This window comes from Phenylobacterium aquaticum (assembly GCF_022695515.1).
Classification (GTDB): domain Bacteria; phylum Pseudomonadota; class Alphaproteobacteria; order Caulobacterales; family Caulobacteraceae; genus Phenylobacterium; species Phenylobacterium aquaticum.
This window is the reverse complement of the sequence record NZ_JALDPT010000008.1, coordinates 1-110,499: the sequence shown is the minus strand read 5'-3', so window position 1 is coordinate 110,499 and position 110,499 is coordinate 1. Positions and strand designations below refer to the sequence as shown.

The 110,499-nt window shown below is 68.7% G+C and carries 108 protein-coding genes, 1 tRNA gene and 8 pseudogenes (1 of these 117 only partly in view); 65 read left to right on the top strand and 52 right to left on the bottom strand.

What is annotated here, in order from left to right:
• Together MQH10_RS08235 and trxB are read right to left on the bottom strand one after the other, a co-directional pair.
• Positions 1-150, bottom strand: the beginning of a protein-coding gene (locus MQH10_RS08235) for a UDP-N-acetylglucosamine 1-carboxyvinyltransferase (protein WP_242563583.1). The gene continues 1,149 nt to the left of window position 1, outside the view; the window shows 150 of its 1,299 coding nt (coding positions 1-150); the start codon lies at positions 148-150; the stop codon falls past the left edge of the window.
• Positions 151-235: 85 nt separating this feature from the next.
• Entirely contained in the window at positions 236-1,243 is a 1,008-nt protein-coding gene (trxB, locus tag MQH10_RS08230; protein WP_242563582.1) for a thioredoxin-disulfide reductase, read from the bottom strand.
• A gap of 139 nt (positions 1,244-1,382) precedes the next feature.
• On the opposite strand from trxB, the gene pseI reads away from it, so the two are divergent.
• Positions 1,383-2,438: a pseudaminic acid synthase gene (gene pseI / locus MQH10_RS08225; RefSeq protein WP_242563581.1), complete on the top strand. Its 1,056-nt coding sequence runs from the start codon at positions 1,383-1,385 to the stop codon at positions 2,436-2,438.
• Here pseI and MQH10_RS08220 read toward each other — a convergent pair.
• The 6 genes from MQH10_RS08220 to greA form a co-directional block, all read right to left on the bottom strand.
• Entirely contained in the window at positions 2,435-2,821 is a 387-nt protein-coding gene (locus tag MQH10_RS08220; RefSeq protein ID WP_242563580.1) for an iron chaperone, read from the bottom strand. The two genes, pseI and MQH10_RS08220, sit on opposite strands and share 4 nt — an antisense overlap.
• 86 nt (positions 2,822-2,907) lie before the next feature.
• The gene (locus tag MQH10_RS08215; protein ID WP_242563579.1) at positions 2,908-4,191 is read right to left on the bottom strand and encodes an NAD(P)-binding protein; all 1,284 of its coding nucleotides are present in this window, start codon (positions 4,189-4,191) and stop codon (positions 2,908-2,910) included.
• A 78-nt stretch (positions 4,192-4,269) separates the two neighbouring features.
• Positions 4,270-5,346: a UDP-2,4-diacetamido-2,4,6-trideoxy-beta-L-altropyranose hydrolase gene (gene pseG / locus MQH10_RS08210; protein ID WP_242563616.1), complete on the bottom strand. Its 1,077-nt coding sequence runs from the start codon at positions 5,344-5,346 to the stop codon at positions 4,270-4,272.
• A 45-nt stretch (positions 5,347-5,391) separates the two neighbouring features.
• A complete protein-coding gene (locus MQH10_RS08205; RefSeq protein ID WP_242563578.1) occupies positions 5,392-5,853 on the bottom strand; it encodes a GNAT family N-acetyltransferase in 462 nt (153 codons plus the stop codon).
• Positions 5,850-6,851, bottom strand: a complete 1,002-nt coding sequence (locus tag MQH10_RS08200; RefSeq protein ID WP_242563615.1) for a mitochondrial fission ELM1 family protein — start codon at positions 6,849-6,851, stop codon at positions 5,850-5,852. The genes MQH10_RS08205 and MQH10_RS08200 overlap by 4 nt, the downstream gene beginning before the upstream one ends.
• Before the next feature lie 87 nt (positions 6,852-6,938).
• Entirely contained in the window at positions 6,939-7,412 is a 474-nt protein-coding gene (gene greA, locus MQH10_RS08195) for a transcription elongation factor GreA (RefSeq protein WP_242563577.1), read from the bottom strand.
• Between the two features lie 193 nt (positions 7,413-7,605).
• Here greA and MQH10_RS08190 point away from each other — a divergent pair, with 193 nt between their 5' ends.
• Together MQH10_RS08190 and MQH10_RS08185 are read left to right on the top strand one after the other, a co-directional pair.
• A complete protein-coding gene (locus tag MQH10_RS08190; RefSeq protein WP_242563576.1) occupies positions 7,606-8,442 on the top strand; it encodes a DMT family transporter in 837 nt (278 codons plus the stop codon).
• 78 nt (positions 8,443-8,520) lie between these two features.
• Positions 8,521-9,147: a glycoside hydrolase family 19 protein gene (locus MQH10_RS08185; protein WP_242563575.1), complete on the top strand. Its 627-nt coding sequence runs from the start codon at positions 8,521-8,523 to the stop codon at positions 9,145-9,147.
• Here MQH10_RS08185 and MQH10_RS26760 read toward each other — a convergent pair.
• Together MQH10_RS26760 and MQH10_RS08170 are read right to left on the bottom strand one after the other, a co-directional pair.
• Positions 9,144-9,643: pseudogene (locus tag MQH10_RS26760) on the bottom strand (P-loop nucleotide/nucleoside kinase family protein). The gene MQH10_RS08185 and the pseudogene MQH10_RS26760 overlap by 4 nt on opposite strands.
• Positions 9,644-9,653: 10 nt before the next feature.
• On the bottom strand, positions 9,654-10,454 hold the full coding sequence (locus MQH10_RS08170) for an SDR family NAD(P)-dependent oxidoreductase (protein WP_242563572.1): 801 nt from the start codon (positions 10,452-10,454) through the stop codon (positions 9,654-9,656).
• A 102-nt stretch (positions 10,455-10,556) separates the two neighbouring features.
• Here MQH10_RS08170 and MQH10_RS08165 point away from each other — a divergent pair, with 102 nt between their 5' ends.
• Positions 10,557-11,099 (top strand): GNAT family N-acetyltransferase, encoded by a 543-nt coding sequence (locus MQH10_RS08165; protein ID WP_242563571.1) that lies wholly within the window; start codon positions 10,557-10,559, stop codon positions 11,097-11,099.
• On the opposite strand, the gene MQH10_RS08160 is transcribed toward MQH10_RS08165, so the two are convergent.
• On the bottom strand, positions 11,089-11,256 hold the full coding sequence (locus MQH10_RS08160) for a hypothetical protein (protein ID WP_242563570.1): 168 nt from the start codon (positions 11,254-11,256) through the stop codon (positions 11,089-11,091). The genes MQH10_RS08165 and MQH10_RS08160 overlap by 11 nt on opposite strands.
• A gap of 271 nt (positions 11,257-11,527) precedes the next feature.
• On the opposite strand from MQH10_RS08160, the gene MQH10_RS08155 reads away from it, so the two are divergent.
• Positions 11,528-12,808, top strand: coding sequence for an NRAMP family divalent metal transporter (locus MQH10_RS08155; RefSeq protein ID WP_242563569.1), 1,281 nt, complete (start codon positions 11,528-11,530; stop codon positions 12,806-12,808).
• A gap of 182 nt (positions 12,809-12,990) precedes the next feature.
• On the opposite strand, the gene MQH10_RS08150 is transcribed toward MQH10_RS08155, so the two are convergent.
• Positions 12,991-14,028: a ligand-gated ion channel gene (locus MQH10_RS08150; protein WP_242563568.1), complete on the bottom strand. Its 1,038-nt coding sequence runs from the start codon at positions 14,026-14,028 to the stop codon at positions 12,991-12,993.
• 536 nt (positions 14,029-14,564) lie between these two features.
• Here MQH10_RS08150 and MQH10_RS08145 point away from each other — a divergent pair.
• Positions 14,565-16,316 (top strand): carboxylesterase/lipase family protein, encoded by a 1,752-nt coding sequence (locus tag MQH10_RS08145; protein ID WP_242563567.1) that lies wholly within the window; start codon positions 14,565-14,567, stop codon positions 16,314-16,316.
• 181 nt (positions 16,317-16,497) lie between these two features.
• On the opposite strand, the gene MQH10_RS08140 is transcribed toward MQH10_RS08145, so the two are convergent.
• Together MQH10_RS08140 and MQH10_RS08135 are read right to left on the bottom strand one after the other, a co-directional pair.
• Positions 16,498-17,214, bottom strand: a complete 717-nt coding sequence (locus tag MQH10_RS08140; protein ID WP_242563566.1) for a hypothetical protein — start codon at positions 17,212-17,214, stop codon at positions 16,498-16,500.
• Between the two features lie 92 nt (positions 17,215-17,306).
• Positions 17,307-17,948 carry a nucleoside 2-deoxyribosyltransferase gene (locus MQH10_RS08135; protein WP_242563565.1) on the bottom strand — a complete coding sequence of 214 codons (642 nt, stop codon included), beginning with the start codon at positions 17,946-17,948 and terminating at the stop codon, positions 17,307-17,309.
• A gap of 594 nt (positions 17,949-18,542) precedes the next feature.
• On the opposite strand from MQH10_RS08135, the gene parS reads away from it, so the two are divergent.
• Positions 18,543-19,019 carry a type II RES/Xre toxin-antitoxin system antitoxin gene (parS, locus tag MQH10_RS08130; RefSeq protein WP_242563564.1) on the top strand — a complete coding sequence of 159 codons (477 nt, stop codon included), beginning with the start codon at positions 18,543-18,545 and terminating at the stop codon, positions 19,017-19,019.
• The gene (locus MQH10_RS08125) at positions 19,016-19,492 is read left to right on the top strand and encodes an RES family NAD+ phosphorylase (protein WP_242563563.1); all 477 of its coding nucleotides are present in this window, start codon (positions 19,016-19,018) and stop codon (positions 19,490-19,492) included. Before parS ends, MQH10_RS08125 begins: the two co-directional genes overlap by 4 nt.
• Here the strand turns inward: MQH10_RS08125 and MQH10_RS08120 are convergent.
• The 3 genes from MQH10_RS08120 to MQH10_RS08110 form a co-directional block, all read right to left on the bottom strand.
• Positions 19,489-20,091 carry a hypothetical protein gene (locus tag MQH10_RS08120; protein ID WP_242563562.1) on the bottom strand — a complete coding sequence of 201 codons (603 nt, stop codon included), beginning with the start codon at positions 20,089-20,091 and terminating at the stop codon, positions 19,489-19,491. The genes MQH10_RS08125 and MQH10_RS08120 overlap by 4 nt on opposite strands.
• 288 nt (positions 20,092-20,379) lie before the next feature.
• Complete coding sequence (gene carB / locus MQH10_RS08115; RefSeq protein ID WP_242563561.1) at positions 20,380-23,667, bottom strand: carbamoyl-phosphate synthase large subunit; 3,288 nt, start codon at positions 23,665-23,667, stop codon at positions 20,380-20,382.
• A gap of 200 nt (positions 23,668-23,867) precedes the next feature.
• Positions 23,868-24,074: a cold-shock protein gene (locus MQH10_RS08110; RefSeq protein ID WP_242563560.1), complete on the bottom strand. Its 207-nt coding sequence runs from the start codon at positions 24,072-24,074 to the stop codon at positions 23,868-23,870.
• Between the two features lie 246 nt (positions 24,075-24,320).
• Here MQH10_RS08110 and MQH10_RS08105 point away from each other — a divergent pair, with 246 nt between their 5' ends.
• The 5 genes from MQH10_RS08105 to MQH10_RS08085 all read left to right on the top strand — a co-directional run bounded on the left by MQH10_RS08105 (position 24,321) and on the right by MQH10_RS08085 (position 30,311).
• Entirely contained in the window at positions 24,321-24,734 is a 414-nt protein-coding gene (locus MQH10_RS08105; RefSeq protein ID WP_242563559.1) for a cupin domain-containing protein, read from the top strand.
• 169 nt (positions 24,735-24,903) lie between these two features.
• Entirely contained in the window at positions 24,904-27,837 is a 2,934-nt protein-coding gene (locus tag MQH10_RS08100; RefSeq protein WP_242563558.1) for a TonB-dependent receptor domain-containing protein, read from the top strand.
• Positions 27,838-27,960: 123 nt separating this feature from the next.
• Positions 27,961-28,515 carry a sigma-70 family RNA polymerase sigma factor gene (locus MQH10_RS08095; protein ID WP_242563557.1) on the top strand — a complete coding sequence of 185 codons (555 nt, stop codon included), beginning with the start codon at positions 27,961-27,963 and terminating at the stop codon, positions 28,513-28,515.
• The gene (locus MQH10_RS08090) at positions 28,512-29,231 is read left to right on the top strand and encodes an anti-sigma factor (RefSeq protein WP_242563556.1); all 720 of its coding nucleotides are present in this window, start codon (positions 28,512-28,514) and stop codon (positions 29,229-29,231) included. The genes MQH10_RS08095 and MQH10_RS08090 overlap by 4 nt, the downstream gene beginning before the upstream one ends.
• A 510-nt stretch (positions 29,232-29,741) precedes the next feature.
• Entirely contained in the window at positions 29,742-30,311 is a 570-nt protein-coding gene (locus MQH10_RS08085; RefSeq protein WP_242563555.1) for a fasciclin domain-containing protein, read from the top strand.
• Between the two features lie 223 nt (positions 30,312-30,534).
• On the opposite strand, the gene carA is transcribed toward MQH10_RS08085, so the two are convergent.
• Positions 30,535-31,707: a glutamine-hydrolyzing carbamoyl-phosphate synthase small subunit gene (gene carA, locus MQH10_RS08080; protein WP_242563554.1), complete on the bottom strand. Its 1,173-nt coding sequence runs from the start codon at positions 31,705-31,707 to the stop codon at positions 30,535-30,537.
• A gap of 165 nt (positions 31,708-31,872) precedes the next feature.
• Between carA and MQH10_RS08075 the strand changes: the two genes are divergently transcribed.
• Both MQH10_RS08075 and MQH10_RS08070 read left to right on the top strand, forming a co-directional pair.
• Entirely contained in the window at positions 31,873-32,313 is a 441-nt protein-coding gene (locus tag MQH10_RS08075) for a DUF1330 domain-containing protein (RefSeq protein ID WP_242563553.1), read from the top strand.
• Between the two features lie 83 nt (positions 32,314-32,396).
• Positions 32,397-32,627, top strand: a complete 231-nt coding sequence (locus tag MQH10_RS08070; RefSeq protein ID WP_242563552.1) for a DUF1272 domain-containing protein — start codon at positions 32,397-32,399, stop codon at positions 32,625-32,627.
• Here the strand turns inward: MQH10_RS08070 and MQH10_RS08065 are convergent.
• Positions 32,614-33,741 carry a response regulator gene (locus MQH10_RS08065; protein WP_242563551.1) on the bottom strand — a complete coding sequence of 376 codons (1,128 nt, stop codon included), beginning with the start codon at positions 33,739-33,741 and terminating at the stop codon, positions 32,614-32,616. The genes MQH10_RS08070 and MQH10_RS08065 overlap by 14 nt on opposite strands.
• Before the next feature lie 174 nt (positions 33,742-33,915).
• Between MQH10_RS08065 and MQH10_RS08060 the strand changes: the two genes are divergently transcribed.
• From MQH10_RS08060 to MQH10_RS08025, 8 genes and pseudogenes are all read left to right on the top strand, one after another.
• Positions 33,916-34,611, top strand: a complete 696-nt coding sequence (locus MQH10_RS08060; RefSeq protein ID WP_242563550.1) for an HAD family hydrolase — start codon at positions 33,916-33,918, stop codon at positions 34,609-34,611.
• A 194-nt stretch (positions 34,612-34,805) separates the two neighbouring features.
• Positions 34,806-35,183, top strand: a complete 378-nt coding sequence (locus MQH10_RS08055) for a hypothetical protein (protein ID WP_242563549.1) — start codon at positions 34,806-34,808, stop codon at positions 35,181-35,183.
• 13 nt (positions 35,184-35,196) lie between these two features.
• Positions 35,197-35,748, top strand: coding sequence for a hypothetical protein (locus MQH10_RS08050; RefSeq protein WP_242563548.1), 552 nt, complete (start codon positions 35,197-35,199; stop codon positions 35,746-35,748).
• Positions 35,749-35,755: 7 nt separating this feature from the next.
• Complete coding sequence (gene sigJ, locus MQH10_RS08045) at positions 35,756-36,622, top strand: RNA polymerase sigma factor SigJ (RefSeq protein WP_242563547.1); 867 nt, start codon at positions 35,756-35,758, stop codon at positions 36,620-36,622.
• 181 nt (positions 36,623-36,803) lie between these two features.
• On the top strand, positions 36,804-38,681 hold the full coding sequence (gene dnaG, locus MQH10_RS08040; protein ID WP_242563546.1) for a DNA primase: 1,878 nt from the start codon (positions 36,804-36,806) through the stop codon (positions 38,679-38,681).
• A 96-nt stretch (positions 38,682-38,777) separates the two neighbouring features.
• A pseudogene (gene rpoD, locus MQH10_RS08035) lies at positions 38,778-40,729 on the top strand (RNA polymerase sigma factor RpoD).
• A gap of 31 nt (positions 40,730-40,760) precedes the next feature.
• On the top strand, positions 40,761-41,012 hold the full coding sequence (locus MQH10_RS08030) for a hypothetical protein (protein WP_242563545.1): 252 nt from the start codon (positions 40,761-40,763) through the stop codon (positions 41,010-41,012).
• Entirely contained in the window at positions 41,009-41,287 is a 279-nt protein-coding gene (locus MQH10_RS08025; protein WP_242563544.1) for a type II toxin-antitoxin system RelE/ParE family toxin, read from the top strand. The genes MQH10_RS08030 and MQH10_RS08025 overlap by 4 nt, the downstream gene beginning before the upstream one ends.
• A 3-nt stretch (positions 41,288-41,290) precedes the next feature.
• Here the strand turns inward: MQH10_RS08025 and MQH10_RS08020 are convergent, their stop codons facing one another.
• From MQH10_RS08020 to MQH10_RS08010, 3 genes are all read right to left on the bottom strand, one after another.
• Positions 41,291-41,911 carry a TIGR02466 family protein gene (locus MQH10_RS08020; RefSeq protein WP_242563543.1) on the bottom strand — a complete coding sequence of 207 codons (621 nt, stop codon included), beginning with the start codon at positions 41,909-41,911 and terminating at the stop codon, positions 41,291-41,293.
• A 29-nt stretch (positions 41,912-41,940) separates the two neighbouring features.
• Entirely contained in the window at positions 41,941-42,198 is a 258-nt protein-coding gene (locus tag MQH10_RS08015; RefSeq protein ID WP_242563542.1) for a hypothetical protein, read from the bottom strand.
• 126 nt (positions 42,199-42,324) lie between these two features.
• Positions 42,325-42,546: a flagellar basal body rod C-terminal domain-containing protein gene (locus MQH10_RS08010; protein WP_242563541.1), complete on the bottom strand. Its 222-nt coding sequence runs from the start codon at positions 42,544-42,546 to the stop codon at positions 42,325-42,327.
• A gap of 126 nt (positions 42,547-42,672) precedes the next feature.
• Here MQH10_RS08010 and MQH10_RS08005 point away from each other — a divergent pair, with 126 nt between their 5' ends.
• Positions 42,673-43,026 (top strand): hypothetical protein, encoded by a 354-nt coding sequence (locus MQH10_RS08005; RefSeq protein ID WP_242563540.1) that lies wholly within the window; start codon positions 42,673-42,675, stop codon positions 43,024-43,026.
• Positions 43,027-43,194: 168 nt separating this feature from the next.
• Here MQH10_RS08005 and MQH10_RS08000 read toward each other — a convergent pair whose 3' ends face one another.
• On the bottom strand, positions 43,195-44,454 hold the full coding sequence (locus tag MQH10_RS08000) for a serine hydrolase domain-containing protein (RefSeq protein ID WP_242563539.1): 1,260 nt from the start codon (positions 44,452-44,454) through the stop codon (positions 43,195-43,197).
• 95 nt (positions 44,455-44,549) lie between these two features.
• Here MQH10_RS08000 and MQH10_RS07995 point away from each other — a divergent pair, with 95 nt between their 5' ends.
• Complete coding sequence (locus MQH10_RS07995; RefSeq protein WP_242563538.1) at positions 44,550-44,915, top strand: hypothetical protein; 366 nt, start codon at positions 44,550-44,552, stop codon at positions 44,913-44,915.
• Positions 44,916-44,953: 38 nt separating this feature from the next.
• Positions 44,954-45,811 (top strand): alpha/beta hydrolase, encoded by an 858-nt coding sequence (locus tag MQH10_RS07990; RefSeq protein WP_242563537.1) that lies wholly within the window; start codon positions 44,954-44,956, stop codon positions 45,809-45,811.
• Between the two features lie 16 nt (positions 45,812-45,827).
• Here the strand turns inward: MQH10_RS07990 and MQH10_RS26345 are convergent, their stop codons facing one another.
• Entirely contained in the window at positions 45,828-46,733 is a 906-nt protein-coding gene (locus MQH10_RS26345; RefSeq protein ID WP_272886796.1) for a M23 family metallopeptidase, read from the bottom strand.
• A 2-nt stretch (positions 46,734-46,735) separates the two neighbouring features.
• On the bottom strand, positions 46,736-47,419 hold the full coding sequence (locus tag MQH10_RS07975; protein ID WP_242563536.1) for a hypothetical protein: 684 nt from the start codon (positions 47,417-47,419) through the stop codon (positions 46,736-46,738).
• Between the two features lie 201 nt (positions 47,420-47,620).
• Between MQH10_RS07975 and panD the strand changes: the two are divergent.
• Both panD and MQH10_RS07965 read left to right on the top strand, forming a co-directional pair.
• Positions 47,621-47,976 (top strand): annotated as a pseudogene (gene panD / locus MQH10_RS07970) (aspartate 1-decarboxylase).
• Positions 47,976-48,416: a hypothetical protein gene (locus MQH10_RS07965; RefSeq protein ID WP_242563535.1), complete on the top strand. Its 441-nt coding sequence runs from the start codon at positions 47,976-47,978 to the stop codon at positions 48,414-48,416. The pseudogene panD and the gene MQH10_RS07965 overlap by 1 nt, the downstream one beginning before the upstream one ends.
• A 176-nt stretch (positions 48,417-48,592) precedes the next feature.
• On the opposite strand, the gene MQH10_RS07960 is transcribed toward MQH10_RS07965, so the two are convergent.
• Entirely contained in the window at positions 48,593-49,873 is a 1,281-nt protein-coding gene (locus MQH10_RS07960) for an aminotransferase class III-fold pyridoxal phosphate-dependent enzyme (RefSeq protein WP_242563534.1), read from the bottom strand.
• A gap of 83 nt (positions 49,874-49,956) precedes the next feature.
• On the opposite strand from MQH10_RS07960, the gene MQH10_RS07955 reads away from it, so the two are divergent.
• From MQH10_RS07955 to MQH10_RS07945, 3 genes are read left to right on the top strand one after another with little or no spacing between them, the layout of a single operon-like run.
• Positions 49,957-50,901 (top strand): carbohydrate kinase family protein, encoded by a 945-nt coding sequence (locus MQH10_RS07955; RefSeq protein ID WP_242563533.1) that lies wholly within the window; start codon positions 49,957-49,959, stop codon positions 50,899-50,901.
• Positions 50,901-51,368 carry a class II aldolase/adducin family protein gene (locus tag MQH10_RS07950; protein WP_242563532.1) on the top strand — a complete coding sequence of 156 codons (468 nt, stop codon included), beginning with the start codon at positions 50,901-50,903 and terminating at the stop codon, positions 51,366-51,368. The genes MQH10_RS07955 and MQH10_RS07950 overlap by 1 nt, the downstream gene beginning before the upstream one ends.
• A complete protein-coding gene (locus MQH10_RS07945; RefSeq protein WP_242563531.1) occupies positions 51,368-51,553 on the top strand; it encodes a class II aldolase/adducin head domain-containing protein in 186 nt (61 codons plus the stop codon). Before MQH10_RS07950 ends, MQH10_RS07945 begins: the two co-directional genes overlap by 1 nt.
• 171 nt (positions 51,554-51,724) lie before the next feature.
• Here the strand turns inward: MQH10_RS07945 and MQH10_RS07940 are convergent.
• Positions 51,725-52,299: pseudogene (locus tag MQH10_RS07940) on the bottom strand (SIMPL domain-containing protein).
• Positions 52,300-52,619: 320 nt separating this feature from the next.
• Here MQH10_RS07940 and MQH10_RS07935 point away from each other — a divergent pair.
• A tRNA-Ile gene (locus MQH10_RS07935) sits at positions 52,620-52,695 on the top strand.
• Positions 52,696-52,856: 161 nt separating this feature from the next.
• Entirely contained in the window at positions 52,857-53,051 is a 195-nt protein-coding gene (locus tag MQH10_RS07930; protein WP_242563530.1) for a hypothetical protein, read from the top strand.
• Between the two features lie 738 nt (positions 53,052-53,789).
• On the opposite strand, the gene MQH10_RS07925 is transcribed toward MQH10_RS07930, so the two are convergent.
• Positions 53,790-54,617: a dienelactone hydrolase family protein gene (locus MQH10_RS07925; RefSeq protein WP_242563529.1), complete on the bottom strand. Its 828-nt coding sequence runs from the start codon at positions 54,615-54,617 to the stop codon at positions 53,790-53,792.
• 217 nt (positions 54,618-54,834) lie between these two features.
• Here MQH10_RS07925 and MQH10_RS27035 point away from each other — a divergent pair.
• Both MQH10_RS27035 and MQH10_RS07910 read left to right on the top strand, forming a co-directional pair.
• Positions 54,835-55,862 (top strand): annotated as a pseudogene (locus tag MQH10_RS27035) (NAD(P)H-dependent flavin oxidoreductase).
• A 36-nt stretch (positions 55,863-55,898) separates the two neighbouring features.
• Complete coding sequence (locus tag MQH10_RS07910) at positions 55,899-56,693, top strand: enoyl-CoA hydratase/isomerase family protein (protein ID WP_242563527.1); 795 nt, start codon at positions 55,899-55,901, stop codon at positions 56,691-56,693.
• Positions 56,694-56,697: 4 nt separating this feature from the next.
• On the opposite strand, the gene MQH10_RS07905 is transcribed toward MQH10_RS07910, so the two are convergent.
• Positions 56,698-57,096 carry a hypothetical protein gene (locus MQH10_RS07905; protein ID WP_242563526.1) on the bottom strand — a complete coding sequence of 133 codons (399 nt, stop codon included), beginning with the start codon at positions 57,094-57,096 and terminating at the stop codon, positions 56,698-56,700.
• Positions 57,097-57,324: 228 nt separating this feature from the next.
• On the opposite strand from MQH10_RS07905, the gene MQH10_RS07900 reads away from it, so the two are divergent.
• Positions 57,325-58,560, top strand: a complete 1,236-nt coding sequence (locus MQH10_RS07900) for an acyl-CoA dehydrogenase family protein (protein WP_242563525.1) — start codon at positions 57,325-57,327, stop codon at positions 58,558-58,560.
• A 47-nt stretch (positions 58,561-58,607) separates the two neighbouring features.
• On the opposite strand, the gene MQH10_RS26755 is transcribed toward MQH10_RS07900, so the two are convergent.
• The 3 genes from MQH10_RS26755 to MQH10_RS26745 are packed head-to-tail and all read right to left on the bottom strand — an operon-like array spanning position 58,608 to position 59,814.
• Entirely contained in the window at positions 58,608-59,321 is a 714-nt protein-coding gene (locus MQH10_RS26755) for a M24 family metallopeptidase (RefSeq protein ID WP_336605059.1), read from the bottom strand.
• A gap of 59 nt (positions 59,322-59,380) precedes the next feature.
• Positions 59,381-59,689 carry an aminopeptidase P family N-terminal domain-containing protein gene (locus MQH10_RS26750; protein ID WP_336605058.1) on the bottom strand — a complete coding sequence of 103 codons (309 nt, stop codon included), beginning with the start codon at positions 59,687-59,689 and terminating at the stop codon, positions 59,381-59,383.
• Entirely contained in the window at positions 59,689-59,814 is a 126-nt protein-coding gene (locus MQH10_RS26745) for a hypothetical protein (protein ID WP_336605057.1), read from the bottom strand. Before MQH10_RS26745 ends, MQH10_RS26750 begins: the two co-directional genes overlap by 1 nt.
• A gap of 104 nt (positions 59,815-59,918) precedes the next feature.
• Here MQH10_RS26745 and MQH10_RS07890 point away from each other — a divergent pair, with 104 nt between their 5' ends.
• The 7 genes from MQH10_RS07890 (at position 59,919) to MQH10_RS07860 (ending at position 67,372) form a co-directional block, all read left to right on the top strand.
• A complete protein-coding gene (locus tag MQH10_RS07890; RefSeq protein WP_242563524.1) occupies positions 59,919-60,848 on the top strand; it encodes a response regulator in 930 nt (309 codons plus the stop codon).
• A 25-nt stretch (positions 60,849-60,873) separates the two neighbouring features.
• On the top strand, positions 60,874-61,374 hold the full coding sequence (locus MQH10_RS07885) for a GAF domain-containing protein (RefSeq protein ID WP_242563523.1): 501 nt from the start codon (positions 60,874-60,876) through the stop codon (positions 61,372-61,374).
• 42 nt (positions 61,375-61,416) lie between these two features.
• Entirely contained in the window at positions 61,417-62,349 is a 933-nt protein-coding gene (locus MQH10_RS07880; RefSeq protein ID WP_242563522.1) for a glycosyltransferase, read from the top strand.
• Between the two features lie 223 nt (positions 62,350-62,572).
• The gene (locus MQH10_RS07875; RefSeq protein WP_242563521.1) at positions 62,573-62,929 is read left to right on the top strand and encodes a hypothetical protein; all 357 of its coding nucleotides are present in this window, start codon (positions 62,573-62,575) and stop codon (positions 62,927-62,929) included.
• Between the two features lie 279 nt (positions 62,930-63,208).
• Positions 63,209-64,381: an acetyl-CoA C-acetyltransferase gene (locus MQH10_RS07870; protein ID WP_242563520.1), complete on the top strand. Its 1,173-nt coding sequence runs from the start codon at positions 63,209-63,211 to the stop codon at positions 64,379-64,381.
• A gap of 7 nt (positions 64,382-64,388) precedes the next feature.
• A complete protein-coding gene (locus tag MQH10_RS07865; RefSeq protein ID WP_242563519.1) occupies positions 64,389-65,084 on the top strand; it encodes an SDR family NAD(P)-dependent oxidoreductase in 696 nt (231 codons plus the stop codon).
• Positions 65,085-65,353: 269 nt separating this feature from the next.
• The gene (locus MQH10_RS07860; RefSeq protein WP_242563518.1) at positions 65,354-67,372 is read left to right on the top strand and encodes a TonB-dependent receptor plug domain-containing protein; all 2,019 of its coding nucleotides are present in this window, start codon (positions 65,354-65,356) and stop codon (positions 67,370-67,372) included.
• Here the strand turns inward: MQH10_RS07860 and MQH10_RS07855 are convergent.
• The 7 genes from MQH10_RS07855 to MQH10_RS07825 all read right to left on the bottom strand — a co-directional run bounded on the left by MQH10_RS07855 (position 67,369) and on the right by MQH10_RS07825 (position 75,670).
• Complete coding sequence (locus tag MQH10_RS07855; protein WP_242563517.1) at positions 67,369-67,977, bottom strand: LbetaH domain-containing protein; 609 nt, start codon at positions 67,975-67,977, stop codon at positions 67,369-67,371. The two genes, MQH10_RS07860 and MQH10_RS07855, sit on opposite strands and share 4 nt — an antisense overlap.
• Before the next feature lie 41 nt (positions 67,978-68,018).
• Positions 68,019-69,215: an acyl-CoA dehydrogenase family protein gene (locus tag MQH10_RS07850; protein WP_242563516.1), complete on the bottom strand. Its 1,197-nt coding sequence runs from the start codon at positions 69,213-69,215 to the stop codon at positions 68,019-68,021.
• 107 nt (positions 69,216-69,322) lie between these two features.
• The gene (locus MQH10_RS07845) at positions 69,323-70,627 is read right to left on the bottom strand and encodes a PQQ-dependent sugar dehydrogenase (RefSeq protein WP_242563515.1); all 1,305 of its coding nucleotides are present in this window, start codon (positions 70,625-70,627) and stop codon (positions 69,323-69,325) included.
• 63 nt (positions 70,628-70,690) lie between these two features.
• Entirely contained in the window at positions 70,691-71,506 is an 816-nt protein-coding gene (locus MQH10_RS07840) for a glycosyltransferase family 2 protein (protein WP_242563514.1), read from the bottom strand.
• A gap of 118 nt (positions 71,507-71,624) precedes the next feature.
• Positions 71,625-74,003 (bottom strand): TonB-dependent receptor, encoded by a 2,379-nt coding sequence (locus tag MQH10_RS07835; RefSeq protein ID WP_242563513.1) that lies wholly within the window; start codon positions 74,001-74,003, stop codon positions 71,625-71,627.
• Positions 74,004-74,052: 49 nt separating this feature from the next.
• Positions 74,053-75,018 carry a FecR family protein gene (locus MQH10_RS07830; protein WP_242563512.1) on the bottom strand — a complete coding sequence of 322 codons (966 nt, stop codon included), beginning with the start codon at positions 75,016-75,018 and terminating at the stop codon, positions 74,053-74,055.
• A 109-nt stretch (positions 75,019-75,127) separates the two neighbouring features.
• On the bottom strand, positions 75,128-75,670 hold the full coding sequence (locus MQH10_RS07825) for a sigma-70 family RNA polymerase sigma factor (protein WP_272886803.1): 543 nt from the start codon (positions 75,668-75,670) through the stop codon (positions 75,128-75,130).
• 153 nt (positions 75,671-75,823) lie between these two features.
• On the opposite strand from MQH10_RS07825, the gene MQH10_RS07820 reads away from it, so the two are divergent.
• The 10 genes from MQH10_RS07820 (at position 75,824) to MQH10_RS07775 (ending at position 89,081) form a co-directional block, all read left to right on the top strand.
• Positions 75,824-76,570, top strand: a complete 747-nt coding sequence (locus tag MQH10_RS07820) for a polysaccharide deacetylase family protein (RefSeq protein WP_242563510.1) — start codon at positions 75,824-75,826, stop codon at positions 76,568-76,570.
• A gap of 79 nt (positions 76,571-76,649) precedes the next feature.
• Positions 76,650-77,045, top strand: a complete 396-nt coding sequence (locus tag MQH10_RS07815; protein WP_242563509.1) for an MAPEG family protein — start codon at positions 76,650-76,652, stop codon at positions 77,043-77,045.
• Between the two features lie 156 nt (positions 77,046-77,201).
• A complete protein-coding gene (locus MQH10_RS07810; protein WP_242563508.1) occupies positions 77,202-77,669 on the top strand; it encodes a CopG family ribbon-helix-helix protein in 468 nt (155 codons plus the stop codon).
• A complete protein-coding gene (locus tag MQH10_RS07805) occupies positions 77,666-78,490 on the top strand; it encodes an urea amidolyase associated protein UAAP1 (RefSeq protein WP_242563507.1) in 825 nt (274 codons plus the stop codon). The genes MQH10_RS07810 and MQH10_RS07805 overlap by 4 nt, the downstream gene beginning before the upstream one ends.
• Before the next feature lie 8 nt (positions 78,491-78,498).
• A complete protein-coding gene (locus MQH10_RS07800; RefSeq protein WP_242563506.1) occupies positions 78,499-79,131 on the top strand; it encodes an urea amidolyase associated protein UAAP2 in 633 nt (210 codons plus the stop codon).
• A gap of 5 nt (positions 79,132-79,136) precedes the next feature.
• Positions 79,137-82,748: an urea carboxylase gene (uca, locus tag MQH10_RS07795; protein WP_242563505.1), complete on the top strand. Its 3,612-nt coding sequence runs from the start codon at positions 79,137-79,139 to the stop codon at positions 82,746-82,748.
• Between the two features lie 14 nt (positions 82,749-82,762).
• Positions 82,763-84,541: an allophanate hydrolase gene (gene atzF / locus MQH10_RS07790; protein ID WP_242563504.1), complete on the top strand. Its 1,779-nt coding sequence runs from the start codon at positions 82,763-82,765 to the stop codon at positions 84,539-84,541.
• A 229-nt stretch (positions 84,542-84,770) separates the two neighbouring features.
• On the top strand, positions 84,771-85,457 hold the full coding sequence (locus tag MQH10_RS07785; RefSeq protein ID WP_242563503.1) for an ABC transporter ATP-binding protein: 687 nt from the start codon (positions 84,771-84,773) through the stop codon (positions 85,455-85,457).
• Positions 85,447-88,002 (top strand): FtsX-like permease family protein, encoded by a 2,556-nt coding sequence (locus MQH10_RS07780; protein ID WP_242563502.1) that lies wholly within the window; start codon positions 85,447-85,449, stop codon positions 88,000-88,002. Before MQH10_RS07785 ends, MQH10_RS07780 begins: the two co-directional genes overlap by 11 nt.
• Positions 88,002-89,081 (top strand): lipocalin-like domain-containing protein, encoded by a 1,080-nt coding sequence (locus MQH10_RS07775; RefSeq protein WP_242563501.1) that lies wholly within the window; start codon positions 88,002-88,004, stop codon positions 89,079-89,081. The genes MQH10_RS07780 and MQH10_RS07775 overlap by 1 nt, the downstream gene beginning before the upstream one ends.
• On the opposite strand, the gene MQH10_RS07770 is transcribed toward MQH10_RS07775, so the two are convergent.
• From MQH10_RS07770 to MQH10_RS07760, 3 genes and pseudogenes are all read right to left on the bottom strand, one after another.
• Entirely contained in the window at positions 89,062-89,838 is a 777-nt protein-coding gene (locus MQH10_RS07770; protein ID WP_242563500.1) for an ABC transporter ATP-binding protein, read from the bottom strand. The genes MQH10_RS07775 and MQH10_RS07770 overlap by 20 nt on opposite strands.
• Positions 89,839-89,947: 109 nt before the next feature.
• Positions 89,948-90,400 (bottom strand): annotated as a pseudogene (locus tag MQH10_RS07765) (ABC transporter permease); the annotation flags it as partial.
• A gap of 448 nt (positions 90,401-90,848) precedes the next feature.
• Positions 90,849-91,949 (bottom strand): annotated as a pseudogene (locus MQH10_RS07760) (putative urea ABC transporter substrate-binding protein).
• A gap of 256 nt (positions 91,950-92,205) precedes the next feature.
• Here MQH10_RS07760 and MQH10_RS07755 point away from each other — a divergent pair.
• Positions 92,206-93,207, top strand: a complete 1,002-nt coding sequence (locus tag MQH10_RS07755) for an isopenicillin N synthase family dioxygenase (RefSeq protein ID WP_242563499.1) — start codon at positions 92,206-92,208, stop codon at positions 93,205-93,207.
• Here MQH10_RS07755 and MQH10_RS07750 read toward each other — a convergent pair.
• Together MQH10_RS07750 and phhA are read right to left on the bottom strand one after the other, a co-directional pair.
• Entirely contained in the window at positions 93,204-93,896 is a 693-nt protein-coding gene (locus MQH10_RS07750) for a hypothetical protein (protein WP_242563498.1), read from the bottom strand. The two genes, MQH10_RS07755 and MQH10_RS07750, sit on opposite strands and share 4 nt — an antisense overlap.
• Positions 93,893-94,762, bottom strand: a complete 870-nt coding sequence (gene phhA / locus MQH10_RS07745) for a phenylalanine 4-monooxygenase (protein WP_242563497.1) — start codon at positions 94,760-94,762, stop codon at positions 93,893-93,895. The genes MQH10_RS07750 and phhA overlap by 4 nt, the downstream gene beginning before the upstream one ends.
• Positions 94,763-94,855: 93 nt before the next feature.
• Here phhA and MQH10_RS07740 point away from each other — a divergent pair, with 93 nt between their 5' ends.
• Complete coding sequence (locus MQH10_RS07740; RefSeq protein ID WP_242563496.1) at positions 94,856-95,329, top strand: Lrp/AsnC family transcriptional regulator; 474 nt, start codon at positions 94,856-94,858, stop codon at positions 95,327-95,329.
• 232 nt (positions 95,330-95,561) lie between these two features.
• Positions 95,562-96,551 (top strand): hypothetical protein, encoded by a 990-nt coding sequence (locus MQH10_RS07735; RefSeq protein WP_242563495.1) that lies wholly within the window; start codon positions 95,562-95,564, stop codon positions 96,549-96,551.
• A 27-nt stretch (positions 96,552-96,578) separates the two neighbouring features.
• Here MQH10_RS07735 and MQH10_RS07730 read toward each other — a convergent pair whose 3' ends face one another.
• The 7 genes from MQH10_RS07730 to MQH10_RS07700 form a co-directional block, all read right to left on the bottom strand.
• Positions 96,579-96,905, bottom strand: a complete 327-nt coding sequence (locus tag MQH10_RS07730; RefSeq protein ID WP_242563494.1) for a helix-turn-helix domain-containing protein — start codon at positions 96,903-96,905, stop codon at positions 96,579-96,581.
• A complete protein-coding gene (locus MQH10_RS07725) occupies positions 96,880-97,272 on the bottom strand; it encodes a type II toxin-antitoxin system RelE/ParE family toxin (RefSeq protein WP_242563493.1) in 393 nt (130 codons plus the stop codon). The genes MQH10_RS07730 and MQH10_RS07725 overlap by 26 nt, the downstream gene beginning before the upstream one ends.
• Before the next feature lie 507 nt (positions 97,273-97,779).
• Complete coding sequence (locus MQH10_RS07720; RefSeq protein WP_242563492.1) at positions 97,780-98,616, bottom strand: spinster family MFS transporter; 837 nt, start codon at positions 98,614-98,616, stop codon at positions 97,780-97,782.
• A complete protein-coding gene (locus tag MQH10_RS07715) occupies positions 98,613-99,782 on the bottom strand; it encodes an NAD(P)/FAD-dependent oxidoreductase (RefSeq protein WP_242563491.1) in 1,170 nt (389 codons plus the stop codon). Before MQH10_RS07715 ends, MQH10_RS07720 begins: the two co-directional genes overlap by 4 nt.
• A 25-nt stretch (positions 99,783-99,807) precedes the next feature.
• Positions 99,808-100,638: an alpha/beta fold hydrolase gene (locus MQH10_RS07710; RefSeq protein WP_242563490.1), complete on the bottom strand. Its 831-nt coding sequence runs from the start codon at positions 100,636-100,638 to the stop codon at positions 99,808-99,810.
• 23 nt (positions 100,639-100,661) lie between these two features.
• On the bottom strand, positions 100,662-101,495 hold the full coding sequence (locus tag MQH10_RS07705) for a DODA-type extradiol aromatic ring-opening family dioxygenase (RefSeq protein WP_242563489.1): 834 nt from the start codon (positions 101,493-101,495) through the stop codon (positions 100,662-100,664).
• Positions 101,496-101,507: 12 nt separating this feature from the next.
• Positions 101,508-101,771 (bottom strand): hypothetical protein, encoded by a 264-nt coding sequence (locus tag MQH10_RS07700; RefSeq protein ID WP_242563488.1) that lies wholly within the window; start codon positions 101,769-101,771, stop codon positions 101,508-101,510.
• Between the two features lie 181 nt (positions 101,772-101,952).
• Here MQH10_RS07700 and MQH10_RS07695 point away from each other — a divergent pair, with 181 nt between their 5' ends.
• Positions 101,953-103,560 carry an AMP-binding protein gene (locus MQH10_RS07695; protein ID WP_242563487.1) on the top strand — a complete coding sequence of 536 codons (1,608 nt, stop codon included), beginning with the start codon at positions 101,953-101,955 and terminating at the stop codon, positions 103,558-103,560.
• Positions 103,561-103,573: 13 nt separating this feature from the next.
• Here the strand turns inward: MQH10_RS07695 and MQH10_RS07690 are convergent, their stop codons facing one another.
• Complete coding sequence (locus MQH10_RS07690; protein WP_242563486.1) at positions 103,574-104,191, bottom strand: TetR/AcrR family transcriptional regulator; 618 nt, start codon at positions 104,189-104,191, stop codon at positions 103,574-103,576.
• Positions 104,192-104,418: 227 nt separating this feature from the next.
• Here MQH10_RS07690 and MQH10_RS07685 point away from each other — a divergent pair, with 227 nt between their 5' ends.
• The 8 genes and pseudogenes from MQH10_RS07685 to MQH10_RS07650 form a co-directional block, all read left to right on the top strand.
• Positions 104,419-105,771 carry a spinster family MFS transporter gene (locus tag MQH10_RS07685; protein WP_242563485.1) on the top strand — a complete coding sequence of 451 codons (1,353 nt, stop codon included), beginning with the start codon at positions 104,419-104,421 and terminating at the stop codon, positions 105,769-105,771.
• 31 nt (positions 105,772-105,802) lie between these two features.
• Complete coding sequence (locus MQH10_RS07680; RefSeq protein WP_242563484.1) at positions 105,803-107,008, top strand: CaiB/BaiF CoA transferase family protein; 1,206 nt, start codon at positions 105,803-105,805, stop codon at positions 107,006-107,008.
• Positions 107,009-107,118: 110 nt separating this feature from the next.
• Positions 107,119-107,454: a non-heme iron oxygenase ferredoxin subunit gene (locus tag MQH10_RS07675; RefSeq protein ID WP_242563483.1), complete on the top strand. Its 336-nt coding sequence runs from the start codon at positions 107,119-107,121 to the stop codon at positions 107,452-107,454.
• Positions 107,451-108,467, top strand: coding sequence for an aromatic ring-hydroxylating oxygenase subunit alpha (locus tag MQH10_RS07670; protein ID WP_242563482.1), 1,017 nt, complete (start codon positions 107,451-107,453; stop codon positions 108,465-108,467). Before MQH10_RS07675 ends, MQH10_RS07670 begins: the two co-directional genes overlap by 4 nt.
• Positions 108,458-108,778 (top strand): SRPBCC family protein, encoded by a 321-nt coding sequence (locus tag MQH10_RS07665; RefSeq protein ID WP_242563481.1) that lies wholly within the window; start codon positions 108,458-108,460, stop codon positions 108,776-108,778. The genes MQH10_RS07670 and MQH10_RS07665 overlap by 10 nt, the downstream gene beginning before the upstream one ends.
• 2 nt (positions 108,779-108,780) lie before the next feature.
• Positions 108,781-109,359, top strand: coding sequence for a 3-phenylpropionate/cinnamic acid dioxygenase subunit beta (locus MQH10_RS07660; RefSeq protein WP_242563480.1), 579 nt, complete (start codon positions 108,781-108,783; stop codon positions 109,357-109,359).
• 10 nt (positions 109,360-109,369) lie between these two features.
• On the top strand, positions 109,370-110,176 hold the full coding sequence (locus tag MQH10_RS07655) for an SDR family NAD(P)-dependent oxidoreductase (protein WP_242563479.1): 807 nt from the start codon (positions 109,370-109,372) through the stop codon (positions 110,174-110,176).
• Positions 110,177-110,292: 116 nt separating this feature from the next.
• Positions 110,293-110,499: pseudogene (locus MQH10_RS07650) on the top strand (hypothetical protein); the annotation flags it as partial.

Here is a 110,499-nt window from a genome sequence, read left to right as displayed (position 1 = left end):
GACATCTGTTATGTCCGGCACGCGATGCAGGGTCACGGGCTGATCCGTGAGCAAGGTCGCGCAAAGCACGGGCAGCACAGCGTTCTTGTTCGCGGACGGGGTGATGGAGCCCCGGAGCGGCCGGCCGCCGCGCACGATCAGGTTGGTCATGGCCGCGCTCGTCAGTCTTGGGGTTCGACAGGCGTCATAGCCCAGCGAATGGGGAATCCAGAAGCGGCTTCGCGCAGGCGCGCGATCACCAGGTCGCGATCTTCTGCGCCTCGGTGTGGCTGATCGGGTGGTGGGCCTTGGCGTGGTCCTCCTCGGCCAGCAGTCGGACGGCTTCCAGGGCGGCCATGCAGCCCATGCCGGCGGCGGTGACCGCCTGGCGGTAGACGTCGTCGGTGACGTCGCCGGCCGCGAACACGCCGGGAATGGCGGTGGACGCCGTGCCCGGCGTCACATGCAGATATCCGGCCGGGTCCATCTCCAGCTGATCCTTGAACAGCTCGGAGGAGGGGGCGTGGCCGATGGCGACGAACAGGCCGTCGCAGGAGATCTCGCGGACCTCGCCGGTCTGGGCGTGCTTGAGCTTCAGGCCGGTGACGCCCATCGGATCGGAGGCGCCCAGCACCTCGTCGACCGAGTGGTTCCAGATGATCTCGATCTTCGGATTGTGGAAGGCGCGCTCCTGCAGGATGCGCTCCGCCCGGAACTCGTCCTTGCGGTGGACGATGGTCACCTTCGACGCGAAGGAGGTCAGGAACAGGGCCTCCTCGACCGCAGTGTTGCCGCCGCCGACCACCACGACCTCCTTGCCGCGATAGAAGAAGCCGTCGCAGGTGGCGCAGGCCGAGACGCCGAAGCCCTGGAACTTCTGCTCGGAGGGCAGGCCCAGCCACTTGGCCTGGGCGCCGGTGGCGATGATCAGGGTCTCGGCCAGCCAGACGGCGCCGCTATCGCACTCCAGGCGGAACGGGCGCTGCGACAGGTCCGCCTTGATCACGATGTCATTGATCAGCTCGGCGCCCATGTGCTCGGCCTGGGCGCGCATCTGGTCCATCAGCCAGGGGCCCTGGATCACCTCGGCGAAGCCCGGATAGTTCTCGACGTCGGTGGTGATGGTCAGCTGGCCGCCGGGCTGGATGCCGGCGATCAGCACCGGCTGCAGCAAAGCGCGCGCGGCGTAGACGGCGGCGGTGTAGCCGGCCGGGCCGGAGCCGAGGATTAGACAGCGGGTGGTGCGGGGGGTCTCTTGAGCCATGTCCGCTATTTAGGTGAGATTCCGCCGGAGCGCATCGGCCATGAATGCGAGAAGGACTGAGGGCGCTGTGAGGTTTCGTCTCCCTGGAGGGAGGACGTTGGTTAACGACCGCTTCAGCGGCGCGCGGTAGGTTCCAGCCATGACCGGGCTTCCCGAAATCCAGATCGCCGGCCGCCGGATCGGGGCGGGGCATGAGCCCTATGTGATCTGTGAGCTGTCCGGGAACCACAACGGCAGCCTGGACCGGGCGCTCGCCATGGTCGACGCCGCGGCCGACACCGGCTGCGACGCCATCAAGATCCAGACCTACACCGCCGACACCATCACCATGGACGTCGACCGCCCGGAGTTCAAAATCCACGGCGGGCTGTGGGACGGGCGCAGCCTCTATGAGCTGTACCAGGAGGCCCAGACCCCCTTCGAATGGCATGCGGCGATCTTCGAGCGCGCCAAGGCCCGGGGCGTGACGATCTTCTCCAGCCCCTTCGACGAGACGGCGATCGACCTCTTGGACAGCCTGGGCGCCCCGGCCTTCAAGATCGCGTCGTTCGAGGCGATCGATATCCCGCTGATCCGCTATGCGGCGGCCAAGGGCAAGCCGCTGATCATCTCCACCGGCATGGCCAACCTGGCCGAGATCGCGGCGGCCCGTGACGCGGCGCTCGCCGCCGGCGCGGCGGGCGTGGTGCTGCTGCACTGCGTGTCGAGCTATCCGGCCGCCCTGGAGGACGCCAATGTCCGCACCGTGGTCGACATGGCCGCGCGGTTCGACTGCCCGATCGGCCTTTCCGATCATACCCACGGCACGGCCGCCTCGGTGGCGGCGATCGCGCTGGGCGCCAGCGTGGTCGAGAAGCACTTCACCCTGGCCCGCGCCGACGGCGGACCGGACGCCGCCTTCAGCCTGGAGCCGCCGGAGTTCAAAGCCCTGGTCCGCGACTGCAAGGACGCCTGGACCGCGCTCGGCCGGGCGCATTACGACCTGCTCGGCTCGGAAAAGGCCAACCGACAGTTCCGCCGCTCGCTCTATGTCAGCGCCGACGTGAAGGCGGGCGAGCCGCTGAGCCGCGCCAACATCCGCTCCATCCGGCCGGGCGACGGCCTGGCCCCGGTCCATCTGGACGAGGTGCTGGGAAGACCCGCGGCCCGCGACCTGAAGCGCGGCGAGCCGCTCGCCTGGAACATGGTCGGCTAGCGGGGCTTCGCCCGCCTGGCCTTGGCCGCCGCCGCCCTTTCAGCGTCTTCCCGCACCCGCCGTTCGACGATGGCGCGCACCAGGGCCTCGGGCAGGGGCTTGTCCGGCTGGAAGCGGATCGTGCCCTTGCTGGTGTCATAGGCGGTGAGTTCGGCGAGCTGGGCTTCGGTCAGGCCGTGGGGATAGAAGGCGCAGTGGCGACGCGCAGCGCCCATCCAGACCAGCACCCCATGCTTGCGGAAGCCCGGCATGCCGTAGCTGATGCACTCCTCCGCGCCCGGCGCGGCGGCGTGGATCTGTTCGCGCAGGCGCTGCAAGGCCGCGCGCTGGTCGGGCGGCAGGGCCGCCAGATAGTCGTCAATGGTCGTCGGGCCGGCCTTCACCACATCGCCTCCGCAAACGCGCCGAGCCGCCGGCGCTCGCCTCAAGGACGGCGGTCGCGTACCGATCCCGACCTCGGCCCGAGGATTTAGGCGGCCACGGCGGCCGGGGGCGCGGCCTGCAGGGCGTCGGTCAGGGCCAGGGTCAGGGCCTCGTGCCGCGCCGTGATGTCCGGAACCTCCCACAGCGGGGCGATGAAGCCGCCGCCCTGGGCGCGGGCCAGGGCCGCGCGCAGGCGGACCAGAGCCTTGGCCGTGTCCGTCGACAGGATGTCCCATCGCGGCTCCATGCGAACGGCCAGGGTCTCGCCCAGCTGCAGGGAGGCGCCGTGGAAGCCGGCCATCAGGCGGTGGATCTCGCGGGTCAGGTCACAGCCCCGCACCTCGGTGAGGCACTCGGCGGCCAGCAGCACCTGGCCGCGGGTCTCATAGAGCCGCAGGCGGGTGACCGCGCCCTGGGCGGTGAAGTTGCGCACCTCCAGCGGGGTCGGGCCGGCGTAGCGAACCTTGAGGACGTAGGTGACGAGGCTGTGGGCCTCGGGCTTGGGCGCCTCGAGCCCCATGGGCTTGAACAAGGGGCGCGGATCGGCCGCCCAGACCATCACCTCGTCCGTCTCGCGTCCCTCCAGGGCCGCGTGCGGAGCCACGAAAGACGGCGTCACGATCCGCACGCCCAGGCGGCCGAGCGCCTGGCGGATGCGCATGAAGAAGGGGGCGAGGCCGTCCTTGGGCACGCCGGCGCTCAGGCTCTGCAGCCGGCCCCACAGAGGGGCGGGCAGGCCATAGAGGCTGTCCTGGCGCGCATCGGCCCGCTTGGCGGCGGCGATCTCGACGACCTCGGGACCGAGCGGGAACACCCGGTGCATGCCGAGCGCCCGGGCGGTGTCGGCGTGAACCTCGTCCAGCCAGGCGCCGAGCCGCCATTGGCAGAACCTGGCCAGGGGCTGGGCGATGTCGTGGGGATAGGCGCGGATCCGGTCGGCCAGGCTGTCGCCCAGCACCGGCCCGAGATCCAGGGCGCGGGTGCGCAGGGCAGGACCGCCGAAGTCCTTGGTGAACTGCAGGTCGTCGCCGGCGGCGGTGACCGAGCCCGTGCGGCTCTCGACGTCCTCGAAGGCCACGCCATGGGATTCCAGCAGCCGTCGGGCGCTGTCGCCGGCGGAGCCGAAGGCGAGGTCGCATTCGCGGATTTCCAGGCCATGATCCTGGCGGGGCAGGGCGTGGCCGCCCAGCTGGTCGAACCGGTCGTGCAGCGTGATGTCGCGGACGCCCATCTCGTGGGCCTGGAAGGCGGCGAGCAGGCCGGTCAGGCCTCCGCCGATGATACGGACCTTGGAGGCTTTCGCGCCCCCCGTAAGGCTATGCGGACCCATTGGACCTTTTCTTGGGCGCATTCGACGCCCTGACGCTTCTTTGACGCTCAAGCTGCGCCCTGGGGTGCGAAAGGACCGTTAATCGCCCAAATTCAGGGGGTCTCGCGGCTGCGGCGGAGCGCCGCGCTCGGCGATCAGGCCGAGGAACGCCTCGGCGGTGCGGGCCGCGCCGCGCCCGTCGCAGACCGTGGCCGACGCCGCGGTCAGGCGGCTGCGCAGGGCGGCGTCGGTCAGCAGGCGCACCACCACCCGGTCGATGGCCTGGTCCAGGCCGTCCGCGCCGGCGTCGATCACCAGGGCCGCGCCGCGCTCGGCCAGGGCCTGGGCGGCGGGACGCTGGTTCTCGGCCACGATCAGTATGGCCTGGGGCAGGCCGAGCACGCAGCGCTCCCAGGTGGTCGAGCCCGCCGCGCCGATGCCGATGTCGGCCTCGGCGATCAGCTGGCCCATGTGCGGGGTATCGACATGGATGGTCAGGCGCGGATCATGGGCCGCGACCCTCAGCAGGGCCTTCTGGCCGGGCGCCGAGCCGCCGATCACCACGTCGAGCGCCAGGTCCCCCAGGCGCAGACGAAGCCGGTCGACGATACGGGTGGTGAGCCCGCCCGGATCGGTCAGGCCCAGCGCCAGCAGCACCCGGCGCACGGGCCCGCCCCGCCGCGCCAGGGCGGCGTCGCGCAGGTCGGCGAATTCGGGACGCACCGGCGCATAGGCGGGACCCAGCAACAGGCGGACATCGTCCTCGACCAGCAGGGCGTAATCGGTGGGCGAGCGGGCGGGACCGGAGTCCACGATCATGTCGCCGCCGAGCGGCCGGTCCGCCAGATCGTCCAGCACCAGGGCCGGGCGACCGTGGGCCAGCGCCCGATGGTCGTCGCGGTCCAGGCCGTAGTGATCGAAGACGACAGCCTCGAAATCCACCCCGGTCAGGGCGTCGGCCAGATCGTCGGGATTGAGCGAGGTCGCCTCCTCGCGGGCCAGCTCCGGCGCGAACTGATCGAGGATCACGGCGACGGCCGGCGAGGCGGCCATGGTGCAGATCGCGCCGCGGGCGGCGAGCGCCCTGGCCAGGGTGATCGACCGCATGACATGGCCGCCGCCGACCTCGGGGCCGGCGTTGGCGATGAACAGGATGCGGGGACCGGAGGGAATCATCACGCGAGTACAAAAGGCTTAAAGACGCCGCCTGCAAAGGCGGTCTTAGCGCGCAGCCTCGATGGCCGCGTCGATATCGGTCTTGAAGATCACGAAGAACAGCTCCGGATCGCCGGGATCGAGGTTCTCCACCACGCCGGAGACCTTGTAGTTCCGCGCCGCCAGCAAGGTGCGCATCACCTCGTTGGACTCGTTGGTCGAGACGAACATGCGGTCGTCATCGATGCCCATCTCGATGTGGGTCATCAGGGCGGAAGCGACGCCGGCGCGGCGGCGGTTCTCGGCGGTGGTGATGCGTTCCAGGAACGGATGGCCGAAGAACTCGCTCATGATCGCGAAGCCCGCGATCTGGCCGTCGAGGACCAGCACCTTGACCGAGCTGCCGCCAAAGCCGGCCAGGGCCTTGGACAGATAGTCGTGCCGGCGCTCGGCGATCCCCATGGCCGGATCGATGGCGATGATGGCCGCCAGGTCGGCGGATGTTCCGATGCGGATCTCGACGCTCATGCGGTCTGTCTTTCGTCGAGCCGGCGCAGCACCTCGTCGGCGGCCCGGTCGGTCTCGTTCAGCGCCTTGTACTTCCACTTGTGCAGCGCGCCGCCGAACGGACGGGCGGCGCCCAGGCGCTCCAGGTCTTCGTGGAACAGGCGGAACTTCAGGCTGTCGCCGTCCATCTTCAGGATGAACACGGGCTTGCCAGTCGAGGCGGCCTCGGTCGCCATGTTGGCGCTGTCCTCGGTGACCAGGATGTAGTCGGCCGCGGCCAGGTAGGCGAAATAGGGATTGGGCCCTTCGCCGTCCCAGACGAAGCCCTGCATGTGCTTGAGCCGCGACGACAGGATCGCGCGGGCGCTGTCGGGGGTGCGGCGCGAGAAGGTCACCATGACCGAGCCGCCCGCCTCGGTGACGGCCTGTTCGATCTCATAGGCCATGGCCGCCGCGCGCTCCGGCGACAGATTGTGCGCCTTGGACTTGCCGCCGATCAGCACCGCGACGCGGGGCCGGGGCAGGGGATCGATGATCGCCTTGAAGCGGGCCAGGTCCGCCTTCAGCCGCTTGGGGGTGACCCGATGCGGCGATCCGGTGATGGGAAAGACGTTTTCGCCCTGGGTCCGGTCGTGCTTGGGCGCGACGACCAGGTCGAAGGGGCTGGTCGGCATGCGCGGATCCTGGATCTGGACCACGAAGCTTTGCTTCTTGGACCAGGCGCGCAGACGCATGGACAAGGGCAGGGTGGCGCGGCCCGCGGCGATCCAGATATCCGGCCAGGGCGGGACGATCTCGCTCTCCGGCGTCAGCGCCTTCAGCGGCAGGGGATTGAGGAACCAGGGCAGGCGGCCGATCCGGCCTTTCCAGGCGATGGTCTTCACCACCACCTCGGCCTTGCGTTTGCGCTGGATGGCTTCGGCGAGGCCCAGGGCCGGGCCAGCATTGCCCGCCCGTCCGTCAGAGACGGCCCAGATGGTCAGCGGCGGCGGGGAGGGAGGCTTCGCCAAGCGCGTGATCCGTGGTTGCGACAAGGAGACGGCGGCGCACCGGTCGCGCGCGCCGCCGTCCTCTCGTTGATCATTGGGGCTGGGTTAAGGCGAAGCTTAGACCCACTCCACTTTGGCGATCTCATAGGCCTTCACGCCGCCGGGGGTGTTCACCTCGACAACGTCGCCGGTCTCCTTGCCGATCATCGCGCGAGCGATGGGCGACGAGATGGAGATCCGGCCCGACTTCACGTCAGCCTCGTGTTCGCCGACGATCTGGTACCGAGCTTCTTCCTCGGTGTCCTCGTCGACGACGGAAACGGTCGCACCGAACTTCACCTGAGTGCCGGAAAGCTTGGATACGTCGATGACCTGAGCGCGCGCCATCTTGTCTTCGATCTCGGCGATTTGGCCTTCGATCCAGCCCTGGCGCTCCTTAGCGGCATGGTATTCAGCATTTTCCGACAGATCGCCGTGGGCTCGCGCCTCGGCGATCGCGGCGATTACCGCCGGCCGTTCAATGGTCTTCAAACGCTTTAGGTCCTCGTCAAGGGCTTGGTAGCCCCCGACGGTCATCGGGACTTTTTCCATAGCAGATTGTGACTCAGGTTCGCCCTTGGGATTGTGTTCCGGCCGCGGGCGCAGGCGTCCGGGGGGTGAAAGGATAGAGGCGCGTCACGCAAAACTCAAGGGGTGCAATGCAGCATGATTGCGTCCGGGGGTGGCGGGTGGGTCACACCGACCGCAAGGACGGCAAGGGAATCAGGATTAGCTGCGCCGCGCCATGACTCCCGTCCAGACCGCCTCCGCCATGATCATCGTGTCCGGCGCCGCGCACGCGGTGGTCAACGCGATCCTGAAATCGGGCCAGGACAAGATGTCCAGCCGGGCCCTGATGGACGGGTTCTCGGCCCTGATCGTCCTGCCCTTCGCCTTCATCGTGCCCCTGCCGACCGGCGCCTGGCTGTGGCTGGTGACCTCGGGCTTCGTGCATTTCGCCTATCTGTTCTGCCTGATCCGGGCCTTCGAGACTGCGGACTTCTCGGTGGCCTATCCGATTTCGCGGGGGCTCGCGCCGGCGCTCGCCGCCACAGTGGCGGTGGGGGTGTTCCGCGAGCCGATCAGCCTGGCGACCGCTGTTGGCATCGTCCTGGTCTCCACAGGGGTGATGACGGTGGGCATGGGCCGGCACGTATCGCGCAAGGCGCTGGCCTGGGCCGCGGCGACCGGAGTGACGATCGCCCTCTACACCGTGCTGGACGCGCAAGGGGTGCGCGCCGCGCCCGGCGCGCCGAGCTACATCGTCTGGATCTACATGGTCGATGGCCTGGTGATCGGGGTGATCTTCGCCCTGTGGCGCGGCCCGCGCTTCCTGCTGGCGGCCCGATCGGAATGGAAGGCGGGCTTGGCGGCGGGCGCCTTCTCGCTCCTGACCTACGGCCTGGCGCTCTGGGCCTATCGCCTGGGCGATACGCCCCGTCTGGCCGCCCTGCGCGAGACTTCCATCCTGTTCGGGGTCGCCATTGCGGTCGTGTTCCTCAAGGAGCGCCTGACCCGCGGGCGGCTGATCGGCATCGCCACCATCGCCGCCGGCGCCGCGACCCTGCTGGCGGCGGGCTGAACAGCTTGACCGTGGTTTCGCGCGAGGGTTGAAGTGGCCCGTGGGCGCCGAGGCGGCGTCGAGACGGGGGATCGCGACATGGGACTGAGCAATGCCGGGGCGTTCTTCGCGGCTCTGAAGCAGTCCCAGCTGCTCGGCGCGACCCTATCCCAGGACGAGGTCGACGGGGCGCAGGCCCTGCTCACCGCCCTGGACGGCGACAACTGGGCCACGGCCTGGGCGGCCTATGGCCTCGCCACCGCCTATCACGAGACCGGCCACACCCTGGAACCCGTCACCGAGCGGGGCGGCGACGAATACTTCCGCCGACGCTATGACATCACCGGCCTGGATCCGGCCCGCGCCAAGGCCAATGGCAACACCGCCCCCGGCGACGGGATCGCCTATCGCGGCCGGGGCTATGTCCAATTGACCTGGAAGAACAACTACAAGAAGGCGGGCCAGGTGGTGGGCGCCGACCTGGTCGCCGTGCCGGAGCTGGCGTTGCGGCTGGACTACGCGGCCAAGATCATGTGCAGCGGCATGCGCAACGGCTGGTTCACGGGCAAGGGGCTGGGCCGCTACATCCCGGAAGACGCCAAGACGGCGACCAACGGCCAGTACGTGCTGGCCCGCTATGTCATCAACGGTACGGACCGCGCGGCCGACATCGCCAGCTATGCGATGATCTTCGAGAAGGCGCTCACCGCCGGCGGCTGGAGCTAGTCGCTCTCCGACACCACACAGCCGGCCAGTTCGGCGGCGTCGGGCGCCTCGAACACGCCTTCCATGAAGTCGAACATCTGCGGCGTGACCGCCAGGGAGAAGCCGTCGCCGCTGATCTGGTGGCGCTCCAGCACGCGGGCCCTTCGGACCAGGGGCGGGGCGGTGACGAAGTGGAACTGGCAGGGCAGTTCGACCGCCTGGGCGATCTCGGCCACCCGGGCGCGGTCGGCCCGGCGCATCAGGCCGAGGTCCAGCACGGTGGAAACCCCGGTCGCCATGACCGCCGCCAGCGTCGCCCAGATCTGGCCTCGCAGCGCTCGACCCGCTCCATCATCCACTCGAATTCCACCGGCTCGGGCATGTCCGGCGCAAACAGCCGGGCCATCCAGTCGTCGATGGAGAAATGGACCGCCGGCTCTGAGCGAGCCAGGGTCTTGGCGTAGGTGGACTTGCCGGCGCCCGAGGGGCCAAAGATCACGTGAAGCGTGGCGGTCATGGGCCCCCGGTTAGCGGATCGAGAAGCCGCCGTCGATGACCAGCTCGGCCCCCGTGACATAGCGGCTTTCCTCGGAGGCCAGCCACAGCACGCCGTTGGCGATGTCCTCCGGCCAGCCCTTCTTGCCCAGCGGCACGGCCTCGGCGGTCATGGCGTCCAGCGTCGCCGGTCGCGAGGGCCGGGCGTTGTCGCCAGGCTCGCCGGTGCCGACGATGGTGTCCCAGATCGGCGTCTCGATGATGCCCGGATGAACCGAGTTCACCCGCACCCCGTCTTTCACGCTGGCGCATTCCAGCGCGACCGACTTGGTGAACAGCCGCACCGCGCCCTTGGAGGCGCAATAGCCGGCCAGGATCGCCGAGCCCTTGAGGCCGGCCACCGAGGACATGTTGATGATCGAGCCGCCGTCGCCGGACAGGCGCATGACGGGCAGGGAGTGTTTCACCCCCAGGAACACGCCGTCGATATTGATGGCGTTCTGCAGCTGGAACTGGGCCAGCGGCATGTCGACCACCGAGCCGGAAAAGGCGACGCCGGCGTTGTTCACCAGAATGTCGAGCCGGCCATGCCGGGCCTTCACCGCGGCGGCGACGGCGATCCAGTCGGCTTCGACCGTGACGTCGTGGTGATGATATTCGGCCTGGCCGCCCTTGGCCTGGATGGCCGCCACGGCCTCGGCGCCCTTGTCGTCCTGCACGTCGGTCAGCACGATGATCGCGCCTTCCTCGGCCAGGCGCTCGGCGCTGCTGCGCCCGATACCGCTCGCGCCGCCCGTGATCAGGGCCACCTTGCCCGCTACCCGTCCGCTCATGTCGTTTCCCCTTATCGTTGATAACCTGCTTGCTTCACGCCTAGCCGAGAGCTCCGCCCTTGCCCAGCTTCAAAGCGGCCATGGCTGTGCTAGAGCCGGGGCATGACGATCACGATCCGCCCCTGCGGCCCCGCCGACGCCGCGGCCCTCGCCCTGGTGGGCCAGGCGACCTTCCTGCAGAGCTACGCCGACAGCCTGCCGGCGGGGGACATCGCCCTGCATTGCGCCCACGAGCATGGCGAGGCGCGTTACGCGGCCTGGCTGGCCGATCCGGCCTATCGGATCTGGGGGGCCGAGGTGGCGCCGGGCGGGGCGCTGGTCGGCTATGCGGTGATGAGCCCGCCGGATCTGCCGGGCGCGGACCAGCCGGGGGATGTCGAGCTCAAGCGGCTCTATCTGCTGCACCGGTTTCACGGCGGCGGGACCGGGGCGGCGTTGATGCGCGCGGTGGTCGAGGCGGCGCGCGCCGGGGGCTTCCGGCGCCTGCTGCTAGGGGTCTATGGCGAGAACCAGCTCGCCATGGACTTCTACGCCCGCCAGGGGTTCGCCCGGGCGGGCGTTCGCAAGTTTCAGGTGGGCGCGCAGGTCTATGACGATCTGGTCCTGGCGCGCCGGCTTGACGAGGACGCGCCGCCTACCAGGTGACGTGGCCCTGGGCGGTGAGCAGGCCAATCAGCATTGCGGCGCCAAGCGCGATGATGATCCCGACCACCAGCAAGTCTGTCGCGCCTTCGAAGCGCTCCAGAAGGTGGCCCTTACGATGATGATGGACTTCGGCCTCTTGGCCGGTCTCTGACTGCATAACGTTCCCTCGCATTCTGATTGGAGGTCGATGCCTCTGTCCCAGTCTGCGACGGGCGCCCGAAAGGGCGTGACCGGCTGGTCTTGAGGGCCGCCGGCGCGCGCCCTATCCGCGCCCGCCAAAGCTGGGCACTGACCCGACAGTGCGCTCCGAACGCGGACGGGTCAATGATCTGACGCTCGCGTCAAAAAGGCGCTCGCCGCTCGACATCCGCCGCGCCCCTGGGCAAGGGTTCGGCCGACTGGGTTCCTCGCGCCTGCCAGAGGGTTTTGTGACCGACCGCACCGGACGCCCCCGCCGCTTCAACCCCTTCACAGCGCTCGGACCCGGCCTGATCACCGGGGCTGCGGACGACGACCCCAGCGGCATCGCCACCTATTCCCAGGCCGGGGCCGGCTTCGGCCTGCAGATGCTGTGGACCGTGGTCCTGACCTATCCCTTCATGGCCGCCTTCCAGTCGGTCTGCGCCCGCATCGGACGGGTCAGCGGTCGCGGCCTGGCGGCCAATATCCAGCGCGTCTTCCCGCCCTGGATCGTCGTCGGGGTGGTCGGCCTGCTGCTGATCGCCAACATCCTCAACATCGCCGCAGACCTCGCCTCGATGGGCGAGGCGGCCGCCCTGGTGATCGGCGGGGACCAGCACCTCTACACGGCGGGCTTCGCCCTGGTGACCCTGGCTCTGCAGGTCTTCGTGCCCTACCACCGCTATGTGCGGCTCCTGAAGTGGCTGACGCTCGCCCTGTTCGCCTATGTCGCCGTGGCCTTCATCGTCCATGTTCCCTGGCTCGCGGTGCTGCACGCCACCGTCATGCCGAAGCTCAAGTTCTCCGCCGAGGAGGCGACCCTGGTGGTGGCGGTGTTCGGCACCACGATCAGCCCCTACCTGTTCTTCTGGCAGGCCTCGGAAGAGGTCGAGGACATCGCCCCGGCCGGCGAGCACCCCCTGACCCAGGCGCCCGCCGAGGCGCCGGCGGCCCTGCAGCGGATCGGCTGGGACACCTATGTCGGCATGGCCTTCTCCAACCTGATCGCCTTCTTCATCATCCTGTCGACGGCGGTGACCCTGCACGCCGCCGGCGTGACCCAGATCCAGACGGCGGGGCAGGCGGCCAATGCGCTGCGCCCCATCGCCGGCGACTTCGCCTTCGCCCTGTTCGCCCTGGGCATCATCGGCACCGGCCTCCTGGCCATCCCCACACTGGCCGGCTCGGCGGCCTATGCGCTGTCCGAGGCGCTGGGCTGGAAGGAGGGACTGGAGCGGCGGTTCAGCGACGCCCAGGGGTTCTACGGCGTCATCGCCGTGGCGATCCTGGCCGGCCTGGCGCTGAGCTATTCGCCCCTCGACCCGATCCAGGCCCTGTTCTGGAGCGCGGTCGTGAATGGCGTGATCGCCGTCCCGCTGATGGTGGTGATCATGCTGGTCGCCACGGCCCGGACGATCATGGGCGGGTTCATCGCCACCCCCCTGCAGCGGACCGTGGGCTGGGCGGCGGTGGCGATCATGGCCGTCGCCTCGGCGGTGATGTTCAGCCAGTTCGCCCGCAGCGGCTAGGCGCGCCTGACCTCACGATGAGAAGGACCTGGGGGCATTGTCTCATGGCCCCGGCGAAATCGCCGACCTGTTTCGACGGGCGTTTGACGTCAACATGGACGACTGAGTTCGGCGTGGCGTGAATTATAAAATAATGAATTAAAACAATATATTAGTTTGTTGCAAGCTCGCCATCGGAGTCGTCACCTCAGGCCGATGAGCAGGGCGGTGGAGGCGGCGAAGGTGGCCAGCATGGCGGCCAGCAGGCGGCGGTCGGCCTTCTGCACCGCGATGGCCTGCGCCTCATCGGCGCCGCGGGGATTGGCGACGATCACCCGGATGAGGGTGAGCAGGATCAGGGCGTAGGCGACCAGATAAATCTTATCCATCAGGATCAGATAGCCGAGGTCAGGCAGGCCGTCGGAATAGCTCTTCTGCAGGAACACGGCGGTCAGCAGCGCCCCGGCCGGGAGGGCGGTGCGCACCTCCAGCTCCAGCGGGCCGATCATCAGGGCCGACAGGGCGGCGACCAGCACGATGAACAGGGGCAGCAGCAGCTTCCAGTAGAAGAAGCTCAGGGGCCGGGTGATGTCGATGCTGAACCGGGCGCCGGAATAGGCGGTGGCCGCGCCGCCCTCGCCCAGCGCCGAGCCATAGTCGTGGCGGAAGGTCTCGGCCGTCCAGCCGTTCAGCTTCCAGCCCGGCACCTGCAGGGTGCGGCCCATACCGCTGTCGGCCCGGTCGATCACATAGGCCAGCGCGTCTGAGCTGTTGGTGGTGTCCTCGACCAAGATCGAGAGATGCTGCCGGTCCAGGGGATAGTCGGCCAGCGAGAAGGGCTGCACGAAGCGGCCCTCGATGCGGAAGATCTGGTACTTGGAGCCGTCCTTCAGGGTCTCGGGCTCGGGCAGGATCGCCTCCTGCTGCTTGCCCCATTCGTCGCCCATGTTGGTGAATTCGATGGTGCCGGTCGGGTCGATGGCGCCCGTCCAGCGCAGCCAGACATAGGTGTCGACGTAGTAGGTGTTGCTGGCCATATCCAGCTGGTAGACCGACTGCGGATAGAAGCCGACCTTGACGATCTCGGCGGTCTTGGGCGGCGTCTCGACCGGGACATAGACGCCCTTCAGCGCGCCCTCGGGCTTGGCCGGCAGGTGCGGCGCGGCGAGCGCCAGACCGGGCGCCGCGAACAGCGCCGCCATCGCGGCCACCAGCCGCCAGAACCGCCGAACCCCACCCACGCCAGACCGCCCCCGCTACGCGAACCACCAAGCTTGAGCATGGCTCAACCGTAGGCGGCGGGGCAAGGCGGGGGGCGGGAAATGGGGCGGGCTGCGAAGGATTTGTCCACGAACCACACGAACCACACGAACGGAGGCGTGGGCGCGGCCAAGTTGCTCCCCTCTTGGGGACCGCTGCGTAATTCCGCGCTTGCCGGTTTGCGCCCCTCTCCCCCTTGCGGGGAGAGGGTAGGGTGAGGGGGGTTAGCGCCGAAGCTCTTTGACTTCACTTCGGAATTTCAGCCTTCGAACCTACCTACGCCCAGCTAGCACCCCCACCCCAACCCCTCCCCGCAAGGGGGAGGGGCTTATTGCAACGGTCCCCAAGAGGGGAGCAACTCTGGCGCGCCTGACCGGATCAGGGGTGCGCAGCCTGCTCGTGTGGTTCGTGGACCAATCTTGCGACATGTCGGCCGCGCGGCAGATCCCGGGTTTCCCGTTCGACGCGGGCGGCCAAAGCCCCTATCTCTCCAGGCAACAAACAACGGGGGGATGTCATGAAGCGCCTGGTCTCATGGGTCGCGGGATGTGTGCTGGCCGCGGGCGCGGTCGCCGCCCTGGCGCAGCCGCCCGCCAAGGCCTCCGCCGTGGAACGCGTCGCCGATGCCGCCACGGCGCGGGTGCTGAAGGACGGACCCCTGGTGGGCTATGTGGACGCCGAGACCGGCGCCCAGGCCTGGCGGGCCATTCCGTTCGCCAAGCCGCCGGTGGGGCCCCTCCGCTGGCGGGCGCCGCGGCCGGCCGAGCCCTGGACGGCGACCCGCGTCTCCACCACGCCCGCCCCCTGGTGCCCCCAGCAGCTGAGCGCCCTGGACGGGGTGGGCAAGGAGAAGTTCGGCCAGATCGCCGGCCAGGAGGACTGCCTCTATCTCGACGTCTACGCCCCGCCGATGAGCGCCGAGGCGGCCGCCAAGGCGAAGCTGCCGATCATGATGTGGATCCATGGCGGCTCCAACACCTGGGGCCGGGCCGAGCAGTATGACGGATCGGCGCTCGCCGCCCGGTTCAAGGTGGTGGTCGTGGTGGTGCAGTACCGCCTCGGCGCGCTCGGCTGGTTCGCCCATCCGGCCCTGCGCGAAGGCGGCGCCATGCCCGATGACGCCTCGGTCAATTTCGGAACCCTGGACCAGATCCGGGCGCTGGAGTGGATCCAGGCCAATGGCGCGGCCTTCGGCGGCGACACCGGCCGGGTGACCATCTTCGGCGAGAGCGCCGGGGGCCAGAACGTCGCGACCCTGCTGACCAGCCCCCGCGCCAAGGGGCTGTTCCACCGCGCCATCGTCCAGTCCGGCGGCTTCAAGTCCGAGCCCCTCGCGCTCGCCGAAGGCGACACCGGCGACCGGCCGGAGGGGGGCCTGAAGATCGGCGGAAAGCTGGTCGGCGACGGCAAGCCGGTGACGGCGGAGGCCCTGCGCGCCGCGCCGGTCAGCGCGATCTTCGACGCCTACAAGACCGAGACGCGCCAGCTCGACCCCTTCCGCCTGATCGCCGACGGGGTGGTGATCCCGGCCGCGGGGCTGGATTCCGGCCTGGACAACCCGGCCCACTACAACGCCGTGCCGGTGATCACCGGGACCAATCACGACGAGATGAAGCTGTTCAACGCGCTCAATCCGAAGTTCGTGACCTATGTCGCCGGCAAGCTGCCGATCGCCCGCGACCCGGCCTTCTATGAGGCGGCCTCGCTCTATCCGAGCCGCATGTGGCGCTCCAACGCCGTGGACACGCCGGCCGCCCGCATGGTCGCCGGCGGCCAGACCCAGGTCTGGACCTATCGCTTCGACTGGAAGGAGGAGGGCAAGATCCTGGTGACCGATCTGGGCCAGCTCCTGGGCGCCGGCCACAGCCTGGAGATCCCCTTCGTGTTCGGCCACTTCAAGCTGTTGGGCGCCTTCGATCCCCTGGCCTTCAACAAGGACAATGCGCCGGGGCGGATCGCGCTGTCGGACACGATGATGAGCTACTGGGCCAATTTCGCCGCGACCGGCGCGCCGGGGCGGGGCGTGGATGGGACGCTGCCGGAGTGGAAGACCTGGTCGGCCGCGCCGGGCGCGACCAACCTGATGGTGTTCGACAGCGCGGCCGGCGGCGGGGTGCGGATGATCGTCGACCACGAAAGCCCGGCGCGGATCGCGGGCGACCTGCTGGCCGATCCGAGCCTGAAGGGGGATGAGCAGCGGTGCCAGATCCTGCAGGGGCTGGCGAAGGACAGCGCCGAGGTCCGGGCGGCGGCGGGGCGGTGTGGGTAGGGGGTTTAGGCGCTGGAGCTTGCCGGGTAGGCAGCGGGGGCTGCGAGGCCGCTAAGAAATTTGACCACGAACCACACGAACCACACGAACGGGGCGGGGGCGTGAAGTGTGGTGGTGGCTAGGCGTTTCAGCTGCTGAAGAGTTACGTTCCCTAGACCTCTCAACTCAAACTGTGATTGCCTCAGGCGGCCCGCATTGCCGTCGTCGCCTCCCACTCTCGGCGGACGTGAGCAGGAAGGCTCAACCTCAGGTCGTCCACTAAGGAGATTTTCAGTAGTTCAAAGGCGCTGGAGACTCCGGTCCACGCCGAGATCATTCTCTCTTGGCCGCGCTCGATTTCATGCCGCACATTAAGTACCGACCGCAGGTCCAGCTTGCCTGTCATGATCCAGCTTTCGACCCTACCTCGAGTGTAGTTTAATATATTTATGAAAAGATGCCTGTATTCATCGTTCACTCTAAAGTAAGTGCAGATGCGCGTCATGAGGCACCGCAATATTAGGCGCTCATCCCCATTTAGAAGTGTTCCGTCGCCATCAAACCGATAGCCGGCGCGGTCAATCTCAAGGCAGAATTGGTAGAGGCTGGCTCGTTCGCCGCGGCCACTTTCCCGTTCAATTGCGATCGCTTGGAGTTTGCTGCAGAGCTCATGTGTCGCGGCCCATGCATCGATCTCCCTGTCAGGGAGGTTGCGTGCGATGTCGCCGAGGGCGTGCGGCACAGGCGCTAGCGCAAGATGCTGTTCGCGCAACATCGCCTCGAAACCCGAATAGGCTTTTAGAATCACGCCATTGAACAGCCGGGTCCGCCCAGGTTCGTTCGACCTTTCGTCAGTTAGGAGGCGCGTGGCCATCCGGATCAGGGTCCGGAACCTAATAGGGGAGAGGACGTCTGACATGTTGCCAGTTCCCACACTCAAACCTCAATCTGAGATTCGAGGACAAGATCGATCGTCCACCTCAACAGTTAACAGAGAGTCTAGCGGCTGAGCTATTTCGGGTTGCTGTTAGCGAATAGATTCAGCGACCGACGGATGGTTGCGATCAGGCCATCTGCGAAGGCAAGATCGTCCTCCAAGTCCCAGATCACAGTGGTGCAATGGTTGGTGTCGAAATGGGTTTTCGCCAAATCAAACTTGTTTCGTTCGCAGATGTATATGACCGGCTTGCCAAGGCCCTCAGCATAGCCCGCTTCCCAGTAAGCGCCTGAATTGTCGTGAGTTAGATCTACAATAACAAATGCTGCATCGCGAATTTGAGCGCGCATGATATTGTCGATGATCCCGGCGCGCGCGACATCGCGAAGATCGACAAGATCATATCCTAAATCAGTCCGTACGCGCGGCTTGATGACGCTTCGTGACAATTCGTCGAGCGAGGGATCGCCGAATTTCATTGCCATAAAACCATAGGACCCGCGCGTGAGCCCCTTTTGCTCTGCTTCGTACCGATCCCAGCCATCTAGGGTGAGGTCATATGAGGTCGATGTAACTATGCCGCCGTGCGCACGTGTTCTGCTGTCAGTGCCAGCTGGTGAGACCAGTCCCTTGTCTTGCGCCGCCACTATCAAGCGAGTGAGAGCTTGATGCGACGCGCATCCGATCCACGGTCCCGCCGCCTCGTCGAGTAACACTGGCTCGCCTGATTTGAGTACGCGATCTCCGATATACCTAAGTAAGTTGGTCACCTGTTGCGAAGGATTGGGCAATCTAAGCTCCGCAGTTGCTCGGAGAGCTTCGAAGGTAATAATTGGGCCCCGGCCCCCTTGGTTTGTGCGAATTCGATGTGAGATGATTGCGCGTTCTATGGAATTGGGGTCGAGCGTCGACAGAATATCATCGTCAGCTTCTCGAGTTACCCCAAAGCGGCCGCACGACTCGCAGTCGAAAAATTGAGTTAGGCCGTCAGTGCCAAGTGGAGAGCAAAGGCCGTCGAATCTGCCACGACAGATTGGGCAAGGCACGCGTTTCGCAAGATGATTTGACACTGATGTTGCCCTCGCACGAATTCCAAACGGGTAGCGCCTTGCGTTCGGAAATTGGGGAAATCGGGGACATGATACCTTATTTCCCGACTTGGCCGGGCTGATACCGTGCGGGGAAATAGGTATCATGTCCCTTCGTCCTGCGCTGGCGCGGGGCACGGCCTGCCTCTTGCGGGGGGCAATCTCGCGGCCTTTCCAATTGCTCGTTGGCGCATTATATTTGCTCTGAGGAGCAATTTCGCCATGACCCTGACGATCCTGAACCCGCCCGTGCCCCTGAACCATGGCGTGGGTCAGTCCTGTCTGGAGGTCTGGCGGGCGACGCCGCATGCGCGGCATGGCTGGATCAAGGCGGGGTATCCGGCGCGGGACGCCAAGGCGCTGCTGCAGGCGCTGGACCTCAATCAGGCCGGCGTGTTCCGGGCGCTCAACCTGTCGGTCGCGACGGTCAATAAGAAGGCCAAGGCGGGCGAGAGGCTGACCACGGATGAGAGCGAGCGGGTGCTGGGCGTCGCCAAGCTGATCGGCCAGCTGGAGGCGATCGTGGAGGAGTCCGGCGATCCTGTGGGGTTCGACGCGGCGGCCTGGATGTCCCGCTGGCTGAGCGAGCCGCTTCCGGCGCTGGGGGGCGTGAAGCCGATCGACTTGCTGGACACCATGGAGGGCCAGGCCCTGGTGTCGCGGAGCCTCGCTCAGATGCAGAGCGGGGCGTTCGCTTGATCCTGTGGCGGATCGGAACCGATGCGCCGAGCTATCAGGCCGATGATCTGTCCGGCAAGGGCGCGGAGATCAGCGGCGGGCGGTGGAACCTGCCAGGGGTTCCGGTCACCTATGCGGCCGGGTCCCGGGCCTTGGCCTGTCTTGAGACCCTGGTTCACCTGAACGCCGGCGGCCTGCCGTTGAACCGCTATCTGGTGGAGATCACCGTTCCCGACAGCATCTGGGCGGCGGCGCGGGTCGAAAGCGCCGCCAGCCTGCCCGTCGGTTGGGACGCCATGCCGGCCAGTCAGACCAGTCTTGAATTTGGGACGGCCTGGCTCGCTGCGCGATCGTCGGCCTTGCTGGTCCTGCCCTCGGCGATCGTGCCGGAGGAGGCGAATGTGCTGATCAACCCGCGGCATTCGGATGCGGCGGCGGTGACAGCGCGAAAGGTCCGGAAGTGGACCTATGATCCGCGGCTGTCGCGCGCCTAGTCCCATTCCCGGTATTTCTTCGGGCGGCCGTGGGGGGCGAAGAGGCCGGGGAACGGAGCTTTGCCCATGCGGTATTCGCACCAGACGTCGCCTTCCGGGCAGACATATTCCCCGTCGAACTGTTTCTTCAGCTTGGGGCTGACCACCGCATAGAGCGGGGCGTCGCGGACGCCGGCGGCGAGTTTGTCGGCGCAGGCCTGGCGTTCCTGGGGCGTGAGCGCCAGGAGGTCCTTGGACTCGCAGCCGATGAGGGCGCGGAGTGACTTGCGGGCGGGCTCCTGGGCGCCGCCGGGCTCGGGCTTGACGCGCCAGTCGCCCAGGGCGGCCTGAGGGGGCGTGGGCGGGGCGTGGGGCCTTGGCGCGGGGGACGGGCTGGCTCGGGCGTCGGACGGGGCCTGGGCGGCCTGGCGGGGCGGCTGGGGGGCGTGCTGCGGCCTGAAGGGCGGCGGGACCAGCAGGACCTCCATGGGACGGAGGTCCGGCGGTTCAGGCAGGGCGTGGGTGAGCGACAGGCCGGCGAAGATCAGGGCGTGGGCGAGGAGGGCCGTGGCGACGGCCGCCGCGCGGCGTCTGGCTCTGGATGTGGGGGGACCCGGCATGGGGGAGCCATGCGGGGAGAATGAGGGCGGGGTGTGTCGGTTGTGTTTCGGGGTCCGTGTTTCAGGGCGGTGGGATCGCTAACTCTAGCCCCTCCCCCTTGCGGGGAGGGGTTGGGGTGGGGGTGTCGGCTGAGCGTCAGCGGTTTCGAAGTTGCGGCGCCAGCGCGCAAATCAATCGCGTCGGCGCTGACACCCCCTCACCCTACCCTCTCCCCGCAAGGGGGAGAGGAGCGCCAACCTTCAGGCGCCGTATAGCGGACAGGTCTGCGGGAAGGGGCGCTTGCAGCCTTACGCGTAGCTCTGCAGCGGCCGCACATCGAGCGGGCCCTCGGCCGTGGCGGCGATGGCCTGGGCGGCGGCGAGCGCGCCGGCGGTGGTGGTGAAGTAGGGGGTCTTCATCATCAGGGCCGTGCGGCGGATCTCGAAGCTGTCGGCCAGCGACTGCTTGCCCTCGGTGGTGTTGAACACCAGCTGGACGCCGCCGTTCTTCATGACGTCGACGATGTGGGGGCGACCCTCCAGCACCTTCTTGACCACTTCGACGGCCAGGCCCTGCTCGGCGAGATAGCTGGCGGTGCCGCTGGTGGCGAGCACGCGGAAGCCCTGGGCCAGGAGCAGGCGGACCGGCTCGGCGATCCAGGCCTTGTCGGCGTCGCGGACCGAGACGAAGACGCAGCCGGACTGGGGCAGCTTCACGCCGCCGCCCAGCTGGGCCTTGGCGAAGGCCCGCGCGAAGGCGGGCGCCAGGCCCTCGCCCTCACGCCGCCAGTCGAGGCCCATGACCTCGCCGGTCGAGCGCATTTCCGGGCCGAGGATGGTGTCGACCCCGGCGAAGCGGGCGAAGGGGAAGACGGCTTCCTTCACCGCGATGTGGTCGTAGGGCTTGTCGGCGAGGCCGAAGCTCGCCAGCGGCACGCCGGCCATGATCTTGGCGGCGATGGCGGCGATCGGCTGGCCGATGGTCTTGGCCACGAAGGGCACGGTGCGGCTGGCGCGGGGATTGACCTCGAGCACGAAGATCCGCGGGGCGTCGGAGTGCGGCTCCTCGATGGCGAACTGCACGTTCATCAGGCCGCGCACATTGAGCGCCCGGGCCATGGCTTCCGTCTGGCGCTTCAGCTCGGCGATGGTGTCGGGCTTGAGCGAGAAGGGGGGGAGGGAACAGGCCGAGTCGCCCGAGTGCACCCCGGCCTCCTCGATGTGCTCCATGACCCCGGCCACGAAGACGTCCGTGCCGTCGCACAGGGCGTCGACGTCCACCTCGGTGGCGCGGGAGAGGTACTGGTCGATCAGGACGGGTGAGTCGCCCGAGACCTGGACGGCGGTGCGGATATAGCGGTCCAGCTGCTCGTCATCGCGGACGATCTCCATGGCCCGGCCGCCCAGCACGTAGGAGGGGCGGATGACCACGGGATAGCCGACCTTGTGGGCGCCTTCGAACGCCTCCTCGCGGGAGCGGGCGATGGCGTTGACCGGCTGGGCGATCTCCAGGCGGTGCAGCAGCTGCTGGAAGCGCTCGCGGTCCTCGGCCAGGTCGATGGCGTCGGGGCTGGTGCCAAGGATCGGGATGCCGGCGTCTTCCAGGGCCTGGGCGAGCTTCAGCGGGGTCTGGCCGCCGAACTGGACGATGACGCCCAGGAGTTCGCCATTGGCGCGCTCGACGTCGATCAGCTCCAGCACGTCCTCGGCGGTGAGCGGCTCGAAGTAGAGGCGGTCGGAGGTGTCGTAGTCGGTGGAGACGGTCTCCGGGTTGCAGTTGACCATGATCGACTCCACCCCGATGGCCTCGAGGGCGAAGGCGGCGTGGCAGCAGCAATAGTCGAACTCGATGCCCTGGCCGATGCGATTGGGACCGCCGCCGAGGATGATGGCCTTCTTGGCGCCCGAGGGCTCGCTCTCGCACTGGGGCGTCTGGCCTAGCGCCCCGGTCTCATAGGTCGAGTACATGTAGGGGGTGGCGGCGCGGAACTCGCCGGCGCAGCTGTCGATGCGCTTGAAGACCGGGCGGACATTGAGGGCGTGACGGGCGGCGCGGACGGCGGCCTCGGTCTTGTGGGTCAGCCTGGCCAGGCGGGCGTCGGAGAACCCTTGCGCCTTCAGCGCGCGGAAGCCTTGGGCCGTGGTCGGCAGGCCGGCGGCGCGGACATGGCCCTCGGCGCGGACCAGGGTCTCCAGCTGGCGCAGGAACCAGGGCTCATAGGAACAGGCGGCGTGGATCTCGTCCTCGGTCAGGCCGTGGCGATAGGCCTGGGCGATGACCCGCAGGCGGTCGGGGGTGGGGGTGTTGAGCGCGCGGACGATGGCGGCATGGCCGGTGTCCGGATCCTCGGCGCCCTCGATCTCGACCTCGTCCAGGCCGCTGAGCCCGGTCTCCAGGCCGCGCAGCGCCTTCTGCAGGCTCTCGGCGAAGGTGCGGCCGATGGCCATGACCTCGCCCACCGACTTCATGGCGGTGGTCAGGTGGGGCTCGGAGCCCGGATACTTCTCGAAGGCGAAGCGCGGGATCTTGGTGACGACGTAATCGATGCTGGGCTCGAACGAGGCGGGCGTCGCGCCGGTGATGTCGTTCATCAGCTCGTCGAGGGTGTAGCCGACGGCGAGGCGGGCGGCGACCTTGGCGATCGGGAAGCCGGTGGCCTTGGAGGCGAGCGCCGAGGAGCGGGAGACCCGCGGGTTCATCTCGATGACCACCATGCGGCCGTCCTTGGGGTTCACCGCGAACTGGACGTTAGAGCCGCCGGTCTCGACGCCGATCTCGCGCAGGACGGCGATCGAGGCCGCCCGCATGCGCTGATATTCCTTGTCCGTCAGGGTCAGAGCCGGGGCGACGGTGATGCTATCGCCGGTGTGGACGCCCATCGGGTCGATGTTCTCGATGGAGCAGACGATGATGCAGTTGTCCGCCTTGTCGCGGACGACCTCCATCTCATACTCCTTCCAGCCCAGCACGCTCTCCTCGATGAGGACCTCGGTGGTGGGGGAGAGGTCGAGGCCGCGCTCGACGATCTCGCGGAACTCCTCGACATTATAGGCGATGCCGCCGCCGGTGCCGGCCAGGGTGAAGGAGGGGCGGATGATGGCGGGCAGGCCGACGAACTCCAGGCCTTCCATGGCCTCGTCCATCGAGTGGGCGGCCTTGGACTTGGGGCTTTCGAGGCCCAGGTGGTCCATGGCGTCGCGGAACTTCTGACGGTCCTCGGCCTTGTCGATGACCTCGGCCTTGGCGCCGATCATCTCGACGCCGTACTTTTCCAGCACGCCCATCTGCTCGAGGGCGAGCGCGGTGTTGAGCGCGGTCTGGCCGCCCATGGTGGGCAGGAGCGCGTCGGGGCGTTCCTTGGCGATGATCTTCTCGACCATCTCAGGCGTGATCGGCTCGATATAGGTGGCGTCGGCCACGTCCGGATCGGTCATGATCGTGGCCGGGTTCGAATTGACCAGCACGATCCGATAGCCCTCGGCGCGCAGGGCCTTGCAGGCCTGGACGCCCGAATAGTCGAACTCGCAGGCCTGTCCGATCACGATCGGGCCAGCGCCGATGATCAGGATCGAGGAGATGTCGGTACGTTTGGGCATCTATGGCTCGCGCGCGAGGGCCGCGCGGACAGACGCGCTGTGGCCGGACAGGTTGCAGGTTAAGGCGCCCGTTTAGAGACGGAGTCGCACTCGCGCAAGCACGGAGGACCGCGGGCCGTCCGGATACGAAAATGGGCCGGCCCGAAGGCCGACCCATCAAATTCGCAAACCCTTGAGCCCTAAGGCCCCAAGGACAGACACTAGGCCTGCAGGTTGCCAGCGGACATCTTGCCGCTGCGCTTGTCGCGCTCGAGTTCGTAGGTGATCTTCTGACCCTCGTTGAGGCTCCGAAGACCGGCGCGTTCGACGGCGGAGATGTGCACGAAGACGTCCGCTCCGCCTTCATCAGGCTGGATGAAGCCATAGCCCTTGGTGGCGTTGAACCACTTCACGGTGCCGGTAGACATAGAGATATTCGTCCTTGGATAGATATTCCCCAACGCCCAAGCCCAGGCGGCGGGGATCAAATTTCGGGGGGGTCGGAAGCAGGTCCGGTACGCCTGGCGACGCTTGGAATACAGCCGAACCTACGAGTTTGACGCGACCACTTTGGATCAATCGTCAGTTGATGGCAAGTCTGGCCGAAACGCTCGCTGGGTGATCTGTTGCGCTTATGCGACGCCCCGCCCGGACGCCGCTTTCGGAGCCCGCCGATGAAGCCCCTGATCCTCGCCTGCGCCCTCGCCTTGGCCCCGGTCTGCGCGCTCGCGCAGGGCGCTCCGGTCTCCGCGCCGATCGGGGTCTTCGACCAGACCATGACCGGCCAGCCCCTGGCCGCGCCGCCCGCGCCCCTGGAAGTGAAGGTGTCGAAGACCACCATCCCGCCGGGCGGCCAGCTGCCGCCGCACAAGCATCCCTGGCCGCGCTACGCCTACATCCTGGCCGGCGAGATCGAGGTGACCAATCTGGAGACCGGCCTGGTCCGCCGCTTCAAGGCCGGCGAGTTCGCCATCGAGTCCCGCGACCAGTGGCACAAGGGCCAGGCCGTGGGCGACGCGGCGGCCGTGCTGCTGGTGATCGACCAGGCGCCGCCCGGCGTGACCAATGTGGTGATGAAGGCGCCCTGAGCCGGCGCGGCGCCGCGGGACTGTGCTCCCGAAGTCGCAGATTAAGACGATTTCGTGTCGGGACTGGAACCAATCTGCAATACGCGACTTAATCGCGTCAGGGTTGGGGATGTTCCGCGCATAGTCGTGTGATTGTGAAGCTCCCCGTTTTTTGAGTGAGGGGACCTTCATGCAAACGACCAAGGCGACACTGCTCGCCAGCAGCCTCATCTGCGCCGTCGCCGCCCTGTGCGGCCAGCCGGCCTGGGCCCAGGGCCAGGGCCCCACGGTGGACGAACTGATCGTCACCGGCTCGCGCATCCCGCGCCCCAATCTCGAACAGCCCACGCCGGTCACGACGATCAATTCGCTGAGCATCGAGAACTCCGGCCTGCAGAGCCTGGGCGACGTCCTGGCCCAGCTGCCGGCGCTGACCTCGTCGGGGACGGTGCGGGCCAATTCGGATTCGGGCGCCAATCTGGGCGGCCTGAGCTTTCCCGACCTGAGAGGGCTGGGGACCTCGCGCACCCTGACCCTGGTCAATGGCAAGCGCCACGTGGCCGGGGACGCCGGCGACACCGCGGTCGACCTCAACAGCATTCCGACCGCCCTGGTCGACCGCGTCGAGGTGATCACCGGCGGCGCCTCGGCCATCTATGGCTCGGACGCGGTCAGCGGGGTCATCAACGTGATCCTGAAGGACAACTTCACGGGCTACGAATTCCAGCTGAGGGGCGGCGCCCCGATCGAGGGTTCCTACGGCCAGAACTATTCGGCCTCGGCCACCGGCGGCTGGGGCTTCGCCGAGGGCCGCGGGAACGTGACCCTCAGCCTGTTCGGCGACAAGCAGGAGCAGGTGAGCGGGCGCAATATTCGCGGCCTGGCCGACTGGGGGACCATCGCCAATCCGGCCGACACCGGCCCGAAGGACGGCATCCCCGATCGCCTGTACCGGCCCTATGTCCAGACCGAGTTCTTCAGCCGCTACGGCAATATCATCACCGACAGCCTGGAGCCGGTGACCGGCTTCGACGCCAATGGCAAGCCCGTCGCCGTGCCGCCGCGGATCGGCGACAACAACCTGTTCTACGGCGCCTTCGCGGCCCCGTGCCCGGTCTGCTTCTCGGAGGATGCAGGCGCGATCCTGGTGCCGCGCCAGACCCGCTACGGCGCCGCCTCGACCTTCCACTACGACTTCTCGGACAAGCTGCGGTTCAAGGGCGACGTGAAGTATGTGGAGAGCGACGTGCGCGACACGTTCAGCCCGTCCTTCACGACCTTCGACTACGGGCTGGACCCGGACAACGCCTTCATCACCCCGGCGATCCAGGCGCAGCTCGACCGCTTCCCGACGGCCGGGTTCTTCTATGTGAACCGGATCAATTACGACATCGGCGGTCGCGACGACGACACCATGCGCCGCACCTTCCGGGCGGTGGCTCAGCTGGAGGGCGAGGCCGACGCCAGGTTCGCCGACGTGAAGTGGGAGACCTCGTACAACTACGGCCGCACCCGCAACAATTTCCATTCCACGGGCGGGCTGATCCCCGGCAACTTCCTCTCGGCGATCGACGCCGTCGTCGACCCGGCCAATGGTCAGGTCCGCTGCCGCCGGGACGTGCCGTCCACCTGGTATCCCGGCTATGAGCTGTTCGTGCGCCAGCCCAATAGCGCGGTGACCGGCGAGCCCTGCGTGCCGTTCAACCTGTTCGGGGCCCAGAACTCCAAGGCGGCCATCGACTATGTGACCTTCGAGGCCGACCGCAGCCACACCATCACCCAGCAGGTGGCCGACGCGACCTTCAGCTTCGACACCGAGCGGTTCCTGAAGCTGCCCGGCGGGCCCATCGGGTTCGCCGGCGGGCTGGAGTGGCGGCGCGAGCAGAGCCGCAACATCAATGATCCTCTGGTCCTGTCCGGCATCACCGAGACCGCGCCGCAACCGAACGCCATCGGCGGCTTCGAGGTGCGCGAGGCCTTCCTCGAATTCGACGCCCCGATCCTGAAAGACCGGCCCTGGTTCCACCAGCTGTCGTTCAACGGCGCGGTGCGGGTGGCCCATTACAGCCACGCCGGCGACGCCACGGCCTATAAGTTCGGGACCATCTGGTCGCCGGTGCGGGACCTGAGCTTCCGCGGCACCTATTCCCAGGCCGTCCGCGCGCCGAACATCACCGAGGCCTTCCTGCCGGCGACCTCAGGCTTCGCGGGGATCTTCGACCCGTGCGAAGCCTCATCGATCAATGTGGACCCTGACCGGGCGGCCAATTGCAAGGCTCTGGGGGTGACGTTCAAGAACGCCACCGACAACCAGTTTCCGGGCGTGACCTCCGGCAATCCGGACCTGCGGCCCGAAAAGGCCAAGACCTGGACGGCGGGCTTCGTGCTGCAGCCGCGCTGGACGCCCGGCCTGAGCCTGACGGTCGATTACTATGACATCGACATCAAGGACGCGATCGCCTTCCTCGACCCGCAGGACGCGGCCGATAAGTGCGTCGACGGCCCGAGCCTGGCGACCCAGTACTGCAACCTGATCATCCGCGATCCGGTCACCCGCCAGATCACCAGCTACATCTCCAGCTATCTGAACCAGTCCGAACTGACGACGGCGGGCTACGACATCCAGCTGAACTACAGCCGCGGCGTGGCCGATCTGACCGAGGGCATGGGCAAGACGCTGAGCCGGCTGGACGGGATGCTGACCGGGTCGGTCACGGCCAACTACACCGAAAAGCTTCGGGTCTACGCCTTCGCCGACTTCCCCAACGAGGTCGACCGCAAGGAAGGCGAACTGGGGAACCCGCGCTGGTCGTTCGTCAGTGCGCTGGCCTACGCCCAGGGGCCGCTGACCGTGACCTGGCAGAGCCAGTACACGAGCAAGGTCCGGCGCAATAAGGACGTGTCGCTGGAACGGAGCGACCGGCCCTATGTGGAGGCCGTTTGGTATCAGGACCTGGTGGCCCGCTATCGGCTCGACTACGGCAAGGGGACCGAGGTCTATGTCGGGGTGAACAACCTGTTCGACAAGACGATCCCGATCGGCCTGACAGGCAACACCTCGACGACCGCGTCCTATGACATCTATGGCCGCTTCGTCTTCGCAGGCGTGAAGGCGCGCTTCTAAAGCCCGGGACAAGGGAGGCGCGCGCCGCCCGACCCGGCGCTTTGCGCCCGCCTCCAAGCTTCGCCCTTGCTCGAAGTGGACGAAACGGGCAGCTCCGGCCGAAACCTCATTTTGAAGGCTCCCTTGGCCGCCACCGCCGTCTCCGATCCGCTCGCCGAGCTCCTGCCGCGCATCGCCGCCGGCGACCGCGCCGCCCTGCGACAACTTTATCAGGCCACCTCATCGAAGCTTTTCGGCGTGTGCCTGCGTATCTTGTCCAACAGAGACGAGAGCGAAGACGTGTTGCAGGAGGTCTACCTCACCATCTGGCGCCGGGCCGACCGCTTCGAAGCGAGCCGGGCCAGCGTCATGACCTGGATCTCGACCATCGCCCGCAACCGGGCGATCGACCGGTTGAGGGCGCGCGGGCCGCTGGCCTATGCCGAGCAGGTGGACGAGCTGGAGATCGCCGACGACGCGCCCCGGGCCGAGGCCCTGCTGGAGGCCGCCCAGTCGGGCGAGGCGCTCGGCAAGTGCCTGTCGGAGCTGGACGAGCGCACCGAGAAGGTGATCCGCACGGCCTTCTTCGAGGGCGTGACCTATGAGGCCCTGGCCCAGCGCATGGAGACCCCGCTGGGGACCGTGAAGAGCTGGATCCGCCGCGGCCTGCTCAAGCTCAAGGGATGCCTGGAGCAATGAGCGAACCTCTCGACGAACTGCCCGCCGACGAAGCCCTGGCCGCGGAGCATGCGCTGGGCGTGCTGAGCGCGCCGGAGCGGGCCCAGGCCGAGCTGCGCATGGCCCGTGAGCCGGCCTTCGCGGCGCATGTGGAGGCCTGGGCGGCGCGGCTTGCGCCGATGCTGGACGCGCTTCCGGCCGTGACCGCGCCCGAGGGGCTGTGGCCGCGGATCGAGCGCGCCCTGCCGGCCAATGACAACGGCTCGGCCGCGACGCGCCTGTGGCGCGGCCTGGCCATGGGCTCCATGGCGCTCGCCGCCGCCAGTGTCGCCGCCCTGGTGGTGCTCGCCAACCGACCGCCGACCGTCATCGCGCCGCAGGCCCCGCCCAGCGCCGGCGAACTGCTCAACGCGCGCCTCGACACCTCGGGCGGCCAGCACCTGTTCGTGGCGGCCTATGACCCGGTGCGCCAGAAGCTGATCGTCACCTCGCTGGTGACGCCCGGATCCGACCCGGTGCACGTGCACGAGCTGTGGCTGATCCCGGCCGACGGCAAGCCGCATTCGCTGGGCCTGATCGCGCCGGGGACCTCGAAGTCCATGCCGATGCCTGAGGGGCTCGAAAAGCTCGCCCAGGAAGGCGCCTCGATCGCCGTCTCGGTCGAGAAGCCCGACGCGCCCAAGCACGACCGCCCGATGGGCCCGGTCGCGGCGATCGGCAAGCTGGCGAAGATCTAGCGGACCCTGCGGGCGGGTTGTCCGGGCGGGCGCGCTTTAGATTTTGAACCACGAACCTCACGAACCTCACGAACAGAGGGCGTAGGCGATGGGGATGAGCTTGCGGACGCTGGGCGGCGGTGAGGCTGCGAGGATTTGTCCACGAACCACACGAACCACGCGAACGGGTGGGGCGGCGAGGTCGGGGGCGGGTTTTTAGGCGCGCTTGCGCGCGAAGAACCTTCAACGGCGCTTCAGCCGGGGTTCGTGTGGTTCGTGTGGTTCGTGGACAAAATCTAACGGACCGTCGGCCGCGCTTCGGGCCGGGTAGGAGCCGCTGACGTACCCGCTGCCTGTTCGTGTGGTTCGTGTGGTTCGTGGACAAGTCTTGCGGCCTGGCGAGGCCGGCTTCGTCGCCATCGGCAAGCGGGCGAAAGCAAAAAAATCGGCGCGACTGCATCCGATTTCAAATCCTCTGCGTAATTTGAACATCGCTGCCAAGCAGCGACAGACAATTCGAGGAAAATCAGAATGTATTCGAAGACGATCTCTGCGATCGCCGCTGGCGTCGTGCTGACTCTCGCCGGGGCTAATGCGGCCTCTGCTTCCATGATGGCCGAAAAGACCGTGTCCGTGGGCGGGGCGCCCATGTATCCGTCCAAGAACATCATCCAGAACGCCGTGAACTCCAAGGATCACACGACCCTGGTGGCGGCGGTGAAGGCGGCGGGCCTGGTCGACACCCTGTCGGGCCCGGGTCCGTTCACGGTGTTCGCGCCGACCAATGCGGCCTTCGCCAAGCTGCCGGCGGGCACGGTCGACACCCTGCTGAAGCCGGAGAACAAGCCGACCCTGACCAAGGTGCTGACCTATCACGTGGTGGCCGGCAAGCTGAGCGCCGCGGACCTGATCTCCAAGGTGAAGGCGGGCGGCGGCAAGGCGATGCTGAAGACCGTCGCCGGCGAGGACCTGACCGTCACGGTCGCCCACGGCATGGTCGTGCTGGTCGACGCCAAGGGCGGCAAGTCGATGGTCACCATCGCCAACGTCAACCAGTCGAACGGCGTGATCCACGTCGTCGACACCGTGCTGATGCCCTAGGCGGCTCGGGGGGCGGCTTGGCCGTCCCCTGTCCCCTGGCGGGCGCTGAGCTGGTGACGGTTGAGCACGCCTGCCCTTGACCGCTCATCCCGGCGAAGGCCGGGACCCAGATCCTAAAGTGCAGGCATCGCCTGTCGGACCTCGGCTGGGCCTTTCCGGATGCGCGGCGCCATATGATCTGGGTCCCGGCATTCGCCGGGATGGGCGGGGGAGGAGGGGGGCTTTACCCCGCCTTCTTCGCGTCCATCAGTTTGGCGAAGCGTTGGAAGAGGTAGAGGGAGTCCGTGGGGCCGGGGGAGGCTTCCGGGTGGTGCTGGACGCTGAAGACCGGGCGGCCTTCTAGGGCCAGGCCCGCATTGGTCCCGTCGAACAGAGAGACGTGGGTCTCCACCAGGCCGGCCGGCAGGGTCGCGCGGTCGACGGTGAAGCCGTGGTTCATGGAGACGATCTCCACCTTGCCGGTGGTCAGGTCCTTCACCGGGTGGTTGGCCCCGTGGTGGCCCTGTTCCATCTTGGCGGTCTGGGCGCCCAGCGCCAGCGCCATCATCTGGTGGCCCAGGCAGATGCCGAACACCGGCGTGCCGCTCTCAACCAGCTTCTGGATCTCCGGCACGGCGTATTCGCCGGTGGCGGCCGGGTCGCCCGGGCCGTTGGACAGCATGACGCCGTCCGGCTTGCGGGCCAGGATGTCCTCGGCGCTGGTCTTGGCGGGCACCACGGTGACATGGGCGCCGACCGAGGTGAGCGCGCGCAGGATGTTGCGCTTCACGCCGTAGTCGACGACCACGACCTCGTATTTCGGTTGGCCCGGCTTGGCGTAGCCCTCCGGCCAGTCATAGAGGCCCTCGTCATAGGTGAAGGGCTGCAGGCAGCTGGCGTCCTTGGCGAGGTCCAGGCCCTCAAGCCCGGCCCAGGCCTTGGCCTGGGCGGTGAGGGCGGGGATGTCGAACCTGCCGTCCGGATCATGGGCGATGACGCCGTGCGGCATGCCGCGCTCGCGGATGGCGAGGGTGAGCGCCCGGGTGTCGACGCCGGAGAGGCCGACGACGCCGCGCCGCTTCATCCAGCCGTCCAGGTCGGCGTCGGCGCGCCAGTTGGCCGGGGCGGTGGGCAGGTCGCGGAAGATCGCGCCGCGGGCGGCGGTCTCGGCCGAGCCCGACATCTGCTCGATGTCCTCGATATTGACGCCCACATTGCCGACGTGGGGGAAGGTGAAGGCGACGATCTGGGCCATGTAGGAGGGATCGGTGAGGATCTCCTGGTAGCCGGTCATGGCGGTGTTGAAGCAGACCTCGCCCACCGCGGCGCCCACGGCGCCGACGCCCAGGCCCTGCAGGACCGTCCCGTCGGCCAGGACCAGCACCCCTGTGACGCCCGGCAGCAGTTCAGTCGTCATCTCGGGATCTCCATTCCGGCGTCGTGTCGCGAAAAAGCGGGCCAGGGTGACCCTGCCCGCCGCGCAAACGGCCGCGTAGGTACTGACTCGCAACCGTCCGGTCAATGCGGCGGCTGACCTCGTGGGCCCGGCTTGCTACGGTTCCGCCAAACGACGGAGGAAAGCATGACGGACGTGGCCCACATCGACCCGGACCGCGAGGCCTGGGAGATCTTCAAGTCGCTGCCGAAGGACGAGCCGATCCATATGCTCAACCTGGTCCGCATGAAACCCCTGGCGGACTATCCGGCCGATCATCCCGACCACGGCAAGGGCTTGAGCGGGCTCGACGCCTATCGCGCCTATGGCCGGACCACGGCCCATATCTTCAAGAAGGTGGGCGGCCGCCAGGTCTGGGCCGGCAAGCCGCAGGTGATGGTGACCGGCCCGCAGAGCGAGGCGTGGGACATCGCCTTCATCGCCGAATATCCGAGCTCGGACGCCTTCATCGCCATGATCCGCGATCCGGAGTACCGCGAACTGGTCAAGCACCGTACGGCCGGGGTGGCCGATTCCCGCCTGCTGCGGCTGTCGCCGGTCGAGCCGGGGGAGGGGTTCGGGGAATAGGGCTTGGCGGAAAACGAGGGAAGTCGGTCATTTCAGCCAGGCCCCTTCGAGGCTAATCTGGCCGGGCTGCAACGGAGGCCCTGATGCTCGCCCTGCGTCCCAATTGCGAAGCCTGCGACCGCGACCTGCCGCCTGACAGCCCCGACGCGCGGATCTGCACCTTTGAATGCACCTTCTGCGCCGACTGCGTGGAGACGCGGCTCGGCGGCGCCTGTCCCAATTGCGGGGGGAATTTCGCGGCCCGGCCGATCCGGCCCGCCGCGATGCTGGCGAAATATCCCGCCTCGACCGCGCGGGTGTTCAAGCCGCGATGACGCCGGTGATGGCGTCGAACAGCTCCTCGGCGCGAAGCGGCTTGCCGATGTGACGGTCGGCGCCGGCGTCGGCGGAGGCGGCGAGGTCGTCCGGCGAGGTGTTGGCGCTGACCACGATGATCGGGGCGCGGGGCAGGCCCGCCCCCTCGGCCTTGCGGATGGCGCGGATGGCGTCGAGCCCGTCCATGACCGGCATGCGCAGGTCCATCAGCACCAGGTCGAAGGCGCCGCCGCGCCAGGCCTCGACGGCTTCGCGACCGTTCTCGACGCTGATCACCTCGGCGCCGGCTGCGCCCAGCATCAGCTCGACCACCTTGCGGTTGGTGGGATTGTCGTCGGCGGCCAGGACCCGCAGCGCCGGGGCCTCTGCGGCGACGTGGTGGGACGGGGCGGGGGGCGAGGCGTCGGCTGCGCGGGCGGCGTCGCCATAGTCGAGCAGGCCGCCGACCAGGTCGTCCAGGGCGCCGGCCGAGCGAAGAATGTCATCGACCAGGCCCTGCTGGGTCTTGGTCAGTTTGGTCGCCGCGAGCGCCTGGACCAGGCCCATGACGCCGTTCAGCGGGGTGCGCAGCTCGTGGCTCATGTCGGCCAGGAACTCGGTCTTGGCGCGGCTGGCGGCCTCGACCCGGTGCAGGGCGTCGGCCAGGGCCTCGGCCTGGGTCTTCATCTGCGTGATATCAACCCGCAGGCCGATGACGCCGCCGTCGGCGGTGCGCTTTTCCTCGATCATCAGCCAGCGGCCGTCGGAGACCCGCTGCTCGTGGCGCTCGCCGGTCGGGTTCATCAGCTTGTGGAAGCGCTCGGCCAGCCATTCCTCCTCGCGGCCGACGGCTTCGGGATAGTCGCCGCGCGCGACGCCGACCCTCAGGGTGTCGGTGAACTTGGCGCCGGGGGCGAAGAGGTCGGCGGAGCGGTGGTAGATCTCGGCGTAGCGCTTGTTCCAGAGGACGTAGCGGCCCTCGGCGTCGAGGATGACGATCCCCTCGGGCAGGAGGTCGATCGCCTCGCGCAGGCGGTCCTGGGCGGCGCGGGTCTCCGCCTCGGCCTGGGCCAGGGCGCGGCGCGCGAACCGAAGCCCCAGGCGGCGCGATAGCGCGTCAAGCCATGCCTGCACAGCGACCCCCAGACCCGCGTCACCGGACGCGACACTCACCAAACTGGGGACAGCCTCGCGCAGCAAAGGTTGCGATTTTGCGTACGCGACGACGCCAGGATGCAGGAAAGGACGCGGCGCCCAAGGCTTGGGCAGTGGGTTCAATGGAGGGCGGCGGCGCGCTATGAGCGGGGCATGAGCATCACCACGGTCGGCCTCGACGCCGACGACACCCTTTGGCACAACGAAACCCTGTTTCGCCTGACCCATGACCGGTTCAGCGCCCTGCTGGCCGATGTGGCGGATCCGCAGGTTGTGGAGGCGCGGCTGTCGGAGGTCGAGCGCCGGAACCTGCGGCTCTATGGCTATGGGGTGAAGGGCTTCACCCTCTCGATGATCGAGACGGCCATGGAGCTGACCGGCGGCGAGGCGCCGCCCCGGGTGGTGCGCGAGATCCTGGCGGCGGGCCGCGAGATGCTGAACGAGCCGGTGGAGCCCCTGCCGGGCGTGGACGCGGCGCTCGCCCGGCTGTCGGAGCGCTATCGCCTGGTGCTGATCACCAAGGGCGACCTGCTGCACCAGGAACAGAAGCTGGCGGCCTCGGGCCTGGGCGACCTGTTCGCCGCCGTCGAGATCGTCAGCGAGAAGGACCGCTCCACCTATGAACGGGTGTTCGCCCGCCACGGGACCGGGGCGGAGGAGGCGGTGATGTGCGGCAACTCCATGCGCTCCGACATCCTGCCGGCGCTGGAGGCCGGCGCCTGGGCGGCGCATGTGCCCTATCCCCTGACCTGGGCCCACGAGATGGCCGACGCCCCGGTGGGCCACGGCCGGTTCGGCGAGCTGGGATCCATCAGCGAGCTGCCCGACTGGGTCGACGCGATTAAGTAGCCGTCTCCCTCCCCTTCATGGGGAGGGTGGCTGGCGCGCAGCGGCAGACGGGTGGGGCTCTTGGGTCTGGCGCCGTTCCCCACCCTGATCGCTTCGCGATCTGTCCCTCCCCATGAAGGGGAGGGAGGTTTTCGGCGGCGATGTCACACGCGCCCGCTCCGCTTCGTCCTTGTCGGTGAAGTCGGAGGAAATCCATGTTCCGCATCGTCTGCGCCGTCCTGGCGGTCATCCTGGGGATCAATGCGCTCGCCCAATTGTTCGCGCCGTTCTGGTGGTACGGAGCGGTGCCCGGGGTGACGGCGACGGGGGCCTACAACCCCCACTTCGTGCGCGACATCGGGGCGGCCTATCTGGCTGTGACCCTGGGGCTGGGTTGGTTCGCATGGCGGCCGGTCCAGGGATGGCCGGCCCTGGTGGCTGGGGCGCTGTTCTTGAGCGTCCATGCCGCCATCCATGTGTTCGACGCCAGCTGCTCGGCGAGCGGCTGGCATGACGTTCTCCGCGATCTTCCCGGCGTCTATCTGCCCGCCCTGGCGGCGGGCTGGATCGCCTTCGCCCGCAAGCCCGCCTGAGAGGGAGTCCGCCATGTTGAAAGCCCTGCTGAAACGCCAGATCGCCCGTCTTGAGCGGACCTGGAATTATGACGCCAGCTATATGCGCGACCTGGCCGAGGCCTCGCCCGCGAGCTTCCTGAGGTTCGGCCTCGTCGCCGGCCTGGTCGACCGCAAGGCCGCGCCGGCCGCGGCCCTGGCGGCGGCGGGGATCGTCGGCACCCTGGCCGAGGACTGCGGGCCCTGCGTGCAGATCTCGACCGACATGGCCCTGGCGGCCGGGGTGAAGCCCGCCGTGCTGGCGGCGATCCTGGCCGGGGACCTGGCGGCCATGGGGGCCGAGGCGTCGCTGGCCTATCGCTTCGCCCGCGCCAGCCTGGCCCGCGACCTGGAGGCCGCCGACCCCCTGCGCGACGAGATCGTCCGGCGCTGGGGCCAGAAGGGGCTGGTGGCCGTCAGCCTCGCTCTGACCACGGCGCGGATGTATCCGACGCTGAAATACGCGCTCGGCCACGGCAAGGCCTGCTCGCGGGTCATGGTGGCGGGCCAGGCCGCCCCGGTCCTACACTCGCCGCTGGCGGCCTGAGGACGACATGAGCGCACCCGGCGACATCGCGGCCTTCGAGGCCGAGCGGCCCCGCCTCCGGCGGCTGGCCTATCGCATGCTGGGGTCGGTCAGCGAGGCGGAGGATGCGGTGCAGGACGCCTGGCTGCGCTGGGCGGGCGCGGCCGGTGAGGTCGAGGATCCGGCCGCCTGGCTGGTGCGGACCACCAGCCGGCTGTGCATCGACCGGCTGCGCCAGGCCAAGGCCCGCCGGGAGACCTATCGCGGCCCCTGGCTGCCGGAGCCGCTGATCGAGGAGCTGAACGTGGATCCGGTCGAGCGGGCGGAGGAGGTGTCGGTCGCCTTCCTGCTGGCGCTGGAGCGGCTGTCGCCCCTGGAGCGGGCGGTGTTCCTGCTGCACGACGTGTTCGACGAGGACTATGGCGAGATCGCTGAGACCTTGGGACGCAACGAGGCCGCCGTGCGCCAGCTGGCCAGCCGGGCGCGGGCCCATGTGAAGGACGAGAAGCCGCGCTTCACGGTCGACGAAGCCGAGGCCGCGCGGCTCGCCGCCGCCTTCATGGCCGCGGCGACGCAAGGGGACATGAAGGCCCTGGGCGCGGTGCTGGCCGAGGATGCGGTGATGCTGACCGACGGCGGCGGCAAGCGCTCGGCGGCGCTCAGGCCCCTGATCGGGCGCGACGACATCATCGCGCTCTTGGAGGGGCTCGCCTGGCGCAATGGCCTGGTCTGGCCGCTGAGCTTCCGCGCCGTGCGGATCAACGGCTATCCAGGTGTGATCCTGGAGCGCGAGGACGGGCCGATGACGGTGGCCTTCCAGCCCGGCGAGGGCGGCCGGCTGGCCGGGGTCTATATGGTGCGGAACCCGGACAAGCTTGGGCATTTGAAGCCGTAAGCTCCTCCCCCGCTGGGGGAGGGGGCCCGCGAAGCGGGGGAGGGGGCCGCCCTCGTCAGAGGGCGGCTGCGGCGTTGGATCCGGCCTGCGGCCGGCCCCCTCAGGCCCTTCGGGCCAGCTCCCCCAGCGGGGGAGCAGCCGGTGCTCGTCGGCGGGGCGGGAAATCGGCTACACTGCCGCCGTGCGCGTCGACGAACATTTTCTGGATGAGATCAAATCCCGCCTTCGGCCGTCCGATGTGATCGGCAAGACGGTGAAGCTGCGCAAGCAGGGGCGCGAGTATGTGGGCCTCTCGCCCTTCACCAAGGAGAAGACGCCGTCGTTCTATGTGAACGACGACAAGGGCCAGTTCTTCGACTTCTCGTCGGGCAAGACCGGCGACGTGATCACCTTCCTGCAGGAGACCCAGCGGCTCTCGTTCATGGAGGCGGTGGAGCAGCTGGCGGCCGAGGCCGGCCTGACCATGCCGGCCTATGATCCCCAGAGCCAGGAGCAGGACAAGAAGCGCCAGGGGCTGTCGGACTGGCTGGAGACGGCGGCCCAATGGTTCGAGGCCGAGCTGCGTCGCCCGGTGGGGCGCGAGGCCCGGGCCTATCTGGAGCAGAGGGGGCTGCCTGAGGCCGACTGGGCGCGGTTCCGCCTGGGCTTCGCGCCGGGCGGGCGCACGACCTTGAAGGACTATCTGGTCGCCAAGGGCGCGCGGCCGGCCGAGCTGGTCGACACCGGCCTGTTGATCGCGCCGGAGGAGGGCGGGGCGCCTTACGACCGGTTCCGCGACCGCATCATCTTTCCGATCACCGATCCGCGCGGCCGGGTGATCTCGTTCGGCGGCCGGGCGATGGATCCCAAGGCCCGCGCCAAGTACCTGAACGGCCCGGAGACGGTGGTCTTCCACAAGGGCCACCAGCTCTATGGCTTGGCCGAGGCGCGCAAGATCATCGCCGCCGCCCCGGCCGGCGAGACCCCGCCGCTGGCGGTGGTAGAGGGCTATATGGACGCCATCGCCTGCCAGAGGGCGGGCATCGCGGCCGTGGCGCCCATGGGCACGGCCCTGACCGAGGAGCAGATGGAGATGCTGTGGCGTCACCATCCGGAGCCGACGCTCTGCTTCGACGGCGACCGGGCCGGCCGCCAGGCCGCCAGCCGGGCCATCGACCGGGCCCTGCCGCTGCTGAAGCCCGGCAAGAGCTTCCGGTTCGCGATCGTCGAGGGCGGCAAGGACCCGGACGAGGTGCTGCGCGAGCAGGGGCCCGCGGCCCTGCGCAGCCAGATGGCTGATACGACCCCGTTCGTAGAGGCCCTGTTCGTGCGCGAGCGCGACCAGGAGCCGCTGGACACGCCGGAGCGCCGGGCGGGGCTGAAGGCCCGCCTGCGACAATTGGCCGGGACCATCGCCGACAAGGACCTGCAGCAGGCCTATCGCGACGATCTGCTCGCCCGGCTCGACGCCATCTTCGCCCGGCCCGAGCGCGAGGCGCGCCGGCCCTGGACGCCCTCCGGCGAGGGCGGGGGCGGGCGAAAGCGTGGGCAGTGGGGACAGCCGCCGCCCCAGCCCGCCAGCCCCGAGGGCAAGGCGGGCGCCCGCCGGCTGGCCCAGCGGATGGACCTGACGGCCGCGGCCCTGGTCAAGTTCGTGCTGAACGATCCGGCCGTGCTCGACGACCATCTGGAGGACTCTTTAGCCGCCAACGGCTTCGGCGATCCGGGGCTCGCGGAATTGGCGAGAGAAATCATCCGTCTGCGTCTTGACCACGACCATCTTGACTCGGGGTCTCTCACACGCCATCTGGCGTCTTGCGGGTATAGCACGCTACTGACAGACATCGACCGGGCCGCTGCGACATCGAGCGCGCCCATCCTGAAATCGGATGTCTCCCTCGAAGCCGCTAGATCCCAGTGGTCGCAAGCCTTCGCCCGTCTCTCAAGACTGGCGGCGCTCGACGAGGCTATAGCCGCCGCCAAGGTCAGCCTGGGCGGACGATCAGCTATGGAGACCCTCGAGCGCCTGAAAGGCGAACGCGACGCACTGAAACGCGCGATCAGGGATTGGAACGATTAAGGCTGTTGAAGGGTCGTTTTGGTAAACGACCTGGCGCCATTCACATTTTCGACCGTGTCCTTTCGGGGAGGGACGCGGCCGAACTCGGAGAATTAGATGAGCACGACTACGGCTGAAGCGGACACCACGGGCGGCAATGACGGCACCGGCGGCGACGGCCCGCTGCTCGACCTGACCGACGCCGGCGTCAAGAAGTTCATCAAGCAGGCCAAGGCCCGCGGCTACGTCACCATGGATGAGCTGAACAAGGTGCTGCCCTCCGAGGAAGTGACCTCGGAAGCCATCGAAGACACGCTGGCCATGCTGTCGGAAATGGGCGTCAACGTCGTCGAGGCGGAAGAAGACGCCGAGGGCGGCGAAGTCGCCGTGCGCGAAGAGACCGCGGTGGTCGAGACGGCCAAGGAGCCGGCCTACGACCGCACCGACGACCCCGTGCGCATGTATCTGCGCGAGATGGGTTCGGTGGAACTGCTGTCGCGCGAGGGCGAAATCGCCATCGCCAAGCGCATCGAGGCTGGCCGCGACACCATGATCCGCGGTCTGTGCGAGAGCGCGCTGACCTTCGAAGCCATCATGGTCTGGCGCGAAGAACTCGGCACCGGCCGCATCCTGCTGCGCGAAGTCATCGACCTTGAGCAGACCTATGGCGGCGTCAACGCCGCGGCCGCCGAACAGCTGGCCGCCGAGGCGCCCGAAGAGGAAGAGTCCGCCGAGGTCACGGAGGACGGCGAAGCCATCGCCAAGGGCGAGAGCGACGACGACGACGATTTCGACGACGGCGCCGGCCCGACCATCAGCGCGATGGAAGGCGAACTGCGCGAAGGCGTGATGGCCACCCTGGACGCCATCGCCACCGAGTTCGACAGCTTCCGCGCCCTGCAGGAAAAGCTGGTCGGCAAGCGTCTGAAGGGCGAAGACCTCTCCGACGCCGACCGCAAGGCCTATGAGACGGCCTCGCTGGCCATCGTCCAGCATCTGAAGACCCTGAAGCTGAACAACAACCGCATCGAGGCGCTGGTCGAGCAGCTCTATGCGATCAACAAGCGCCTGATGGGTCTGGAAGGCCGGCTGCTGCGCCTGGCCGACAGCTATGGCATCAGCCGCAACGAGTTCCTGAAGGCCTATTTCGGCTCGGAAATGAGCCCGACCTGGACCGACCAGGTGAAGACCCTGGGCGTGCGATGGACCAAGTTCGCCGAGAACGACGCCAGCCAGATCAGCGACATCCGCAGCGAGATCGCGGCGCTCGCCACCGAGACCGGCGTGCCGATCGACGACTATCGCCGCATCGTCCACACCGTGCAGAAGGGCGAGCGCGAGGCCCGTCAGGCCAAGAAGGAAATGGTCGAGGCCAACCTGCGCCTGGTGATCTCGATCGCCAAGAAGTACACGAATCGCGGCCTGCAATTCCTTGATCTTATTCAGGAAGGCAATATCGGCCTGATGAAGGCGGTCGATAAGTTCGAGTACCGCCGTGGCTACAAGTTCTCGACCTACGCGACCTGGTGGATCCGTCAGGCGATCACCCGCTCGATCGCCGACCAGGCCCGCACCATCCGCATCCCGGTGCACATGATCGAGACGATCAACAAGATCGTCCGCACCAGCCGCCAGATGCTGCACGAGATCGGCCGCGAGCCGACCCCGGAGGAACTGGCCGAAAAGCTGGCCATGCCGCTGGAGAAGGTGCGCAAGGTCCTGAAGATCGCCAAGGAGCCGATCAGCCTCGAAACCCCGATCGGGACGAGGAAGACAGCCACCTCGGCGACTTCATCGAGGACAAGAACGCCATCCTGCCGATCGATGCGGCCATCCAGTCGAACCTGCGGGAGACCACGACCCGCGTGCTGGCCTCGCTGACGCCCCGGGAAGAACGCGTCCTGCGGATGCGCTTCGGCATCGGCATGAACACCGACCACACCCTGGAAGAAGTCGGCCAGCAGTTCAGCGTGACCCGCGAACGGATCCGTCAGATCGAGGCCAAGGCGCTTCGCAAGCTGAAGCACCCGAGCCGCTCGCGGAAGCTGCGCAGCTTCCTGGATTCTTGACGCCAGCCGCCGTCGGGATGAGCATCTTTCCATGGCCGACGGCGAACTGATCCTGAAACTCGACGACGACACCGCGCGCCGCCTGCAGGCGGCGGCGGACGCGGCTGGGCGGTCGGTGGCGGATTACGCCGCCGAGCTGATCTCAGGCGGGCTTGACGAGGATTGGGCGGAGGATCTGCGCATCGTCGAGGATTATCGGCGGACGGGTGCGTCCTATTCGGTGGAAGAGGCGATGGCGCACTTTCACTCGGAGCTTATGGCTCAAGTCGAAAAGAACCGGTGACGCGGGTACGTGTCTCGAAGGCCGCCTATCGCGACCTGACTCGACTGGCCGCGTTTCTGGCTCCCAAGAACCCAGGGGCGGCGGCGCGCGCGACCGACGCGATGATCAAGGCGATCCAATCGCTAGACACCCACGCCGATCGCGGCCGATTGCTGGACTCCGGCTTCCGCGAGCTTGTCGTGCCCTTCGGACGCTACGGCTATGTCCTTCGCTACGACGTCACGCCGGACGAGGTCTTCGTGATCCGCATCACCCACGCCCGAGAGCGCCGCTGATCCCTACCGCCAGCCGTAGTTGAAGCTGATGCTGATGCGGTGCGTCCTGGCGGCGTTGGCCGGGACCTCGTGGCGGAGCCAGCTTTCCCACATGAAGACCGTGCCGGGCTCCGGCTGCAGATAGACGAAGCTGCGGGCGGTCTCCGGCGCGTCGGCGGTGCGCGGCGGGGCGGCCATCATCATGGCCAGGCGCGGATCCTCGAGCTTTAGCGCGCTAGCGCCGGGCGGGGTGGCCACATAGACGGTGCCCGAGATCACGCTGTGCGGATGGATATGGCTGGTGTGGGCCGCGCCGGGCTTCAGCACATTGACCCACAGGCTGTCGAGCTTCAGCCGGCCGGCGCCCAGCTCCATATGCAGGTCGCGGGCGAAGGCGGCGGCGCGCTTGTCGAGCTTGGACTTCAGCGCGCCGAACACGCTGGCTCGCTGCGGCAGGTCGTCGAGCGAGGCGTAGGAGGTGTAGCCGCCATAGCGGTGTTCCTTGCACCAGGCGCGCCCGGCCATGTCCTCGTCGGCCAGCATCAGACAGGCCTCCTCGAGCTCGGCGTTGAAGGCGGAGAAGCCTTTCTCGCCGGCCAGGGAGGCCTCGTAGACTTGGGTGACGAAGAGCGGGCGCGTGGTCATGCCGCTCGGGTAGAGCCTTGGGCGGCCGACTACAAGTTCTGGATGGTCTGGATCTTGAGCAGTTCCGCCATCATGGCGGTGGCCTGGCGGTCGACGTCCATCTTGGATGCAGCCTGGACCTTGGCCTCGTTCTGAGCGGCCATTTCCTGCTTGAGCTCGTCGGCGGTGCGCGGTTCGCAGGCCGGCTCGCCGATGGTCTTGGGGCCGCGCGAGGCGATGGCCAGATCGCCGGGATTGGGGGCCGGAGCGGCCAGACGGCCGATCTGGGCGGTCAGGTGTGAATTCATCGTTCGAACCTCCTCGCGCCCCAAATACTTCGATCTGGGTTAAACGATCGCGTGGAGAATTGGTAAAAGTCGTTTAGTCTTGGATATCTCCAATCTGGGGATAGCAACGCATCGACGTTGCTGTGATCAAGAGAGTATATTCAGGAGGTCGCCGGTCATCTTGTCGGCCACCCGCAGGACGGCGACATTGGCGGCGAAGGCCTGCTTGGACTCGGTCATGTCGACGACGTCGGAGGTCAGGTCGGTGTCCGAGCTGGCTTCGCCCATCCGGGCGACGCGCAGGGCGGCGGCGTCGAAGCGGCGGGCGGCGGCGAACAGGCCGTACTGGGCGGTGGCGATCGGGTTCATGGCGGGGCCCTCCTGGTCGCCAGTCTCCGCGAGGCCGGTGAATCCTTCGCGTGCGAATGTGGTGAACGGCTGTGGCGGCCTGTCGCGGGCGGGCGCTATGATGGCGCCTGGTCTCCGGAGGTTCCCATGATCCGCCTGAACGTGACTCCCATCGCCCTGGCCGCCCTGTTCGTGGGCGGCGCGCCGGCCCTGGCGCAATCGCCGCAATCGCCGTCGGTCACCACCCTGTGCCTGGACGTCAGCGGCGCGACCCTGCCGGTCGTCTGCCAGATGGAAAGCAGCCGGCTCGACCGGCGCGACGTCTTCTGCCACTGCCCCGAGGGCCAGCGGGTGGACGCCCCGGTCTGCGGGCCCAATGAGCACCCGCCGGCGGAGAACCTCGCCCTCTACAAGGCCCGCCGGATCGCGGGCCGGGACGGATCGCTGATTGGCGATACGTTCGAGGGCCGGCGCATGTGCGTGGACGTGCGGGGGCGGTAGGGCGCGGATCACCCTGCCTCTCCGCTCATCCCGGCGAATGCCGGGACCCAGATCCCAAGTCTGGAAAGTCGATTGGATGAGCTCCGCGCGCTTGGAGCCCACATCCGAACTATGCCATCTGGGTCCCGGCATTCGCCGGGATGAGCGGGTTTTGGGGCTGCGGGCGGCCTACTTCCCCAACGCCGCGTAGGTCAGTTTCTGGAACACGGGCAGGGCGGCGCGACCGCCCATGCGCTGGCCGGTGGCGAGCTGGCTGGCCGCCTCGGGGCCGAGCGGCATGGAGTTCTGGATCAGATAGATCATCACCATGTCCTCGACGGGGTCGGCCTGCCACCAAGTGCCGAAGGCGCCCGGCCAGCCGAATGACCCTTCCGAGCCCGCGCCCATCCAGGCCTGCTTCTCCGGATCGGTGATCATCGAGACGCCGAGGCCGAAGCCCTGGCCCATCCAGAAGGGGATGCCCATGAAGGGGATCTCGCGCTGGGCCGGCGTCAGGCGGTTGGCGCACATCAGGGCGTGGGTTTCCGGCGAAATCAGGCGGACGCCGTCGAGCTCGCCCTTGTTCAGCATCAGGCGGGCGAACTTCAGATAGTCGTCGGCCGTGGAGATCAGGCCGCCGCCGCCGCCGCAGAAGTGGGGCGGGTGGTCCTCGTGGACGAAGGAGACGTCCTCGAGCCGGTCATTGGCCTCATCCAGGCGATAGAGTTTCGCCATGCGGTCGCGCTTTTCCGGCGGGCACCAGAAGTCGGTGTCGGTCATGCCCAGCGGGCCGAGGATGCGGCTCTTGAGGAAGTCCTGGAAGGTGGTCCCGGCGATGCGGCCGACCAGGAAGCCCAGGACGTCGGTGGCGTGGCTGTAGTGGAAGCGTTCGCCAGGGGCATAGGACAGCGGCAGGGCGGCCAGCTTCTTCAGCCACTCGTCAGGGCCATGGGGATTGGCGAGCGGCGAGCCCAGGGCGTGCTCATAGGCGTGCGCGATGGGGCCCACCGAAGTGAAGCCATAGGCCAGGCCCGAGCGGTGGGTCATCAGGTCGTCGATGGTGATGTCGCGGGGCGCGTCATAGACCTGGTCCAGCGGGCCGGCGGCGTCCTTCAGCACCTTCATGTTCGCGAATTCGGGCGCCCACTTGGTGATCGGGTCGTCGAGCTTGAGCTTGCCCTCCTCCATCAGCATGAGGGCGGCGACCGAGGTGATCGGCTTGGTCATGGAGGCGATGCGGAACATGGTGTCGCGCGTCATCGGCTTACCGGCGGCCACGTCGCGCTGGCCGATGGTGTTGAGCTGGACGATCTCGCCCTTGCGCCAGATCAGGGTGACGAAGCCCGACAGGTCGCCGGCGTCGACGACGCTCTGCAGGTGGACGGGAATGGCCGCGAGGCTTTCGGCCGCGAAGCCGCCCTTGGTCTTCAAGCTCTGATCGCCGTCCATGGTCCTGGCTTCCTTCCCGCGCGCGGTTCATCATTGTTGTGCGACGACCATTGCGCCGGGTGACGCGGGCGCCGTCAAGCGGATGGGAGGGCTCCATGGCCTATGAGCGGGCGGGGGATCGGCTGGCGCCGGCCGGGCTGTTCTATTTCCGGCTGTTCCGCAATCTGGTGCTGGCGCTGGCCCTCATCGCCGCCTCGCTGGCGGTGGGCATGTGGGGCTATCACACCTATGAGGGCGACAGCTGGATCGACGCCTTCGCCGACGCGTCGATGATCCTGTCGGGCATGGGGCCGCTGGGGCCGCTGACCACGCCGGAGGGCAAGCTGTTCGCGGGCTGCTACGCGCTCTATTCGGGCCTGTTCCTGGTGGCGACGGCCAGCCTGATCCTGGCGCCCATCCTCCACCGGTTCCTGCACCGGCTGCATGCGGCGGACGAGGACGAGAACCCCGGCAAGTCCTGAGGCTTGCGAAGCCGGGCGGCGGGGCCTAGCTGCGGGGCATGGACAAGCGCACGAACGGGCGGGGCGGATTGAAGGCGATGGCCGAGGCGGTGTCGCCGCTTGGCCTGTTCGCGGCGCTGACGCCCAAGGACCCGGCCCGCCGGTCGGGGCGGGCGATCGCCTTTGGCCCGCACGCGCGGCTGAAGCTCGATGTCTATGCGCCGGTTAGGGCGAGCGGGCCCGCGCCGGTGGCGATCTTCTTCTATGGCGGGGCGTGGGAGACCGGGCGGCGGCAGGACTATGGCTGGGCGGCGCGGGCCTTTGCGGCCAAGGGGTTCCTGACGCTCGCGCCGGACTATCGCCTGCATCCCGAGGTGGTGTATCCGGAGTTCCTGAAGGACGGGGCGGCGGCGGTGCGCTGGGCCGTGGACCATGCGGCGGCGCATGGCGGAGACCCGGACCGCATCGTGCTCGCCGGCCATTCGGCGGGCGCCTATATCGCCATGATGCTGGGGCTGGACGGGCGATACTTAAGCGAAGCCGGGGTCGATCCGGGCCGCATCCGGGCGCTGGCCGGGCTGTCGGGGCCCTATGAGTTCCAGCCGCCCTATCAGAACCCGACCATCATCCGCACCTTCGGCGCCGCGGCCGACCCCGCCGCGACCCAGCCCGCGGCGCATGTGACGGCGAGCTCGCCGCCGGCCTTCCTGGGCCATGGGGATTCCGACAAGCTGGTCGGGCGGCGGAATATGCGCACGCTCGCCGCGGCCTATCGCGAGAAGGGCGTGTTGGTCGAGGACCGGGTCTATCCGGGCATGGACCACTCAGGAATGGTGCTGGCGCTCTCGCGGCCGTTCCGGGGCCGGGCGCCGGTGCTGGAGGAGATGACGGGGTTTCTGAAGGCGCAGGCGGGGTAGGGGGCGGGCGCCCCCCTCAGTGACATGCCTCCCCGTTCAGCTGGCGCTGATAGGCCGCGACCAAGCTCGCGTATGGCGGCAGGAAAGTGTGGAGCACCACGGGCTTGCCGTCGGTGGTCGTCCCGGCCACCCCGGCGCGGATCTCGAAGTGGGTGTGGATGGTGGTGGGGGTCTGGCCGAAGTCGTTGGAGGTCTTGCCCAGGTGGTCGCCGGCCTTGACGCTGTCGCCCTCGTGGACCGCCAGGCCGCCCATGGCCATGTGCAGATAGCGATAGGTGCGGTGCGGCGGGGCCGAGCCGACCAGGGTGACGGTATAGGTCCCGATGTCGGTGATGATCCCGGGCTCGCTGGCCAGCACCCAGTGGACGTTCTTCTTGCAGGTGGCCGGGCGGATGTCCTGGCCCTGGTGGCCTGTGCCGGTGGCGCAGATCGGGCTGGTATAGCCGCGGGCCTCACAGAAATTGTCGCGCCAGGGCAGGCTGTAGTTCATGGCGTCGCACTGGCTGGTCTTGTCCTTGGGCCCCTTGCCGCCGCCGGCCCCATAGACCTGGGAATTGGCGAAGCCGCCGTCGGCCATGGGGAAGCAGAGGTCGGGGGACCAGACCGTGCGGTCGAGATAGCCGGAGCCGGAGCCGGGGATCAGGTCGCCGGTCTCCAGGTGCTGGAAGGTCGCGGGCGGCGAGGCCGGCGGATTGGCGGGTTGGGCCGGGGCGGCCGGACCGGCGGGCAGGGCCTCGTCGGGGGTCTGTTCCGCGCCGCCGTCGCCGACCGGATCGCCGGGATCTGCGGCAGGGGGCGGGGCGCCCGGAGCGGCCGGAGGCGCGCCAGGCGCCGCGGGCGCGGCAGGCGGGGTCTTCTGGTCGCAGGCGGCGAGCGCCAAGAGGGCGGTCGCGGCGACGGTGGCGATGAGGGACGCGCGCATGATCAGCCTCCCATTCCGGCGGCCTGACGGGCGGCCTTGCCCATCACCACCACATTAGTCTTGGCCACCAGGTCGCGGACCATGGCCTCGGAGCGGCAACGGCCGTCGCCCGGCGCATCGCAGCGCAGCTCGACGGTGTAGAGCACGCCGTAGCGGACAAAGCTGGCCAGCTGACCGTCGATGGTGCGCTGGATCACCAGGTTCTCGGGCTCGGGATGGGTGCGCAGGGGGACGCTGGCGGGCAGGGTGACCTTGGCCGTCGTACCGGTCAGCGACCAGCCGGCGCCGGGGATGTCGGCGCTGATCGCGTAATAGTCGCCGAAGGAATAGATCCGCGCGGTCTCGAAGGGCGCGCCCTGGGGCAGCAGGATCGGAATGGCCGTGCGGTCGACCGTGGCCGGGTCGAGCCCGAGACCGGCGGTGAGCTTGGGGCCCTGGCCATAGGTCTGGCGCTGGCCGACCATGACGCCCTTCCAGTCGACCCCGCCGGGCGGGGTGGAGGAGGGCGGCGTGGTCGAGGGCGGGGTGGTGACGGGGGCGCCGGCCGCGTTCAGCCGCAGGGCCGCGGGGTTCAGCCGGGTCGGCGCCGCGGTGGTCGGCTTGGTCTGGGACGCCGCCGGCGTCACGGCCAGGATCAGGCCGGCGATCGCCAGCCCCCATCCGGCCCGGAATTTCAGGTCCATCATCAGCCCCCCTCCAATGCCCGGAATGAGCATGGCTGGTTTTCGGCCGATTGTTAACCAAAGGTTGCGCGTTCGGGTGACGCCACGTCGTAGGCTGGGCGCAATTGAACCCCCCTGTTTTCGTGGCTATATGCGCCGACCCCTGGCTGACGAAGGCCTAGGGCCTTTGGCGCGCCCTGTCGGCGCGCGTGTTGGAGTGCCGCCATGCTCGTGACCCTGATGAAGGCCAAGCTGCACCGCGCGACGGTGACCCAGGCCGACATGGACTATGAAGGCTCCATCGCCATCGACCGCGAGCTCCTGGAAGCCTCGGGCATCCTGCCGCACGAGCAGGTCGATGTGCTGAACATCACCACCGGCGCCCGCTTCACCACCTACGCCATCGAGGCGCCGCGCGGTCCAAGGTGATCGGGGTGAACGGCGCCGCCGCCCGCCTGGTCCAGAAGGGCGACAAGGTCATCGTGGTCACCTACGGCATGCTGCCGGAGGAAGAGGCCCGCAACTACAACCCGACCGTCGTGCTGCTGGACGACGGCAACCTCATCAAGCGCGCCGCCTGATGGGCGCGCGGGGCCGCCTTGGTCTGGTCGCGGCGGCGGGGCTCGCCGCCCTGACGCTGGGCGCGTGCTCGCAGAACGCCCTGCCCAAGGACGCCCTGGACAGCGCGATCAATGACGCGGTCGGCGATCCGAACAGCTGCGTGCTGATCGGCTCGAAGGACGGGGTCGCCTACCGGTTCGGCACCCACGTGGCCTGCGCCGCCCAATGGCCCGACTGCAACGGCGGCCAGAGGTCGGCCGAGGACCTGTTCAAGCTGGGAACGGCTGTGACCGCCAGCTGCCCGTCGAGCGCCGACGGCGCGCGCGGCGTGGGCTGGGCCGCCGGTCCGGTCGAGGGCAAGCCCCTGTCCTACGCCGCCGCCATGGAAGGCGAGAACACCCCGCCCGGCGTGATCATCGCCGACAAGCTGAAGGCGGCGTTCAAGCGCGCGGGGCTGTAGCGGCGCTCCTTCTCCCCTTGCGGGAGAAGGTGGCCCTGCGAAGCAGGGTCGGATGAGGGGTCGATGGACCTCTCAGCCGCTCAACGCCGGTGTGCGTGGAGAGTTCTGAGAGACCCCTCATCCGTCGTCCATGCGGACGACACCTTCTCCCACAAGGGGAGAAGGCTAAGTGGCGTTTAAGCCCCCTCCATCGCGCGGCTGAGGAAGCTCAGCTTCTCGACGGGGCCGAGGGGACCGGACTGCCTGACGACCTTGAAGGCGTCGTCGGCGGCGTTGAGGGCCTCGTCGATGTCGGCTTCGGTCATGGCGGCGCAGATGAACATGTTGTGCCAGGGGTGGAAGTAGACCCCGCGCTTCATCATGGCGCTGTTCCAGAGGTAGCCCTTGGCGTGGCTGTCATCGTCGTCGAACATGATGAGCGGCATCTGGGCCGGGCCGGTCTGGCGCAGCGCAAAGCCGTTGCGGGTGGCGCTTTCGTTCAGGCCCGCGCGCAGGCGCTCGCCGAGCGCGATGGTGCGCTCCAGATAGTCGGTCTCGGCGATCATCTTCAGGGTGACGAGCGAGGCGGCCATGGGCGCCGCCGAGAACCAGTAGGAGCCGGTCACATAGATCCCGCCGGCCGCCGCGCGGGCGACATTGGAGCCGAGCAAGGCCGAGATCGGATGGCCGTTGGCGATGGCCTTGCCCCAGCTCGACAGGTCCGGCTGCACGCCCACCAGGGCCCAACTGCAGTCGCGCGCCAGGCGGAAGCCGGCGCGGACGTCGTCGACGATCAGCAGGGCGCCGTGCTCGTCGCAGAGCTCGCGGGCGCGGCGCGCATAGGCCGGGTTCGGCAGTTCCTGGTCGATGAAGGTGTCGTGCTTGATCGGCGAGGCGAAGATGGCGGCCAGATCGGTCCCGGCGGCGCGGACGGCGGCCTCCAGGCTGTCCACGTCGTTGTAGTCATAGAAGATCTGGTTGGCGCGGTCCGACGGGGTCGTGCCGTTCTTCAGCGGGGTGCACCAGGGCGCGGCGCCGTGATAGGCGCCCTTGGCCACCAGGATGGTCGATTTCCGGGTGTGGTTGCGGGCGATCATCAGGGCCATGGTGGTGGCGTCCGTGCCGTTCTTGCAGAACATGGCCCAGTCGGCGTGGGTGACCTGCTTGGTCATGGCCTCGGCCAGGAGCACCATCTCCTCGCCGGGACCGGTCATGGTGTCGCCGAGCTTGGCGCGGTCGAAATAGGCCTGGTCGATGGTCGGGTTCGCGTAGCCGAAGAGGTTGGGGCCATAGCCGCACATGAAGTCGACATAGCGGTTGCCGTCGACGTCCCAGAGGTGGGCGCCCTCGGCGCGGCTGAAGAACTGGGGATAGTCGTCGGGCATGAGCATCACCGACTGGTGGCCGTACATGCCGTTCGGAATGACCGCCTGAGCGCGCTCGCGCAGCGCGCTGTCCTTGCTGTTCGTCCAAGCCATGATCGAGGTTCCCAAAAAGATAGCTTGGACTACCATATGTGCGTCGGGCTACTAATCAAGCATCCTTGTGGAGGCGCGGAACGATGAAGACGGGTTTGCTGGCTGTGGGGCTGACGACGCTGGACGTCGTGGCGAGCCCGATCGACGATCTGCCGAAGGGCGAGGGCACGACCCTGGTGAAGGGCATAGCTTGCGCGCCCGCGGGCACGGCGGCCGGGGCGGCCCTGGTGGCGGCGAAACTGGGTCTGCCGGTGAAGCTGGCCTCGGCGCTCGGCGACGACCTGATCGGCCGCTTCGTGCGCATGGCGCTGGAGGAGACCGGGGTGGACACCTCGCTGCTGCCGGTGATGCCGGGGACCACCACCTCGACCACCGTGCTGGCGGTGGACTCCCAGGGGCGGCGGCCGAACTTCCATGCCCTGGGCGCCGGGATGTTCGCGACGGCGGGGGATGAGGTGATCGAAGCCGCAAGGGGCGCGGCCTTCCTGCACTATGCCGGGGTGGGCGGCCCGAAGCTGGATGGAGGGCCGGGCGCGGCGCTCTGCCAGGCGGCGCAGGACGCGGGGACCATCGTCACCTGCGACCTAATCTCGCCCCGCCCCTCGGCGATCGAGGAGTTGAAGCGGCTGCTGCCCTACGTGGACTATTTCCTGCCGAGCGCGGCCGAGGCCCTAGCGCTGACCGGGACCGACGACCTGGCGGCCGCGGCCAGCGCCTTCATGGCGATGGGAGCCAAGGCCTGCATCATCAAGAACGGCGGCAAGGGCTCCTATGTCGCCCTGCCGGAGGGGCGCTTCACCCTGCCGGCCCATGTGATCACCCCGGTGGACACGACCAGTTGCGGGGATTCCTATTGCGCCGGCTTCATCGCCGCCCTGTCCCGGGGCCGGGCGCCGCTGGACGCCTGCCGGTTCGGCACGGCTACGGCGGCCCTGGTGGCCCAGGGCCTGGCGACCCTGGGCAAGCTTGAGAGTTTCGAGGCGACCGAAGCCTATCGGCTCGCGACACCCCTGGCGGAGGCGGGCTGATGGCGCGCGAGATCACGGAAGCCGAGCTGCGCGAGAAGATGGCGCAGGTGATGAAGGCCATGGATGCGCGGGGGCTGAACCGCGGCACCTCGGGCAATCTCTCGGCCCGCTGGGGCGAGGCCATGCTGGTGACGCCGAGCGGCGTGGCCCCGGACCGGCTGACCGGGGAGATGATGGTGCTGGTCCAGCCGGACGGTTCGACGGCCGAGGGGGCTCTGCGGCCCTCCAGCGAATGGCGGATGCACCAGCAGATCCTGAACCGGCGGCCCGACGCCAATGCCGTGGTCCACTGCCATTCGCGGCACGCGACCATACTGGCCTGCGCGGGGCGCGAGATCCCGTCCATGCACTACATGGTCGCGGTCGGCGGCGGCTCCAGCGTGCCGGTGGCGCCCTATGCGACCTTCGGCTCTGTGGAGCTGGCGGAGGCGGTGGTGGAGACCCTGGACGGGCGCGCGGCGGCCTGATGGCCAATCACGGCCAGATCGTCGTGGCCCGCAATCTCGACGCGGCCCTGTCGATCGCCGAGGAGATCGAGGAGCAGGCGGCGGTCTATTGGGGCACGCTGGCGATCGGCGGGCCCAAGCTGCTCAGCGAGGACGAGATGGGCGTCATCCTGCAGCGGTTCAAAGGCTACGGGCAGAAGGGGTAGGGGGCGAGGCTGCTCCCCCTGCTGGGGGAGCTGTCAGCGAAGCTGACTGAGGGGGCCGGCCCGTAAGGGACGGTTCCAGCCTGTCCGCCGCGACCGCCTTCTGGCGAAGGCGGCCCCCTCCGGCCCTTCGGGCCACCTCCCCCAGCGGGAGAGGAGCCTTGGCGGCGCGCCTTACCGGCCCAGTTCGTAGATCGCGCTGATGTCCACTCGGACGGCGATTTCGCCGGGGGAGACCGGGGTGGAGTCCGACTTCTCCATGCGGGCCATAGCGAGCATCGGCACGGGCGAGGGCGGGGTGTAGCCGCCGCCTTCGTTGAGCGAGACCAGGCGCTGGACCCTGTAGCCGGTGGCCGCGGCATAGAGGTTGGCCTTGGCGGCGAGCGCCTTGACCGCCTGCTGGCGGGCGGCGTTCTCGGCGGCGGTCGGGTCGGACAGGCCGAAATTGATGCCGTTCACCTGGTTGGCGCCGGCGCCACCGTGGCGTCCACCGCCTGGCCCAGGCGGGCGAGGTCGCGGACCGTGATGGTCACCTGGTTGGACGCCTGATAGCCGCGCAGCTTGGGCGGCAGGTTCTGGACGTAGTCGTACTGGGCGTTGAGGTTCAGGCCCGAGGTCTGGATGTCCTTGTCGGCGATGCCGGCCTTCTTGAGGGCGGCGATGATCCTGTTCATCTGGGTGGCGTTGGCCTGCATGGCGGCGACGGCCGTGGGGGCCTCGCTGTTCACGCCCAGATTGATGGTCGCCATGTCCGGGGCGATGCGGGTCTCGCCATAGGCCGACAGATTGAGGGTCGTGGCCTGGAACATGGAGGCGCCGGCGGGGGCCGCCTGTGTTTGGGCAAGCGCCGCCGGGGCGGCCGCGGCGGTGGCGAGCACGAGGCCGATGGCGCCGGCGCGGGCGAGGGTGGTCATGGAGATCTCCAGTCGAACAGGATCAGGCTTCACTTTAGCGCTGTGCTCCTCCAACGGGGAGCCACGGCGACGGTTCCTTCCTCGCAAGTTGAACATGAACGCAGGCTTTAAGGCCCGTGCAGCCCGTGGTAACCGACCGGTCCGCATCGCTGCAGGGGCCTGTAGCTCAATGGTTAGAGCCGACCGCTCATAACGGTCTGGTTGTAGGTTCGAGTCCTACCGGGCCCACCAGCCTTCGCTCCCTTCGCGAGCTACGGCTCGGCAAGCCTTGCTCGGAGCTTGGGGCGAAGCGAGCGCAGGCTGCCGGGACGAAGCCCGACAATGCCGATTGGGCTTTGAATTGATTGCAGGCCTGGGTTGCGGGTGGGTCATCCCTCTCGTAGGCTTATCGAATGAATGGCGATCCGAACTGGCGAGTCATGCCGACTTGGCTGCTTTGGGGCGGCAGCCTCATCAGTCTGGCCGGGCTGGCGTTCCTGGTCAGCCAGATGGCGCCGGGCGGTCATCCGCATATTTTGCTGATGGTGGTCGCGGGGCTGTGGATCTTCAACTTCGGCGTCCGGCTGATCGCTCGGCTGCGGGCATAGGCGTCATCATGAGGAACACACCGACTTGGGTGCTTTGGGTCGGATTGCTGTGTTCGTTGGCCATGCTGACGGTGCGCCTGGGTCGGATGATTTCCGGCGAACATCTCGATGTGTCCACCGCTTTCGCCTTCGCGGCGGGAGTCATGATCTTTGGCTTCAGTCTGATTGAGCGCCTTCGCGGAGGGCGCTGATTGTCGGACACAGTCCTGCATATCGATCCAAGTAGGGGGCGGGTTTTAAAGTCCCTCCCGGTCGTGGCCTGTCGGCTGAACCCGCTCGCCCAGATCCACGCCGGCGCATCGAAAAAGTCATCCCAGACTGAGTCCGCTGGCGTGATGATCCGACGCTTTCCGTCCTTGATCACGACCACCGAGCGCACGTCGGCCGGGAAGGCGCCCTCCGCCGGCAGCCGGACGGCCTGGGCGCCTTTGGACTGAAAGAGCGTTGTGCGGGGCATGGTCGTCTCGCGGATCGAGTGAGCCTAGCTGCCGCTGGAGTTCCCGGGAAGGGTGCAGCTGGAGCTGACATCCAAGCGCTCGCCAAGTGGCTTTGTTCGCGACGGGGCGCCTCAAACTCCGCTCCTCCCGGCGAATGCCGGGACCCAGATGGAGGGGCTCAGAGGTGGGTTCCAGGGGCGCTGAGGTCTTCCAATCCGCCATAGCGCTATGGGATCTGGGTCCCGGCCTTCGCCGGGATGAGCGGAGGGAGGGGGCGCGTGTGAATAAGGGGCCCCGCCCCCTATCCCCCCAACCGCTGGGCAAAGAACCCCAGGATCTCGTCGCGGGCGGCGAGGGTCGGTTGGCCGGCTTCGTCGATGAGGTGGGCGGTGACGACGCTGTGGGGGTAGGGGACGTGCTTTTGAAAGAAGGGCGGGGGCTCGGGGTTGGCGGCGCTGTCGGGGAGTTCGCGGGCGATGAAGCGGTCGCCCAGCGCGGCCTGGAGCGCCGCGAAGCGTTCGGCGCGGCAGATCTGGTCGCCGGCGAAGCGGTAACCCATCACGGTCAGGTCCTCGCGGTCGAGGCGGCGGCGGACCGTGGCGAGGTCTTCGGCCGAGATGTCGAGGCCGCCGGGATCGTCGAGCGGCAGGGACGGCTGGGCGAGGACCGGGGCCAGGACCGCGGGCTCGAGCGTCATGGTGAGCGCGAAATTGCCGGTGAAGCACATGCCGATGGCGCCGACGCCGGGGCCACCGCATTCGGCGTGGGCGAGGCGGGCCAGCGCCCGGAGCCAGGTGGTGACGGGGCTCGCGACCCCGGCCCCGAAGGCGCGGAACTCGGCGCTCATGCAGGTGCGGCGGAAGATCGCCGCGCCCTCCTCGGCGTCGGGCACGGCGCCGTCGCGGCCGAACAGTGAGGGCATGTAGACGCTGAAACCGGCGTCGCGGACCCAACGGGCGAAGCGGGCCACGTGGGGGCTGATGCCCGGCATCTCGGTCATGACGATGACGGCGGGGCCGGCGCCCGCGACATGGACGGTCCTGGTCGCGCCCTCCAGCGTGATCAGGCGGGCCTCGAAGTCCTCCAGCCGGTCGTCGGCCAGAGGGAAGCGGGGGGCGGATGAGGTCACGGCGGGCTCCTGCGTCAGGGGGCGGAGGGTCCAGATTTGGCTGAAGAGGGGCGGTTCGCCAGCGGCGGATCCGACAGGTTTCGGGGCGATTTCGCCAGGCGGAGGGCGCGAAACCTCGCGGAATTGACGCGGCGGAGGGCTTGCGCGGCGACCTCGAAAATCGCCATGTAGCGGCGACCGAGCCGGACGCAGATGCGCCGCGCGGCTGCGTCGTCCCATGGGGAGGGGGGCGGGGCGCCTGATCATAAGATCCCCCAGGACACGCACCATGAAGACCCGGATCACTGAGCTTTTCGGCATCGAGCACCCGATCATCCAGGGCGGGATGCACTATGTCGGCTTGGCCGAGATGGCGGCCGCCGTCTCCAACGCCGGCGGACTGGGGATCATCACCGGCCTGACGCAACGCACGCCCGACGACCTCGCCAGGGAGATCGCGCGCTGCAAGACCATGACCGACAAGCCGTTCGGGGTGAACCTGACCTTCCTGCCGTCGGTCACTCCGCCCGACTATCCGGGCTATGTGAAGACGATCATCGACTCGGGCGTGAAGGCCGTCGAGACCGCCGGCAACAACCCGGTGAAGTGGCTGCCGGCGCTGAAAGAGGCGGGCATCAAGGTGATCCACAAGTGCACCTCGGTCCGCCACTCCCTGAAGGCCGAGGCCATCGGCTGCGACGCGGTCAGCGTCGACGGCTTCGAGTGCGGCGGTCACCCGGGCGAGGACGATGTGCCCAACTGGATCCTGCTGCCCGCGCGGCCCAGGAGCTGAAGATCCCCTTCGTGGCCTCGGGCGGCGTGGCCACCGGCAGCCAGCTGGTCGCGGCGCTGGCGCTGGGCGCCGACGGCGTGAACATGGGCACCCGCTTCCTGGCGACCAAGGAAGCCCCCGTGCATGAGAACGTGAAGCAGGCGATCCTGGCGGCCAGCGAGCTCGACACCCGCCTGGTCATGCGCCCCCTGCGCAACACCGAGCGCGTGCTGACCAACCCGGCCGTGGAGCGCCTGCTCGAGAAGGAGCGCACCCTGGGCGCAAACCTGAAGTTCGAGGACATCATCACGGAAGTGGCCGGGGTCTATCCCAAGGTCATGACCGAGGGCGCGGTGGACGCCGGGGCCTGGTCCTGTGGCATGGTCGTGGGCCTGATCCACGACATCCCGACCTGCAAGGAGCTGATCGACGGCATGATGGCCGACGCCAAGGCGATCATCCGCGGGCGGCTGGACGCCTTGCTCGACGCCTGAGCCTGACCCAAGGTGACCGTCAGGGGAGAAAACACCATGACGAATCTCGTGACGGTCACCGACGTCGGCCACGTGCGGACGATCCGGCTCAATCGGCCGGAGAAGAAGAACGCGCTGAGCCTGGAGCTCGCCTGGTCGGTGATCGAGGCGGTCGATGCGGCCGTGAAGGTCGACGACGTCTGGGTGGTGGCGCTGACCGGCAGCGGCGACGCCTTTTCCGCCGGGCTCGACCTGTCGGGATCGGCCGCCTATTCGCCGCACTCGCCCCAGACCGCCCAGTTGGACGACGTGTCGTGGGTGGGCCAGTTCCTGCTGGCGATCCGCAAGCGCTGCGACAAGCCGGTGGTGGGCGGGATCAATGGCGTGGCGGTGGGTGCGGGCTTGGGCCTGGCCATGGCCACCGACGTGCGGCTGATCGCCCGCAGCGCCCGGCTGATGGCCGGCTACACCCGCATCGGCGGCTCGCCGGACGCGGGCCTGACCATCACCCTGCCGCAGGCCATGGGCTATGAGAAGGCCATGCGCTTCATGATGGAGAACCGCACGGTCACCGGCGACGAGGCGGTGACCTGGGGTCTGGCCGGCGAGGCGGTGGACGACGACAAGTTCGAGGCGCGGCTGGCCGAATATTGCCAGAGCCTGTGCGACTGGTCGCCGATCACGCTGCGGCTGCTGAAGCGCGGCATGGTCAAGTCCTATGAGACGACGGACCTGGAGACCCAGCTGCGCTACGAGGTCGGCAATATCCGCATGGCCTTCGGCAGCGAGGACGGCAAGGAGGCGCGCCAGGCGTTCTTCGAGAAACGCAAGCCGGTCTTCAAGGGGAAGTAGGCGCCTAGGCCGCCGCCGCGTCGCCCACCGTGGCGGCTTCCCAGACGCAGGCGTTGACGAAGCCGGGGGTAAGGCGGCCCTGGTCCTGCATGCCCTTGAGCTCGAACATCACCGGCGGGTCGAGGGCGGCGAAGCGGGCGCCGAAGCGGACGCCGCCGTCGGGCAGGACGGTCGGCAGGAAGAGGGCGGCGTTCACCTGCGGCTGCTTCAGGACCAGCATGATCGCGGCCTTGTTCGCGGCGGTCGGCGCGGCCTTGGGCAGGGCCGGGGTCTTGGTGAAGGCCTCGCTGATCAGGTCGATGACCTGCGGCAGGGACAGCGAGTGGACATGGTTGGTGACCTCGTACGACGCCATGAACGTCGGGTCGAAATCCAGAACCGTATCGTTCAGAAGGAACAGCACTTTCCCAACCCTGCTCAGCGGGGGCTGAACGGCTGGCGCGCCGTTCTCCGCCCCGGCCCCTCCGCCGTGTCTCGCAGCGACCCTATGCCCCAGGCACGGTTAGGGCTTGGTTGATCCGCGGAACCGAGTTCCTCGAAATGGGGCGGAGGCCTAGGGCCTTGCCTTCCCTTCGGTCGCCGCCTCACCCTGGCGCCAGAACCAATCAGAAAACGCAGTGAGGGAACGACCATGTCGATCGACTTCGAGATTCCGGCCGAGGCCAAGGCGATCCGCGAGAAGGTGCGCCAATGGGTGCATGACGAATGCATCCCGGCCGAGAAGCGCCTGATCGCCGGCGGCGACTACAAGACCATCCTGGGCGAGCTGCGGACCAAGGCCCGCGCGCAAGGCCTGTGGTGCCCCTTCATCCCGGTCGAGCATGGCGGCATGGGGCTGGGCCCGCTGGCCAATGCGCTGGTGCAGATGGAGCTGGGCGAGAGCTATCTGGGCGCGCTGTCGATGAACACCCAGGGGCCGGACGACGCGACCATGCTGACCCTCCTGACCTACGGCACGCCGTATCAGAAGGAGAAGTTCCTCAAGCCGCTGCTGAACGGCGAAAAGCGCATCTGCTACTCGATGACCGAGAAGGCCGCGGGCGCCGACGCCACCGGCATGCAGACCCGGGCGGTCAAGGACGGCAATGAGAACTACGTCCTGAACGGCGAGAAGTGGTTCTCGTCGGCGGCCAGCGTCGCCGACATCGCCGTGGTCATGGCCAAGACCGACCCCGACGCCCCGCGCCACCAGCAGTTCTCGACCTTCATCGTCGAGCTGCCCAATCCCGGCTACCGCATCGTGCGCGATATCGGGACCATGGCGGCCGAGGGCCCGCTGTCGCACGTGCTGGGCGGCGGCCATTCGGAAGTGGCCATCGAGAACCTGGTGGTGCCGGCCGAGAACCTGCTGGGCGGGGAGGGCAACGGCTTCAACATGGGCCAGCATCGCCTGGCCTATGGCCGCCTGCGGCACGGGATGCACAATGTCGCCATGGCCCAGCGGGCCCTGGACCTGGCCACGGCCCACGTGACCAGCCGGTCCACTTTTGGCAAGCCGCTGGACGAGCGCCAGGGCGTGCAGTGGATGCTCGCCGACTGCGCCAGCGAGCTCTACATGGCCCGGCTCATGCTGCTGCACATCGCCTACAAGGCCGAGAAGGGCATGGACCTGCGGCAGGAGAACTCCATCGCCAAGGTGTTCCTGGCCCACATGGTCCACAAGGTGGTCGACACCGCGATCCAGCTGCACGGAGCGCTCGGTTATTCCACGGATACGCCGCTGGCCCGCTGGTACACCCAGATCCGCTCCCAGCGGCTGGTCGACGGGCCGGACGAGGTGCACCGCTGGACGGTGGGCCGCAATGTGATCAAGGCCTTCAAGGAACACGGCACGACCGCCTCGGCGGCGGGCGGGGATCTGATCTAGCCGACGGCCCGGACCGCGCCTTCTCCCCTTGTGGGAGAAGGATGCGGTCAGCGGTTCCCGAAAGGCGCTTCCAGGTCGAGCTGGGGTTCGGTGAACCAGGCGGCGCCAGTCTCGGTGACGTGAAAGTGGTCCTCAAGCCGGATGCCGAACTGGTCGGGGATGACGATCATCGGCTCGTTGGAGAAGCACATGCCGGGCGCCAGCGGGGTCTTGTCGCCGCGCACCAGATAGGGCGCCTCGTGGATCGACAGGCCGATGCCGTGGCCGGTGCGGTGCGGCAGGCCGGGCAGGGCGTAGTCGGGACCGAGGCTTTCCGCGGCCAGGACGGCGCGGGCGACGGCGTCGATCTGTTCGCAGGGGACGCCGGGTTTCACGGCGGCGAAGGCGGCGGCCTGGGCCCGCTTCTCGATATCCCAGATCCGGCGGTGCTCGGCGGTCGGCGTCCCGAAGATGTAGGTGCGGGTGATGTCGGAGTTGTAGCCCTGGACCCGGCAGCCGGTGTCGATCAGCACCAGATCCCCGGACCGGAGCGCCTGTTCGCCGGGCAGGCCGTGGGGATATGCGCTGGCCACGCCGAACTGGACCGCGCAGAAGCTGGAGCCGTCGTCGGCGCCGAGCGCGCGGTGCGCCTGGTCGATGAAGCGGCGCACGTCGGCGGTGCTGATCCCCTCACGCAGAATGGCGGCGGCGCGGCGATGGACCTCGAGCGTCATGGCCTTGGCCTGGGCCATGAGCGCCAGTTCGGCCGGCGACTTGATCATCCGGCAGCCGTCGACCACCGGGGCGCCGTCGAGCAGGACGAGGTCCGGCGCGGCCTTGGCTAGGCCGTTGACGACGAAGAAGGGCAGGGGGGGGCGATGGCGAGACGGCGCGCCCCGACATCGGCCATGACCTGGGCGGTGAGCGCATAGGGGCTTTCATGCTCTTCCCAGAGATCGACGCCGGCGCCTATGCCCAGGCTGGCCTCCAGCGAGCCCAGCTCGAACCGGGGGCAGATCATCCGGGGCATGCCCTCGCGCGGCAGGACCAGGGCGACCAGCCGCTCGGTCGCGCCCCAGGCGACGCCGGTGAAATAGCGCAGGCTGGCGCCGGCCCCGATGATCAGGGCGTCGGCCCCGATCGCGTCCATCAGCGCCCGCGCGCGGCCATCCGCTCGAGGCGTTCGGCCTGGGTGATGGCCGGGGCCGGAGCCGGCCAGGGGGCGAGGTCCGCCAGCTGGGCCTCCGCCGTGGAGCCGCCGATGCCGTGTGTCATGTCCGCCTCGCTCGCCGCCCCAATCTGGGGCGTTTGGGGTTTGCCGGTAAACTTCCCTTCAACCGCGAAGCTCCACAATCGGCCCGAGCCATCAGGTAGGGACCATGAGCGCGCCGCGCAGTCTGCCGAGCACCAATGTCACACGCAGCGACCTCGCGCGACTGCGCGTCCTGGTGCTGGACGATCATGGCCATACCGCCCGCCTGATGGCTGACGTGCTGCGGGCCGGCGGGGTGGGCGAGGTCTACGCCTCGACGGACGCCGAGGCGGCCCTGAGCGGGCTGCACGCGCACAATCCCGACATCATCTTCACCGACCGCAACATGCCCAACATGGACGGTCTGACCTTCACCCGCACGATCCGCCAGGCCGCGCTGCGCCAGGACAGCTTCATCCCCAACCCGCAGGTGCCGGTGGTGATGGTCAGCGCCAGCGCAACCCTGCTGGACGTGGAGCTGGCCCGGCTGGCCGGGGTCAACGAGTTCGTGCTGAAGCCCTTTACCCCGGCGGCGCTGCTGTCGCGCATCCAGATGGTGCTGAAAAAGCCGCGGCCCTTCGTGGTCAGCGAGGCCTATGTGGGCCCAGACCGCCGCCGCAAGGCCGAGGTCGACTATTCGGGCCCCATGCGGCGCAGGCAGGATCCGGTGGAGGTGTCGGACGCCGGCGAACGCAACCTGACCCGGCAGACCATCGCCGTCGAGCTGAACGCCCTGAAGCGGATGATCCGGACGCGCCGCGGCCTCGACCGGTCGCTGATGCAGATGACCTATCGGGTCATGCAGCACACCCGGTTCCGCGCCCTGCAGGTGCGCGACCAGACCATCGTGCGGACCACCAATTCCCTGCTCGCCTATATCGACTCCATGGGCGGCGCCGAGGCCTGCGACGCCGAGATCGTCGAAGTGCACATCGACGCCATCCTGACCCTGATGGGGGTGGACGAGTCCGACGTGGCCCAGGCCGAACGGATCAATCGCGATCTGGAGCTGACCGTCGAGTACAAGGCCAAGCAGAAATTGGCCGTCGCGGTCTGACCATCGGCCGCCTATATGGGCGGTCATGGCCGAAGCCTTCAACGACATCACCCTGCCCGGCGACAAGGCCGAGCGCTACGCCGCCGTCGCCGAGGAGATCGCCTCGGTCCTGGCCGGCGAGCCGAACCTGACCGCGCGCATGGCGACGGTCGCCTCGATGCTGGCCGCCAGCTTCGCGCACTATTTCTGGACCGGCTTCTATGTGGTCGACCCCGCCAAGGGCGACGAGCTTGTGGTCGGCCCCTATCAGGGCACGCTCGGCTGCCTGCGCATCGCCTTCGGCCGCGGGGTCTGCGGCACGGCGGCGGCGACGAAGACCACTCAGCTGGTCAAGGACGTCCACGCGCTGGAGAACCACATCGCCTGCGACGCCCGCTCGGCCAGCGAGATCGTGGTCCCGGTGTTCGATGCAGGCGGTGAGCTGATCGCGGTGTTCGACGTGGACTCCACGGAGCTGGCGGCCTTCGACGCGGTGGACCAGGCGTGGCTGGAGAAGATCCTGGGCGCGACGTTCGGCCAGGCCTGACGATCCATTCTTCCCTAACCGGCGGCGGCTAGGGTCTGCGGCATGACCGAGGCCCTCGTCAGTCTGATCATTCCCACCCAGCGCCGCCTGGACGGCCTGACCACGGCCGTGCGCTCGACCTTCCGCCAGACGGGGGTGGATGCAGGCCGGCTGGAGCTGGTGGTGGTCGACAACGACCAGACGCCGTCGGCCGAGGCGACCGTCGCGGCGCTCGCCGCCGAGGCGCCGTTCCCGGTGATCTATGTGCATGAGCCGGAGCCCGGCGTCGCCAATGCGCGCAACGCCGCCATGGCCCGAGCGCGCGGCGACTTCATCGCCTTCCTCGACGACGACGAGGAGGCGCCGGAAGGCTGGCTGGCCGCCCTGCTGGCCGCCCAGGCGCGGTTCGAGGCCGATGTGGTGTTCGGCCCCGTGCGCGGCCGCGCGCCGGCTGAGGTGACGCGCCACCGGGCCTATCTGGAATGGTTCTTCTCGCGGGAGGGCCCGGCCGAGGCCGGCCTGCTCGACCACTATTACGGCTGCGGCGACAGCCTGCTGAAGCGGGCCAGCCTGCCCGATCCGGTCCGGCCGTTCTCGGCGATCCGCAACCATATCGGCGGCGAGGACGACCTGTTGTTCGGGGTGATGCAAAGGGCCGGGGCGAGGTTCGCCTGGGCGCCGGAGGCCTGGGTCTGGGAGGATCCCGTGCCGTCGCGCCTGAGCCTCGACTACACGATCCCCCGCGCCTTCGCCTATGGCCAGGGCCCGAGCTCGGCCTGCGCGATTCAGGACCCGCCGGACCGGTTGGGCATCGCGCGCTGGATGGTGATCGGGGCAGGCCAGGCGGTGGTCTATGGGCTGATCGCGGGGCTGCAGCGGATCATGGGGTCGCCGCGCTACGCCTTCACCCTCGACAAGGCCGCGCGGGGGCTGGGCAAGACCCTGTGGTGGGGGCCGTTCAAGATCGCGTTCTATGGGTTGAGGGCGGGGGCTTAGGCGCTCCTCCTGGAACCCTCTCCCCACATCGTGGGGAGAGGGCAGGGTGAGGGGCGCGCCGCGCAGCGGGGCGTCTTTCGGCGACGCAGGTGAGTTGGCGGTTCAGCAAGAACCCCTCACCCAACCCTCTCCCCGCATAGCGGGGCGAGGGCTCATTGGCCGCAGGCCAACGGCCGTATATGCTCGCTAAGATTGCGTTTGCGCCTTGGGACGGGTCGTTGAAATGAACTCAAACGAGAGGGACGTTCTCGCGGCGGCAGCCGCCCATTTTCATCAGGATTTCGACCTTGGCGACTGGTCGGCTCGGGACGTATTCACGGCCGTGGCGCGCGGATTGCTGGAGGGGCATAGAACCGCTCTCTTTGATGGACTTGAGGTCATGCTTCAAACCCATCCCGATGACAGCGATTACTACCGGACTTGGTGGGCCTTAGGCGCAGGAATGGCTCCCGAACGATCCGACGTGGCGGACTTCCTTGCATGGGGCCGATCGCCGGAAGGTCGCCATATGATCGAAGCTCCAGGGCCCATCGCGAGCCACGTTGTCGTGAATGCAAATCTCGTCCGATTTGAAGGCTGAAGGTCCGCGAAGCCCGCACTCTCGAACCCTCGCCCCGCCATGCGGGGAGAGGGCAGGGTGAGGGGCGCGCCGCGAAGCGGGGCGTCTTTCGGCGGTGGGCGAGGGGCTGCGAGTCAGCAAGGACCCCTCACCCCACCTCTCCCCGGGAACGGGGAGAGGGCTATTATGCCCACCCCCACCACGCTTTCGTGAGCCCGGTTGGCTTCCGTGACGGCGCCTGCGATAGAGGATCGCGCGACGCGGCAGATGGCGCGCAAGCTAAGCTATGGGAGCGGAACAATGGCGGAAGCCTATATCGTCGCGGCGACGCGCACGGCGGGTGGTCGTAAGGGCGGCAAGCTGAAGGATTGGCATCCGGCCGATCTCGCGGGCGCCGTGCTGAACAACCTCATTGATCGCACGGGCATCGACCCGTCGGTGGTCGAGGACGTGGTCCTGGGCTGCGTCGGTCAGGTCGGCGAACAGGCCGTCAACATCGCGCGCAACGCGGTGCTGGCCTCCAAGCTACCGGAAAACGTGCCCGCCACCAGCGTCGACCGTCAGTGCGGCTCCTCGCAGCAGGCCCTGCACTTCGCCGCCCAGGCGGTGATGGCCGGCTCGATGGACATCGTGATCGCCTCGGGCGTCGAGAGCATGACCCGCGTGCCCATGGGCCTGGCCGCCGTGCTGCCGGCTCAGAACGGCTTCGGCAACTACAAGAGCCCGCGCATGGAAGAGCGCTATCCGAACATCCAGTTCAGCCAGTTCATGGGCGCTGAGATGGTCGGCGAGAAGTACGGCCTGACCAAGGACGAGCTCGACGAGTTCTCCTATCAGAGCCACCAGCGCGCGATCGCCGCCACCCAGGCCGGCAAGTTCAAGAACGAGATCGTCGCCGTCGAGATCACCGACGCCGAGGGCAACAAGACCCTGCACTCGGTCGACGAAGGCATCCGCTTCGACGCCAGCCTGGACGGCATCAAGTCGGTGAAGCTGCTGCGCGAGAACGGCCGTCTGACCGCCGCCTCGTCCAGCCAGATCTGCGACGGCGCCTCGGGCGTGATGATCGTCTCGGAAAAGGCGCTGAAGGAGCACAACCTGACGCCGCTCGGCCGCATCCACCACATGTCGGTCCTGGGTCATGACCCGGTGATCATGCTGGAAGCCCCGATCCCGGCCACGGAACGCGCCCTGAAGAAGGCTGGCATGAAGGTCGGCGACATCGACGCCTATGAAGTCAACGAGGCCTTCGCCTCGGTGCCGGTCGCCTACATCAAGCACCTGGGCGTCGACCCGGCCCGCCTGAACGTCAATGGCGGCGCCATCGCGCTCGGCCACCCGCTCGGCGCCTCGGGCACCAAGCTGATGGCCACCCTGCTGAACGTGCTGGAAGGCAATGGCGGCAAGTACGGCCTGCAGACCATGTGCGAAGGCGGCGGCATGGCCAATGTGACCATCGTCGAGCGTCTGTAGGACGAAGATGACCGGACGCGTCGTTGCTGTCACCGGCGCGTTCGGCGCGCTCGGCTCCGTGGTCGCCCGCGCGGCGGCGGAGCAGGGCGCGCGGGTCGTCCTGATCGATTACGGCGTCCATCCGCCCCCGGGCCTCGCCGAGGCCTGTGGGGCGGAGGCGCTGGTTCTGGGCGGGGTCGACCTGACCGACGCCGCGGCGGCGGAAGCGACGATCGCGGCGGTCGCCGAGCGGTTCGGCGGGATGGACGCGGTGATCAACATCGCCGGCGGCTTCACCTGGACCACCCTGGCCGACAGTTCGGCCGGCGCCTGGGAGGCCATGTTCCGGATCAATGTGCTGACGGCGAGCAATGTCTGCCGCGCGGCGATCCCGCATCTGAAGGCCAGCGCCGCCGGACGGATCGTCAATATCGGGGCCAATGGCGCGGTGAAGGCCGCCGCCGGCATGGGGCCCTATGCGGCCGCCAAGGCCGGCGTGCACAAGCTGACCGAGAGCCTGGCCGAGGAGCTGAAGGGGCAGGTGACCGTCAACGCCGTCCTGCCCTCGATCATCGACACCGCCGCCAACCGGGCGGACATGCCCGACGCGGACGTCTCGACCTGGGTGTCGCCCCAGGAGCTGGCCGCCGTGATCCTGTTCCTGGCCTCGCCGCAGGCCAGCGCCGTCACTGGGGCCCTGATCCCGGTCACCGGCCGGGTTTAGAGCCTTTTCGGTTCAGATGGACTCATCTGAACCGAGCAAAAAGGCTCTAGTTCATATGTTTAGAGCGCGTCGGGCGGGCTAACCGGTGTCCACTTAGCCCTGACGCGCTCTAGCCACCCGTCGCAAATCCGCTACAAGCGGAGCCGGATCGGCATTTGGCGGGTCCGTCAGTTTTCTATTTTCAGCTCGCGTTTGTTTTTCGAATTTCCGCCGCGGTTTCGCGGCGCGGCGTCCCTGCGGCGCCGGTCTGAAGGGGCGGGGGCCTCGCAATGCGTTTGACCGTTCTCTTGGCCGCCGCGGTGATCGCGGGCGCGGCCAGCGTCGCCCATGCGGCCGAGCCCGCCACGGGGGCGATCTCCTATCCGCCGTCGTTCTTCGCCGAGGTCGGGCCGACCACGGCGCTGGACATGGTCATGCGCCTGCCGGGCTTCACCTTCGACAAGGGGGTGGTGGTGCGCGGGCTGGAGGGGTCAGGCGGCAATGTGCTGGTCGACGGCGCGGCGCCCGTGGCCAAGAACGACACCCTGGACGAGATCCTCAAGCGCATTCCGGCCGGATCGGTGGCGCGCATCGACGTGATCCGCGGCGGCGCGCCGGGCATCGACATGCAGGGCCGCACGGTGGTGGCCAATGTGGTGCGCAAGCAGGCGGCGGGCTTCCATGGGGCCGGCAGCGTCAGCTCGCAACTCTTGTCCGACCACCGGGTGCTCAACGCCGTCCGCGCCGAGGGGCAATGGCGGTGGAACGGCAAGCTGGCCGAGCTGTCCATGGTGCTGGGCAAGGGGCCGGACGACCAGCTGGGCGATGGGCCGCGGGTGCGCACCGCCGCCGACGGCACGGTGCTGATCCGCTCCACGGTGGACGCCGACGCGCAGGGGCTGCGCAAATGGCTGATCGGCGCCTATGAGACCCCGTTCGAGGGCGGGCGGCTGCGGCTCAACGGCGCCTATATGGCCAATCCCTACAGCGCCGAGATCATGGACCGGCTGAGCCTGCCCGCCGGCCGCGAGTACGAATACGACACCCAGGACAAGCTGCAGGCCGAGCTGGGGGCCCGCTGGGCGCGCGGCTTCGGGCCGACCTCGGTGGAGATGGTCCTCTTCCAGCAGTGGAACAACAACGACACCAAGGCGCGCTTCACCTCGGCCGCGGTCAACCGCGACTTCGAGCTGGACAAGAAGGTCACCGAGACGGTCGGGCGGGGCAATGTGCGCCGCCGGATGTCGGATCGTCTGACCCTGGAGGCCTATGCCGAGGGGGCGCTGAACAGCCTCGATAGCCAGACCCGCTTCGTCCAGAACCAGGTCACGGTGCGGCTGCCGGCCGCCAATGTGCGGGTGGAGGAAAAGCGCGGGGAGGTGTCGGTCGCGGCGATCTGGCGGCCGCTCCCCACCCTGACGACCGAGGTCGGCGTCAAGGAAGAGACCTCGACGATCACCTCGACCGGGGACGTGGCGCTGGAGAAGTCGCTGAGCTTCACCAAGCCCAGGGCGACGCTGACCTGGGCGCCCAATCCCGCCAACCAGGTGCGGGCGCGGGTCGAGCGGGAGGTCAGCCAGCTGAACTTCGACGACTTCATCGCCTCGTCCTCGCTGGTCAACACCGGGGCGCTGCTGGCCGGCAATCCGGACCTGTCGCCGCAGCAGGCCTGGGTGGTCGAGGCCGCCTATGAACGCCGGTTCTGGAAGAGCGGGGCGGTGGTGGTGACCGCGCGCCACTCGGAGCTGACCGACGTGATCGACCGGGCCCCGGTCTATGGGCCGGGCCATGTGGCCCTGGCCGATGCGCCGGCCAATATCGGCGACGGCCGCAAGGACGAGCTGATCCTGAACCTCGCCGTGCCGCTGGAGCGACTGGGCCTGGCCTCGGCCCAGCTGAAGGGGCAGGGGACCTGGCGCTGGTCGGAGGTGACCGATCCGGTCACCGGCCGCAACCGGGAGATCTCCAACCTGCACCCGCTGGACTGGGAGGCGCACTACACCCAGGACCTGCCGAAGCTGAAGGCCAACTGGGGCGTCGATGTCTATTCGGCGGTTCGCGAGCGGGCGTTCCGGCTGAGCGAGATCGAGACCAAGAAGGTCGATACCTGGCTCCTGGTGTTCATCGAGGCCAAGCCGCGGCCCGACCTGATCCTGCGCGCCGAGTTCCAGAACCTGAGCTCGCGCGACGTGAACCGCATCCGCGAGGTCTATGCCGGGCCGAGGGGCGCGGCGCCGCTGGCCTATGTGGACGCGCGCAATCTGGAATACGGCCAGTCCGTCTTGTTCAAGATCCGCAAGATCCTCTAGGCCTGATCGACCAGGGCAAGGCGCGGGACGATGGTCCCCTTGGCCAGGACCGCGCCGGGGGCGACCACGGCGTTGGCGCCCAGGCGGACGCCGTCGCCGGCGAGCGCGCCGAACTTGTCGACGCCGGTGTCGATGGTCTGGCCGTTGAAGCGGAAGCGGATGCGCTTGTCGGCCTTCTCGTTGCGATAGTTGGCGATGATGGCGCCGGCCTCGATGTTCACGCCTTCGCCCAGCACGCTGTCGCCGACGAAGTTGAAGTGGGCGAGCTTGGAGCCCCGGAACATGAAGCTCGACTTGAGCTCCGCGCCGGGGCCGAGGATGCAGTCCTCGTCCAGCCAGCAGCCGTCGCGGACATAGGCGCCGGCGGCGATGAAGCAGCCGGCCGAGATCACGGCCGGGCCCTTGAGCACCGCGCCGCGCTCGACGGTCGCCTTGCGGTGGATGGCGATGTCGCCCTGGAAGGTGAAGTCGGCGCGGGGGCGTAGGTCCGCCACCAGCTCGGCCAGGATCGCGTGGGAGACCGAGGTGATCGCCCAGGGGGGCACGTCGGCCCAGCGGCCGAGGGGCGAGGCGGCGAAGCGGGCGATGTGGTCGGTGATGCGCATGGGCCTGAGGCTAGGGCCATTCCCGCCCGGCCCGCCAGGGTTCAGATGCCGAGCTGGCGGGCGATGATGTTCTTCTGCACCTCGGTCGCGCCGCCATAGATGGTCTGGGCGCGGGTGAAGAAGTAGCTGGCCGTCCCCGGTGCGGCGAAGGCCGGAATGGTCTCCAGGCCCGCGCGCCAGTCGGGGCCGTAGCGGTCGGCGAAGAAGGGCTGGGCGTAGGGGCCGGCCAGCTCCAGATAGAGCTCGGTCACCGCCTGGGCGGCCTCGGTCGCGGCGATCTTGATGATCGAGCTTTCGTCGCCGGGCGCCTCGCCGCTGGCGAGCGGAGCGAGCGCCCGCAGGGTGGTGAATTCGAGACTGGTCAGGGTGATCTCCACCTCGGCCAGCTTGCGGCGGAAGGCGCCGCCGGCCTCGCCCAGCAGGTCGCCCCAGGGCGCGGCGCGCGAGATCTCCTTCAGGCTGGCCACCTGCCGGCGCTTGGCGGCGACGTGGGCGTAGGAGGTGCGCTCGTGGTTCAGCAGGTGGCGGGCATAGGTCCAGCCCAGGCCCTCCTCGCCGATGCGGTTCTCCATCGGCACGCGGACCTGATCGAACACCACGCGGTTCAGATGGTGGCCGCCGTCGATGGTGATGATCGGCTTCACCGCGACGCCGGGCGTGGTCATGTCGATGCAGAGGAAGGTGATGCCGGCCTGCTTCTTCGGCTCGTCCGAGGTGCGCACCAGGCAGAAAATCCAGTCGGCGTAGTGGGCGTCGCTCGTCCAGATTTTCTCGCCGGATACGACATAGTGGTCGCCGTCGCGCTCAGCCCGCATGCGCAGGGAGGCGAGGTCCGACCCGGCCTCCGGCTCGGAATAGCCCTGGGCCCAGAAGGTGCGCGAGGCCAGGATGTCGCCCAGCCAGCGGTCCTTCTGCGCCTGGGTCCCGAAGGTGTAGATCACCGGCGCCACATAGAGCAGGCCCATGGGCGAGACATTGGGCGCGCCGGCGTTCTCCAGTTCTTCGTCGAAGATGAAGCGGCGGGTCACGCTCCAGCCCGCGCCGCCATAGTCCTTGGGCCAGCCCGGGGCCAGCCAGCCCTTGGCGCTCATGGCCTGTTCGCCGGCGACCAGGTCGGTCTTGGTGAGCGTCTGGCCATTGGCGAGCTTGGCGATGATCGCCTGGGGATATTCGCTGCGGAACCAGGCGCGGACCTCCTGGCGGAAGGCCTCGTCCTCGGCGCTCATACTGATGTTCATTCGCGGCCTCCCCGTCGCAGGAGCATGCCCGGCGGCGGCGACGGGGTCGAGCCGTGCCGCCGCGTCAGGCGTCGCGATTTCTGCGAGGCCGATCCGGGTCCGTGAGATCAGGACGCTGGGGCGACCCGCCAGATCGTATTGCCGACGTCGTCGGCGACCAGCAGGGCGCCGCGCTTGTCGACCACCACGCCCACCGGACGGCCCTGGGCCTTGTCATGGGCGTCGAGGAAACCGGTCAGGAATTCCTCGGGCTGGCCCACGGGCTTGCCGCCGGCGAAGGGGATGAACACGACGCGATAGCCGCTGAGCGGACGCCGGTTCCAGGAGCCGTGCTGGCCGATGAACACCCCGCCGCGATAGTGCTGCGGGAAGGCGTCGGCCTTGTAGAAGGCGAGCCCCAGCGAGGCGGTGTGGGCGCCCAGCGCATAGTCGGGGGCGATGGCCTTGGCGACCAGGTCGGGCCGGGGCGGCTGGACGCGGACGTCCACGTGGTCGCCGTAATAGCTGTAGGGCCAGCCATAGAAGGCGCCCTCCTTCAGGCCGGTCATGTAGTCGGGGACGAGGTCGTGGCCGATCTCATCGCGCTCATTGACCGCGACCCAGGGCGTGCCGGTGACGGGCTCGAAATCCAGGCCGTTGGCGTTGCGCAGGCCGGTGGCGTAGGGGCGGGCGGGCCCGGCCGGCAGGGTGAACTCGGTGACCTGGGCGCGGCCGGCCTCGGCGGCCATGCCGTTCTCGCCGACGTTCGAGTTGGAGCCGATGGTGATGAAGAGCTTGGTCCCGTCAGGGTTGGCGACGACGTTCTTGGTCCAGTGGTGGTTGATCGGACCGCCGGGCAGGTCCAGCACCTTTTCCGCCGGGCCGGTCGCGACGGTGTCGCCGGGCGCATAGGGCAGGCGGACCACGGCGTTGTCGTCGGCGACATAGAGGCTTGAGCCGACCAGGGTCATGCCGAAGGGCCGCTGCAGGCCCTTGGCGAAGACGGTGCGGACCTCCGCCGTCCCGTCGCCGTCGGCGTCACGCAGCAGGATGATCTGGTTGGGGCTCGTTTCCAGGGCGCCGGCCGCCTTCTGCACCCACTGGGCGACGCGATCCTTGAAGCCGGTCGGCTTGGCGGGTTCGGAGGCGGACTCGGCGGCGAGGACATCGCCGTTGGGCAGGACATAGAGCCAGCGGGGATGGTCGAGCCCGGCGGCGAAGGCGGTGACCTTGAAACCCGCCGGGGCCTGGGGGTGGGCGCCGGGCGCCCAGCCGGTGGCCTTGGCGATATTCACCGTGGGCAGCAGGCCCTTGGTCGGGGAGGGCAGCTCCGGCTTGGGGCCGAACCCGGCGAAGGGCGAGGTGGAGCCCTGGCTGCAGGCGGCGAGGGACAGGGCGGTCAGACTGACCGCCGCAAGGATCGAGCTTCGCATAGGGCCTCCCAGGGCGTTTCTAGCGGACCTATAACGCGCGAGCCGCCGGAACGCCCGGCAGGATCACGCGGCGCGGGGCGCGCCCTTGCGTTGGGTCGCCTTATTGAGCCGCGGACGCAGCTCGATCAAGGCGCCGCCGCCGGTGGCCCGGCGCTTGAGGATCTCGCGGGCCTTGAGGCAGGAGAGGACCGGATAGAGGCCGGCCATCAGGGCGATCAGGAAGCCAAGCTCGCCTTCCTTGCGGCCCTCGCGGCCCCAGTAGCACTTGGCGAAGCGGCGGAAGCCGCGGAACACGTTGTCCCACAGGGCGGGCTTCTCGCCGGCGTCGGCGAGGTCGAGCGCGCGCAGGTCGGTGTAGCGGTTCAGCCGCGCGACCATGTCGGCGATGTCGTCGTCGACCACGTGGATGATGGGGGTGGTCAGGACCCCGGCGAGGGGGCCGTCGAAGGTCACGCCGGGATGGACCCGCTGTTCCTTCCAGTGCTTGGCGCCGCGGCGATAGAGCCGGCCCACCAGCGAGGTGCCGAAGGATCCGCCCCAGCCGCGACGGACCAGGGTGTCGCCGACATAGTTGTCGACCGGGATCTGGAAGTAGTCGCCCGCGGGAGCGGTATGGATCGCGATCAGGATCTCGGAGGCGAGTGTCTCCCCCACCAGCTCGTCCGCATCGATCTCGATGATCCAGTCGCCCCCGCAGGCTTCGACCCCGGCGGTCTTGCGCGGCCCCTCCAACGGGAAGCTTCCGGAGACCAGCTTGGCCCCGTAGCGCAGAGCGATGGCTTCGGTCCCGTCGGTGCAGCGGTCCGCCACCACCACGACCTCATCGCAGAACGAGAGCCGGCCCAGGCATTCCGCCAGGCGCGCTTCCTCGTTATGCACACAAACCAGACCCGATAGCCTGACCACTCTGACCATCCCGTTCGCCATCCGCGCGACCGTCGCACGGCGTCACGAAAGAGTGACGGCGCCGTCAGGAACCAACCTCACCTCGGCGGAGTCAGAAATTCCGGGCCAGGACCAAACTGACGGTCCGGGGGCGTTGCGGGGTGACCTGGCGCACCTGGCCGAAGGAGAACGGATTGCCATAGGCGAAGGTGTCGCCGCGGGTGTCGCCGGGGTTCTCCACGAACACCGCCACCCGCCAGGGATCGGCCTTGATCTGGGCCGAGAGCCGGCCGGTGAAATAGCCCCCCATGACCGGCGACAGGGCGGGATCGAAGGTCAGGCGCGAGCGGCCCACATAGGCGGTCTGGCCGGTGAGGATCAGGGTCTTGTCGCCGAAGATCGGCCGCTGATAGGCGATCAGCGCTCCGAAGGACGTGTCGGGTACGCCGGGCAGGTGGCTCTGCACCCGGCTGGCGAAGGCGGGATCGACCTTGGTGATCTCCGGCCGGTCGAACAGGGCGTTGGTCTGGAAGGACCAGTGGTCGTCGGGACGCCAGGCGGCCTCGAGCTCCAGACCGACATTGCGGCCGTCGCCGACATTGGCCGTAAAGGGCAGGCCGGAGCCGAAGAACTGGTCGGTCTGGATGTCGCGCCAGAGGTCGTAGAAGACCGTCGCCTTCAGATCGAGGCGGTTGTCGAGGACGTTCGCCTTGGCGCCGATCTCGAAGTTGCGCAGGTGGTCCGGCCGGAAGGTGCGGCGTGCGGCGCTCGGGGCGCTGAGGCCCCCGGAATTGAACCCGCCGGCCCTGTAGCCCTGGCTCATCAGGCCATAGATCAGGGCGCCGTTCGGGAAGGCGTATTGCAGGGACACCTTCGGCGACCAGTTGTCGAACACCGCCTTGCGCGTGAACCTGCGGCTGGCGCCGCCCCCGACCACCGTGACGTTGGAGATGGTGCGCAGGCGGGTCTCGGATTCCCGGCCGCCGAGGGCCAGGGTCCATCCCCGGCCGAAGTCCATGGACATCTCGCCATACAGGGCGACTTCGCCCAGTCGGTCGTTACGGGCGTCGTTATAGACCGCGCGCAGGGCGCCGCCCGGCGCGTTGACCTGGAGCTGGGAGGGCGAGTCCTCGTCGCTCGCCGCGCCGTAAAGACCCACCAGCCACTTGAGCGGCCCACCGCCCTCCGAGGTCAGGACGGTGTCCTGGACCAGCATGTCGATCTTGGTGCGCTCCTGATAGATGCCGAGATCCGCGGCCGGGTCGTCGAACAGGGAGAGCGCCGCCGAGGCGTCATAGCGGCTGGAGAAGGCGTGGCGCACATAGGCGCTCGAGGACTGGAGCCGGCCGAGCGGAGTCATGCCCTCCAGGCTGATGACGGCCTGGGCGAAATCGTTGTTGTGGTTCTCGCGCACCCGGTTGGCCCGGCGCAGGCTGTTCGTCCCGGTAACGTACTGGGTGTCGTTGGAGTCGAGCTGTTGAACCGCGGCGCCCAGGGACAGGGTCCAGTTGTCGGAGACGCGGACCTTGAGCGCGGCGCGCCCGCCCTTGCGGGTGGTCTGGTCGACGTTGGACAGGCGCAGATTGACGTCGTCGAGATAGCCGCCGTCGAGGTCGTAATAGCCCACCAGCCGCAGGGCGACCTTGTCCTGGACGATGGGCAGATTGACCATGGCGTCGACCTGGCGGCTGGGCGAGCCGGACTCGGTGGAGGCGACGAGCCCGCGGACCCTGGCCTCGAAGGTCTCCAGGTCCGGCTTGCGGGTGACGATCCGATAGACGCCGCTGATCGAGCCCGCCCCGTAGAGCGCCCCCTGCGGCCCGCGCACCACCTCGATGGAGGCGACGTCGGCGAGGCGGAGATCCGGGTCCGGGGCGTTGTAGGTGATCGGGGTGTCGTCGAGAAAGGTGCCGACGGTCGAGCGGGTGCGGCCGGTGAAGGCGCCGTCGGACAGGCCGCGCAGCATGATCTTGTCGCGCCCGGCCCCGAGGTTGGTGATCGTCATGCCGGCCGTGAGCCGGACGACCCCGGCGGCGTCGGTGATCCCGGTGGCGTTCAGATCGTCGCTGTTGATGGCGCTGATCGAGGCAGGCAGGCGATTGACGGGCTCGACCCGCTTGGTGGCGGTGACCAGCAGCTCCGAGACCGTCGGCGGCGGGACGGCCGGGGCGGGGGCGGGCTTGCGAGCCGCAGCCTCGCCGCGTCGCGGCGAGATCCGGACGGTGCGGGGATCGAGGATGTCATAGGCGCAGGCCCCGGCGGTCAGGCGGTCCAGGGCCTCGCGCAGGGTGTAGCGGCCATTGAGGCCGGGCGAGCGGCCGGCGCAGGCGGCGACCCCGCCGATGGAGACATCAGCCTGCACGGCCAGGTCGATGAGGGCGTCTGAGGTCGCCTGGGCGGGGATCGCCAACGGATAGCGCGCCGGCGCCGCCCGGGCCGGTCCGCCCAGCAGGCCGCACGCGACGGCACAGGCCGTCGCGCCAGCGGCCATGGCGCGGGATCGAACGGAGCGGACGGTCTTAACCCCAACTGTCGGCGAGCTATTTCGCGCGAAGCAGTAGGCCGTCCGGGGTTTCAGTGGAAGTGACAGGCGCGATCAAAGTCAGGGTGCGAACGAGATTCGACCCCTCGGACGCCGCCAGGACGCCGGAGAAGGCGAGGTCGGCGGTCCGCGCGTCGGCGACCCGGATCGGGCGATCGGCGTACTGGTTGAGGTCGGCGACCACATTGGCCAGGGGTTCGCCGCGATAGACCAGCCGGCCGGTGCGCCAGCTGAACGCCGCCTCGGGCGATCCCAGACCCACGCGGGCCTCGACCTCGCCTTCGCGGTGGTCCAGGCGCTGGCCGACGGTCAGCCGATAGCCGCGGCCGGGCGCGTCGCCGGTGGGGCGGACCTCGACCACGCCGCGGGCCACGACCACGGACTGGCGTCCGTCGCGGCGGCGGACGTCGAACTGGGTGCCGACCACGCGGATGGTGCGGTCGCCGGCGGTGATCAGGAAGGGACGACGCGAATCCTTGGCGACGTCGAAGATCGCCTCGGCGTCAGCCATCTCGACCCGCCGCTCCCGCGACCCCAGATGGACGGTCAGGCGCGAGCCGGCGTTCAGGTCGATGCGGGTGCCGTCCGCCAGGACGACGGTTTTCCGTTCGCCCTTGGCGGTCTGATAGGTGGTGGTGGGGGCGGTCAGGTCCTGCCAGGGCACGGCGACCGCCGCGACGAGGCCGGCGGCGGCGAGCCCGCCCGCCATGACCATCCAGCGCCGTCCGGCCGCCGGCTGAACCGGCGCGACAAGGCCTTGGGCCAGATCCGGGGCGAGGGCGTCGAGCTCCGACCACAGGGCCAGGGCCTGATCATAGGCGAGCTTGTGGCGCGGCGAGGCCTCGAGCCAGGCGTCGAAGGCCAGCCAGTCGGCTTCGCCGACGTCGGGACGCTCCAGCCGGGCGAGCCACTGGGTCGCCGCGTCGCGTTCCGCGTCCAGTCCCTGATCAGAGATTTGGTTCATCGCGCCGTGCCCATCGGGCGGCCAGGGCCGCTCTGTGATGTAGACGTCGCCAAAGCCCCGCGCCCCCCGTCCCGGTTGCACAAAAATCCGCTGACGTCCTTCGGTGACATCACCCCAGCCTCGACAACAGAGTCTTAAGCGCCCCGCTCACGTGCTTTTCGACGGCGCTCACGGAAATTCCCATGGCGCGCGCGGTTTCAACGTGGCTCAGGCCCTCGAGCTTGTGAAGCTGAAAGGCGCGTCGCATGCGCGGGGGAAGTGTATTCAGCTCGCTCAGAAGCAGATTGAGCCGCTGGCGGGCGGCCAGGACCTCGTCCGCCGGCGGTTCGTCATGGATTTCCTCGTCGCCCAGCCGGGTCGTGGCGGCGGCGACCCAGGCGCCTTCGCGGGCGCCGGCGCGCCGCTCCTGACGCAGGCGGTCCAGCATCAGGTTGGAGCCCATGCGGTAGAGCAGGGCCGAGGGGTTCTGGATCTCGTCCTCGGCGGGGAGGGCGGCGATCTTGAGGTACAGCTCCTGGGCGAGGTCCTCGGCCGCGGCGGACGAGTTCAGTCGCGCGGCGAAGAACCGCACGAGGTTGGCGCGCTTTTCCAGGTAGTGGCGCATCAGGTCGGACTTGGCGTCCGGTCCGTCGTCCTGTGGTTCGCCAGCCAGGTTGGGCCCCGTGCGCTGCGCGCCGAATTGCGCGTGGGTGGAATCTAGTCCGCACGGGCGCCCCACTCAAGGCGACGCGCGCGAGGGGAGACTGAGGGCCGGCCACGGCGGCGACGTCATCCGCAGGGACGACCACCGTCCGCGGGCGGAAACATGTCCTGGTTTGCTTTAGGTCTGGAATTGCGGCGCTGGCGGCGGGCCGGCCAGACGCCGGTCCTGTGGTGGCGCGACGACGACGCCCGGACCCCTTCGCCCGAACTGGATCGCCTGCTGGACCTGGCCGCGCGGCATGGCGCGCCCCTGACGCTCGCGGTAATTCCCGACGGCGATATTCCGGCCCTCGCCGCGCGGCTGGGCGGGCGCACGGACGTCTGCGTGGCGCAGCACGGCATCGATCATCAGAACCGGCGGACGGGCCCGGCGGCGGGGGAGTTTCCGCCGGAGTGGCGACGCATCCGGGTGGCGACCCTGCTGCGCGCCGGATGGAGCCGCCTGGCCGCCGCGCCGCAGGCGAGCCGGATCTTCGTGCCGCCCTGGAACGACATCCACCCGGAGCTGGCCCAGGCGCTGGTCGATTGCGGCTATGCGGGCTGGTCGGCCTGGGGCGAGGCGCCGGTGGCGGGTCGGGCGCCGCGGGTCGACGCCCATCTGGACCTGATGCGCTGGCGCGGCGGGGCGCGATTTCGGGGCGAGGGACGGTTCCTGGCCGATTTCCGCAAGCAGCTGGCGGCGCGCCGCCGGTCCGGCGACTGGTCGGCCCCCATCGGCCTCCTGACCCACCACCTGGCGCACGACGCCCCCGCCTGGAGCTTCCTGGACCGGTTCCTCGCCTGGTCGGTCGGGAGGGGCGGCCTGGCCTGGGGCGCCCTGCCGGAGCTGCTCAGCGCCGCCGAACATTGACCGTCCGCCCCGCCGGGCTGAAGCTTCCCGTCCAGGCCGCCATCAGGCGCGCCGTCGACAAAAATAGGGGGAGTGATTCATGGGCGTTGAGCTGACCATGCTGGCCTATTCGGCCGCCTTGCTGTTCGGACTTGTGGTCTTGCAGGCCATCGTTGGGATCCGGTCCCAGGGCTTGATTCCGCTGGCGAATTCCCGGGATGACCTGCCGCCGCCCTCGGTGTTCCAGGCCCGGGTGAAGCGGGTGGTGGACAATCACCGCGAGGGTCTGACGATCATGGCGCCCCTGATCCTGATCGCGGCCGTGACCCAGTCGACCAATGCGACCACGGCCCTGGGCGCCCAGATGTTCTTCTACGCCCGGGTCGCGCACGCGGTGCTCTACCTGGCCGGCGCGCCGCTGGTCCGGCCCCTGGCCTGGGGCGTCGGGGTGGCGGGCACGGTGATGGTGTTCGCCGTGCTGATGGGCTGGGCCTGATCTTCCCAGCGCCTTCCGACGGGGGCCGCGATCCGCAGCCCTCGTCTTAGGCGCCGCGGGCGGGGGTTTGCCTAAGAGGAGGGCGCTTGGCCTTCCCTCCGACGCTTCCGCGTATTACGAATTGCGCAAATCGTAATACCGCTCAAGAGGTCGGACATGGATGTCGAACCCCTTCCCCTGGCGCGACTGAGCCTGAGCATGCCGGCCGAGCTGCTCAGCCAACTGGACGCCATGGTCGCCGAGCGCGGCCTGCCGAGCCGGTCGCAGATGATCGCCGAACTGATCCGCCACGAGCTCGCCGAGCATGGCGAGGAGCGGGCCGGGGTGGTGCTGGCCGGCACCATCACGCTCATCTATCGCACCGAAAGCGGCCGGGTCCGCCAGGCGCTCGCCCAGGCGCAGCAGGCCTATCTGCAGGAGGTCATCTCCTCGCAGCATGTGTTCCTGGAGGACGACCAGTCGCTGGAAGTTCTGCTGGTCCAGGGGCCGTCCGAGAACCTGCAGGGCCTGTGCGACCTGCTGCGCAAGATCCGCGGCGTCCAGCAGCTGAAGCTGGTCACCACCACCGCCCTTCTGCCGCCGCTGCACGCGCTCGGCGCCCATTCGTCCCAGGATCCGGCATGACCGACACCGCCAATCCCTATGGCGCCCAGGCCCACGCCCGGGCCATGGCCGGGACCCGGGTGGAGTCCATGCCGACCCTGCCGGCCAGCGCGGCGGCGGACCTGCCGGCTGGCGTCGCCGCGGAGGCGATGGTCTGGGAGGAGACGATCGCGCCGGGCGGCTATGCGGCCAAGCAGCTGGACCGCGGCGCGCGTCTGAAGCTGACCGACCTGGCGGGCGACGCCTGCGCCTCGATGCTGGTGTTCAACGCCGAGCGGCCGATCGAGCGGCTGAACGTGGCCGACACGCTCAAGGTCCAGTGGAACGCCTATCTGGGCGCCGGGCGGCTGGTGCTGTCGGACATGGGCAAGGTGATGCTGAGCGTGCTGGAGGACGAGGCGGGCACGCATGACGCCTTCTGCGGCGCCTCGAACCAGGCCTCCAACGCCCGGCGCTACGGGACCGGCGACAACTGGGGGCCGCACCCCAACGCCCGCGACCGCTTCAGCCTAGCGCTCGCCAAGTTCGGCCTGGGCCGGCGCGACATCCATCCCTGCATCAACTGGTTCAAGGGCGTGCGGGTCGAGGCGGACGGGGCGATCACGCCGCAGATCGGCCCCTTCGCGGCGGGGCGCAGTCTGACGTTTCGCGCCGAGATGGACCTGATCGTGGTGATCGCCAACTGCCCGCACGTGATGGACGCACGGCCCGACTACACCGTGACGCCGCTCAGGGTCAGCGCCTGGCGCGGGCCGGTGACGCCGACGGACGATCCCATCCGCAACGCGACGCCGGAGGGCCTGCGCGCCTTCCTGAACGTCGAAGCCGATTTCAGCCGTTGAGCGCCGCCATGACCGACACCGCGCTGCAGGGGCTTTCCGGCCCCGTCGCCCTCGACCAGGTGGTCGCCGCCCGCGCGCCCTGGGACGCCATCGTCCGCAAGGGCCAGACCCTGCGCATCGTCGACCTGGAGGGCAACCAGGCGGTCGACTTCCTGATGTACGCCCTGGCCGACGACGCCGAGCGCTACAGCGCCCAGGACACCATGGCCGCCCAGGGCAACATCTTCCTGCGGACAGGCTCGGTGCTGCTGTCCAACGAGGGGCGGGCCATGGCGACGGTGACCGGCACCTCGGTCGCCTATCATGACACCATCGGCGGGGCCTGTTCCTGCGAGAGCAATACGCTGCGCTATGGCCACCACACCAAGAGCCAGCACTCCTGCGTCGAGAACTTCCTGCAGGCCAACGCCCGGCACGGGCGCGGCAAGCGCGACATGGTCTCGAACATCAACTGGTTCATGAACGTGCCGGTGGAGGCCGACGGGGCGCTGGGCATTGTCGACGGGATTTCGGCGCCGGGGCTCTATGTCGACCTGCGCGCCGAGATGGACCTGGTGGCGATCGTCTCCAACTGTCCGCAGATCAACAATCCCTGCAACGGCTTCAATCCGACGCCCGTGCGCATGATCATCGCGGGGTAGGGCGGTTGTTCACCAAGGTCCTGATCGCCAACCGGGGCGCCATCGCCTGCCGGATCATCCGCACCCTGAAGACGATGGGCGTGGGCTCGGTGGCGGTGTTCTCCGACGCCGACGCCGGCTCGCTGCCTGTGTCCCAGGCCGACGAGGCGGTGCGCATCGGCCCGGCGCCGGCGGCCCAGAGCTATCTGGACGTGGACGCGATCCTGGCGGCCGCCAAGGCCACGGGCGCCCAGGCGATCCATCCGGGCTACGGGTTCCTCAGCGAGAATGTCGGCTTTGCGGAGCGCTGCGAGGCGGAGGGCATCGCCTTCATCGGCCCGACCTCGGACAATATCCGCGCCTTTGGGCTGAAGCATACGGCGCGCGACCTGGCGCAGGCGCATGGGGTTCCGCTGGCCCCTGGCACCGGCCTGCTGACCGATGCGGCGGCCGCGCGCGCGGCGGCGGAAGAGATCGGCTTTCCGGTGATCCTGAAGGCCACGGCCGGCGGCGGCGGCATCGGCATGCGGGTCTGCGAGGACTTGGCGGCCGTGGAGGACGCCTTCGCGGCGGTGACCCGGCTGGCGGGCGGCAATTTCTCCGACACCGGGATTTTCCTGGAGCGCTATGTGCGCCGCGCCCGGCACATCGAGGTGCAGGTGTTCGGCGACGGCGAGGGCCGGGTCGTGGCGCTCGGCGAGCGCGACTGCTCCCTGCAAAGGCGCAATCAGAAGGTCATCGAGGAGACGCCGGCGCCCGGCCTGCCGGCGGCGACCCGGAGGGCCCTGATCGAGGCCGCCGTTCGGCTGGCGAAAGCCGCGGCCTATCGCTCGGCGGGGACGGTGGAGTTCCTCTATGACGCCGAGCGCGACGACTTCTTCTTTCTGGAAGTGAACACCCGGCTGCAGGTGGAGCACGGAGTGACCGAGCAGGTCACCGGGGTCGACCTGGTCGAGTGGATGATCCGCGGCGCGGCCGGGGACTATGGGTTCCTCGACAGCTGGAGCGGCGTCGCCAAGGGCGCCTCGATCCAGGCGCGACTCTATGCCGAAGACCCCGGGCAGGACTATCGGCCCTCGTCCGGCGTGCTGACGAAAGCGAGCTTTCCATCGGACGCGCGCGTGGACACCTGGGTCGCCGACGGCTCGGAGGTCAGCGCCTATTACGACCCGCTGCTGGCCAAGCTGATCGTCACGGCGGCGGATCGGCCGGCGGCCGTCAAGGCGCTGCAGGACGCGCTGGACCGCACGGCCCTGTTCGGGCTGGAGACCAATCTGGAATGGCTGCGGCAGGTGGCGCGCAGCGCGGCCTTTGTCAGCGGCGAGGTCTCGACCCGGGCGCTGGCGGAGATCGCCTTCAAGCCCCGCACCATCCGGGTGCTGAGCGGCGGGCCGGCGACCACGGTGCAGGACTATCCGGGGCGGCTCGGATACTGGGACGTGGGCGTGCCGCCGTCCGGGCCGATGGACGCCTTCGCCTTCCGACTGGGCAACCGGCTGCTGGGCAATCCGGAAGGCGCGGCGGGGCTGGAGATCACGGCCCTGGGGCCCAGCCTGGTGTTCAACCACGACGCCGTGGTGTGCCTGACCGGGGCGGAGTTCGAGGCGCGGCTGGACGGTGACCTGGTCCCCACCTACGCGCCGATCGCGATCGCGGCCGGCCAGACCCTGAAGATCGGCCGGGTGAAGGGGGCGGGCCTGCGCGGCTATCTCCTGGTGCGCGGCGGGCTCGACCTGCCGGCCTATCTGGGCAGCCGGTCCAGCTTCACCCTGGGTGGGTTCGGCGGTCATGCCGGGCGGACCCTGGCGGCCGGCGACGTACTGCATCTCGGCCAGGAAGAGATCGGGCCGGTCGAGGCGGCGCTCTCGCCCGCGCTCACGCCCGCCCTGACCCGGACCTGGGTGATGCGGGTGCTGGCCGGGCCGCATGGGGCGCCGGACTTCTTCACCGCCGACGACATCGCCATGGTCAGCGGGGTCGAGTGGAAGATCCATTATAATTCCAACCGTACCGGGGTGCGGCTGATCGGACCCAAGCCCCAGTGGGCGCGGCGCGACGGGGGCGAGGCGGGCCTGCACCCCTCCAACATCCACGACAACGCCTATGCGATCGGGGCCGTCGATTTCACCGGCGACATGCCGATCATCCTGGGACCGGACGGCCCGTCCCTGGGCGGCTTCGTCTGTCCGCTGGTGGTGATCCAGGCCGATCTCTGGAAGGTGGGCCAGCTGGCGCCCGGTGACACGGTGCGGTTCGAGCTGGTCAGCGACAACGCGGCCACCGCCGCCGAGCGGGGCCAGGACCAGCTGATCGCGGAACTGAAGGCGCCCGCGCCGGTGGCTGCGCCGCCTGTGACAGGGTCGTTGTCCGATCCGATCCTGGGCGTGATCGAGGCCGTCGGACATCGGCCGCGCGTGGTCTATCGCCGCCAGGGCGACCGCCATCTGCTGGTCGAATACGGCCCGATCGTGCTGGACCTGGAGCTGAGGCTGAGGGTTCACGCCCTGATGCTGGAGCTGCAGGCCATGGCCCTGCCCGGGATCATCGACATCACGCCCGGCATCCGCTCCCTCCAGGTGCATTTCGACAGCCGGGTCCTGCCGCAGCGACGGCTGCTCCAGGCCCTGGCCGACGCCGAAGAGCGACTGGGCGGGCTGGACGATTTCGAGATCCCCAGCCGGGTGGTCTGGCTGCCGCTGTCCTGGAAGGACCCCGCGATCTACGAGACCATCGACAAGTACATGGCCTCAGTCCGCGATGATGCGCCCTGGTGTCCGGACAACATTGAATTCATTCGCCGAATCAATGGGCTCGAGTCGGAAGATGATGTGCATCGCATCGTGTTCGACGCCCGCTATCTGGTGATGGGCCTGGGCGACGTCTATCTGGGCGCGCCGGTCGCGACCCCGGTCGATCCGCGCCACCGGCTGGTGACCACCAAGTACAACCCGGCCCGCACCTGGACCCCGCCCAATGTGGTGGGGATCGGCGGGGCCTATATGTGCGTCTATGGGATGGAGGGACCCGGCGGCTATCAGCTGTTCGGGCGGACCATCCAGGTGTGGAACACCTATCGCCAGACCAAGGCCTTCATCGAGGGCAAGCCCTGGCTGTTGCGGTTCTTCGACCAGATCCGGTTCTTCCCCGTCAGCCACGAAGAGCTGACCGATTGGCGGCGCGACTTCCCCCTGGGCCGGCGCGAGATCCGCATTGAGGAGGAGGTGTTCCGCCTCTCCGACTATCGCCGGATGCTGGCGGAGAACGCCGAGAGCATCAGCGCCTTCCAGACCACCCGCCAGGCGGCCTTTGACGCCGAGCGGGCCGACTGGGAGCTGAAGGGCGAATTCGCCCGGGTCGAGGCCCTGTCCGGCGATGGCGCGGCCGAGGCGGAGGCGGCGCCGATCCAGGCCCCGGAAGGCTCCGAACTGGTCGAGGCGCCCCTGGGCGGCAGCGTCTGGAAGATGCTGGTCCAGGTCGGCGACCGGGTGGAGAAGGGCGCGGTCATCGCGGTGATCGAGGCCATGAAGACCGAGTGCGACGTCGCCGCCCCCAATGCCGGGGTGGTGCGTCAGGTCTACGCCCAGGAACGCCAGCCGATCGCGCCGGGCGCCCCGATGATCGCCGTCGAGCCGGCCTGAGGAGAGACGCCGCCGTGACCCGCCCCTCCGTCGTCGCCATCGCCGCCGAGGTCTCGTCCGGCGCGCGGCGCGCCGTCACCGTCGCCGCCGAGGCCCTGGACGCCATCGCCGCCTATGACGCCGTCCAGGCCCAGGCCTGGATCTGCCGCCCGGACCCCGAGGCCGTGCTGGCCCAGGCCCGCGCCGTGGACGCCCGGATCGCGGCCGGCGAGGCGCTGCCTCTGGCCGGCGTGCCTTTCGCGGTGAAGGACAATATAGATGTGGCCGGACTGCCGACCACAGCGGCCTGTCCGGCCTACGCCTATCAGCCGGAGGCCTCGGCCCATCTGGTCGAGAAGCTGGTCGCCGCCGGGGCGATCCTGATGGGCAAGACCAATCTGGACCAGTTCGCGACCGGCCTGGTGGGCGCCCGCAGCCCCTATGGCGCCCCGGCCTGCGTCTACAATCTCGACTATGTCAGCGGCGGCTCGAGCTCGGGCTCGGCCGTGGCGGTGGGGGCGGGGCTGGTGGCCTTCGCGCTCGGCACCGACACGGCCGGATCGGGCCGGGTGCCGGCGGCCTTCAACGGCCTGATCGGGTTCAAGCCGACCAAGGGGCGCTGGAGCACCGGCGGGGTCGTCCCCGCCTGCCGGACCCTGGACTGCGTGACGGTGATGACCCACGACGTGGCTGACGCGGCCCTGGTGGATTCCGTCATCGCGGGCTTCGATGCGGCCGATCCCTACAGCCGGCGGCCGGGCGTGGAACCGGCGGCGTTCGGGGCGGCCTTCCAGTTCGGCGTGCCGCGGGCGGACCAGCTGGTGTTCATGGGCGACGACCAGGCCCAGGCCTTCTACGACAGGGCGGTCGCGCGGCTGACGGCCATGGGCGGGACGGCGGTCGAGGTCGACATCGCCCCGCTGCTGGAGGCCGCCAAGCTGCTCTATAGCGGCCCCTGGGTGGCCGAGCGGACAGCGGCGGTCGAGGACCTGCTGCGCGATAATCCGACGGCCATTCATCCGGTGGTGCGCGCCATCCTGCAGGGCGGGCTGGGGGTGTCCGGCGTCGACAGCTTCAAGGGCTTCTATGCGCTCGCCGATCACGCCCGCGCGGCCGAGGCGGTGTGGGCGCAGGCTCAGGTGCTGCTGCTGCCCACCACGCCCACCATCTACCGCCTGCGGGAAGTGCTGGCCGAACCCTTCGCGCTCAATGCGGCGCTCGGCCTCTACACCAATTTCGTCAACCTGCTGGACATGAGCGCCATCGCGGTCCCGGCGGGCTTCCGCGAGAACGACACCGGCTTCGGCGTCACCCTGATCGCGCCCGCCTGGGCCGACCGGAACCTGTTCGACCTGGCCCGCCGCTATGAGGAGATCGCCCCGATGCCGCAGACCCCCGCCCTGGACGTGAGCGGCAAGCCCCAGACCGTGAAGCTGGCCGTGGTCGGGGCCCACCTGGCCGGCATGCCCCTGCACTGGCAACTGACCTCGCGCGACGCGCGGCTGGTCAGCCAGACCAAGACGGCGGCGGTCTACAGGCTCTACGCCATGACCAACACCACACCCTTCAAGCCGGCCCTGATCCATGTGGGCGAGGGCGGCGCCTCGATCGAGGTCGAGGTCTATGAACTGGGCGTCGAGGCCTTCGGCAGCTTCGTGGTCGAGGTGCCTGCGCCCCTGGCGATTGGCACGGTGACCCTGGAGGATGGAAGCTCGGTGAAGGGCTTTGTCGCCGAACCCCGGGCGGCGGAGGGGGCTGAGGACATCACCGCGCTCGGCGGCTGGCGGGCCTATATCGCGGGCTTGCCGAAGTAGGGCGCGCAGCGTCTGGGTTGCTCCCCCTCTGGGGGAGCTGGCCCGAAGGGCCTGAGGGGGACGTTGACTCCCTCCGCTGAGGATCGAAACGCTCAAGAAGACCATTATGGTCCCCCTCAGTCGCCCATGCGGGCGACAGCTCCCCCAAGAGGGGAGCAACCAGGTTCGCGCTGACCCTTGATCGCTGCCCCCTGGACAGCCCGCCCCGAACCGGCCCTAAGTTTTCGCCATGCCCGCCGCCGCACCCGCCCTCGCGCTCCGTTCGCTCAGCAAGACGGTTCCGGGGGGCAGGCGGCTGTTCGACGGCCTCGATCTGGCGGTCGCGCCGGGCGAGGTGGTGGCGATCATGGGGGAGTCCGGGGTCGGCAAGTCGACCCTGCTGAACCTGATCGCCGGGCTGGACCAGCCGGACGGGGGGGCGGTCGAGATCGAGGGGGCGGCGCTCAGCGCGCTGGACGATGACGCCCGCACGGTCATGCGGCGCGACCGGATCGGCTTTGTCTTCCAGGCCTTCCACATCCTGCCGCATCTGACGCTGGCCCAGAATATCGCCCTGCCTCTGGTGCTGGCGCATGCGGACGGGCGCGAGGCGCTCAGCCGCGCCGAGGCCCTGATGGTCGAGGTCGGGCTCGGCGGCCGGGGCGGGGACTACGCCGCGCAGCTGTCGGGCGGGGAGCTGCAGCGGATCGCCATCGCGCGGGCCCTGGTGCATCGCCCGGCCCTGATCCTGGCCGACGAGCCGACCGGCAACCTGGATCCCGAGACCGGCGAGAAGATCCTGGACCTTTTTCTGACCCGCGTGCGCAGTTTCGGCGCCGCGGCGGTGATCGTCACCCATTCGGAGCGGGCGGCGGCGGTGGCCGACCGCACCCTGATCCTGAGCGCCCAGGGCCTCGCGGCGCGCCATGGCGGCTGACGCCCGGATCAGCGGCCAGGCCCTGCGCTGGATGATGCTGGGCGAGTGGCGGGCGCGGCCCGGCCGGGTGGTGCTGGCGGCGCTGGCGATCGCGGTCGGCGTGGCGTTGGGCTTCGCCGTGCATCTGGTCAATCTGTCGGCCCTGGACGAGTTCGGCCGCGCCATCCGCGCCGTGAACGGCGAAGCGGACCTGCAGGTCCACGCCACGGGGCCCGCCGGCTTCGACGAGGGACTCTATCCGAAGCTCGCCCGCGCGCCGGGCGTGGCGGCGGCCAGTCCGGCCGTGGAGCTGACCGCGCGGATCGAGGGCGACGGGCCCGGCGTGCTGACCCTGCTGGGTCTCGACATCCTGCGCGCCGCCCAGGCGACGCCGAGTCTGTTGCCCGGCGATCTCGGTGGCGGGGTGGTGGAGGGGCAGGGGCCGTTCGATCCCGAGGCGCTTCGTCTGTCCCCGGCCGCGCTGAAGGCCTCTGGGCGCAAGGTCGGCGACACCGTCACCCTGCTGGCCGGCGGGCGAAGCGCCCGCTTCAAGGTCGTGGGCGGCCTGCCGGGCGTCGGCGACAGCCAGAGGGTGGGGGTGATCGACATCGCCGCCGCGCAAGAGCGGTTCGGTCAGCTGGGCCGGCTGCAGCGGATCGACCTGCGCCTGGCCCAGGGGGCGAGCCATGATCAGGTGGCCGCCGAGGTGGGGCGACTGATCCCCGTTGACGCCGAGATCGTCACGGCGCGGTCCGAGGCCCGGCGCAGCGACAGCCTCTCCCGCGCCTATCGGGTCAATCTGGAGATGCTGGCCATGGTGGCCCTGCTGACCGGCGGCTTCCTGGTCTATTCGGCCCAGTCCCTGTCGGTGACCCGGCGGCGCTCGCAGTTCGCCCTGGCTCGGGTGCTGGGCCTCACGCGGCGCGCCCTGCTGGCACAGCTCTTCGTCGAGGGCGGGCTGGTGGGGCTGATCGGGGCCGGCGGCGGAATCCTGCTGGGCCTGGGCCTCGCCGATGTCGCGCTTCGCCTGCTGGGCGGGGACCTTGGCGGCGGCTTCTTCTCGAGCGCCTCGCGGCCGCCCCTGGCCTTCGCGCCGGGCGCGGCGGCGGTGTTCATGGGGCTGGGCCTGATCGTGGCCCTGGCCGGAAGCCTGCTGCCCGCGATCGAGGCCGGCCGCGCCCAGCCGGCGGTGGCGCTGAAGACCGCGGGCGACGCCACCGATCCGCGTCATCGGCCGAGCCCCTGGTGGGGGGCAGGTCTGTTGATCGCCGGGGCCCTGGCCGCCCTGGCCCCACCCGTCTTCGACCTGCCGCTGTTTGGCTACGCCGCCATCGCCCTGATGTTGGCTGGCGGGGTGGCGGCCATGCCCTGGTTGGCGCGGGCCATGCTGGCGCCGCTGCGCCGGATCAAGAACCCGCCGCCCGCCGCGGCCCTGGCCATCAACCGCCTGTGGGGCGCGCCGGGCCAGGCCGCCATAGCGCTCTGCGGCATTGTCGCCTCGACCAGCCTGATGGTGGCCATGGCGGTGATGGTGTCGAGCTTCCGAGGCTCGGTGGAGGACTGGCTGGTCCAGGTCCTGCCCTCGGACGTCTATATCCGCATCCAGAACGCCGAGACCGGCGGGCTGGACCGCGAGGTGCAACAGGCCCTGGCGGCGACGCCGGGGGTGGCCAGGATCGGCTTCCGCAAGACCACGGTTCTGAGGCTGTCGCCCGACAAGCCGGCGGTGACCCTGAGCGCCACGCCCGTCGATCCGGCCCATCCGGGCTTGAGCCTGCCGCTGCTGGGCGCCTCCCGGTCGGTTCCGGCCGGCATGACGCCGGTCTGGCTGTCGGAGCCCATGGCGCGGATCTATGACCTGCATCCGGGGCGGACCATGAGCCTGCCCCTGAACGGCGGCGCGCGGACGGTGTTTATCGCCGGCGTCTGGCGCGACTACGCCCGCCAGTTCGGAGCGATCGCCATTCCGGAAGCCGACTATACCCGGCTGACGGGGGACACCCGGCGCACCGACGCGGCCATAGACCTGATTCCCGGCGCCTCGCCCCAGAAGGTGATCGCGGCCCTGCGCGCCAAGTTGCCGCCCGCCGAGGCCGCCCAGGTGGAGTTCGCCCAGCCCCGCGAGATCCGCGCCGTGGCCCTGCGCATCTTCGACCGCAGCTTCGCGGTGACCTACGCCCTGGAGGCCATCGCCATCATTGTCGGCCTGACCGGGGTGGCGGCGACCTTCTCGGCCCAGACGCTGGCGCGGACCAAGGAGTTCGGCATGTTGCGCCATGTGGGCGTGCTGCGCGGCCAGGTCATGGCCATGCTGGCGATCGAGGGCGCGCTCTTGGGCCTGGTCGGGGTGGCGGCGGGCCTGAGCCTCGGCGTCGCCATGAGCCAGGTGCTGATCCATGTGGTCAATCCGCAGTCCTTCCACTGGACCATGGAGACCAAGGCGCCGCTGGGCCTCTTCGTCGGCCTGGCCGCGGCGCTGATCGCGGCCTCGGCGGGGACGGCGGTGTTGGCGGGGCGCAGCGCCCTGTCGTCCGGCGCCGTGCGCGCCGTGCGGGAGGACTGGTGATGCGGGGGCTGAGAGCGGTTCTGCTGGGCCTGGCCGTGATGCTGGGCGCGGCTGCGGCGCCGAACACGGTGGCGCCCGTCTATCCCGTGGTGAAGGCGGGACCGACCTTGAGCTTCCCGCGCGACCACGGCGCCCATCCCGACTATCGGACCGAGTGGTGGTACGTGACCGGCTGGCTGAAGACCGCCGACGGCCAGGATCTGGGCTTCCAGGTGACCTTCTTCCGCACCCGACCGGCGGTTGACCAGGCCAATCCCAGCGCGTTCGCGCCCAAGCAGATCCTGTTCGCCCACGCCGCCCTGTCCGACCCGAAGCTGGGGCGGCTCAGCCACGATCAGCGGGTGGCGCGCCAGGGGTTTGGACTGGCGGAGGCCTCCACAACCGATACGAACATCGTGCTGGATGACTGGAGCCTGATCCGCGGCAAGGATGGGCGGTATGCGACCCATGTGGCCGGGCAGGACTTCGTGCTCGATCTGACGCTCGCGCCTAGCCAGGCGCCGCTGCTGCAGGGGCAGGGGGGCTATAGCCGCAAGGGTCCGAAGCCGGAGCAGGCCAGCTATTACTATACGGTCCCACACCTGAAGGTGGCCGGGACCGCGGTGCGGGGCGGCAAGCCGATGAAGGTGACCGGCGAGGCCTGGCTGGACCGGGAGTGGTCGTCGACCCTGCTGGATCCCGCCGCCGTGGGCTGGGACTGGACCGGGCTGAACCTCGATGACGGCTCGGCGGTCACGGCGTTCCAGGTGCGCGATGCGGGCGGCAAGGCGCTGTGGGCCGGCGGATCCTTTCGGACGCCGGACGGGACCCTGACCCATCTGGGGCCGGGCGAGGTCGCGTTCGCCACCGACCGACGCTGGAAGTCGCCGCGGACGGGGGCGGATTATCCGGTGGCCCGCACCCTAAGCCTGAAGCTTGGCGGGGCGGTGCAGGCGTTCAAGCTGACGCCGCTGTTCGACGACCAGGAACTGGACAGCCGGCGCGGCGGCGGACCGGTCTATTGGGAGGGCGCCGTGCGCACGGGCGGCGGACGCGGCTACCTCGAACTGACCGGCTATCTTACTCCGCTGAAGATGTAGCCATGGCCGCCAGCTCGGGCGGGATCGCGCGCTGCTTCTTCTCATCCAGCGGGAAGTCGTAGACCGCCGTCGAGCCATAGCGATGCGGGGCCTGGGGATCGTGGCGACGCTTGTCGAAGGCCACCACCCGGGTGCCGAGCTTGAAGGCCTCCTTGATGTCGTGGGTGACCATCAGGATGGTCAGGCCGTGTTCGGTCCAGAGCTCGGTGATCAGCTCGTGCATGTCGAGCCGGACGCCGGGGTCCAGGGCGCCGAAGGGCTCGTCGAGCAGCAGGATGCGGGGCCGGGTGATCAGGGCCTGGGCGATGGCGAGGCGCTGCTGCATGCCGCCGGAGAGCGCCGCCGGGAAGGTCTTTAGATTGTGGCCAAGGCCGACCCGCTCCAACAGGGCGACGGCCTTGGCGCGAGCCTCCTTGCGGGCCTTACCGGACAGGCGACCGCGCAGGGGGGAGCCCGCGCAATCCAGCCCGAACAGCACATTGTCGAGCGCGTTCATGTGCGGGAACACCGAGTAGCGCTGGAACACCACGCCGCGGTCGGGGCCGGGCTCGGCCGACAGGGTTTCGCCGTCCAAAAGGATGCGGCCGCGGGTGGGGGATTCCTGGCCCAGAGCCAGGCGCAGGAAGGTCGACTTGCCGGCGCCGGAGGGGCCGATAATCGAGACGAAGGCGCCGTCGGGCACGTCGAGGCTGACCTTTTCGAGCACGATCTTGTCGCCGTACTCGACCCAGACGTCTTGGAAGGACAGAGCGCCCATCAGCGGCTCCTCGCCGCTGGGCCCAGCCGTAGAACACCCGGCTCCAGCTAAGCAGGGCGAGGTCCATGATCACGGCCAAGAGCGAGATCCAGACGACGTAGGGCAAGATGATGTCCATGGACAGATAGCGGCGGACCAGGAAGATCCGGTAGCCCAGGCCGACATCGGCGGCGATGGCCTCGGCCGAGATCAGATAGACCCAGGCCGGGCAGAGGGAGAGCCGCAGGGAGTCGATCAGCCGGGGCAGGGCCTGGGGCAGGGCGACCCGCAGCAGGGTCAGCCAGGTTGAGGCGCCGAGCGTCTGGGCCTTGACGATTTGCTCCTCTGGGATGGCGCGGACGTGACTGGCCAGGTCGCGGACCATGACCGGGGTGACGCCCACGAAGATCAGCACGATCTTGGAGGTCTCGCCCAGGCCGAAAATGATGAAGAGGATGGGCAGGACGGCGATCGGGGGAATGACCGATATGGCCGCCACCAGTGGCCCGAGGCTGGCGTTCACCAGGGGCAGGAGGCCGATGACCAGGCCCAGCACCAGGGTGGTGACGGCGGCGAGCACCATGGCGATCCCCAGCCTGCGCAAACTGGCCTTGGTGTCGGCGACCAGGGGGATCTCGCCGGTGCGGGGATCGGCCGTGAAGGCCATGGTCTGGACCGCCTCGGCCATGGCGGCCGGGATCGGGGTGATCTTGTCGCGCGGGTTCTCGGCGTGGCGGGCGGTGGCGACGCCCAGATAGAGCAGCACCAGGGCCAGGATCGGCAGGAGGCCAAGGAGGAGGCGAGCGCCGCCATTGGGCCGGGCGTTCAGCAGACGACGCATTTGGTCTCCAAACAGATCCTTCTCCCCTTGTGGGAGAAGGTGTCGGCGAAGCCGACGGATGAGGGGTTTCGCTCCGTCATCCGCTCGTCCTGTCAGGCCCGGATCGACAAGGGCCCTGCGACCCCTCATCCGTCCCCTTCGGGGCCACCTTCTCCCGCAAGGGGAGAAGGGGACCGGTGAGTTGCAGCGCCTACAGCTTGCCGTCGGCGGCGGCCTGGACCCAGGTCGGGTCGAAGCGCAGCTTCACGTTCTTCGGGTCGCCCAGGATCTTGCCACCCGGGAACTCGATGCCGATGTCGTCCACCGACTTCGCGCCCTGGCCGAACAGGCCGATCTGGAAGCTGAACTTGCGGACCTTGTCATTGGCCGCGACCAGGTCGGGGCTGAGGGTGGCGGCCAGGGCCGCTTTGGGGTCGTGATAGAGATAGGTGGTCTTCAGCTGGGCCTCGTAGCCGGCGAGATCGGTGCCGGAGAGCTTGGCCATCGCCTCGCGGGCGGCCTTACCGGCGGCGTCCTGCTGGTACATCAGCTGGGTGGTCTCATACCAGATGCCGGTGAGCGCCTTGACCAGGTTGGGGTTGGCCTTGGCGACGTCGGTGGAGATCACCAGGGTGTCGAGGATCTCACCGGGGATCTTGGAGCTGTCAAACACCTCGTGGGCGCCGGCAGCTTCTTGATCTCGGACAGCTGGGGGTTCCAGGGGACGACGGCCTTGGTCTCCGGGGCGGAGAAGGCGGCGACGATGTCGGCGTCGGAGGTGTTGACCACCTTGACGTCGGTCATCTTCAGGCCGGCGCTCTCCAGGCCGCGGGCCAACAGATAGTGGGAGACGGAGTTCTCGACCAGGTTCACCGACCGGCCCTTGATGTCGGCCATGGTCGCGCCGTTCTTCAGCACGATGCCGTCATTGCCGTTGGAGTAGTCGCCGATCATGACGACGGTGGTGTCCTTGCGCGCGCGCGGGGATGGTGAGGGCGTCCATGTTAGTGGAGACGACGCCGTCGATCTTGCCGGCCGTGTACTGGTTCAGGCTCTCGACATAGTCATTGACCTGCACGAGCTTGATCTTGACGCCGTACTTGTCGGCCCACTTCTTCACGATGCCGGATTGCTCGGCGTAGGGCCAGGGCATCCAACCGGCGTAGATGGTCCAGCCGATGGTGTATTCCTTGGCGGCCGGCGCGGCCGCCGTCTCGGTCTTGGTCGCGGCCTTCTGACCGCAGGCGGCCAGGGCCAGGCTGCAGACCGCCGCCGTGGCGACGACGCGGATTCCGGTAAGCCACTTGGTCATGTCGATCCCCTTGTCCCGGGCCGGAACGCTGCGCCGACCTTCGAGCGATATTACTGACTGCGCGGATCGTAATATTCCAACCGGGCCGTGGCCGAGCTTGGTCAGTCGGGCGCGGGCGCCGGAATTCTACGCAGCCCGGCGCGGTCCTGACCGTCCAGGCGTCAATTCGCCGGCGCCTGCCGCACCGGCGAGGGATGGCGCGTGATGTTACGTAGATCGAAATTGGTAATACCGGCGCGCAGCTCGGAGCACGGGGATGAGCCGGAATTTCCAGACCCTGCCGGTGGTCGACCTCAGCGATCTGGAGGCTGAAGATCCGGCGGCGCGGCAGGCGGTGGCCGACGCCCTGGGCCGCGCGGCGCGCGAGGTGGGCTTTCTCTATGTGACCGGCCATGGGCTCGATCCCCACCTGACCGACGCGCTGAAGGCCGCGGCGATGCGGTTCTTCGCCCAGCCGATCGAGCGGAAGATGGACTTCTATATCGGCCGCTCGACCAACCATTCCGGCTATGTGCCCGAGGGCGAGGAGGTGTTTGTCGAGGGCAAGATCGATCGCAAGGAGGCCTATGACACCGGCCTCGACTGTCCGGGCGGCGACGGGCGGGCGCCGATGCTGGGCGCGAACCTCTGGCCGGACGATGCGGACTTCAAGGCGGCGGTGGGCGCCTATTACGTGGCGGTGGCCGGGCTGGCGCGCCGGCTGTTCGGGGGTTTCGCCCTGGCGCTCGGCCTGCCGCAGGATCACTTCGAGGCGCACCTGACGGCGCCGCCCAGCCAACTGCGGATGATCCACTATCCGTTCGACCCGGACGCCGCCGCCGACCAGCAGGGGATCGGGGCGCACACCGACTATGAGTTCTTCACCCTGCTGCAGGGCACGGCGCCCGGGCTGGAGGTGCTGAACGGCGAGGGCCAGTGGATCGACGCCCCGCCGATCCCCGGCGCCTTCGTGGTCAATATCGGCGACATGCTGGAGGCCTGGACCAACGGGGTGTTCACCGCCACCTCGCACCGGGTGCGCAAGGTGGCCGAGGAGCGCTACAGCTTTCCGTTCTTCGCGACCTGCGACTACTGGACGGTGGTCGAGCCGCATCCGGCCTTCGTCAGCGCCGATCGACCGGCGCGCTATCCGAGGCTGGTGTCCGGCGAGCATCTGTTCGCCCAGACCGTGAAGACCTTCGCCTATCTGAAGGCGCGCCGGGCGGCGCAAGGAGACGCGGGCCCCGCCTTCGGACGGGCGGAAGCGCCCGCGCGCTAGCCGATCAGCCGCCAGGGCAGGGCGTCAAGCCTCCAGGCCTGGCGTTCGAGCCAGGGGAAGGTGGAGAGCGCGATCTCGCCCGCCCCGGCCGCGAACCGGCCATAGCTGATGCGCATGGAGAGCGCCGCCTCGGCGGCGGCCCGGTCACCGGCGGCCAGGGCCCGGCTGACGATGGCGGCGAGGGTGGCGCCGGCCGGCAAGGGCGCGGGGCGGTCCAGGATCTCCAGGAAGTGCGACCCGCCAAGGATCAGGAACCCGGCGCGGTCGCCGTCCAGCCGATAGGCCGCGAGGGGCGCGGCGCTGTCGGCCTCGCGCCGCCAGATCTCCTGATAGTCGGAATGGAGGCCGTCCTCGATCATGACGTCGCCGTCCAGCGTGTAAGTTGCCTCGTCGGGCGTCGCGGCCGGGGGCTGGTAGTCCAGGTCCCGCCGCCACAGGCAGACCCCGTCGGCGGCGGTCAGTTCGCCGGCGAAGCCTTGCGTCTCGGCCAGGGCGATCAGCTCGGGCTCGGTAAAGTCGCCGAACCCCCGGGCCTCGGGACGGCGCGGCCGATCGGCCTTGATCCGGATGTCGGCGTACCAGCTGCGCGACTGCAGCCAGAACACGCGGGTGGTGTCGTCGCGATCGCCGGCCGGGGTGGTGATGACCTCTCGCCGCCACAGGCCGGCGAGGTGAGCCGCCCCGGTCAAGGGCGGGCCCCGGCATAGGACTGATCGCCGCGCTGGATCACCCGGTCGGTGGGCAGCACGGCCTCGGGCGCGAGGTCGGAGAGGGTGGCCAGCTCGCCATAGAGCGGGGCGAAGTCAGTCTCAAGCGTCTGGGCCAGGAGGTCCTCGAAGCTGTCGATGACGAAATAGGTCTGCTGGAAATCGTCGATCCGGTAGCGGGTGCGCATGACCCGGCGCAGGTCGAAGCCGATGCGGTTGGGGGAGGGGGAATCGAGGGCGAACCGGGATTCCCCGAAGCTGGAGACGATGCCGGCGCCGAACAGCTTGAGATCGGCGCCCTCGCGGATCAGGCCGAACTCGACCGTGTACCAGTAGAGGCGGGCCAGATGGTCCAGGCTGTCGAACTTGAGCGAGCGCAGGCCGCCCTCGCCATAGGCCTGGAGATAGTCGGCGAACACCGGGTCGGCGAGCAGGGGCACGTGGCCGAAGACGTCATGGAAGACATCGGGCTCTTCCAGATAGTCCAGCTGGTCGGGGCGGCGGATGAAGCGGCCGGCGACGAAGGTGCGGTTGGCGAGATGGCGGAAGAAGCCCTCGTCCGGCACCAGGCCGGGCACGGCGACGACGCGCCAGCCGGTCAGGTCCTTGAGCCGGGCGCTGAGCTCCTCGAAGTCCGGAATGCCCGGCCGGCTGAGCCGCAGGACATCGACCCCGCGCAGGAAGGCGGTGGAGGCGCGGGGCTGCAGCATCTCCACCTGGCGGGCGAACAGCCGGTCCCAGGTGGCATGCTCGACCTCGGTGTAGCGCGCCCAATCCTGGGGAATGGTCCAGTCGGCGGCGGCGCCGGGGGGCGGACGGTGGAGCGCGTTGGGCGTGTCGTCTGGCATGGCGTAGGATTACGCGGATTGCGGTGAATTGTCCTTTCACACTCGCGCGTCTGGCGGCATATTCTGGGGCATTCATTCGATTTGGGGCAATTTGTGAAAGATTCTAATCAGGGGGCTCAATCGCTGGATCGCCGCCTGCTGCGCCTGTTGCAGGCGGACGCCAGCCTGTCCCATGCGGCCCTGGCCGAGCAGGTCGGCGCCTCGCCCGCCTCGGTCTGGCGCCGGATCCGCGCGCTCGAGCAGTCCGGCGTGCTGGGCCCGACGGTGCGGCTCGTGGACGCCGCCCGGGTGGGGCGCGGGGTCAGCGTGATGCTGCAGGTCCGGCTGCGCAGCCACGCGGCCGAGGAGCGGCGCGGGTTCGAGGCCTTCGTCCATGGCCGGCCTGAGATCCTGGAGTGCCACTCGATGTCCGGCGAGTGGGACTATCAGATGCGGATCGTGGCCGCCGACGTGGCCGACTATGAGCGTTTCCTGATGCGCGAGGTGCTGAGCCATCCGAACGTGGCGACCTCGGCGTCGCATTTCGCGCTCAGCCAGGTGAAATACACGACCGCCCTTCCGGTGTGAGGTAGGGCGGCGACTTGTGTGCGCCTGCGGCGCGCGTCGCGGAGCGACGGTCAAGCCGCCCTTGATAGCCCGTCGCCAGCCCGGCTGAGGTTGGCCATGCGCAAAAAGTTAAGTGGGCTTGATCAGCGGGGGCAACTTTTACGCTTCCCTTTGAGGCGCCTATCGAAAGAGGTGGAGATTGCACCAAGCTGAAAAGCCATCGAATTTGTCTTCGTCGGCGTAAGGGGCGCGCATGAGCTGGTTGAGGGGTGTTCTTGATCGTGGCGGGGACGGAGCGCGCTTCGGCCGTTTCCTTGATCGAGAGAACCCGATCCAGGCGTGGCTCGAAGACGTCGGTATTCCCTGGAAGTCTCCGCGGGCCGAACTCGCGGCAAGCTACGGGATCACGAGTCAACCGGATCGCTTCAACGAGGCGGTGGAGATAGGCATCGTTCCACCTCCCCTGGAGGGGTTAATTCGGCCTGTCTACATTCAGCTTTCTGAGCATTTCACGCCGAATCTGCCAGCGACGGAGTTCTTCGGCGACGCCTATTTCGGGCAGGATGAACGGGCGAATGTGCAGCGGACGGCGGCGCAGTTCGCGAGATTTCTCGGCGAGACGCCTATAACCAACCATCTGAATACCGTCCGAGCCGTCTGGACCTTTGGCCGAGCAAAGGTCGAACTCTTGGCGTGGCCTGCCGATATGCAGCGCGGCGGCCATCGCGTGACTGGTCGAGATCCGAGGCTTGTTGCGGGTTGCTACATCTCAATCAAGAGCGGGTTTCTGCCGCCGCTGACACCAGAAGAATTGAATGGGTTGGCCGCGTTCGTTCCCATAAGCACGATCCCAATCGCTCCGGGGATTGATGGCGCCGGTGCGTGGGGGCCTAGTGATTACGAGCTGGAGTTTTTGCGGGACGCTCAAGGCGTCGAAAGCATATATGGAGCCATCGGCGTTTCGGCGGACGGTAAGTCACTGATTTTTCAGAATGCCCAATTGTTCGTGGTCGCGTTGGAGACCGTCGTGAGGGTTCGCGTCGAGCGGATTCAACCTGCGAAAGGGCCAGGTGGATCGTACATGCGGGTCGAGTGCAAGACGAACTACCCCGGCGGCCCACCCACCAAGATGTTGACTGTCTGTTCTTCTAGAGGGCCAGATGATTTGAACACGCTTGGTGCAACGGTTTCGGCTGCGATCGGCAGGCCACTCGATCTCAGCAAATACTATTCAGATTGCTAGATGTTCGATTGGCAACGCTGATGCGCCTCAAGCTATCCCCTGCAAGCCCTTCGCTCTCACTAGGTTCAGCAGCTTCAACGATGGCCCATCCGGCCGCTTCTCGCCGCGTTCCCACTTGCTGACGGCGTCCTTACGGACGTTCAGGTAGCTCGCAAACACCGGTTGGGAGACCTGCTCGCGCTCCCGCAAGGCCTTGATCTCCTCCGGCGCCATCGGCGTCACCGGCGTCAGGCACAGGGCGTCGAACTCGCGCATGGTCGCCTTGTCGATGACGCCGGCACGGTGCAGGCCGGCGGCGGTCTTGTGGACCGTGCCGAGGATGCCGCTCTCAGTCTTGCTTGGCGTCTTCGCCATCGTTCGTGACCTCCGCAATCTCACCAGCGGCGCTGGCTTTCTCCAAGGTCTCGGCGTCGAAGCCGAGGAAGGTGGCGGCCAACTTTCTCAGCGCCCTGAGTTCGTTGGCCGTGACGTTCGCCTTTTCACTCTTGGCGAAGCCGTGGACGAAGAAGCTGTGTCCGCCGACCTTAAACAGTATGATGGTCCGGAAGCCGCCGGATTTGCCGCCGCCCTCGCGCGCGATCCGCTGCTTGTAGACGCCGCCACCGAGGTCCGCGTCCCATTGGCCGGCGGCTACGGCTTCAGCCGCGTGAATGATCTCCCGGTCGCCCAGGCCCACCTTTCGAGCAAACCGAGCAAACGCCTTGGTTTTGTAGACGCTCATCGCCCAGCGACGTCCTGGATTATATAGCTCTAAGAGCTATGGATCTCAAGCCTGCCATGTGGCGGCCGGCCTGCTGATTTTGTCCATCAGCCCAAGATGACGTAGAAGGCGGCGCGTTCAAACCCTTGGCCACTCAGACCTTGCCCGAACTTCCCGCTTCCCGCCTCTCCGTGGCCCCGATGATGGACTGGACGGAGACTCTAGAAAAATCATGGAGTTAACGGGAGGGCGGTGCAAATAGCGTGCACCGGTGTTCGCGTTTTCGTTCGCATCCGTTCGCTTTCCTCCGCTCACGTTCCCTCGCTGTGGGCACCGTTCGGTCGCCACCGGCGGCCGAGCCCTCACCAACGTTTCCGGAGATGCGCGATCAGCGCATCCCGTACGCCCCTGAATTGCAATGAGAGCAGTCAGGGCGAGGTCCGCCGGTAGCGCGTGGCGGGCCGTGTCAGCGCTGCTGCGTGAGGGCCTCAATGCCTGCGTTGCGAGCGAGGAGGGGCCGGCCTCGTTTCAAGCCTGTCGCGGTCCTATGCTCGGGAAGCTGCGGCTGAGGAACAGCGACGGGAAGGACGCGATGCCATAGCCGCAGAAGGCGGCGGTGACAGAGGCGACCGTCATGGTCCAGTATGAGCGCTTGGAAGCCAGTTCCCGCAGGCCTAGCGAGAACTTCGGCCGTTCCTGCCGGATCGCGCCCGGCGGATCGGTATGGCCGCGCGGCGGCTCCTTCACAGTCAGCTTGAAGACGAGGGCCACCAGGATGCCGGGCACGGCGAGGACGAAGAAGGCCGTTCGCCAGCCGAAGGCGTCGGTGACCGGGCCGCCGATCAGGTTGGCGAGCAGGGTGCCGAGGGTCACGCCCATGGCGTAGTAGCCGAGCGCGGTGGAGCGGCTCTTGGGCGGATGGTAGTCGGCGATCAGCGAGTTGGCGGGCGGCGTGCAGCCGGCCTCGCCGATGCCCACGCCGACGCGGCAGGCGAGCAGGACCCAGAAGGCGCCGATGGTCAGGGAGCCGATGGTGATCTCTGCGGCCAGGCCGCAGAGGGCGGTCATCGCTGACCAGAGCGCCACGCAGACGGTCATGATCCAGACCCGGTGGCGGGTCTCGGCGAACTGGGCGAGCGGGATGCCGACCACCGTATAGAGCAGGGCGAAGCCGAAGCCGGTGAGCAGGCCGAAGGCGGTGTCGGAGATGCCCAGCTCGGGCTTCATCTGCGGCGCGACGACCGACAGCAGGCCGCGGTCGACGAAATTCAGGATGTAGATGATCAGCAGCGCCGTCAGCACATAGCTCCGGTAGCCCTTGGTCCCGAAGCCGGTGACGTGGCCATCGGCCGGGGCGGCGCTCATGGCCGAAGATCGCCGATCCGCGAGGCGAGGGAAGGGAGCCCGCGCTGAGCCATGCGCACATCACGGGCGCGGTCGACCCCGATCACCGTCTCGACCTGCCCATCCCGGCCGTACCGCCAGAGCGGCTTCTCACCTGGGCTTTCGTCGATCAGTTCGAGGTCGGGCCGCGGCAGCCCGGCGATCTGGATGAGATGATCAAACTGGTCGGACCAGAACCATGCGGGCTCGTCGTAGCCCATCGGGCGACCGAGGATTGCGCCCGCGGCCAGCCGCCCCTGGGTTTCAGCATGGCGCCAGGATTCAAGGCGCACGCCCGGCTGCCCGGCCGACGAACACAGCCGCGCCACGTCCCCGATCGCGAAAATGTCCGGGTCCTCGGTCGCGCCGCTGCAGTCGGTGAGCACCCCGTCCGCCGTGGGCAAGCCGGCCGCGGCGGCCAGTTCGTCCCGCGCGGCCAGGCCGATAGCGACGACCGCAAGGTCGTAGGCCTCCGCCCCGAGGCTGACTGCCGTCTCCGTCACCGTCGGGGCGGCGCACTCGCCCAGCCGCACATCGACACCCTGGGCCCGGTGCAGCTGGCGCAGGTATTCGGAGACTTCCGGGGGCACGGACCGGACGCAGAGCCGCGGCGCGGCCTCTACCAGGGTGACGTCACAGCCGCGCTCGCGCGCTGTAGCCGCGATCTCGAGGCCCAGCCAGCCGCCGCCGATCACCAGCACCCGGCGGGCGTCTGCAAGGCGGGCGTGCAGGGAGAGGGAATCATCGAGGGTGCGCACTTCGAAGACGCGCCGGCCGTCGACGGGCAAGTCCGGAAGCCGGCGGGCGAGGCCGCCGGTCGCGAGGACAAGGGTCTCGTAGGGAACCGCCTCGCCCGTGTCGGTCATCACCTGCCGCGCCGTGCGGTGGATCTCCACCACGCGGGTCGATGTGGTCAGGTCCACGGCCTGCGTGCGCCGGATGTCCTCGCCCATCAGCCAGATGCTGTCGGGAAGGCGGCCGTCCATCAGCACCTGCTTCGAGAGCGGCGGGCGCTCGTACGGCGGCTGTGGCTCTTCCCCCAGGATCCGGATGCGACCGGTGAATCCCATTTCGCGCAATGCCCGGGCCAGCGCGGCGGCTGCCTGGCCAGCCCCGACGACGACCACGGGGCCGGTGCGATTGTTCATGTTGATCTTCCGTGGCCGGGTCGGATCAGGCCGGCAGCCGGGCGATGAAGTTGAGGGTCTGCTCCACGAACTGGTCCTTGCGCTCGATCTGGACCCAGTGCCCGCACTTGCCGAAAACGTGCAGCTCGGCGTCCGGAACATGCTCGGCGATCCGCAGGCTGCACTCCAGCGGGATCATCTTGTCCTCCCGCCCGTGGAGCGCGAGCACCGGCGTTCTGACCTGTTCCAGGGTGGACGGCGGCAGGCCGCGGACGGTCCGCTGCTCGCCTGCGGGCCCCGGCTCGGGGAAGAGCGCGCGATAGGCGTCGAGGCCGCCCGCCATCATGGTGACCTCGTGGCGGGAGGTGATCATCTCGTCGTCGACGATCGATCTGTCGTATGGGAATTCACGCAGGAGGGCGCCCATGTTCTCGACCGTCGGCTCGTAGTACCAGGCGCTCGACCCGGACGTGCGTGTGAAGTCCCCGGCCGGCGTGCCCATCAGCACCATGCCCGAGAGCTTGTCCGATTGCCGCGCGGCGTAGGCGAGCGACAGGCTGCCGCCGAAGGAGTTGCCGACCAGAACGGGCTTCTCCAGGCCGAGCGCCTCGATGAACCCGGTGAGGTGCTGCACCCAGAGCTTGATATTGTACTGCGCCTCGGCGGGACGCTCGGTGAAGCCGAAGCCGACGATGTCCGGCGCCAGGATGCGGTGGTGCTTGGCGAGGTCCGGCATCACCCTGCGCCAGTTCTCCCATCCGGAGACGCCCATGCCGGAGCCATGCAGCAGGATCACGGGGCGGCCGGAGCCCATCTCGTGGTAGTTGGTCTTCAGTCCGGCGGCGACGACGGTCTTGCCGATGGCGGGATGGCTCAAGGTCTCGTTTCCTTCCAGTAGGATCACGCCGCGGCGTGGATTTCAGCGAAGCCCAGCCCCGCCACCCAGTCCGGCTCGTCGTGGTAGGCGATCAGCTTGCCCGTGCTGGCCGGCATCGCGCCCATGGCGCAGACCAGGTTGCGGATCTCGAGGCCGCCGTTGCCGGCCTGGTCCACGATTTCTGCGTCGGTCAGCGCGAACAGCGGCTCCGGATCCCCGTTGACGACGCAGTCCAGGACCATGCGGTCGAACTGCTCGTTGTGGTCACCCATGCGGGACATGCCGACCCAGTGGCTGATGCCGCCGGATCCGATCACCACGACGCGTTCGTCGTCGTCGTACGCCGCGACGGCGGCTTGGATGGCGCCGCCAAGTTCGTAGGCGCGGCGCATCGGGATCAGCGGTTCCACACCGCTGGCCAGGTAGACCGGAACGACACCCTCCACGGTGGAATTCGGCAGGGCGCAGATCCGCGCCGGCAGCCCCACCGAGTGGTCGACCCGCAGCGACTTGGAAGCCGCCCAGTCGAAGCCGTTGGCGCGGCCGTGCCGCAGGATATGGCCGGCCAGTTCCCGGTTGTTGGGGATCTCGCCCTGGGGGACCCCCGGAAACTTCTCATAGGGGCCGGTGACGTCTCCAACCCCGATCAGGAAGTTCGGCAGGCACTGCGGACCGAACAGGACGTAGTGGTCGGCGCCGACCACGACGACGGTCGTGGCCGCCAGTTCGCCGATGCGATCGCGCACCTTGTCATAGGCCGCGTGCACCTCCTCCAGGCGCGGCTCGGCGGCATCCCGCGGGGTGAAGAACAGGCCAGGTTCATGCGGCAGGACGAAGCCGCCGACGATCTTTCCCATCTCGTTGGCTCCTTATTGGCCGCCGGTGCGCAGCTGTTCCAGGTAGTCTTGTCGCGATCTGCTCGGATGGTTCATCATCCAGAAGCCCATGGTCAGCAGCGGGCTGACCTTGCGCGCCTGCAGGGCGGCGACGTCGAAGTTGCAGATCGCTGCAGCCTCGTCGGCGGCCAGCGCGTAGCGGGTGAGGAAAGCGGCCGGGTCGGCGGCAAAGCCCGTCCGGGCCTCGCGCTTCACGCCCAGATCGTGCAGAGCGACCTCAATGGCGTCGGTGCTCATTCCATTCCCCTTGGAGCCTCACGGCGCGCGGTCCTTGCCGCGTCCGCTGATGGCTGCGTCTTGAACATGCAGTTGTGTATGGATATGACCGCCCGGCGGCCTTGTCAAACCGCGCGGCTGGCCCCGATCGTATGTGCCCGGGGCGGCGCCCCCCAACGTGCTGCTTCAAGGGTCTGGTCCGATGACGTTTCCATCCTGGTTCGAAGATCGCCCGGCCACGGCCGATTCCTGCGTCGTGCCGGCCATCCTTGCGCGGCGTGCGGCCGAGATGCCCGATGCGCTCTGCGCCACGTTCGCGGATGGCTCGCGCTGGACCTACGGAGAGGCCTGGGCGGCTGCGCAGGCCGCCGCCGCGGGTCTTGCGCAAGTGGGCGTGACGGCCGGGGACCGGGTGCTGCTGTTCCTGCCCAACGGTGCGGCCTTCCTGCGGGCCTGGTTCGGCGCGAGCGCGCTGGGCGCGGTGATCGCGCCGCTGAACACCGCCCTGCGCGGCGAGATGCTGCGGCACGCCGTGGTCACCGCCGACGCCCCGGTCATGGTCTGCCATTCCGAGTTGTCCGACCGGCTCGGCGAGTTCCACGCGGGGCGGCTGGAGACGGTGATCCTGGCCGGGCCGGGCGTGGTCCCCGACCTGCCGTTCCGGATCCATGACGAGGCTCTGCTCACGGGCGCGCCGGTCGAGGTGTCCGCCTCGCCCCAGCCCTGGGACATCGCCGCGGTGCTGTTCACCTCCGGCACCACGGGACGCGCCAAGGGGGTGCTCTGCCCCTACGCCCAGGTGGGGGCGGCCGGGGCCGCCTCGCACGGGTACCTGGAGGCGACCGATCGGATCTACATCTACACGCCCCTGTTCCACACCCTGGCCCTGGGCGCCGCCGTCGCGACCCTCGCGGCCGGGGCCTCGATGCACCTCGCGCCCGCCTTCAGCGCGCAGACGCTGTGGGGCGATGTGGAGGCTGCGGGCTGCAACCGCCTGGTGGGGCTCCTGAGCTCGATCACCGGCTATCTGGCGGCGACCGTGGATCCCTCTTCCCGGGCCCCCTTCGACTTCTGCATGATGTCGCCGATCACCCCGGAGACGGCGGCCTTCGCCGAGCGCCAGGGGTTCTCCTATTTCGCCGCCTTTAGCATGACGGAGGTCTCGGTGCCCCTCCTCACGGCGGCGGACAGCCGGGTGTTCGGCAGCTGCGGCCGGGCCCGCGACGGAATCGAGGCGAGGATCGTCGACGCCCACGATAACGAGGCGACGGTCGGCGCGGTCGGCGAGCTGATCCTCCGCGCCAGCCAGCCGTGGACCATGAACGCCGGCTACCTCAACGATCCTGCCGCCACCCTGGCGGCCTGGCGCAACGGCTGGTTCCACACGGGCGACGCCTTCCGGCAGGATGCCGAGGGGAATTTCTACTTCGTCGACCGGATCAAGGACGCCATTCGCCGTCGCGGCGAGAATGTCTCCTCGCAGGAAGTCGAGCAGGAGGTTGCGGCCTTCCCCGGCGTGCTGGAGGTGGCGGTGATCGGCGTCCCGTCCCCGCACGGCGACCAGGACGTCATGGCGGTGATCGCTTCGCCCCACGGCGAGACGGTGTCGCCCGAAGCGCTGACGGCGTTCCTCGCGGATCGCTGCGCCCACTTCATGGTGCCGCGCTTCTTCCGGTTCCTGCCGGAGCTGCCGAAGACCAGCACCAACAAGGTCACCAAGGACCAGCTGCGGCGCGAGGGCGTCACTCCCGACACCTGGGATCGGGAGGCGCACGGGTTGCGGCTGCGGCCCAGGCTGCTCGACGCCTGAACCACTGGCGGCCTCAGCCGGGATCCTTCAGGGCGGCGATCTGGACCTCGAGGATGTGGGCGCGGCAGTCCCGCACCTGCTCTTCGGTGATCACCTCGTGCAGCAGGGATTCGCCGATCGTGTAGGCATAGCCGAGCAGCCCCAGGAAACGCGCCTGGCTTTCCTCGGTGCCGCCCTCGATCATCAGGCTGATGGTGAACTCCATCCGCTCGCGGTCGACCTCGGAGACGACGCGCTTGGCGAGCTTGTCGCGCCGCGCCCAGGCGCGGATGGCCAGCTCGAGGGCGGCGGCCACCTCGGCCCGGCGGCTGCTGGGCAGCTCGCGGAGCTGGGCGAGCTGCTCGCTCACCCCCAGCCTGCGATCCTGCTTGATCCGCTCCATGATGCGGCGGGTCTGGTTCTCCCGCCACTTGGCGAGGATGGCCTCGAGCAGCTCCTTGCGGCTCTTGAAGTGCCAGTAAAAGCTTCCCCGGCTCACGCCGATCTCGGCGGCCAGCGGCTCGACCCGAACCGCGTCGACGCTCATGTTCACGAGCCGCTGGGTCGCGGCGTCGATCCAGTCGTCGCGGGTCAGCTGGCGCTTTGCGGGCCCCGTCGCCCTGGCAGCACCCTGCGCTTTGGTTGTCCCCAACTCCGAATCCCCCGTTCTCCCGGTCCGCGACCGGCGCCTGATCGCCAACCCCCAGTTCATACGGCCAGTGCGCGCCCAGCGCGACTCCGTGATCGCGAGGCGCCGGTCTGGTGCGCCCGATGGGCTGGAGGTTCGTTCGACTGGGTGATTGCCTCCGACGATGCGACCCGATATCACAGACACTAGTGTACGTTCCGGAGCCGCCGGAGCGAGCGTGGGGGAGCTTCATGGCGGACGACGCAGTGCGGGCCGGGACATCGCTCCCGGAGACGGCCTCCGCGGCTGAGGCCGTCTCCGGCCACCGCGGCGCGATGTGGCTGCTGCTGCTGATCTACACGTTCAACTTCCTCGACCGGCAGGTGATCAACATCCTCGCCGAGCCGATCAAGCTCGAGCTTGGGTTGGCCGACTGGCAGCTGGGCGTCATGACGGGGCTCGCCTTCGCCCTCCTGTACAGCGTCCTGGGCATTCCCATCGCAAGGCTCGCGGAGCATGGCGACCGTCCCCGGATCATCGCCGCCTCGGTGTTCGTCTGGAGCAGCTTCACGGTGGCGTGCAGCTTCGTGACGAGCTTCCCGCAGATGATCCTGGCCCGCTTCGGGGTGGGCATCGGGGAGGCGGGTTGCAGCCCGCCGGCGCACTCGCTGATCTCCGACTACATGCCCCGCGAGAAGCGGGCCTCGGGGCTGGCGTTCTACGCCATGGGCACGCCCCTCGGGACGCTGCTCGGCATGGCCCTGGGTGGGGTGATCGCCGACGCGTACGGATGGCGCGCGGCGTTCCTGGTGGCGGGCGCGCCGGGCCTATTGCTGGCGCTCCTGGCCGCCACGACCCTGCACGAGCCGCGGCGCAAGCTGCGGGCCGCCATCGCCCAGAAGGCCGCGCAACGGCCGAAGTTCGCCGACGCCTGCCGGGAGTTGGCGACCAAGCGCACCTTCTGGCTGATCGCCTTCGCGGCCGCCTTCCAGGCCTTCGTCACCTATGGGCAGACCGCGTTCACGGCGTCCTTCTTCCTGCGCAACCACACCGCCGAGCTGGCCTCGCTGGGCGGCATGTTCGGCCTGAAGTCCGCGGGCTTCCTCGGGATCGCCATCGGGCTCACGAGCGGCGTGGCCGGCATCCTGGGCGCGGTGCTCGGCGGCCGGCTGTCCGACCGGCTGATCGCCAAGGACCTGCGGGCTCACGTCTACCTGCCCGCGGCGTTCGCGGCGCTCGCCCTGCCGTTCGTGGTCGGCGCGATGCTGGCACCGTCGGCGGCCGTGGGGATTCTGCTGCTGGCGGGCGCCGCCTTCCTGAACACGGCGTGGTTCGGACCGGTCTACGCCTCGATCCAGGGCCTGGTGCGGCCGGAAACCCGGGCGACGGCCGCGGCCGTGCTGCTGTTCACCCTGAACCTGATCGGTCTCGGCTTCGGGCCCCTGGCGGTGGGGGCGATCAGCGATCTCCTCGCCACCACCGGCGGCCTGGGCGCCGCCGAGGGGCTGCGCTGGGCGAAGATCATCGGGGAGGGGGTGATCGTGGTCTCGATCGTCCTGTTCCTGCTGGCCGCCAAGACCATCGACGAGGAAACCGTCAGCTAGACGCCGGACCGGAACCCGCAAGGAGCACGCCGTGGGCCCTCTCGAGGGATTGAAAGTCATCGACCTCGCCCGATTCGTCGCCGGGCCGTATTGCGCCATGATGCTGGGCGACATGGGGGCGGAAGTGATCAAGGTGGAGAGCGGCGGCGGCGACAGCCTGCGCCAGTATCCGCCGGACCTGGCCGGCACGAGCCTGAACTTCCACGTCATGAACCGCAGCAAGCGGGGCATTGCGCTCGATCTGCGCAACCGTGAGGGGCAGGACGTCCTGAAGGCCCTCGTGGCCGAGGCGGACGTGCTCGTGGAGAACTTCGTCCCCGGCACCATGGAGAAGATGGGCTGCAGCTGGGACGAGCTCAGGGCGATCAATCCCCGCCTGGTGATGGCCCGGATCAGCGGCTTCGGCCAGGACGGTCCGTACGCCCCGCGGCCCTGCTTCGACTCGGCCGCCCAGGCGATGAGCGGCCTCATGGACCTCACCGGCCCGCCGGACGGCCCGCCCGCGCTGATGGGGGTGTTTGTCTGCGACCACGTCGCCGGCCTTCATTCGACAATCGGCGTCCTAGGGGCGCTGCACGCGCGCCACCGCACCGGCCGCGGGCAGGTGGTCGACATCTCGCTGCTCGAAAGCGGCGCCTCCCTGTTGATGACGGCGATCCCCAACCAGATCCTGAACGGCGTGACCACGACCCGCACCGGGGCCCGCGGACGGGCGGTGGCCCCGAGCAACGTCTTCCAGGCCCGCGACGGCGCGTGGGTGCTGGTCCTGTGCGGCGGGGACGACATGTTCGAGCGGTTCCTCAGGGTCGCCGGCCGTCCGGAGCTGATGCATGACCCGCGGTTCGCCAGCAACGCGGCGCGGGTCGCCAACCTCGCCGCCACCGAGGCGATCGTCGAAGCCTGGGCGGCGGAGCGCGACGGCGGCGAGATCGAGGCGATCCTCGGAGAAGCCGGCGTTCCCTGCGCGCGGATCGCCACGGTGGCCGACGTAGTCGAGAACCCGCAGCTCCGGCATCGCGGGTTCATCGTCGAGATCGACCAGGGCGGCGGCGTCACCTTGCCGATGCAGGGAGCAGTCCCCCGGCTCTCCGACACGCCAGTGGGACCCCGTCGGCGAACCCCCGGCACCGGGGAGCACACCGATGAGATTCTAGAAGAGTGGCTCGGCTATGGGCCGGACCGAATCTCCGAGCTGCGGGCCTCGGCGGCGGTCTCGGGGCGTACTCGCGCCGATTGACAGCCTCCGGCCCGATGCCTAAACCATACACATCTGTATGGACTGGCTTAGTCGGAGTGACGGACCGTGAAGGGGCTTTCGGAGTGAGCGGCGGGGTGGCGGTGGAAGGGATGACGCGGCTGATCGCAGCCGACGAGGTGCCGGAGGGCGACGTGCGCCGGGTGCGGCCGGACGGCCTGGAGGCCGTCGCCGTCTGCCGGATCGAGGGCGCGTACTACGCCACCCAGGACCGCTGCAGTCACGCCAAGGCCTCGCTGAGCGAGGGCTGGGTCGAGGGGCACGATCTCTGCTGCCCGGTCCACGACGGCCGGTTCGATGTGCGCGACGGTCGACCGATGTGTTTCCCGGCCACGGATCCGATCCGGGCATTCCCCGTGCAGGTGGTGGACGGGGTGGTCTTCGCCGATCTGCGCGCCGCGCGGACGGACCAGGAGGTTTCAGGATGAGCGAACAGTTGCAGGTCGAGGACTGGGCCCGCCCTTCGGCACAGTCGCTGCGCGAACTGGTCGACCTTGAGGCCGGGCGGATCTCGCCGCGGATCTTCTGGGACGAGGCGATCTACCGGCTGGAGCTCGAGCGGATTTTCGCGCGCTGCTGGATCTTCGTGGCCCACGAGAGCCAGGTCGCGGGTCCGGGTGACTTCCTGACCACCACGATCGGCGAGGACGGCGTCATCGTCGCCCGCGGCAACGATGGCCAGGTGCGGGTGTTCCTCAATGCCTGCCCGCACCGGGGCAACCGGGTGTGCTTCGCCGAAGCCGGCAACGCGCGGCGGTTCACCTGCAACTATCACGGCTGGGCGTTCGGTCGCGACGGCGCCCTCCTGGGGATGCCCGCCGAGGAGATCTACGAGAAGACCTGCCCCGACTTCGACAAGTCCGAGATGGGCCTGATGCAGGCCCGGGTGGGGTCGTACAAGGGACTGATCTTCGCCACCTTCGATCCGGGCGCGCCCAGCCTCGACGACTACCTTGGCGACTACCGCTGGTACCTCGACGTGCTGCTGGACACGGACGAGGGGGGGACGGAGTTCCTGACGGGAAACATCAAGTCCTGGATCGACTGCAACTGGAAGGTCCCGGCCGAGAATTTCGTTGGGGATTCCCTGCACGCCCAGTGGACGCACAACTCCGGAGCTGTCGCCATGCTCGGCGGGGGCGTCGGCAAGGCCAAGCAGGACAGCGTCTACCAAGCCAACGCCAACGGCCATGGCATGCAGTTCGGCTTCGACATGGTCGGCAACGTCATGACCCTCGGCGAGCCGGAGGTGGTCGAATACATCCGCGAGCGGGAAGCGCTGGTCGCCGAGCGGCTCGGCAAGCTGCGGTCGCGGATGGTGGGGGCCATGGGTTCGGCTACCCTGTTCCCGCACTTCTCGTTCCTCGCCGGCCTGAACACGATCCGCACCTGGAACCCGCGCGTCCGCAGCGGACGGAGCTGCACACCTGGGTGCTGGTGAACAAGAGCGCCCCGGAGTCGATCAAGGAGAAGTACCGGCGCGGCGTCATGCGGACCTTCTCGCCGTCGGGCACCCTGGAGATGGACGATGGGGAAAACTGGGAGAACGCCACCCGGACGGCGGCCGGCGTCGTGGCCCGTCGCCAGAAGCTCCACTACAGCCTCGGCCTGAACAGCAACGTCGAGCACGAGGAGCTTCCCGGCAATGTTCACCAACGGAAGTTCAATGATTCCAATCAGCGGGCATTCTATGGACGGTGGCTCGACCTGGTGAGCGCCGAGGATTGGTCGCAAGTTCCGGGGGGGCGCTGATCGTGAGCCAGGCGAGACAGATCGACCCCGCGGACGTCATCCGGTCACCGAAGCCGCCAAGCTTCCCCGCTCTGCCGGATCGCGATCTCGTGTTCGAGATCGAGCAGTTCCTCTACCGCGAGGCGCGGTTGTTGGACCAGGAGCGGTACGAGGAGTGGCTCGGGCTGATGACCGAGGACGTCCACTACTGGATGCCCGGCATGCAGGCCCGCTACCGCAACGACACCACGGCCGGGCCGCTGATCGAGCGGATGGCCTTCTACGACGACGACCTGCTCAACCTGCGCCGCCGGGTAACCCGGTTCATGCACGCCACCGCCTGGGCGGAGGACCCGCCGACGCGGGCCGTGCACATCATCAACAACGTCGAGGTCGAGCTCACCGCGGTCGAGGGCGAGTACCAGGTCTATTCGACCTTCGTGAACTGCCGGGGGCGCAACGAGTCGGAAGAGAACTGGCTCGCGGGGCGTCGGACCGACCTGCTGCGGCGCCAGGCCGACGGCGGGCTGCGGCTGGCGCGGCGGGAGATCCACATCACCCAGACCGTGCTGCTCGCCAAGAACCTGAACGTGTTCCTGTGAGCGCGGCGTCATGAGCGGCTGGCTGGACGACCAGGTGGCGATCGTCACCGGCGCCGCTACGGGCATTGGACGCGCGGTGGTCCAGCGCTTCATGGACGAAGGCGTGCGTGGCCTCGTCGCGGTGGACCGGGATGCGGCCGGGGTGGCGGCGCTCGCCGAGGCGCACGGCGACCGGATCCGGACCGTGGTGGGCGACGTGCGGGAATGGGCTTCCCACGAGAGCGCGGTGGCGACCGCCGTCTCGACGTTCGGGCGCCTCGACGTCGCGGTCGGCAATGCCGGGGTGTTCGATTTCCATCGCCCCCTGGCGCGGTACACGCCCGAAAGCCTCGTCGCCGCCATGGACGAGATCTACGCCATCAACGTGCGTGGCTACCTGCTGCTGGCGCTCGCCACACGCGAAGCCCTGACGCAGAGCCGCGGCAGCCTGATCTACACGGGCTCGGTGGCGAGCCATGAGGCGGGCGGGGGCGGCGTGCTCTACGTCTCGTCCAAGCACGCCGTGCTGGGGCTCATCCGCCGGCTGGCGCTGGAGTTCGCACCCGATGTCCGGGTCAACGGCGTGGGACCGGGCGCGACGCTCACCGAGCTGCGCGGCATGGACGCCCTGGGCCAGGCGCAGCGGTCGCTCGGCGCAGACCGGGAAGCTTCGGCCGCGCGCATCGTCCCGACCAATCCCCTGCGCCTGGCGCAGGAAGCCGATGACCACGCCGGCCTGTATGTCCTGCTCGCCAGTCGGCGCGACTCTCGCGCAGTGACCGGCCAGCTGATGTTGAGCGACGGTGGCGTGGGGGTACGTCCGATCGCCCCGTTCTAGGCCCGCCGATTGACACCCGGCATGCTGTCAACTACCAGACAGAACTGTATGGTGATCCCGGGGTAGACGTTCACTCGTCCCGCGGGAACAGCCCTCGCGGAGGAGAATTTCGGATCATGCAGCAGGCGCAGATCGCCGAAGTCGCCCGCCAGCTGGACGAGGCCGAAAAGACCGGCCAGCCGATCCGGCAGCTGTCGCTGCAGTATCCGGAGATCACCTTCGAGCAGGCGTACGCTGTCCAGGAAGAATGGGTGAAGCTGAAGGTCGTGCGCGCGCGCGGACGCGGAACATCGGAACGATCAGGCTACAACGACCATGGACCC

Excerpts from the sequence above, each read along its gene's own strand:
- trxB (WP_242563582.1), bottom strand. The coding sequence starts at position 1,243 with ATGGCTCAAGAGACCCCCCGCACCACCCGCTGTCTAATCCTCGGCTCC.
- pseI (WP_242563581.1), top strand. The coding sequence starts at position 1,383 with ATGACCGGGCTTCCCGAAATCCAGATCGCCGGCCGCCGGATCGGGGCG.
- MQH10_RS08215 (WP_242563579.1), bottom strand. The coding sequence starts at position 4,191 with ATGGGTCCGCATAGCCTTACGGGGGGCGCGAAAGCCTCCAAGGTCCGT.
- pseG (WP_242563616.1), bottom strand. The coding sequence starts at position 5,346 with ATGATTCCCTCCGGTCCCCGCATCCTGTTCATCGCCAACGCCGGCCCC.
- MQH10_RS08205 (WP_242563578.1), bottom strand. The coding sequence starts at position 5,853 with ATGAGCGTCGAGATCCGCATCGGAACATCCGCCGACCTGGCGGCCATC.
- greA (WP_242563577.1), bottom strand. The coding sequence starts at position 7,412 with ATGGAAAAAGTCCCGATGACCGTCGGGGGCTACCAAGCCCTTGACGAG.
- MQH10_RS08190 (WP_242563576.1), top strand. The coding sequence starts at position 7,606 with ATGACTCCCGTCCAGACCGCCTCCGCCATGATCATCGTGTCCGGCGCC.
- MQH10_RS08185 (WP_242563575.1), top strand. The coding sequence starts at position 8,521 with ATGGGACTGAGCAATGCCGGGGCGTTCTTCGCGGCTCTGAAGCAGTCC.
- MQH10_RS08170 (WP_242563572.1), bottom strand. The coding sequence starts at position 10,454 with ATGAGCGGACGGGTAGCGGGCAAGGTGGCCCTGATCACGGGCGGCGCG.
- MQH10_RS08165 (WP_242563571.1), top strand. The coding sequence starts at position 10,557 with ATGACGATCACGATCCGCCCCTGCGGCCCCGCCGACGCCGCGGCCCTC.
- MQH10_RS08160 (WP_242563570.1), bottom strand. The coding sequence starts at position 11,256 with ATGCAGTCAGAGACCGGCCAAGAGGCCGAAGTCCATCATCATCGTAAG.
- MQH10_RS08145 (WP_242563567.1), top strand. The coding sequence starts at position 14,565 with ATGAAGCGCCTGGTCTCATGGGTCGCGGGATGTGTGCTGGCCGCGGGC.
- MQH10_RS08140 (WP_242563566.1), bottom strand. The coding sequence starts at position 17,214 with ATGTCAGACGTCCTCTCCCCTATTAGGTTCCGGACCCTGATCCGGATG.
- parS (WP_242563564.1), top strand. The coding sequence starts at position 18,543 with ATGACCCTGACGATCCTGAACCCGCCCGTGCCCCTGAACCATGGCGTG.
- MQH10_RS08120 (WP_242563562.1), bottom strand. The coding sequence starts at position 20,091 with ATGCCGGGTCCCCCCACATCCAGAGCCAGACGCCGCGCGGCGGCCGTC.
- carB (WP_242563561.1), bottom strand. The coding sequence starts at position 23,667 with ATGCCCAAACGTACCGACATCTCCTCGATCCTGATCATCGGCGCTGGC.
- MQH10_RS08110 (WP_242563560.1), bottom strand. The coding sequence starts at position 24,074 with ATGTCTACCGGCACCGTGAAGTGGTTCAACGCCACCAAGGGCTATGGC.
- MQH10_RS08105 (WP_242563559.1), top strand. The coding sequence starts at position 24,321 with ATGAAGCCCCTGATCCTCGCCTGCGCCCTCGCCTTGGCCCCGGTCTGC.
- MQH10_RS08100 (WP_242563558.1), top strand. The coding sequence starts at position 24,904 with ATGCAAACGACCAAGGCGACACTGCTCGCCAGCAGCCTCATCTGCGCC.
- MQH10_RS08090 (WP_242563556.1), top strand. The coding sequence starts at position 28,512 with ATGAGCGAACCTCTCGACGAACTGCCCGCCGACGAAGCCCTGGCCGCG.
- MQH10_RS08085 (WP_242563555.1), top strand. The coding sequence starts at position 29,742 with ATGTATTCGAAGACGATCTCTGCGATCGCCGCTGGCGTCGTGCTGACT.
- carA (WP_242563554.1), bottom strand. The coding sequence starts at position 31,707 with ATGACGACTGAACTGCTGCCGGGCGTCACAGGGGTGCTGGTCCTGGCC.
- MQH10_RS08075 (WP_242563553.1), top strand. The coding sequence starts at position 31,873 with ATGACGGACGTGGCCCACATCGACCCGGACCGCGAGGCCTGGGAGATC.
- MQH10_RS08070 (WP_242563552.1), top strand. The coding sequence starts at position 32,397 with ATGCTCGCCCTGCGTCCCAATTGCGAAGCCTGCGACCGCGACCTGCCG.
- MQH10_RS08060 (WP_242563550.1), top strand. The coding sequence starts at position 33,916 with ATGAGCATCACCACGGTCGGCCTCGACGCCGACGACACCCTTTGGCAC.
- MQH10_RS08055 (WP_242563549.1), top strand. The coding sequence starts at position 34,806 with ATGTTCCGCATCGTCTGCGCCGTCCTGGCGGTCATCCTGGGGATCAAT.
- MQH10_RS08050 (WP_242563548.1), top strand. The coding sequence starts at position 35,197 with ATGTTGAAAGCCCTGCTGAAACGCCAGATCGCCCGTCTTGAGCGGACC.
- sigJ (WP_242563547.1), top strand. The coding sequence starts at position 35,756 with ATGAGCGCACCCGGCGACATCGCGGCCTTCGAGGCCGAGCGGCCCCGC.
- MQH10_RS08030 (WP_242563545.1), top strand. The coding sequence starts at position 40,761 with ATGGCCGACGGCGAACTGATCCTGAAACTCGACGACGACACCGCGCGC.
- MQH10_RS08020 (WP_242563543.1), bottom strand. The coding sequence starts at position 41,911 with ATGACCACGCGCCCGCTCTTCGTCACCCAAGTCTACGAGGCCTCCCTG.
- MQH10_RS08015 (WP_242563542.1), bottom strand. The coding sequence starts at position 42,198 with ATGAATTCACACCTGACCGCCCAGATCGGCCGTCTGGCCGCTCCGGCC.
- MQH10_RS08010 (WP_242563541.1), bottom strand. The coding sequence starts at position 42,546 with ATGAACCCGATCGCCACCGCCCAGTACGGCCTGTTCGCCGCCGCCCGC.
- MQH10_RS08005 (WP_242563540.1), top strand. The coding sequence starts at position 42,673 with ATGATCCGCCTGAACGTGACTCCCATCGCCCTGGCCGCCCTGTTCGTG.
- MQH10_RS08000 (WP_242563539.1), bottom strand. The coding sequence starts at position 44,454 with ATGGACGGCGATCAGAGCTTGAAGACCAAGGGCGGCTTCGCGGCCGAA.
- MQH10_RS07995 (WP_242563538.1), top strand. The coding sequence starts at position 44,550 with ATGGCCTATGAGCGGGCGGGGGATCGGCTGGCGCCGGCCGGGCTGTTC.
- MQH10_RS07990 (WP_242563537.1), top strand. The coding sequence starts at position 44,954 with ATGGACAAGCGCACGAACGGGCGGGGCGGATTGAAGGCGATGGCCGAG.
- MQH10_RS26345 (WP_272886796.1), bottom strand. The coding sequence starts at position 46,733 with ATGCGCGCGTCCCTCATCGCCACCGTCGCCGCGACCGCCCTCTTGGCG.
- MQH10_RS07975 (WP_242563536.1), bottom strand. The coding sequence starts at position 47,419 with ATGATGGACCTGAAATTCCGGGCCGGATGGGGGCTGGCGATCGCCGGC.
- MQH10_RS07965 (WP_242563535.1), top strand. The coding sequence starts at position 47,976 with ATGGGCGCGCGGGGCCGCCTTGGTCTGGTCGCGGCGGCGGGGCTCGCC.
- MQH10_RS07960 (WP_242563534.1), bottom strand. The coding sequence starts at position 49,873 with ATGGCTTGGACGAACAGCAAGGACAGCGCGCTGCGCGAGCGCGCTCAG.
- MQH10_RS07955 (WP_242563533.1), top strand. The coding sequence starts at position 49,957 with ATGAAGACGGGTTTGCTGGCTGTGGGGCTGACGACGCTGGACGTCGTG.
- MQH10_RS07950 (WP_242563532.1), top strand. The coding sequence starts at position 50,901 with ATGGCGCGCGAGATCACGGAAGCCGAGCTGCGCGAGAAGATGGCGCAG.
- MQH10_RS07945 (WP_242563531.1), top strand. The coding sequence starts at position 51,368 with ATGGCCAATCACGGCCAGATCGTCGTGGCCCGCAATCTCGACGCGGCC.
- MQH10_RS07930 (WP_242563530.1), top strand. The coding sequence starts at position 52,857 with ATGAATGGCGATCCGAACTGGCGAGTCATGCCGACTTGGCTGCTTTGG.
- MQH10_RS07910 (WP_242563527.1), top strand. The coding sequence starts at position 55,899 with ATGACGAATCTCGTGACGGTCACCGACGTCGGCCACGTGCGGACGATC.
- MQH10_RS07900 (WP_242563525.1), top strand. The coding sequence starts at position 57,325 with ATGTCGATCGACTTCGAGATTCCGGCCGAGGCCAAGGCGATCCGCGAG.
- MQH10_RS26755 (WP_336605059.1), bottom strand. The coding sequence starts at position 59,321 with ATGATCAAGTCGCCGGCCGAACTGGCGCTCATGGCCCAGGCCAAGGCC.
- MQH10_RS26750 (WP_336605058.1), bottom strand. The coding sequence starts at position 59,689 with ATGGACGCGATCGGGGCCGACGCCCTGATCATCGGGGCCGGCGCCAGC.
- MQH10_RS26745 (WP_336605057.1), bottom strand. The coding sequence starts at position 59,814 with ATGACACACGGCATCGGCGGCTCCACGGCGGAGGCCCAGCTGGCGGAC.
- MQH10_RS07890 (WP_242563524.1), top strand. The coding sequence starts at position 59,919 with ATGAGCGCGCCGCGCAGTCTGCCGAGCACCAATGTCACACGCAGCGAC.
- MQH10_RS07885 (WP_242563523.1), top strand. The coding sequence starts at position 60,874 with ATGGCCGAAGCCTTCAACGACATCACCCTGCCCGGCGACAAGGCCGAG.
- MQH10_RS07880 (WP_242563522.1), top strand. The coding sequence starts at position 61,417 with ATGACCGAGGCCCTCGTCAGTCTGATCATTCCCACCCAGCGCCGCCTG.
- MQH10_RS07875 (WP_242563521.1), top strand. The coding sequence starts at position 62,573 with ATGAACTCAAACGAGAGGGACGTTCTCGCGGCGGCAGCCGCCCATTTT.
- MQH10_RS07870 (WP_242563520.1), top strand. The coding sequence starts at position 63,209 with ATGGCGGAAGCCTATATCGTCGCGGCGACGCGCACGGCGGGTGGTCGT.
- MQH10_RS07865 (WP_242563519.1), top strand. The coding sequence starts at position 64,389 with ATGACCGGACGCGTCGTTGCTGTCACCGGCGCGTTCGGCGCGCTCGGC.
- MQH10_RS07860 (WP_242563518.1), top strand. The coding sequence starts at position 65,354 with ATGCGTTTGACCGTTCTCTTGGCCGCCGCGGTGATCGCGGGCGCGGCC.
- MQH10_RS07855 (WP_242563517.1), bottom strand. The coding sequence starts at position 67,977 with ATGCGCATCACCGACCACATCGCCCGCTTCGCCGCCTCGCCCCTCGGC.
- MQH10_RS07850 (WP_242563516.1), bottom strand. The coding sequence starts at position 69,215 with ATGAACATCAGTATGAGCGCCGAGGACGAGGCCTTCCGCCAGGAGGTC.
- MQH10_RS07845 (WP_242563515.1), bottom strand. The coding sequence starts at position 70,627 with ATGCGAAGCTCGATCCTTGCGGCGGTCAGTCTGACCGCCCTGTCCCTC.
- MQH10_RS07835 (WP_242563513.1), bottom strand. The coding sequence starts at position 74,003 with ATGGCCGCTGGCGCGACGGCCTGTGCCGTCGCGTGCGGCCTGCTGGGC.
- MQH10_RS07830 (WP_242563512.1), bottom strand. The coding sequence starts at position 75,018 with ATGAACCAAATCTCTGATCAGGGACTGGACGCGGAACGCGACGCGGCG.
- MQH10_RS07820 (WP_242563510.1), top strand. The coding sequence starts at position 75,824 with ATGTCCTGGTTTGCTTTAGGTCTGGAATTGCGGCGCTGGCGGCGGGCC.
- MQH10_RS07815 (WP_242563509.1), top strand. The coding sequence starts at position 76,650 with ATGGGCGTTGAGCTGACCATGCTGGCCTATTCGGCCGCCTTGCTGTTC.
- MQH10_RS07810 (WP_242563508.1), top strand. The coding sequence starts at position 77,202 with ATGGATGTCGAACCCCTTCCCCTGGCGCGACTGAGCCTGAGCATGCCG.
- MQH10_RS07805 (WP_242563507.1), top strand. The coding sequence starts at position 77,666 with ATGACCGACACCGCCAATCCCTATGGCGCCCAGGCCCACGCCCGGGCC.
- MQH10_RS07800 (WP_242563506.1), top strand. The coding sequence starts at position 78,499 with ATGACCGACACCGCGCTGCAGGGGCTTTCCGGCCCCGTCGCCCTCGAC.
- MQH10_RS07785 (WP_242563503.1), top strand. The coding sequence starts at position 84,771 with ATGCCCGCCGCCGCACCCGCCCTCGCGCTCCGTTCGCTCAGCAAGACG.
- MQH10_RS07780 (WP_242563502.1), top strand. The coding sequence starts at position 85,447 with ATGGCGGCTGACGCCCGGATCAGCGGCCAGGCCCTGCGCTGGATGATG.
- MQH10_RS07775 (WP_242563501.1), top strand. The coding sequence starts at position 88,002 with ATGCGGGGGCTGAGAGCGGTTCTGCTGGGCCTGGCCGTGATGCTGGGC.
- MQH10_RS07770 (WP_242563500.1), bottom strand. The coding sequence starts at position 89,838 with ATGGGCGCTCTGTCCTTCCAAGACGTCTGGGTCGAGTACGGCGACAAG.
- MQH10_RS07755 (WP_242563499.1), top strand. The coding sequence starts at position 92,206 with ATGAGCCGGAATTTCCAGACCCTGCCGGTGGTCGACCTCAGCGATCTG.
- phhA (WP_242563497.1), bottom strand. The coding sequence starts at position 94,762 with ATGCCAGACGACACGCCCAACGCGCTCCACCGTCCGCCCCCCGGCGCC.
- MQH10_RS07735 (WP_242563495.1), top strand. The coding sequence starts at position 95,562 with ATGAGCTGGTTGAGGGGTGTTCTTGATCGTGGCGGGGACGGAGCGCGC.
- MQH10_RS07730 (WP_242563494.1), bottom strand. The coding sequence starts at position 96,905 with ATGGCGAAGACGCCAAGCAAGACTGAGAGCGGCATCCTCGGCACGGTC.
- MQH10_RS07725 (WP_242563493.1), bottom strand. The coding sequence starts at position 97,272 with ATGAGCGTCTACAAAACCAAGGCGTTTGCTCGGTTTGCTCGAAAGGTG.
- MQH10_RS07720 (WP_242563492.1), bottom strand. The coding sequence starts at position 98,616 with ATGAGCGCCGCCCCGGCCGATGGCCACGTCACCGGCTTCGGGACCAAG.
- MQH10_RS07715 (WP_242563491.1), bottom strand. The coding sequence starts at position 99,782 with ATGAACAATCGCACCGGCCCCGTGGTCGTCGTCGGGGCTGGCCAGGCA.
- MQH10_RS07705 (WP_242563489.1), bottom strand. The coding sequence starts at position 101,495 with ATGGGAAAGATCGTCGGCGGCTTCGTCCTGCCGCATGAACCTGGCCTG.
- MQH10_RS07700 (WP_242563488.1), bottom strand. The coding sequence starts at position 101,771 with ATGAGCACCGACGCCATTGAGGTCGCTCTGCACGATCTGGGCGTGAAG.
- MQH10_RS07695 (WP_242563487.1), top strand. The coding sequence starts at position 101,953 with ATGACGTTTCCATCCTGGTTCGAAGATCGCCCGGCCACGGCCGATTCC.
- MQH10_RS07685 (WP_242563485.1), top strand. The coding sequence starts at position 104,419 with ATGGCGGACGACGCAGTGCGGGCCGGGACATCGCTCCCGGAGACGGCC.
- MQH10_RS07675 (WP_242563483.1), top strand. The coding sequence starts at position 107,119 with ATGACGCGGCTGATCGCAGCCGACGAGGTGCCGGAGGGCGACGTGCGC.
- MQH10_RS07670 (WP_242563482.1), top strand. The coding sequence starts at position 107,451 with ATGAGCGAACAGTTGCAGGTCGAGGACTGGGCCCGCCCTTCGGCACAG.
- MQH10_RS07655 (WP_242563479.1), top strand. The coding sequence starts at position 109,370 with ATGAGCGGCTGGCTGGACGACCAGGTGGCGATCGTCACCGGCGCCGCT.